The sequence below is a fragment of the Pseudomonas sp. LBUM1647 genome, assembly GCF_059716175.1.
Map to the genome: position 1 here is coordinate 226,833 of NZ_CP166809.1, position 112,645 is coordinate 339,477.

The window sequence follows — 112,645 nt, forward strand, 5'->3', positions numbered from 1 at the left end:
CGATCAGGCCGAAGTGGTGGAAAAAGCCGTCGGTGGCTTTACCAGCGCACTGTTCGAAGCGGTGGTGATCGTGCTGATCGTCAGCTTCATCAGCCTCGGCGTGCGCGCCGGGCTGGTGGTGGCGTGCTCGATTCCGCTGGTGCTGGCGATGGTCTTCGTCTTCATGGAGTACAGCGGCATCACCATGCAGCGGATTTCCCTCGGCGCGCTGATCATTGCGCTCGGGCTGCTGGTGGATGACGCGATGATCACCGTCGAGATGATGGTCACGCGCCTGGAAATGGGCGAGACCAAGGAGCAAGCGGCCACGTTTGCTTACACCTCGACCGCGTTCCCGATGCTCACCGGTACGTTGGTGACGGTGGCCGGTTTCGTGCCCATCGGCCTCAATGCCAGCTCGGCCGGCGAGTACACCTTCACGCTGTTCGCGGTGATCGCGGTGGCCATGATCGTGTCGTGGATAGTCGCGGTTCTGTTCGCCCCGGTGATCGGCGTGCACATCCTCAGCACCAACGTGAAACCTCACGCCGCAGAACCGGGGCGCATCGGTCGGGCGTTCAATTACGGCATGCTTTGGGCCATGCGCAATCGCTGGTGGGCGATCGGCATCACCCTCTTGCTGTTCGTGGCGTCGGTGTTTTCCATGCAGTTCGTGCAGAACCAGTTCTTCCCGTCCTCGGACCGCCCGGAAATCCTCGTCGACCTGAACCTGCCGCAAAACGCCTCGATTGCCGAAACCCGCAAGGCGGTGGACAAGCTCGAGGCGACGCTCAAGGACGACCCGGACATCGTGCGCTGGAGCACCTACATTGGCGAAGGTGCGATCCGTTTCTACCTGCCGCTCGACCAGCAATTGCAGAACCCGTACTACGCGCAATTGGTCATCGTCAGCAAAGGGTTGGAATCGCGTAACGCGCTTAGCCAGCGCTTGCGCGAGCGGCTGCGCAAAGACTTCGTCGGTATTGGCAGCTACGTCCAGGCGCTGGAAATGGGCCCGCCGGTAGGGCGGCCGATTCAGTACCGGGTCAGCGGCAAGGACATCGATCAGGTGCGCAAGCACGCCATCGCCCTGGCCACCGAGCTGGATAAAAATTCGCACATTGGCGAGATCATTTATGACTGGAACGAACCGGGCAAAGTCCTGCGCATCGACATCGCGCAGGATAAGGCACGGCAATTGGGGCTGTCGTCGGAAGACGTGGCCAACCTGATGAACAGCATCGTGGTCGGTGCGCCGGTGACTCAGGTCGATGACGATATCTACCTGATCAACGTGGTGGGTCGCGCGGAAGACGCCGAACGCGGCACCCCGGAAACCCTGCAGAATTTGCAGATCGTCACGCCGGGCGGCACGTCGATTCCGCTGCTGGCGTTCGCCACCGTGCGCTATGAACTTGAGCAACCGCTGGTCTGGCGCCGCGACCGCAAACCGACCATCACCATCAAGGCGGCGGTGCGCGACGAAATTCAGCCGACCGATCTGGTGAAACAACTCCAACCCGACATCGACAAATTCGCCGCCAGTTTGCCGGTGGGTTACAAGGTCGCCACCGGCGGCACCGTCGAGGAAAGCGGCAAGGCCCAGGGGCCGATTGCCAAGGTCGTGCCGTTGATGCTGTTTTTGATGGCGACCTTCCTGATGATCCAGTTGCACAGCGTGCAGAAGCTGTTCCTGGTGGCCAGCGTCGCGCCGCTCGGGCTGATCGGCGTGGTGCTGGCGCTGATCCCGACAGGCACGCCGATGGGCTTCGTTGCGATCCTGGGGATTCTTGCGCTGATCGGCATCATCATCCGCAACTCGGTGATTCTGGTGACGCAGATCGACGCCCTGGAGAAGGACGGTCATGCACCGTGGGATGCGGTGGTGCAAGCCACGGAGCATCGTCGCCGACCGATTCTGTTAACGGCAGCGGCGGCGAGCCTGGGGATGATCCCGATCGCCCGGGAAGTGTTCTGGGGGCCCATGGCCTACGCGATGATTGGCGGGATAATTATTGCGACGTTGCTGACGCTGCTGTTTTTGCCGGCGCTGTACGTGGCCTGGTACAAGATTCGCGAGCCGAAGAAAGAGTCTGCGTGATCAAAGGCAAAAGATCGCAGCCTGCGGCAGCTCCTACAGGGTGTACGTCATCCCAATGTAGGAGCTGCCGCAGGCTGCGATCTTTTGATCTTCACCTTAGTCGGCGCGCCGCCAAACACTCGCCAACCAAGGCTGCTGCTCCCGCGGCAGCCCCGCTGGCCGGTAGTAATGCTCCAACTCCACAAACCCCGCCACCGTCAGCAATTGCTGCCACGTCTCAAGATCGTGATACGCCCCATAACGCGGCCCATTCCACCCCTCCTGATTCTCGCCACGCGGATTGGAACTGAACAACACCCCGCCCGGCTTCAAAGCCCCGCGCAATTCCTTCAATACCCGAGGCAATTCCTGACGCGGAATATGAAACAGAACTGCATTGGCGAAGATCCCGTCAAAGCGCTCGGCCGGCAAATCCAGCTTCAGAAAATCTTGCTGCCAGACCTCACAACCACTGTCTTCCCGCGCCATTTGCGCAAACTTCTCCGAGCCATCAAGCCCGACAGCGGTATGGCCCATGCGCGTGAAGGTTTGCAAATCACGACCTGGCCCACAGCCAAAATCCAGGATGTCGAACGGCGCCTCATCCTGAATATGTCGCAGCAGCGCAGCAATGTTCTGGCTGACATCGTGATCGCGAGTCCCTTCGCGAAAACTTTCAGCCACCGAGTTGTAATGACCCAGGGTGGTGGAGGTGATCTGCTCGAGGTCGGTGGGGGTCTGTTTCATGGTGGGCTGCGCAGGCAATTGGGATTTGCCGAATATACGCCATGAGGCAGAAGGCTGCTGCGCAGCCATCGCGAGCAAGCTCGCTCCCACACTGGACCGGCAGTGAACAAAAGATTTGTGTACAACGCGATCTTTGTGGGAGCGAGCCGGCTCCGGGCGGCGTTCCGACGAAAGCGGTATCACTGACAACCAATAACTTCAGCCAGGCTCAACGCTTATTGAGACCCCGAGCCAACCGATCCCCGCCCAATTGAATCGCCGCCACCAACACCACCAGCAACACAATCACCGTCAACATGATCTGGCTATCAAACCGCTGATACCCGTACCGATAAGCGATGTCGCCCAACCCGCCGGCACCAATCGCCCCCGCCATGGCCGATGAGTTGATCATGGTCACCAGGGTGATGGTAAAACCGCCGACAATCCCCGGCAGCGCCTCGGGCAACAACACATGCCAGACGATATGCCAGCGCCGGCAACCCATCGCCTGCGCCGCTTCGATCAACCCGTGATCAACCTCACGCAAACTGACTTCGGCAATGCGCGCAAAGAACGGTGTAGCGGCGATGGTCAGCGGCACCACGGCCGCCCAAACGCCGTACGTGGTGCCGACGATCAGCCGGGTGAACGGAATCAGCGCCACCATCAAAATCAGAAACGGAATCGAGCGGAACAGGTTCACGAACGCGCCCAACGCACGGTTCAGCGCCGGCGCTTCATAGATCCCGCCCTTGGAACTGGTGACCAGGATCACCGCCAGCGGAATGCCCGCCAGCAGCGCGATCAATGACGACACGCCGACCATCAGGAAGGTGTCGATGAAGCCTTGCAGCAAGCGATCAAACCACATAACCCAGCACCTCCACCTGTTGCGCCCAGTTGCCGGCGCGTTGACGCAATTCCTCTGCTCCGAGGGACGAACCGGTCACCGCCAACAGCAATTGCCCGAGGGCATGGCCCTGAATCCGTTCCACGCCACCTTGCAGCAAGCGCACGCGACCGCCGAGGGCGGCGAACAGTGCGGCCAGATCCGGTTCATCACTCGCGCTGCCGGTGAACTGCAAACGCAGCACAACAGCGGCGTCCGAGGACTGTGGGTGTGCCTGCAAGCGGCTTTGCAATTCTTCCGGCAAACCGTGTTGCAACGGCGCCAGCAAGGTTTTGCTGACCTCGTGCTGGGGGTTGCCAAAGACTTCCCAGACCGGCCCTTGTTCGACGATTCGCCCGTGTTCCAGTACGACGACCCGATCACAGATATCGCGGATCACCGCCATCTCGTGGGTGATCAGCACGATGGTCAGGCCCAGGCGCTGATTGATCTCGCGCAGCAGGCCGAGGATTGATTGCGTGGTTTCCGGGTCCAGTGCCGAAGTGGCTTCGTCGCACAGCAGTATCGCCGGGTCATGCACCAAGGCGCGGGCGATGCCGACGCGCTGTTTCTGCCCGCCGGAAAGTTGCGCCGGGTAGGCCTTGTGTTTCTCTTGCAGGCCCACCAGTTCCAGCAATTCCCGGACTTTCTGCTCGCGTTTTTCCTTCGGCACACCGGCGACTTTCAGCGGCAACTCGACGTTCTGCCAAACCGTCTTGGCCGACATCAGGTTGAAGTGCTGGAAGATCATGCCGATGCGCCGACGCAGCGCCACCAGGCGGTCTTCATCGAACTCGCCGATGTCGACCTGATCGATCAGCACGCGCCCCGTGCTCGGTTGTTCCAAGCGGTTGATCGTGCGGATCAACGACGATTTGCCGGCGCCGCTGCGACCGATGATGCCGAACACCTCGCCGCGCTGGATCGCCAGGTCGATGCCGTACAGAGCGGCGACCGGACCTTGCTGGCCGTTGTAGGTTTTGCCCAGACCGATGAAGCGCACGTGAGCACGGTTGAGCGCTGGATGCAGTTCGGTCTGTTCGATTTTGTGGGGCTCTGGAATTTCCAGTCGCAGTTGAGTGGCTGCCGTCATACTCAGCTTTCCCAGCCAGCTTGGTAGAGCTTGCCATGGGCCTTATCCAGCGCTGCACGAACGGCCGGCGAATGCTGGTAGATGTCGACGAATTTGATCAGGCGCGGGTCGGTTTTGCTTTTCGGCTGGATCACGAACTGGATCACGTATTCCTTGTGATCGAGGCCGTCGAACAGCAGGGCGGAGCCGGCATCGAAGGTCTTCGACAAGCGAATGTAGGCTGGGTAACCCTGGACCAGATCGGCGTCGTCATAGGCGCGTACCAGTTGCACGGCTTCGACCTGAAGGATTTTGATTTTCTTCGGGTTGGCGATGATGTCTTCTTCGGTGGCTTTGTAGCCAACACCCGGTTTGAGCGTGATCAGCCCGGCCTTGGCCAACAGTTGCAGACCTCGACCGCTGTTGATCGGGTCGTTGGCGATCGCCACGCTGGCGCCTTCCGGCAGCTCGTCGAAGCTTTTGTATTTCTTCGAGTAGAGGCCGACGTTGTTGATGATCCCCGGTGCGAACGGCACCAGGTCAAAACCGGCGGCGGCCTTGGCGTTTTCCAGGAACGGGACGTGCTGGAAGTAGTTCACATCGATGTCGCCGGCAGCGAGGCTGACGTTGGGGGCGATCCAGTCGCTGAACTCCACCAGGTCGACTTGCAGGCCTTGTTTCTTGGCTTCTTCGACGGCGGCTTCCAGGGGAATGGCGAAGGCTGCAGTGGTGCCGACCTTCAGCGGCGCGTCGGCGGCAAAGGTGACGGAGCTGAAAAGGCCGAGGGCCAGGGCCAGTGCTTTGACTGGGTGAGAGAGAAGTTTCTTGGTCATGGTGGTTATTCCAGTCAGTGCATAGTTGTGTGGTGTTTGGTCGGGCCTCATCGCGAGCAAGCTCGCTCCCACATTGGATCTCGGGTGTTCACACAATCCCTGTGGGAGCGAGCCTGCTCGCGAAGCTTTTAGCGTCGGTAGGCCGAGCCGGTGTGTTGCTCAGGCAAATGCGCTTCGCCGTGAAACAGTTTTTCTCGCAGGCTGCCGCTGTCGTAAGCGGTCTTGTACGACCCTCGGCGTTGCAACTCCGGAATCACCCAATCGATGAAATCCACATAGCTCTCTGGCGTGACTATTCGCGTCAGGTTGAAGCCATCCAGCCCGGTTTCCGTGATCCACGATTCCAGCTCATCGGCGACTTGCTCAGGCGAACCCACCACGGTGATGTAGCGACCACCGAGGGCGTGCTGCTCCAGCAATTTGCGTCGGGTCCAGTCGTTGTTTTGCAGATTTTTGGTGGCGGACTGGATCGCGTTGCTCTTCACGTACTGGATCGGTTCGTCGATTTCGTACTCGGAAAAATCGATCCCGGTGGAGGCCGAGAAATGCGCCACGCCGGCCTCCGCGCTGGCGTAGCTCAAGTACTCGGCGTGCTTGGCCCAGGCTGCCTCTTCGGTTTCGCCGACAATCACGTTCAGCCCCATGAACACCTTGATGTCCTCAGGATTGCGCCCGGCCTCGACGGCACTGGCGCGCACCTTGTCCACTTGAATTTTGGTCGACGGTTTGTTCTGGCCGCTGATGAACACGCACTCGGCATGTCGCCCGGCGAACAGCAAACCGCGATCCGAACTGCCGGCCTGGAACAGCACCGGTGTGCGCTGCGGCGAGGGTTCACAGAGGTGATAACCTTCGACCTGATAGAACTCGCCCTTGTGCTCGACCTTGTGCACTTTCTCGGGCTGCGCGTAGATCCGCTGCTGCGGATCGTTAAGCACCGCGCCGTTTTCCCAACTGCCTTCCCAGAGTTTGTAGAGCACTTGCAGGTATTCATCGGCCTGGTCGTAACGACGGTCGTGTTCGACCTGTTCGCGCAAACCCATGGCCTTGGCGGCGCTGTCGAGGTAGCCGGTGACGATGTTCCAGCCGACCCGGCCACGGCTCAGGTGATCGAGCGTGGACATGCGTCGGGCGAACAGATATGGCGGTTCGTACGTCAGGTTGGCGGTGAGGCCGAAGCCAAGGTTTTTGGTGACCGCGGCCATGGCCGAAACCAGCAGCAGCGGGTCATTGACCGGAAGTTGGATCGACTCTTTGAGCGGTACGTCTACCGAGTTTTGATAGACGTCGTACACGCCGACGATGTCAGCGATGAACAGGCCGTCGAACAGTCCTCGCTCCAGTAACTGGGCTAGCTCGGTCCAGTATTCAATCGTCTTGTACTGAGTGGAGTTGTCCCGTGGATGCGTCCACAGACCATGGTTGATGTGCCCGATGCAGTTCATGTTGAACGCGTTGAGCAAAATCTTTTTCTTTGCCATCAGATGGTCCCCCGCAGTGGCGGGTTTTCATCGTTGAGGTAGTAATTGCCGACCGCGTGATACTTCCAGCGCACCGGGTCGTGCAGCGTGTGCACCCGAGCGTTGCGCCAGTGGCGATCCAGACCATGTTCGATCAGGGTTGCCTGGCTGCCGGCCAGTTCAAACAGCGTGCTGCCAGCGGCGAGGGAAATCTCGGTGCTGATGGCGCGAGCTTCGGCGACGGCAATCGACGCGGCGGCGACGGTCTCGGCGTTGGTGTCGGCCTGAGCCTTGTCGAGGAATTCGCCAGAGCGTTCCAGCAAGGCTTCGGCGGCGTGCAAACGAATGCTCAAGTGGCCGAAGCTCTTGATGGTCAGCGGGTCTTCGGTGGCTTTGTCGTTGCCGGAATCGATCCACGGCCGGGTCTTGGTGCGCACGAAATGCAGCGCATCTTCATAGGCGGCGCGGGCGATACCGGTGTCGATAGCGGCATGAAGAATCTGCGCCAGCGGGCCGACGGTGGTCGGGCGCTCGAACGCGCTCTGAAACGGGATCACGTCTTCGGCGGCGACGTAGACATCTTCAAACACCACCGAACCGCTGCCGGTGGTGCGCTGGCCGAAACCGCTCCAGTCGTCAATTACCGTTAGACCCTTGGCATTTCGAGGGACGAAAGCGAGTTGCTGAACGCCGTGTTCATCCACGACCGACGTCGGAATGCGCTGGGCATAAATAGCGCCCGTGGCGTAGAACTTGCGGCCGTTGATGCGATAACCGTCACCTTCGCGGGTCAGGCTGGTGACCCGGTCATGGGCGGTTTTGGTGCCCAGTTCCGCGAGGGCATTGCCGAATCGTTGGCCGGCCAGCACTTCTGCGTACAGGCGTTTTTTCTGCTCTTCGCTGCCGTTCACATGCAGTACTTCAAGGGCGTAAAAATGGTTCTGGGGAATTTGCCCGAGCGAGCCGTCAGCCTGGGCGATCAGCGCGATCACCTTGGCCAGGGTGACGTTGGAAACCCCGGCGCCGCCGTATTCTTTTGGCACGCTGATGCCCCAAAGACCCGAGCGGGAAAACACTTCCAGTTCCGGGTGTGGCAAACGGCGTTCGCGATCGCGCAGGGCGCTGTCGCGTTTGAAATCTTCGGCCAGGTCACTGGCGACGATCAGGGCTTGCTCATCGCTGGTTATGACCGCGACGTGGTGAGAAAGAGTCATGTGTTTCTCCAGAGATCTGGTCAAAGTGTTCTGGTCGTTAGATCCAGGAGTGCCGTGCGGGCAGCGTGCCGTTCAGGTGATAGGTGCCAACGGCGTGATATTTCCAGCGCACAGGGTCGTGCAGCGTGTGCACGCGGGCGTTGCGCCAATGGCGGTCGAGGTTGAATTCGGCGAGGGTGGCGCGGCTGCCGGCCAGTTCGAAAAGCTTTTCGCTGGCCAGCAGCGAGATCTCGGTGGTCAGCACTTTGGCTTCGGCCACGGCAATCGAAGCGCGGGCGGCGGACTCGGCGGTGAGCGGCGCGGCGTTGACCTGATCGAGCACTTGTCCGGCCTTGCGCAGCAGCGCTTCGGCGGCGTGCAGTTCGATTTTCAGTTTGCCGATGTCGGCGATCACATAGAGATCGTCGCTGGCCCGTTCGACCTTGGCGTCGATCCACGGCCGTGCACGGGTTTTCACGAATTCGATGGCGTCGTCGATGGCGCCCCGGGCGATGCCGGCGTCAATGGCCGCTTGAATCAGCTGCGAGACGGCACCCTGAATGTTCGGGCTGTCATTGATCTTCCAGTTATCCACCACCAGCTCGGCGTCGACCTGCACGTTGTTGAGCAAAATGGTGCCGCTGGCGGTGGTGCGTTGGCCGAAGCCCGACCAGTCATCCACGATGCGCAGGCCCGGTGTACCGCGGCGGACGAAGGCCAGAACCTGCTTGCCATCGTCGTTCAGCGCCTTGACGGCGACCCAGTGGGCGAACAGGGCGCCGGTGGAATAGAACTTCTGCCCGTTGAGGACGAAGCCGTCGCCGCTGGCGGTGATTCGCGCCTTGAGTTCAAGGGTGTTTTTGGTGCCGCGCTCAGGTCCCGCGTTACCGATCCGCCAGCCGTCGAGCACGCTTTTGAACAGCTGCTTTTTTTGCGATTCAGTGGCGCTGCCGAGCACCAGGTTGAGAATGCCGAACTGGTTCTGCGGGATCTGTCCCAGTGCCGGGTCGGCCGCGGATATGATCGCGAAGACTTCGGCCAAAGTGACGAACGAAACCTGCGGGCCGCCGTACTCACGCGGGATAGAAATGCTGCCCAGGCCGCTGCGGGTGAACTGTTCGATTTCCGACCACGGCAGCTTGCGCTGCTGGTCGCGTTTGGCTGCTTGCAAACGGGCGACTTGCGCCAGCTCATGGGCGGCCTTGATGGCTTGTGCGTCGTTACGCAAGACCTGCGCGGGCAACAACAACGGGGCGATGTCCAGATCACTCTGGACGATTGCATCTGCCAGACTGGACATCAGTGCCGCTCCTTGGCTGCACGCAATGCCCTGGCGATCTGCACTGGGGTGATTGTGTTCCGGACCATACCTACCTCACATCTCATGGAAACGTCGCGAGGGTTGCGACGAACGAAAACAAGAATGTCCGGTGGTCCGGTGCATATACCCTAAGCGTGTATAAAAAATTAATAAACTAACTTTTAGGAATATGCATAGAAGGTCGTGGCGTGAGAGCCGCTTTCACCACAAAACCGTCAAGATCGCAGCCTTCGGCAGCTCCTACAGGGAAACGCGGTGAGTGTAGGAGCTGCCGCAGGCTGCGATCTTTTCGGCGTCAGTCGAATTTTCGTCGGTTACACACTGGTTCAGCAGCCATGAGCATTTCCTTCCGCGGGACTTTCAAATACGGATTGGCGCAACCGATCTTCAGCCTGCGCGGTGGTGCCCAGCGGGAGTTGTTACCCACCCGGTCGAGGATGCAGTAAGTCACTTCCAGCCGCAGGTCTTCGCCGGCTTCGAGAATGATCGCCGGCGGCACCCAGACCTGGATCGGCTGGCCGACATCGCCGGCCTTGAGACGTGGCAGATCCATGCGCACATCGCCCCAGCGCAGGGTGATTTCGTCGTCGGCGGCCATGTTCAGGTAAGGCTCGATGGTCAACGGAACGCCGCGCTTGATCTGGTTCGGATTGACTCCCTGACGGCGAATGGTCTCGGGGATGTTCACGGGCTCCAGACTCTGGTTTTCATCGCCGCACAGCGCAGACGGTTGCCCGCCGGGGCAGTCGAGTTTAATTTGCACCCGTCTGATGGCTGAAAGGGTGGGTCCTTGCCCGATCTGCATGATCCGGTAGTGAACGCGCGAGTTGCCATTGGCGATGAAGCTCTCGGGCACACGCAGTTGGACCGGTTGGCCGACATCGTCGGCCGTCAGCACTCTGGAGGCCACGTAGCAGTTATCCCAGAACAGTTCGATCAGGTCGCCTTCGTCCATGCCGGAGTAGGGCGCCACATCGATCAGCAGGCGCGCCGCCGAGGTGATGTTGATGCAGGTCTTGTGAGATTGCGCCAGGGTCGGGGCCGCAAGTTCGGGTTTGTTCAAAGTGCTTGTCATGGGGTTTCTCCTTGAAGCCTTGCAGCGAAAGTCCGTTTCTGAAAGTTCGAAAGACGTGAATTACCGAGCAACAAAGTTATTCACTATTTGTGAGGTTAAATAATGAATGAGTGTGAGGTTCAACGCCTGCTGGAGACTAGATAAGAGTGCGCTTGAATAGGTGTCAATAGAGTTGGCTAGTTAAGTATGGAATCTAGTGTTATTCAGAAAAATCCTACGCGTTGAAGTTAATAAGCTGCACTGCTCTGTCGAAATTGACGTCGTTTTACGGGCTTTTAGTGCGTTCCTGACGGCGAAGACCGGTTCGGTGAGAGCGCTGGGTTTGGCGGATTTTAGGCGAGGTTATTCTGTTGCAGGACATATATATGTACCGCACGCAGCTATAAAAAATTATCTATTGTTCAGATGGGTGAATAAGCGAAGAGAACGTAGCGAGGGATTTTCTTAGTAGGGGGGGTTGTCACTTCCATCCGTGGAAGTTAACAAGTAGTGATGCGATGTTTCAGTGGTGAGCGTTATTCAGGAACTTGCTGAGAAACTGCTTCGTCCGCTCTTCTTTCGGATTGGCAAACAGCGCCTTGGCTTCGCCTTGTTCGACGATCACACCTTTGTCGAAAAACACCACGCGGTTCGCCACGTCCCGGGCAAAGCCCATTTCGTGGGTCACGATGACCATGGTACGTCGCTCTTCGGCGAGGCTGCGAATGGTCGCCAGCACTTCACCCACCAGCTCCGGGTCGAGGGCTGAGGTGGGTTCGTCGAACAGAATCACTTCCGGCTCCATCGCCAGCGCGCGGGCAATCGCCACACGCTGTTGCTGACCACCGGAAAGGCGACGCGGGTACGCGTCTTCCTTGCCCGCCAGGCCAACCCGGGCCAACAGCTTTTTGCCCAAGGCAACGGCTTCGGCGTGCGGGATCTTCTTTACGATGATCGGGCCTTCGATAACGTTTTCCAGGGCGGTGCGATGAGGAAACAGATTGAAGCTCTGGAACACGAAACCCACGTGCTGGCGCAAACGTCGCACCAGGCCTTGCTGCTGGTTCAGCGGACGGCTGCCATCGATCTCGATGTCACCGACCTTGATCCGGCCGCTGGTGGGTTCTTCCAGAAAATTCAGGCAACGCAGGAACGTGGTTTTACCCGAGCCGCTAGGCCCGATGATCGCCACCACCTCGCCTTCCTTCACTTCCAGATCAATGCCGTTGAGCACCACTTGACCCTTGAACTGCTTTGTCAGTTTTTCTACGACAATCATTGGGTCAAGACTCCTGGTCGTGCCGATTGACCCGCTCTTCCAACTTGTTCTGCAGGTGCGACAGCACCGTGGCCAGAATCCAGTAGATCAGTGCGGCGGCAAGGTACATGGTGAACACTTCGAAGGTGCGCGCGGTAATCAGCTGCGCCTGGCGGAACAGCTCCGGCACCTGGATGGTGGCGGCCAGCGCGGTGTCCTTGACCAGCGAAATGAAGCTGTTGCCCAGCGGCGGTAATGCGGTGCGCATCGCTTGCGGGATGATGGCCCGGCGCAGGGTCTGCGCACGGGTCATGCCGATGCTGGCTGCAGCTTCCCACTGACCGCGCTCGATGGAGCTGATCGCGGAACGCAGGATTTCACAGGCGTAAGCGGCCATGTTCAGCGAGAAGCCGATCAGGGCAGCCGGCAGCGGATCGAGTTCCATGCCCAATTGCGGCAAGCCGTAGTAGATCACGAACAGTTGCACCAGCAACGGCGTGCCGCGAAAGAACGACACGTAGATGCGGGCGATCCAGCTCACCAGCTTGAAGCGCGACAGGCGCATCAATGCCAGGCCGAAGCCCAGCATGAGGCCGAAGAACATCCCGCCCAGGCTCAAGATGACCGTGTAGTAGGCCCCCTTGAGCAGGAAGGGCAGGGAGTCCAGCGCGAGTTGGAAAGCTTCTTCCATTATTTAGTGACGTCAGCGCTGAAGTATTTTTCCGAAAGCTTTTTCAGCGTACCGTCGGCACGCAGCTTGTCGATAGCCTTGTTCACTGCTGCCAGCAACTCAGGCTCGCCTTTGCGCAGGGCGATACCGGCTTCCTGGCGGGAGAACGCTTCGCCGGCGGCGGTGGTGTCCTTGGCTTTCTTGGCGTATTCCAGCGCGGCGAGGCGGTCGATCAGAATGGCGTCGATGCGGCCGACGCGCAGGTCCTGGAACTTGGTCGGATCATCGTCATAGGTCTTGATGATGGCTTTTGGCTGATTGTCCTTGAGCCACTGCTCGTAGTTGGTGCCCAGGCCTACACCGACTTTTTTGCCGGCCAGGTCGGCGGCAGACTTGATGTTCAGCTCCGCAGCCTTCTTGGTCAGCACCAGCGCCTGAATCCCGGAAACGGTGTACGGCTCGGAGAAGTCATACTTCTTCTTGCGCTCTTCGGAAATCGTTACCTGGTTGATCACCGCGTCCAGACGTTTGGATTCCAGCGCCGCGAGGATGCCGTCCCATTTGGTCGGTTGCAGTTTGACCTTCACGCCCAGTTCTTTGGCCAGGGCTTCGGAGAACTCGACTTCGAAGCCGGCCAGCTTGCCGTCGGCGTCGACGAAACTGAACGGTGGGTAAGTGCCTTCCAGACCAACGTTGATCACGCCAGCGTCTTTGATTTTTTGCAGCTGCTCACCGGCAACCGCTTGCCCCAGCAGACCGGCGCTCAGCGCCAGGCCCAGCGAACCTACCAGCAGATTTCGTCGTAGTGCGGAAAAATTCATGACAAGCCCCTGTGTTTTCTTATGAAGACGCTTTTAGGAATGTTGGCAAATTCGGGATTTGAACGACTGCAATATCCTGCCCTAAAGCATCGTATGCGTCTCGCTGCAAATTCGCCTGCGGCGTGACTATATGATGGCGCTTTTAGATAGGAAAATAATAAATATAAACTTTCTTATTCCTTTTTGAGATATCAGGCGTCTTTGAAAAGATCGCAGCCTTCGGCAGCTCCTACATAGATCGGTGTACTCCCTGTAGGAGCTGCCGAAGGCTGCGATCTTTTGATCTTCGATTCTTACAAAAAGCTGGTATAGGCAAACAACGCCGGCGCCCCGCCTGTGTGCAGGAACATGATCGGGCCGTCATTGAAGCGCTGGCGGCCGATGCCATCGAGCAAGCCCGCCATGGCCTTGCCGGTGTAAACCGGGTCCAGCAGTAAACCTTCCTGACTCGCCACCAGCTTCACGGCGGCCAACGTCCCGGCATTCGGCTCGCCGTAACGCGGGCCGAAATATTCGTCCCATAACTCGACCTTGAAACTCGCTGGCAGGCTCACGCCCAGCAGCTCTGCCGTGCGTTCGGCGAGGCCCTGGACTTTCGGGCGCTGGTCTTCGTCGCTGCGAGAAACCGTGACACCAATCACTGGCAAATCCGGCAGTGCTTCACTCAACGCCAACGCCAGACCGCTATGGGTCCCGGCGCTGCCCGAAGCCAGAACCACGGCCGCGAATGTCAGCCCGGTGTCCTTGATCTGTTCGGCCAATTCCAGTCCGGCACGCACATAACCCAAAGCGCCCAATGCGTTGGAGCCACCAATCGGCACCACATACGGCTTCTTGCCGTTGTTGCGTAGGCGATCGGACAAGGCTTGCAGTTGTTCGTCGGCGTTGTCGAGGTTTTCCACCAGCTCGACCTTGGCATCGAACAGGTCCAGCAACAGTCGATTGCCGTTGCCGACATAGTTAGCGTCGTCGGTGCCGAGAGGGTTTTCCAGCAACGCAACGCAGCCCAAGCCAAGCTTGGCCGCAATGGCGGCAGTCTGGCGCACGTGGTTGGACTGAAGCGCGCCAGCGGTGATCAAGGTGTCGGCGCCTTGTGCCAGTGCATCGGCGGCCAGGTATTCGAGCTTGCGCAGCTTGTTGCCGCCCATGGCCAGCGGCGTCAGGTCATCACGCTTGACGTACACATCACGGCCCAGCCAGGTCGACAGACGTTCGAGTTTTTCCAGGGCGGTAGGATGACCGAGCAGGTCGAGGCGATTAAAGCGGGCAAGCTGTTGTTTGATCATGGGGTCCGTACTGGCGGAGGGAGATGACAGGACTATAGGCACGCCTATTTAGCGGGGCAACTGCCAATCGCCTTATGCCAAAAAGTGCTGAGCACAGCACAATCGGTTCTTAATTCGGCTTCCAGGCCATGCCGTAAAGTGATCGCGGTTAACGCGGCCAGACAGTCCGGCCGCCCGTGAGGAGTTTTTACCGTGAGCGAGCGTTCCAGTCATTGGCAACTGCAGACCATCGTCAGCCAACTGCGCACGGCGCGTGACCAGTGGCGCGTACAAAATGGCCGCGCCAGCACCGAACAGGGCGGTCGCGAGTTGCCTTCCCGAGCGGCCATGGCAGAGATTCTCGAAGCCCTCTGCGGCGCGTTGTTCCCGATGCGCCTGGGACCGGTGGATTTGCGCGAGGAGAGTGAAGACTTCTACGTCGGCCACACGCTGGACGTTGCGTTGAATGCGTTACTGGCTCAGGCGCGACTCGAATTGCGCTACGCCGCTCGCCACAGTGCCCAGGCCGACACTGAAGTCGAGGCCAAGACCATTCAGATCATTCAGGACTTCGCCCTCGCATTGCCGGGGCTGCGCAGTCTGCTCGACACCGACGTGCTGGCGGCCTATCACGGCGATCCGGCGGCTCGCAGTGTCGATGAAGTGTTGTTGTGCTATCCGGGGATTCTGGCGGTGATTCACCATCGCCTGGCCCATCATTTGTACCGCGCCGGATTGCCGCTGCTGGCACGGATCAGCGCGGAAATCGCACACTCGGCGACCGGTATCGACATTCACCCTGGCGCGCAGATTGGTCGCAGCTTCTTCATCGATCACGGGACGGGTGTGGTGATCGGCGAGACCGCCATCATCGGCGAGCGTGTGCGGATTTATCAAGCCGTGACGTTGGGCGCCAAGCGCTTCCCGGCGGATGAAGACGGTCAGTTGCAGAAGGGGCAACCGCGACATCCGATTGTCGAGGATGACGTGGTGATCTATGCCGGTGCGACGATTCTGGGGCGGATCACCATCGGCAAGGGCTCGACCATTGGCGGCAATGTCTGGCTGACCCGCAGCGTGCCGGCGGGGAGCAACCTGACTCAGGCGAATCTGCAGCATGATGACGGGACGCAGAAGTAAGCCGCCGGCTTTTTGGTGACAGATAAACTGACTTCGCAGGCTGTAGGAACTGTGTAGGAGCTGTCGAGTGAAACGAGGCTGCGATCTTTTGACTTTGCATTTAAAAAACAAAATCAAAAGATCGCAGCCTCGTTTCACTCGACAGCTCCTACAAAATCCCCCAAACCCCACGTCATACCCTTCCTTGAGCTAGCGTAAGGCAAGGACCTCCGAGCCTTGCGATTAGTCCTAAGCACCCTATTCATGTTTAACTTGAACGCTCATTCAAGTTAAACCGCCGGTTTGCTGCCCGCTCACAACAGGAGGCTTGCCTTTGCCGAGTCCGTTATTGATTGCCCTGTTTCACCCCCTCGAGGTGCACCTTTCATGAGTGCATCGCCCACCCCCGCCAGCGGTCAGGTCCGCATGAATCCGCCGGTGTTTTACTTCTCGGCGACGTTCATTTTGCTGTTCGGCATCATCGTCATCGCCATGCCTGAACAGGCCGGCGCCTGGCTTCTGGAAGCGCAAAACTGGGCGGCCAACACGGTCGGCTGGTACTACATGCTCGCGATGACGCTGTATCTGGTCTTCGTGGTGGTCACCGCCTTGTCAGGCTACGGCAAGATCAAGCTCGGTGCCGACCACGACGAACCCGAATTCAGCTATCTGTCCTGGGCCGGCATGCTGTTCGCCGCCGGGATCAGCATCACGCTGTTCTTCTTTTGCGTGTCCGAACCTCTGACCCATTTGGCACAACCGCCGCAAGGCGAGGCCGGCACGGCGGATGCAGCGCGGCAGGCGATGCAGATTCTGTTTCTGCACTGGGGCCTGCACGGCTGGGGCGTGTTCGCCTTTGTCGGCATGGCGCTGGCCTACTTCGCTTATCGCCATAACCTGCCGCTGGCCCTGCGTTCGGCGCTCTATCCGCTGATCGGCAAGCGCATCAACGGCCCGATCGGTTACGCGGTGGACGGCTTCGGCATCATCGCCACGGTGTTCGGTCTCGGTGCCGACATGGGCTTTGGCGTGTTGCACCTCAACTCGGGTCTGGACTATCTGTTCGGCATCGCTCACACCCAGTGGATTCAGGTCGGCTTGATCACGCTGATGATGGGCGCGGCGATCATCGTCGCGGTGTCCGGCGTCGATAAAGGCGTGCGCGTGATGTCCGACATCAACATGCTGCTGGCCTGCGCGCTGCTGCTGTTTGTGTTGTTCGCCGGCCCGACTCAGCATTTGCTCAACACCTTGATCCAGAACATCGGCGACTACCTCGGCGCGTTGCCGATGAAGAGTTTCGACCTGTACGCCTACGACAAACCCAGCGATTGGCTGGGCGGTTGGACGGTGTTCTATTGGGCCTGGTGGATTGCATGGTCGCCGTTTGTGGGCCTGTTCATCGCACGGATTTCCCGTGGCCGGACCATCCGCGAATTCGTTTTCGGCGTGCTGTTGATTCCACTCGGCTTCACCCTGGCGTGGATGTCGATCTTTGGCAACAGCGCCATCGATCAAGTCCTCAATCACGGCATGAGCGCCCTCGGCATGTCGGCCATCGATAACCCGTCGATGACCCTTTACCTGCTGCTGGAAACCTATCCGTGGAGCAAAACCGTCATCGCGGTCACGGTGTTCATCAGCTTCGTGTTCTTCGTGACGTCTGCCGATTCCGGCACCGTGGTGCTGTCGACACTGTCCGCCAAGGGCGGCAATCCCGACGAGGACGGGCCGAAATGGCTGCGGGTGTTCTGGGGCGCAATGACGGCGCTGGTGACCAGTGCGCTGCTGTTCTCCGGCAGTATCGATGCGCTGAAGTCAGCGGTGGTGCTGACCTCGTTGCCGTTCTCGATGATCTTGCTGTTGATGATGTGGGGGCTGCACAAGGCGTTCTACCTGGAGTCGCAGAAGCAGATCGCGCAACTGCATTCGCTGGCACCGGTCTCCGGTTCACGCCGTGGTGGCTGGCGTCAGCGCTTGAGTCAGGCGGTGCATTTCCCGTCGCGGGATGAGGTCTATCGCTTCCTCGATACGACGGTACGCCCGGCGATTGAAGAAGTCTCGGCGGTGTTCGTCGAGAAGGGCTTGAACGTGGTCACTCAGCCGGACCCGGCCAACGACAACGTCAGCCTGGAAATCGGTCATGGCGAGGAGCATCCGTTTATCTATCAAGCGCAGATGCGTGGCTATTTCACGCCGTCGTTTGCCCGTGGCGGCATGGGTTCCAAGGAACTCAACAACCGTCGTTATTACCGGGCTGAAGTGCATCTTGCAGAGGGCAGTCAGGACTACGATCTGGTGGGTTACACCAAGGAGCAGATCATCAACGACATCCTCGATCAGTACGAACGGCACATGCAGTTTTTGCATTTGGTGCGTTGATCGAACACTCACGTCTCGGTGGTCAACACCATGAACAACACCAGCGCCGCCACCGGTACACCGAACACGGCGCTGCCGACCACCAGTTCCGTGCTGAACGGCTGGCCGGCATTGACCATGCCGACCGCGCCGTTGATCAACGTCAGCGCCAGCCACAGCACGACAAAGCTGAAGGCCAGGATCTGACGACTGAAGCCGATTTTCTCGCCGATGAACAGCATCAGCGCCAGGAGGATCAGGCCGAAGGTGATGATGATGGTGGTGTGCATAAAGTTTGCTCCTGATCTGAAATATCCGGCGACTGTCAGGCTGCTTTCGCGAGCAAGCCCGCTCCCACATTAGTGCTCTGTCGTACACAAATTTTGTGTTCAATCGAGATCGAATGTGGGAGCGGGCTTGCTCGCGAAGGGGTCGCCTCGGTGTCCCTGCTTGCTATTGAGCATAGGCGTCGGTGCGCGCCCTGTGCTTAAACCAGCCCGCCGTTGACCCGCAGGATTTGCCCGTTGACCCAGGCCGAATCCGGGCCAACCAGAAAGGACACGACGCGGGAGATGTTTTCTGGCTGAGCCAACCGCTCCAGCGGAGGCATCTTGGCGAAGGCCTGGATCTGCTCTTCACTCTTACCGTGCAGGAACAGGTCGGTGGCAACCGGACCCGGCTCGACGGCATTGACGGTGATGTTCGCGGAGGCTCGGTAGCCGCTGGTCCACGGGCAAGTTGGATCTTCTCACCTTCGGCTAATATTTATCATAGTGTGTATGGTGTGTATTAAAAGCTTGTTCGTCGCGTAATGTGCCCAGCAGATGCTGCCCACAAGGACGAAGGTGAAGCGAAGTCGGGAAATGATCAGGATGATCGAGGAGGATGGTTGGTATCTGATGGCCGTGAAAGGCAGCCATCATCAGTACAAGCATCCGAGCAAGCCAGGGAGGGTGACGATAAAGCACCCGGATTCAGATCTTCCAAAAGGAACGATCAACAGCATATTGAAACAGGCGGGTCTGAAATGAGGCCCGACACCGGATATGAAAGCCCCGAGGGGGCCACATCACAGGAAGGACTCACTGAAATGAAATTCCCGGTCGTTCTGCACAAGGATGCCGACTCAGAATACGGAGTAATTATCCCGGACGTGCCGGGTTGCTTCTCCGCAGGCGGTACTGTGGCGCAGGCATTTGAAAACGTGAAAGAAGCGTTGTCGTTGCACTATGAAGGCTTGGTGGCAGATGGCGATCCACTGCCGCAGGTGCGTGAGATTGACGCTCATCTTGATAACCCTGATTACGCAGGCGGCGTGTGGGGTGTGGTCGAATTCGATATCACGCCTTACTTCGGCAAGTCGGTGCGCTTCAATGCCACGCTGCCTGAGCAGTTGCTTGAGCGTATCGATCAAACAGTCAGGCGGGATCAGCGGTACAGCTCAAGGTCTGGCTTTTTGGCTGCCGCTGCCCTGCGTGAATTGTCGGCGTAAATGTTGATCGTTCCCACGAGTGGGAACGATCAACTGGCGGCAAAGATGAAATTTGTGAAACGTTTCAGCATTTTCTCGAGTCCGAGGTTTATCGGCGTTTGTCTGGGCGTATGCTGGGCAACTTGCGAAGCAGTCGATACCAACTTCAAGACAGACAAGAGAGGATTCGATGACCTACACCGCTGCCGAAAACCGCTACGACTCCATCCCTTACCGCCGCGTGGGCCGCAGCGGGTTGGTGCTGCCGGCACTGTCTCTGGGCCTGTGGCACAACTTCGGCGACAGCACGCCGATCGACACTCAACGTTCGTTGCTGCGTACTGCGTTTGATCTTGGCATCAACCATTTCGACCTGGCCAACAACTACGGCCCGCCGTATGGCAGCGCCGAGATCAATTTCGGTCGTTTGCTGCGTGAAGACTTCAAGCAGTATCGCGACGAGCTGATTATCTCCAGCAAGGCCGGTTGGGACATGTGGGCCGGCCCTTATGGTCAGGGCGGCGGTTCGCGCAAATACGTGCTGGCCAGCCTCGATCAGAGCCTGCAGCGCCTGGGCCTGGACTACGTGGACATCTTCTATTCCCACCGCTTCGACCCGGACACGCCGCTGGAAGAAACCGCCAGCGCACTGGCCACCGCGGTACAACAGGGCAAGGCGTTGTACATCGGTATCTCCTCGTACTCGGGCGTTAAAACCCGTGAAATGGCCGCGCTGCTGAAAGAGTGGAAAGTCCCGTTGCTGATTCATCAGCCGGCTTACAACCTGCTCAATCGTTGGGTAGAAAAAGACCTGCTGGATGTCACCGACGAACTCGGCACCGGCGTGATTGCTTTCACGCCGCTGGCGCAGGGTTTGTTGACCGACAAATACCTCAATGGCATTCCGAAGGATGCGCGGGTCAATCGCCCTGGCGGTGGCTCTTTGCAGGAATCTCATCTGTCCGAAGCCAACATCGCCCACGTGCGTGGGCTCAACGAAATCGCCAAGCGTCGTGGTCAGAGCCTCGCGCAACTGGCGTTGGCGTGGACGTTGCGCGATCCGCGCGTGACCTCGGCATTGATCGGTGCGAGCCGGCCGGAGCAGATTATCGAGAACGTCGGGGCGTTGAAGAATTTGAGCTTTAGTGCCGAAGAGCTGGCGGAGATTGATCGGTTTGCCCAGGAGGGCGGGGTCAATCTTTGGGAGAAGCCTTCGACGGCGGAGTGATTTGAAGTGGGGTGGGTCAGTTAGATCCACCCCTCACCCCAGCCCTCTCCCCACGGGGGAGAGGGGGGAAGGGAGCAGATCTTTAGTGGTTTCAAGGCCTGAGTTCGACTCGATCATTCAGGTCGATGTAGCTCGAAAGAACACCTCGGTCAGTCCCCTCTACCCCTTGGGGAGAGGGTTAGGGTGAGGGGTGGTTCAGGGTCTTATCGGAAAAACGGTACATCCCCCAACACCGTCGCCCGCTGCATCACCCGCCGAGCCGGCCGGTAATCATCCACGGCGTAATGCTGTGTCACGCGGTTATCCCAAAACGCCACGTCGTCCTTCTGCCAGCGCCAACGAATCGTAAATTCCGGCCGTGTCGCGTGGGCAAACAGAAACTTCAGAATCACCTCGCTTTCGGTCTCCGACAGCTCATTGATCTTCGACGTGAAGCCTTCATTGACGAACAACGACCGGCGTCCGCTCACCGGGTGTGTGCGGATCACCGGGTGCGACAGCGGTGGATTCTTCCGGCGCGCTTCTTCCCACTGGGCCAACGCTTCAGGCGTGTTGCCATAACGCTCAAGCGGAAACGAACGGGTGAAATCGTGAGTCGCCGTCAGCCCTTCGAGCAAGCCTTTCATCGGCGCCGAAAGCGCTTCATACGCCGCAATACCGCTGGCCCATAGTGTGTCGCCACCAAACTCCGGCAACAACTTGGCGCTGAGCACCGCGCCCAGGGCCGGGGTCGGCAGGAAGGTCACGTCGGTGTGCCAAATCGCGTTGTCGCGCACGTCGGTGACGGCTGTATCGAGGATCAGCACTTCCGGCTGTTCCGGCACATTGGGGTAAATCGGGTGAATGTGCAGGTCGCCGAAATTGGCGGCGAAACGTGCCTGCTGCTGGGGTGTGATCGGCTGATCGCGGAAGAACAACACTTGATGTTTGAGCAACGCCTGCTCGATGGCGTTGCGCTGTTCCAGATTCAGCGGTTGGCTGATGTCGACGCCGCTGATATGTGCGCCGAGGGCGTAGCTTAAGGGAACGATGGTCAGGTTGCTCATGGTGTTCTCTTCAATTCTGGGGGCCGTACATGAATTTTGTGAACGACACCGCACCCGTAGGAGCTGCCGAAGGCTGCGATCTTTTGATGTTGTTTTTAGAGAGCAAGATCAAAAGATCGCAGCCTCGTTTCACTCGACAGCTCCTACAGGGTTGATCCAAAAAAAGGGGGGTATCAAGGCAGTTGCTCCCACATTCAAATGCTTCAGTGAGCCTGGCCATGCCACGGCACCAGTTTGCGTTGCAGGGCGCGCAAGCCCATTTCCATGGCAAAGGCGATCAGAGCGATCACCAGAATCCCCAGCACCACCACATCGGTGACCAGGAACTGCGCGGCCGACTGCACCATGAAGCCCAAACCACTGGTGGCGGCGATCAATTCGGCGGCAACCAGCGTCGACCAACCCACACCCAGGCCAATGCGCACACCGGTCAAAATGTCCGGCAACGCGCTCGGCAGAATCACATGGCGAATCAACTGCGCCCGGGTCGCGCCCAACGACTGCGCCGCGCGCAATTTGGCCGGGTCGACGGTACGCACGCCGGTCGCGGTAGCAATGGCGATCGGGGCGAAGATCGCCAGGTAGATCAGCAAGACTTTCGACAGCTCACCGATGCCGCACCAGATCACGATCAGCGGCAGATAAGCCAACGGTGGAATAGGGCGGTAGAACTCGATCAGCGGATCGAGAATGCCGCGGGCAATGCGGTTGTGGCCGATGGCAATGCCGACAGGCACGGCGGTCAGCACCGCGAAGCCCAGGCCCAGACCGATTCGGCTGAGGCTCGCGCCAAGGTGCTGCCACAACGTTGAATCCATGTAGCCGGTGGTCACCAGCAGCCAGCCTTTTTGCAGTACGGCGGAGGGTGGCGGCAGGAACAGCGGTTCGATCATTGCAGTGGCGGTGACAGCCCACCAGATAACCACGAGTGCGACGAGCGTCAGCAGACTGATCCAGCGAGTGTTAAGGCTGCGACGAACAGGAATCACCGTCGAGTGCGGTTTGACCGTGACGGCCGGAATCTCATAGCTGCTCATACGGTCTCCTGCCGCTGGGCGGCGCTGCGTTGGGAGAACACTTTGGCGAGCACGTGTTCGCGGGTTTCGATAAAGCGTGGGTCAGATTTGATTGATCGAGCGGACTCACCGGCGGCGTAACGCTGACCGAAATCCAGGCTCAGGCGTTCGACGATTTGCCCAGGATTCGGCGCCAGCAGAATCAGATCCGTGGCGAGAAACACCGCTTCTTCGATGTCGTGAGTAATCAGAAAGACCGGTTTTGCGGTGCGCTGCCAGACTTGCAGCAGCAACTCCTGCATCTGTTCGCGGGTGAAGGCATCGAGGGCGCCGAAGGGTTCGTCCATCAGCAATACGCGAGGGTCGGCAGCCAAGGCGCGGGCCAGGCCGACACGCTGTTTCTGGCCGCCCGAAAGTTGCCAGATCCGACGGTTTTCGAAGCCGGAAAGATCCACCAAAGCGAGCATTTCCCGAGCGCGGATTTCACGCTTGTCTCGGGAAACGCCGGCCAGTTCCAGACCGAAACCGACGTTGGCCAGTACGTCCTGCCAGGGAAGCAGGGCATCGTCCTGGAACACTACGCCGCGTTCGGCGCTCGGGCCTTTGACCGGCACGCCATCGAGGGTGATGCGCCCGGCGCTGGGCTCGACGAAACCGGCAATCAGGTTCAACAGCGAGGTCTTGCCACTGCCGGACGGGCCGAGGGCGACCAGCAATTGCTGGGGCCCAAGGCTCAGGGAAATATCCGCCAGTACCGGTTCGGCGGCGCCGGGGTACTGTGCGCTGATGCGCTCCAGCTGAAGCAAAGCCATCGCGGTTAACTCCGATCAGTTGGTGATGTATTTGGCGCTGACGTAGGGGGCGTAGTCCGGCAGCACGGCTTCAACCTTGCCTTGTTCTTTCAGGAACGCGGCGGTGTCGGTGATGGCCTTGGTGGTCGGCGCGCCGAGGGTGATCACCTGATCAGCCGCCAGCGGGAAGACGTTGCCTTGCAGCAGCAATGGAATGTCGCTGGCCTTGGCGCCGGAGAGTTTCACCAGTTTGTCGACGTTGCTTTGGTTGGCGAGCCAGGCTTTCGGGTCTTTGCGGTAGTCGGCGTAGGCATCGAGGGTCACTTTGGCGAACGCGGTGACGATTTCCGGATGCTTCTCGGCGAAGTCTTTACGCACGATCCACGCATCGAAGGTCGGCGCACCGAACTTGGCCAGTTCGCCGGAGGTGATCAGTACTTTGCCGTTTTCCTTGGCGACACCGAGGGCTGGGTCCCACACGTAAGTGGCGTCGATGTCACCGCGTTTCCACGCAGCAATGATGGCTGGCGGGGCAAGGTTGAGGACGGTGACTTTCGATGGATCGATGTTCCAGTGCTTCAGCGCGGCCAACAGGCTGTAGTGACCGGTGGACACGAACGGCACGGCGATTTTCTTGCCGATCAGGTCCTGCGGGGTTTTGATCCCAGAACCGTCGCGAGCGACCAGGGCTTCAGCGGCGCCGATCTGCGTGGCGATGAGGAACGTTTCTACCGGGACTTTGCGGGTGATTGCCGCCGTCAGGGGGCTGGAACCGAGGTAACCGATCTGCACGTCGCCGGAAGCGATGGCGGCAATGATATCTGCGCCGTTGTCGAATTTGCGCCAGTCGATCTTGGCGTTGGTGGCTTTTTCGTACGCGCCGTCGGCCTGGGCGACTTTCGCCGGGTCTACGGTGGTCTGGTAGGCGACGGTGACGTCAGCCGCCTGGGCAAAGAAACTCACCGCAGCCAGAGACGCGGCCGCCAGCAGGCGAAGGGGGAAAGTCAGTTTCATTGAGAAGCTCCTTGTCAGGCGACCGAGAGTCGGCGTGAAAAGGAGACTAAATGATCTAAGAATCCGAAAATAAATAACTTTTTCGAATGAGCTTATGAGCGGAAAATTCTAAAGGATCAAAAGATCGCAGCCTTCGGCAGCTCCTACAAAGGTAGCCTGTGGATCCGAAATTGCGTGGTGCGGGCAAAAAAAATCGCAGCCTGCGACACCATCCCTGTAGGAGCTGCCGAAGGCTGCGATCTTTTGACAAGCGCCGCTTAGTTGCTGATTGCCAAAATACTCGCCTGATACGACCCGACAAACACATCGAAATCGCCGACTTCGTTATGCTCCAGCTCAATCTGCTCGGCCAGCGAGGTGCGCGCCCGCTCTTCAAATTTCGCCTGGTCTTCGCTGGAAAGCGGTTCGCTACGGAAAAACTCCGCATGTGCCTGGCTCTGACGCAGGGAGAACTGAGCAAAGCTCTCCTTGTGCTCAGCCATTGCCGCCAACACCTGGGCCGATGGTGTCAGGGAAGGATCCTTGACCTTGGCCAGCTGCGCATCCAGAGCCTTGCTATGCGCATCGCCGCCATGACTCTGATCCAGCATCGCCGCCAGTGGTGCAATCTTCTCCAGCAACTCGCTGGCCCACTCTTTCAGGTCCACCGGATGTGCGTCGCGTTGCAGTTGCAGGCCCGGACGGCGACCTTCCTTGACCACGCTGAGGAAGTTCGAGGTCGCGTTGCCGCACGAGGTATTGGTCAGCAGCGGGCTGTCGTTCAGCGCGCAGTACAACAGGAATGCGTCGAGGAACCGCGACTCCGGCAGGTCGATGCCCATTGGCAGGAACGGATTGATGTCCAGGCAACGCACTTCAACGTACTGAATGCCACGGGCCACCAGCGCCTGAATCGGCCGTTCACCGGTGTAGGTCACGCGTTTCGGGCGGATGTTGGAGTAGTACTCGTTTTCGATCTGCAGGATGTTGGTGTTGAGCTGAACCCACTCACCGTCCTGATGCGTACCGATTTCGACGTACGGCGCATACGGTGTGGCGACCGCTTTGCGCAGGCTATCGGTATAACTCGCCAAGTCGTTGTAGCACGGCGTCAGACCGGCCTGGGCGTTGCTCTGGTAACCCAGATCGCTCATGCGCAGGCTGGTGGCGTACGGCAGGTACAAGGTGTCCGGGTCCAGTTGTTCCAACTGATGCGAGCGGCCACGCAGGAAACCGGCGTCCAGCGCAGGCGAAGCACCGAACAGGTACATCAGCAGCCAGCTGTAGCGACGGAAGTTACGAATCAGGGCGATGTAGGCCGACGACTGGTAGTCGCGGTCGGTGCCGACAAAACCTTCAGCCTCCTTAAGCAGCGGCCAGAGCTTTTCCGGCAGGGAAAAGTTGTAGTGAATCCCGGCGATGCACTGCATGGTCTTGCCGTAGCGCAGGGCCAGGCCCTTGCGGTAGACGTACTTGAGCTGACCGATGTTGGAGGTGCCGTAATAGGCAATCGGGATATCTTCCTCGGCCGGCAACGGGCACGGCATCGATGGACTCCACAGGTACTCGTTGCCGAGCTTGCTGTAGGCAAAACGGTGAATCTTGTCCAGGCTCGCCAGCGTATCCGCCGGGTCGGGCAGGGCGGGCGTGATGAACTCCAACAGCGACTCGGAATAGTCGGTGGTGATTTGTTCGTTGGTCAGCGCGGAACCCAATTCTTCCGGGTGCGGCGTTTGCGCCAGGCGACCTTCGCCGGTCACGCGCAGGCATTCACGTTCGATGCCGTGAAGGCACTGTTCGAGCAGAGAGAGGTTAGCGCGCTCGCCGAGCAGAGCCAGGCGGCGGTTGAGAAGTTCGCTCAAGTTGGATTCCTTCACGCGTCAGTCGCCCCAATATGGGGGTGGGCAAGACGGTCTACAAGGGTGAAGTTGAAACTGGCGTTTTCGCCTGGTTTTGGATCGCCACAATCCCTGTGTGAGCGGGCCTGTGGCGAGGGGGCTTGCCCCCGTTGGGCTGCGAAGAAGCCCCAAAATCTCTGATGTTCACAAGATCATGTGAGTGCTACGCACTCAAACGGGGGCAAGCCCCCTCGCCACAGGCGCTCCCACAGGAAACTCCGACGCTGCGGTCACAGCGCCGAAATTAACTCAAATGGGTGACCTCTAGCTACAGGACAGCGAACGTGCCTTGTGCTTTTGCGACCAGTTTGTCGCCCTGCATCACGTCAGCCTCGACCACCAACGTGCGGCGGCCCGGGTGAATCACCCGCGCCGTGCACATCACTTCACCGTCTGCGACGGCGCGAATGTAATTGATCTTGCATTCGATGGTCGCGCTCTGCTGGTCAAAGCCGTGGGTGCTGGAACAGGCCAGCCCCATGGCAATGTCCACCAGACTGAACAAGGCCCCGCCGTGCAGCTTGCCGCCGCGATTGCGCAGCTCTGGTGCAAGTCCGAGGGCGACTTGCGCCACCCCGGCCTCCAGACTGTGCAAGCGACACCCCAGCAACTTGAAAAAAGCGCTTTCGGTCAGCCCGGCCGGGATGTCCATCAGCGTTTCTTCAACTGCTTGGCGTTGGCGAACAGCGAAGCCATGGCGTTGTTGGCCGGGGCCGCCGCCGTGGTTTCTTTACGCGGCGCGGTGTTCTGGGACTGGCGTGGCGCCGAACCCGGACGTGCACCACGGGCACCGTCGATTTTCTCGCCTGGGGTGTCGCTCATACGCATCGACAGACCGACGCGTTTGCGCGGGATGTCGACTTCCATGACCTTCACTTTCACCACATCACCGGCCTTCACCGCTTCACGCGGATCCTTGATGAACTTCTCCGAAAGCGCAGAGATATGCACCAAACCGTCCTGATGCACGCCGATGTCGACGAAAGCACCGAAGTTGGTCACGTTGGTCACCACGCCTTCGAGGATCATCCCCAGCTGCAGGTCCTTGAGGTCTTCGACGCCTTCCTGGAACTCGGCGGTCTTGAACTCGGGGCGCGGATCGCGGCCAGGTTTTTCCAGCTCTTGCAGAATGTCGGTGACCGTTGGCAGACCGAAGGTTTCGTCGGTGTACTTTTTCGGATCAAGACGCTTGAGGAAGCTGGCGTCGCCGATCAGCGAGCGGATGTCACGGTCGGTTTCAGCGGCGATGCGTTGTACCAGCGGATAGGCTTCCGGGTGAACCGCAGACGAGTCCAGCGGGTTGTCGCCGTTCATGACGCGCAGGAAGCCAGCGGCCTGTTCGAAGGTTTTCTCGCCCAGACGAGCGACTTTCTTCAACGCCGCACGGGTTTTGAACGCGCCGTGCTCGTCGCGGTGGCTGACGATGTTTTGCGCCAGGGTCGCGTTGAGGCCGGAGATGCGGGCCAACAGCGCCACGGAGGCGGTGTTCACGTCGACGCCCACAGCGTTCACGCAGTCTTCGACCACGGCGTCCAGGCCACGCGCCAGTTTCAGCTGCGACACGTCGTGCTGGTACTGGCCGACGCCGATGGATTTCGGATCGATCTTCACCAGCTCAGCCAGTGGATCCTGCAGGCGACGGGCAATCGACACCGCGCCACGGATCGACACGTCGAGGTCCGGGAATTCCTTCGAAGCCAGTTCCGACGCCGAGTAAACCGATGCGCCGGCCTCGGAGACCATGACCTTGGTCATCTTCATGGCTGGGTATTTTTTGATCAGCTCAGCGGCCAGCTTGTCGGTTTCACGGCTGGCGGTGCCGTTGCCGATGGCGATCAGGTCCACTGCATGCTTGGCGCACAGGGCGGCGAGGATCGCGATGGTCTGGTCCCACTTGTTGTGCGGCACGTGCGGGTAAACCGTGGCGTGATCCAGCAGCTTGCCCGTGGAATCGACCACGGCGACTTTGCAACCGGTGCGCAGACCCGGGTCGAGACCCAGTGTGGCACGCGGGCCAGCCGGCGCCGACAGCAGCAAGTCGTGCAGGTTATGAGCGAACACGTTGATCGCTTCGGTTTCTGCGCCGTCGCGCAGTTCGCCCAGCAGGTCGGTTTCGAGGTGGGTGTAGAGCTTGACCTTCCAGGTCCAGCGCACTACTTCACCCAGCCATTTATCGGCGGCGCGGTTCTGGTTCTGGATGCCGAATTGCTGGCCGATCATGCCTTCGCACGGGTGCATGGTGCCCGGCAGTTCATCGCCGACTTTCAGCGCCGAACTCAGAATGCCTTCGTTGCGGCCACGGAAAATCGCCAGCGCGCGGTGCGACGGCATGCTTTTCAGCGGTTCGTCGTGTTCGAAGTAGTCGCGGAACTTGGCGCCTTCCTCTTCTTTGCCGGCGATGACGCGGGCGCTGAGAGTGGCTTCCTGCTTGAGGTAGCTGCGCAATTTATCCAGCAGGCCGGCGTCTTCGGCGAAGCGTTCCATCAGGATGTACTTGGCGCCTTCGAGGGCCGCCTTCACATCGGCGACGCCTTTTTCGGCATCGACGAAGCGCGCGGCTTCAGCGTCTGGCGTCAGGGTCGGGTCGTTGAACAGGCCGTCGGCCAGCTCGCCGAGGCCGGCTTCCAGGGCGATCTGGCCCTTGGTGCGGCGCTTCTGCTTGTACGGCAGGTACAAGTCTTCGAGGCGGGTTTTGGTGTCGGCGAGTTTAATGTCGCGTTCAAGTTGCGGGGTCAGCTTGCCTTGTTCCTGGATGCTGGCAAGGATGCTGATACGCCGTTCGTCGAGTTCTCGCAGGTAGCGCAGACGCTCTTCCAGATGACGCAGCTGGATGTCATCGAGGCTGCCGGTCACTTCTTTCCGGTAGCGGGCGATGAAGGGCACCGTGGAGCCTTCATCGAGTAGCGCGACGGCCGCTTCGACCTGTTGTGGGCGTACGCCGAGTTCCTCGGCGATGCGGCTGTTGATGCTGTCCATAAAACCACCTGACAAATTGTGAAAGCAGGCTCGCAGGCGCAGAGATAAGGGCTCGGCGAGTCTGGTTGAGCGGCCTGGCCTGCGCCGCTACCTGGATCAACAGGCTTCCCGTTGACCCGTGAAATCGAACAATTACTGCCGGCGCCATGAAAATAAAAAACGGCCACCTACAGTAATGATCAGACGTTGCCTGACACAAAAGGCCGCGCATTATAACCAGCGTTCTGTCATTCGGGGGCATCGCAGGCTGTAGGCATAAAGGCCGGATTTGTGGCGATCAAGGAAAAATCTGCTAACAATGCACACGGTGCGTATAACGGCAGCTACGCCATAATGCGCGCCGAGATCAAAGGAGCATCTAATGAGCAGCACTGCAAACATTGCTGAAGGCGAAAAAATTCTTATTGTTGACGACGATCCAGGGCTGAGCAGCCTGCTGGAACGTTTTTTCGTCAGCAAGGGCTACCGCGCCCGCGCCGTACCGAACACTGAACAAATGGATCGCCTGCTGGCGCGTGAAGTGTTCAACCTGGTCGTCCTCGACCTGATGCTGCCCGGCGAAGACGGCTTGACCGCTTGCCGCCGCCTGCGCACCGCGAACAATCAGATCCCGATCATCATGCTGACCGCCAAGGGCGATGAGCTGAGCCGCATCAAGGGCCTGGAGCTGGGCGCCGACGATTACCTGGCCAAGCCGTTCAACCCGGACGAGCTGATGGCTCGCGTCAAAGCGGTCCTGCGCCGTCAGTCGACGCCTGTGCCGGGCGCCCCGGGCAGCGAAGACGAAAGCGTGACCTTCGGTGACTACGAGCTGTCCCTGGCGACCCGCGAGCTCAAACGCGGTGACGAAGTGCACATGCTGACCACCGGTGAATTCGCGGTGCTCAAGGCCTTGGTCATGAACGCCCGTCAGCCACTGACTCGCGACAAGCTGATGAACCTGGCTCGCGGCCGCGAGTGGGATGCCCTGGAGCGTTCCATCGATGTGCAGATTTCCCGTCTGCGCCGGATGATCGAGCCCGACCCGTCCAAACCGCGTTACATCCAGACAGTCTGGGGCGTGGGTTACGTGTTCGTTCCGGATGGCGCCGCCACCAAGTGATCGGTGATTTGTAGGAGCGGGTCTTGCGGGCAACGGGTCAGTTGACCTTGCTCGCAGACTCGCGATCCGCAATATGCGAGCATCGCTCGCTCCTGCAAGTGTGTAGCGGTTATCCATGAAAACCCCCGTTTGGTTCCCCCAGAGTTTCTTCTCCCGCACCCTTTGGCTGGTGCTGATCGTCGTCCTGTTCTCCAAGGCGCTGACCCTGGTTTATCTGTTGATGAACGAAGACGTGCTGGTGGACCGCCAATACAGCCACGGCGTCGCCCTGACGCTACGCGCTTATTGGGCGGCCGATGAAGAAAACCGCACAAAGATTGCCGATGCCGCGACCCTGATCCGGGTAGTGGGTGCTGGCGTGCCGGAAGGTGAGCAGCACTGGCCTTACAGCGAGATTTATCAGCGGCAGATGCGTGACGAGTTGGGCGCCGACACCGAAGTCCGATTGCGAATGCATTCGCCACCAGCCCTGTGGGTTCGGGCGCCAAGCCTGGGTGACGGCTGGCTGAAAGTACCGCTTTACCCGCATCCGTTGCGGGGCCAGAAAATCTGGAACGTGCTCGGCTGGTTCCTCGCTATCGGTCTGCTGTCCACCGCCTCGGCGTGGATCTTCGTCAGCCAGCTCAATCAACCATTGAAACGTTTGGTCTATGCCGCGAGGCAGCTCGGCCAGGGTCGCAGTGTGCGGCTGCCGATCAGCGACACGCCGAGTGAAATGACCGAGGTCTATCGCGCCTTCAACCAGATGGCCGAGGACGTCGAACAGGCGGGGCGTGAGCGCGAGTTGATGCTGGCCGGGGTGTCTCACGACTTGCGCACACCGCTGACCCGTTTGCGGTTGTCTCTGGAGCTGATGGGCGACCACAGCGACCTGACGGACGACATGATCCGCGACATCGAAGACATGGACGCGATTCTCGACCAATTCCTGGCGTTCATTCGCGATGGTCGTGACGAGTCGGTGGAAGAGGTGGACTTGAGCGATCTGGTGCGCGAAGTCGCGGCGCCGTACAACCAGAACGAAGAGAAAGTGCGCCTGCGCCTGGAGCCGATTCAGCCGTTTCCATTGCGTCGGGTGTCGATGAAGCGGCTGCTGAACAACCTGATTGGCAACGCCTTGCATCACGCGGGCAGCGGGGTTGAGGTGGCGGCCTATGTCTCCGGGGATACCAGCGCGCCGTATGTGGTGCTGAGTGTCATGGATCGTGGGGCGGGGATTGATCCGTCCGAGCTGGAAGCGATCTTCAATCCGTTTACTCGGGGTGACCGTGCCCGGGGTGGCAAGGGGACCGGGTTGGGCTTGGCGATTGTGAAGCGGATTGCTTCGATGCATGGCGGGAATGTTGAACTGCGTAACCGTTCTGGTGGCGGGCTGGAAGCGCGGGTGCGGTTGCCGCTTGGATTGATGCTGCCTAGGGATGCTGTTTAGAGGCTGGTTTTTTCAGTTGAGCTGATGGCCTCTTCGCGGGCAAGCCCGCTCCCTCAGTGGTTATGTGTTGACCAGACTTTTGCGGCCAACCAATAACCCTGTGGGAGCGGGCTTGCCCGCGAAGGCGGCCTTCCAGCCGCCATAATTATCAGGGTTAACCTTTTCCCTTGGTCCGAGTCATATTCGGCCCACCATTTTTCTCCAGATGCTCAATGATGATCCCCGCCACGTTCTTGCTGGTGGTGGTTTCAATCCCTTCCAACCCCGGCGACGAATTCACTTCCATCACCAGCGGCCCGTGATTGGAGCGCAGGATATCCACACCCGCCACCGCCAACCCCATGACCTTCGCCGCGCGCAACGCCGTCATGCGTTCTTCCGGTGTAATCTTGATCAGGCTGGCGCTGCCGCCGCGATGCAGGTTGGAGCGAAACTCCCCAGGCTTCGCCTGGCGTTTCATCGCCGCGATCACCTTGTCGCCCACCACGAAGCAGCGAATGTCCGCCCCGCCGGCCTCCTTGATGTATTCCTGAACCATGATGTTCTGCTTCAGGCCCATGAACGCCTCGATCACCGACTCCGCCGCCGTCGCCGTTTCACACAGCACGACGCCGATGCCCTGAGTGCCTTCCAGCACCTTGATCACCAGCGGCGCACCGTTGACCATCTCGATCAAGTCGGGAATGTCATCCGGGGAGTGCGCAAAACCGGTGACTGGCAAACCGATTCCACGGCGTGACAGCAATTGCAGGGATCGCAGTTTGTCCCGCGAGCGTGCGATGGCCACCGATTCATTGAGTGGAAAAACGCCCATCATTTCGAACTGACGCAACACCGCGCAGCCATAAAACGTCACCGACGCGCCAATCCGCGGGATCACCGCATCGAAACCCTCCAGCGGCTTGCCGCGGTAGTGGATCTGCGGCTTGTGGCTGGCGATGTTCATGTAGGCGCGCAGGGTGTCGATCACCACCATTTCATGGCCACGCTCGGTACCGGCTTCGACCAGACGACGAGTGGAATACAGACGCGGGTTCCGCGACAGCACAGCGATCTTCATGCAACACCTGTGGAGGAGGTAGATACCGGGAACACCGGCTTGTCTTGTACGTACTTAATGCCCGGATTGACCACCAACTGGCCGTCAATCAAGGCTTTGGAACCGAGTAACAGGCGATAACGCATGGACTTGCGGCAGGCGAGAGTGAATTCGACCCGCCAGACCCGATCACCGAGGGCCAGGGTGGTGCTGACCACGTAACGCTTCTGCGCGTGGCCGTTGGAGCTTTTAATGGTTTTCATCGTCACCAGCGGTGCTTCGCAGCGCCGGTGACGCAGTTGCACCACCGTGCCCAAGTGAGCAGTAAAGCGCACCCACTGCTCCCCGTCGCGCTCGAACGGCTCGATATCGGTGGCATGCAGGCTGGAGGTGCTGGCGCCGGTGTCGATTTTTGCGCGCAGGCCCGCGACTCCCAAATCCGGGAGCGCCACCCACTCGCGCAGACCGACAACGGTCAAATGGTCAAATGTCTTCAATAGGAATAAACCAGCGATTAACGCGTCCAGGCCTCAGGCGTTACCTGAGCCAACGCTTTGAATGCAGGTTTGGCGAACCAGTAACCTTGCATCAGAAAAATTCCACAGTCCGCCAGGAAGTCCCGTTCTCCGGCGCTTTCGATCCCTTCGGCAATGACTGTAACGTTCAGCTCCGCACAGATTGTGACAATCCCTCGAACGATAGCCTGACGAACACGATCACGGTCGACATCGCGGATCAGTGCCATGTCGAGTTTGATCAGGTCCGGTTGGAAATCAGCGAGCAGATTGAGCCCCGAGTAGCCCGCGCCGAAATCGTCGATGGCGGTCTTGAAGCCGAATTCGCGGTATTCACGCAGAATATTGGTCAAATGGCGATAGTTATCTACGTGCTGGCTTTCCAGGGTTTCGAAAATCAACCGGTCGATGGGGAAGTTGTGTTTTTTCGCGGCTTCCAGCGTGCTGCGAATACACAGTTCCGGGCGGTACACGGCGTTGGGCATGAAGTTGATCGACAGGAATGTCTGCATCCCTAGATTCGCCGCCCCTTCAATGGCTCGCATCCGGCAGAGCTGGTCGAAACGGTAGCGGTTGTCCTCGGTGATCTGATTGAGCACCGACAGCGCACCTTCACCGGCCAGGCCGCGAACCAACGCTTCGTGGGCGAAAATCGACTGGTCTCGCAAATCGACGATCGGTTGGTAGGCGAAGGCAAAATCGAAGCCCAGTGGCTCGCTTTGCTGACAACCCTGGCACCCGCCCTGAGGCGAGGTCAATGAAGACGGAAATGTAGTCACTCGATCACTCCATGCCGGTGATCCGGCCAAGATCGCATTCTAGCTGGAGGGTCGAGTTATTGCGCCCGACAGAAACGGTAGTACAGTTCCGACTTGGCTGAAAGAGGAATTCAAGTGGCACAAAAACAGGAAGAGGACGACAAGGTCCGTCTCGATAAGTGGTTGTGGGCCGCGCGTTTTTATAAAACACGCGCCTTGGCCAAGGCGGCGATTGAAAGCGGCAAGGTGCATTGCCGGGGCGAGCGCTGCAAACCGGGCAAGGAACCGAGGATCGGCGACGAGTTTCAGATTCGCGCAGGGTTCGAGGAGCGCACGGTGGTGGTTCAGGCGCTGTCGATCGTACGCCGTGGTGCGCCAGAGGCTCAGGCGCTCTATGCCGAAACTGACGCCAGCATCGCCAAGCGCGAGGCGGCTGCGGCCATGCGTAAGGCCGGTTCGCTGGGCGTGAGCACCGATGGCAAGCCGAGCAAGAAGCAGCGACGGGATTTGTTCAAGTTTCGTGGAAGCAGTAACGACGAGTAGTCAGTTGCTTCTGTGTTGCCTGTGAAGCAGCCTTCGTCGGATCGCCGCCCGGAACAAGCTCGCTCCCACAGGTATTGCACAGTCCTTATGGGATCGAGCTTGCAATTGCCCAAACGTGTAGCCATATCGGGTTAATCGCCAGCAGCGCGTTGGATGGGTGAAGGCGCCACTCGTCGAAAACCACGCGCAACCTCTGACCCGTAGGCCATAACCAGAAGGCCAGCAGCGCCAGAGGCAAGAAATTGCATAAAGCCAACCGGCGGAAATTCCACCTTGCTTGGAACAAACCCGGATTGTTCATAAAATGCCCCTCACGGCTGAACATCGCGCACCCAAATGGTGCCGCAGAGGCGCAATTTCTCGCTGTTTGAACTCATTTTGTCATTACTTCAGATACCCAGACCTATGACCGATTTACCGGATACCGACTACACCCAACGCTTCATCTTCGATGACAGCGACACCCGCGGCGAGCTGGTTGCGTTGGAGCGTAGCTACGCCGAAGTCCTCGCTAAACACCCGTACCCGGAGCCGGTTGCACAACTGCTCGGCGAGCTGATGGCGGCGGCGTCGTTGTTGGTCGGCACCTTGAAGTTCGATGGCTTGCTGATTCTCCAGGCTCGTTCCGAAGGTCCGATCCCGCTGCTGATGATCGAGTGCTCCAGCGAGCGCGAAATCCGTGGTCTGGCCCGATATGAAGCCGAGCAGATCGCGCCGGATGCGACCCTCGCCGACCTGATGCCCAACGGCGTATTGGCGCTGACCGTCGACCCGACTCAGGGCCAGCGTTACCAGGGCATCGTCGACCTCGATGGCGAAACCCTGTCGGAGTGCTTCACTAATTACTTCGTGATGTCCCAACAAGTCGGTACGCGTTTCTGGTTGTACGCCGATGGTCGTCGCGCCCGTGGCCTGTTGTTGCAACAACTGCCTGCTGATCGTTTGAAAGACGAAGAAGAACGCGCCGCCAGCTGGCAGCACATCACCGCGCTGGGCAGCACCCTGACCGCCGATGAATTGCTGAGCCTGGAAAACGAAACCATTCTCCATCGCCTCTACCACGAAGAGCAGGTTCGTCTGTTCGATGTGCAGAAACTGCGCTTCCGTTGCAGCTGCTCGCGCGAACGTTCTGCCAATGCGCTGGTCAGTTTGGGTCTGGAAGATGCCCAGTCGCTCGTGATCGAACATGGCGGCAACATTGAGATTGATTGCCAGTTTTGCAACGAGCGCTACCTGTTCGACGCCGCCGATATCGCTCAATTGTTCGCCGGCGCGGGTGTTGATACGCCGTCAGATACCCGTCACTAAAACGGTTCAGCGCAGGTAAATTCACTGGTTAGTGCCGGATTAACGCCGTTCTGACGGGAGGGCCCTACTATTTTTGGGCTTTTCTGGCATAATCCGGCCCACTTTTTGTCGCGGTAGTAGTGCACGACTTTCTACTACAAAACGTTTGGAGCACACTCGGCCACTGGCCGACGGGGAATCTCATGACGCAAGCCAATAACGCCGTGTACACCGATCTGAGTGTTGATGATCTGGTAAAAGAAGCTCTGAGTCGCGGTGAGGGCGAGCTTGCCGATACCGGCGCGCTGACTGTTCGCACCGGTCACCGTACCGGCCGCTCGCCAGTCGATCGTTTCATCGTTGACGAGCCGTCCACTTCGGCTTCCATCGCCTGGGGCCCGATCAACCGCAAGTTCCCGGCCGACAAGTTCGATGCCCTGTGGGACCGCGTTGAAGCGTTCAACAATGCGCAAGAGCATTTCGTTTCCCACGTTCATGTAGGTGCTTCCGAAGACCACTACCTGGCCGTGAAGATGACCACCCAGACTGCCTGGCAGAACCTGTTTGGCCGTTGCCTGTTCATCAACCCGGAAAAGTACAACCCGGCTGGCCGTGATGAGTGGCAAGTGCTCAACGTTGCCAACTTCGAATGCGTGCCAGAGCGTGACGGCACCAACTCCGACGGTTGCGTGATCCTCAACTTCGCTCAGAAGAAAGTGCTGATCGCAGGCATGCGTTACGCCGGTGAAATGAAGAAAGCCATGTTCTCGGTGCAGAACTTCTTGCTGCCGGCTGCCGACGTGCTGCCAATGCACTGCGCCGCCAACATCGGCGAAGCGGGCGACGTGACCCTGTTCTTCGGTCTGTCCGGCACCGGCAAAACCACCCTGTCCGCCGATGAAAGCCGTTACCTGATCGGTGACGACGAGCACGGCTGGGGTGAAGGCGTTGTCTTCAACATCGAAGGTGGCTGCTACGCCAAGTGCATCGACCTGTCCGAGAAGAACGAGCCGGTCATCTGGAAAGCCATCAAGCACGGCGCAGTCCTGGAAAACGTCGTTATCGATGACGCCAAGCACGCCGATTACGCTGATGTCAGCCTGACCCAGAACAGCCGCGCCGCCTACCCGCTGGAGCATGTTGCCAAGCGTTCCGAGAAAAACCTCGGTGGCGAGCCAAACGCTGTGATCTTCCTGACCTGCGACCTGACCGGCGTACTGCCGCCAGTGTCGATCCTCAGCGAAGAACAAGCGGCCTACCACTTCCTGTCCGGCTACACCGCACTGGTGGGCTCGACCGAAATGGGTTCCGGCAGCGGCATCAAGTCGACCTTCTCCACCTGCTTCGGCGCACCGTTCTTCCCGCGTCCGGCTGGCGAATACGCAGAGCTGCTGATCAAGCGCATCCGCGGCTTCGGCTCCAAGGTCTACCTGGTCAACACCGGCTGGACCGGCGGCGGCTACGGCGTCGGCAAACGCTTCAACATCCCGACCACTCGCGGCGTGATCGCAGCGATCCAGAGCGGCGCGTTGATCGGTGCTGAAACCGAACACCTCGACACCATCAACCTCGACGTGCCTCTGGCCGTACCGGGCGTTGAAACTGGCCTGTTGAACCCACGTAACACCTGGGCCGACAAGGCTGCTTACGATGAAGCGGCTAAAGCACTGGCTGGGTTGTTTGTTGAAAACTTCAAGAAGTTTGAAGTGAGCGACGCGATCAAGGCTGCTGGGCCGAAGTTGTAAGGCTTGGATTTAGCAAATGAAAAAGCCGCCCTTCGGGGCGGCTTTTTTGTGGGCAAAAGACGAGCAGTACGGGGTCACTTGGCAGACAGGCGAAACGCGGGAGCCATATTGTCTTGTTCTCGCTTCGACAGTCCCGCTGCGCTGGCCACTTTTGCCCACTGACTCACGACCTCTTGGAAGCTCTCAATAATCTCTTCCACATCTACACGGCTGATCCGAAAGTACTCGGCCACTTCGCGAGCGAGTTCGAGATCCAGCGCGTTGTCGGCATCTGTAATGTTGAGCTTCAACCCATCGGCATGTGCTACCGGGTTCATGTCGTAGGCGTCAGACAGGCGCCACCCCCGACCGGGGTCAAGGAGAAAACCATGGTTGCGCAGGTGGTCGTCGGTATTGGAGACCAGGATGTTGAACACGATGCGCGACCACAACTCGCGGAGATCTTTGTCGGGTTCTGAGCCATGCTCCATGAGTACTTCTGCCAGCTCTAGATAGCTGGCGCCCACCGATGCATCGTCACCGTCCACGCGATCAGTCATGGTCATGGCTGAGGCGAAATGTAGTCGCCCACCCGTCTCGGTACGGTCGAAGCGTTTGACCATGAAGCAGTGATGGTCGCTCGCATAGCGTTGCGCAATACCCTTCGCCACCCGCAGGCCGCATTGATTCGCCAGAACACTCACCACGAATTCCCATCCGCCGACGTCATAGTCGTCCCGAGTGCTCGGGAACTTGGCGATCCACAGATGACCATTTTTGTCAGCAACACTGGCCTTGGGCCTGGCACCGCCCAATGAACCACCGGGTGCGATCAACATTCTCAGCCACTCGCGCCCATCGAGTGACGTGTTGTCTGGATCGTTTTCCAGCGCTCGACTTGCCTGCTCCAGCGCACGTAACTCGACAAAGGGAGGCGCCGCCAATCCATCTCGATCATCCAGAAAATTGCCTTCGTCATTGAGCTTGTAGCGAATAGCACCGACTCGATAGAGGTCATGAACGCCTAACAGGAAATCCGAGTCATAGAGCTTGGTACCCTTCGGGGCCAAGCCGTCGCGGATGTCCCGTTCAAGTCGGCGTTTCATCAGCAATTGACCCCAGCGATCCGGGCTTGAGTCGGCAAAAACGCCGAAGCGGTTCTGGTGCTGTCCTGGGAACTGTCTCCCTTCGAAGAGCTTGATGCGGGGATCCAGCGTCGTGAAATTCAACTCGGGATCGGCCAAGGCAGCAGTGTCGTACTCAAACTCGAACACATTAGTGGAGCGAGCCTTTCCGGCATGAAGAAACCCAAGACGCCTTGGTCTTTGCAGGGTTTCCCAATCGGCATACACCGCGATCAGTGTCATCTTTAATCCGTCTCAGGTTTGGATTTTTTCTTGGTAAACAAATTGGAAAAAGAGTGGGTGTTCAATGGGAAATCAACCTCAAGATCCGAATCGGAGATGGGGCTTTCCGGTGCTTGCGTCGTCCGGTCTTGAACGGGTGACGATGCTTTCGTTGAAGCCACGTTGCGCACTCGTTGGCGTTTACTGGCTGCGGAGTTCGCTCGTGGGGTTAATTGCGCGTCTTGCAGTTGGCGTCCCAACTCATCCGTTGCTGCGAGCTTGCTCAAGTCTTTCTCCAGGCCCAGAACCTGCATCACGGACATATAAGCACCGATCGTCACGCCTGAGCCGCCGGACTCCAATGAGCGCAGCGTTGTCAGCGACATGCCTGCTCTCTCAGCCACTTGTTTGGCTGTCAGCTTGCGACGTAGCCGAGCGAGTTTGAGTCGTTCGCCAAACTCGGCGAGCAACCTGGATGCAGCCGGCAGCAGGGGGGCTGTTTTTTTAGCCATGTGCCATTATTCCTTCGTTTTTAAGCTTTAACTGCCAGAATAATAGCACTTATGTGGTAATTAGCTGGACTGCTCCCAACGTGTAGCAAGACTCTCTTTGTCAGTACGGCCGCTCCAGATATACGTGGGAGGCGGATTATTGAAACTGCCAATATTCCAACTTAAATACCTAAAAACAGCCAGAATATTGCCACTTAAGTGTTGGGCGAGATCTCTTCCAGAACTTTTGTATCCCACCGTTGCACCTTGACCGCTTGATAAAGCATGCCGATGGTCAACGGGATTTTGTCGCCGCGACCTTTGGCTCGGCGTTTGAGGAACACATCAAACCCTTCCGGCTGAAAGTAGCGATAGGCGTCGTAGTCGATGAAGTCGATGGCGAACTGTTCTTCCAGCGCTTCCATCAAATGCCGCGCATCTGCGCCGTCGCAGCCCAGGTCGCAATTTATCGAGGTGATGAGGCTGATGGTTTTGCGTTCGGGCAGGCCGAGCTCTTCGTGCAGCAGCTGCATGAGCAGGTGCATGGCGTGGTCGTCGGGGAAGTTGGGGGCGAGGTTCATTGCGAGGGTGTCCGGTTGGGCTTGGGTGGAGCTTATTGATCGTCGGGCTCTGGGGGAAGGACCGACTAACTTGATCGTTCCCACGCAGAGTGGAGTGAGGGAACGCTCTTCGCTCGGTGTCAGGTTGGTGCTTTCCAGCCCATCATGCGTTGTTGGGCGACTTTCAGTAGGTCGCAGCCGTCCTGAGTCAACAGGTAGAGGGCGTGGGTGATATGCGGGATGTCTTCCACGTCACCGTTTTTGAAGCATTGGCAATGTAGGGTTTTGAGTAGGTCGCCGGAGGCTCGGATGCGCTGGAGGGCGGCTTCGAGAATGTCCTGGGGGTTGGCCTCTGTGTCGATGACCAGGGGTGGAGAATCGGTGAGGTTTGTTTGGAGGGGACGGTAGCGATCGGGGAACGGGTTCAATTTATTCATAGTGAGAATTCTCAAGTGCATCAGGAGAAACCACCACCATCGTGACCAAGCGATGGGAGGCGGACTGTGTTCGGGTTGGTCAAACCGGTGAGAACTCACTTTGCCGGTACGCCCGAAGGCGTCCCGAACACAGCCACCATATAGCGTGCAGGCACTTGAAGTGCCGCAGCATACAACGGAAGCGGAATGAGTTCTCTATTCAGGTGACCAAGCCCGAGTCGCTGAATTGGCAGCGACAGTCCGACTATAGGTGCGAGTCGCCGGGTGGCGATAGGCGACAAGGTGTCTGTGGTTGTAGGACCGGGATGAAGCTTTGATAGGGCTTTGCCTACGGACTTATCCCTAACCGCAAATTCTCTCGTTTGATTGTTATCAGGTGCACCGCGTTATCGTTCATCGCTGGCAAGCCCGGCTCCCACAGGGATTTTTGTCCGGGCATTAACCAACTGTGGTTTTCGGGAGGCGTTGCCGGGCGATGTCGAGCAGTTCATTACCATCCTGAGTCAGCAGATACAGCGCATTGACGATGTTGGGAATATCACTCGCATCCGCCTGTTTGAAGCACAGGCAATAAAGCGTTTCGAGCAATTCGCTGGCGGCGCGGATGCGTTGGCGGGCGGCGTCGAGGATTTCGTGAGGGTCGGCTTCTGTATCGATGACCAGCACGGGGGTGTCGCTGTAGCGGGATTTGAGCGGGCGATAGCGTTCTGTAAACATCGAGGTTCGTCCTGTGCGAAATCGGGAGGTGGCTCCCGGCAGGCCGAGACACTGTTTTCAGCCGCGCCGCAGACTATAGAAGGGCACGATGTCGTCCGGCAATACGGCTCCAATGGACAGGGTTTGTAGGGGTTTTACCTGCCTTTTCGGACCGAACCTACGCGTTTCCCGAGGTTTTTTACGCCTAAACCCTTAGACGGCAAATTTCCTACGGGTTTGTCAGGCGTAACGCATCAAACCTCTGTATGGTGCGCGCCAGAATCAGTAGGACGTTTCGAAACGTCCGTCCAACGCTTAAAGGGAATTAAGTATGCAATGGCTACGTATGGCCTCGATTTTGTTGCTGTGGGCCGGGGTTTGTCGCGCGGCGGGTGCTGCTGACGCCGGTAACTCGATGGTCCTGGCCAATATGGATCGCACCGGTTGGCCGGATGCGCTGACCAGTCAGGCGAGCATGGACACCGCTTTCCGTGCTGAAGTGCTGATGTTCGGCAAGGCATTGCTGGCCAGCGAAGCGCTGGACGAACAGAGCCTGAAACAACGACTGGGCGTGCAGGATGTGAAGCTCAAGTCGGTCAGGCAGGTGCGTGACGGGCTGTGGGACCGGCTGCTGACCACCTATCGCAGCGCGAGTCAGAACTGCGACGGCGAACCCTTCTGCCCCCGCGTGCGAAGCGTCGCTGATTTGCGTCAGCTGGCGGCGGCGTTCACCGGCGAAATCAGCCCGGCCCATGCCATTTGGGCGAGCAAGAGCCAGGTGTTTCACGAGCAGGCGCTTAATGAGCAGCTGCGAGTGGCGGTGTTGGTGCCGTAGCCTCATCGTCTGCTGACGATCGTTCGAAGCTGTATCATCCCGTATCGTTTTGGTCCCCGACCTTTTCTCGACTCGCTGCGTTTGCCAGCTAGGCTTTGGGCTTCGCAGCGGTCAACGGAGTGACAGCTTATGCACAACACCCTGGAACAGGTTTTCGGTTTTCCACAGTTTCGGCCCGGCCAGGAGGCGACGGTCAGCGCGGTGTTGGCCGGGCGTTCGGCGGCGGCGATTTTCCCCACCGGCTCGGGCAAGTCCCTTTGTTATCAATTGCCAGCCTTGCTGCTGCCGCACCTGACATTGGTGGTCTCGCCGCTGCTGGCTTTGATGCAGGATCAACTGGCGTTCCTGCAGCGCCACGGCATTGCGGCGGGCAGTATCGATTCAGCCCAGAGCCGCGATGACGCCAGCGACGTGATGGCTCGGGCCAAGTCCGGCGAGCTGAAGATTTTGATGATCTCCGTGGAGCGCCTGAAGAACGAGCGTTTCCGCAATTTCTTGCAGCAAGTGCCGATCTCGTTGCTGGTGGTGGACGAGGCGCACTGCATCTCGGAGTGGGGCCACAACTTCCGTCCCGACTACCTCAAACTCCCCGACTATCAGCGCCAGTTCAACATCCCACAGGCGCTGCTGCTGACCGCCACAGCGACACCCAAAGTGATCGCCGACATGGAGGCCAAGTTCGCCATTGCTCCCGACGATGTGGTGACCACCGGTTTCTATCGGCCGAACCTCAACTTGCTGGTCGAGCCGGTGCGCGGTCAGGACAAGCGCCGACGCCTTGTCGAATGGATGAGTCAGCGTCCCGACCAACCGAGCATCGTCTACGTCACCCTGCAGAAAACCGCCGAGCACATTGCCGAACATCTGGTCCGCAACGGCATTCAGGCCGAGGCCTATCACGCCGGTCTGCCCCACGAACAACGCGAAGCCATCCAGCGCCGGTTCATGGGCGGGCAGTCCAATTGCATCGTTGCCACCATCGCCTTCGGCATGGGCATCGACAAAAGCGACATCCGCAACGTGGTGCATTTTGACCTGCCCAAATCCATCGAAAACTACAGCCAGGAAATCGGCCGCGCCGGGCGTGACGGGCAGCCGTCCGACTGCCTGGTATTGGCCAACCGCGACAGTCTCAACGTGCTGGAAAACTTCGTCTACGGCGATACGCCTGAGCTGGATGGCATCCGCTACGTGCTCGACGAGTTGCAAGCCGCCGCGCCGGAGGGGCAGTGGGAGTTTCTGTTGGGGCCGTTGGCGGACCAAAGCAACATCCGCCAATTGCCGCTCAAGACCTTGCTGGTGCAGTTGGAGCTGCGCGGAATCATTGCGCCGCGTTACGCCTATTACGCCGAATACCGCTTCAAATACTTGCAGGAACCCGAGGCTTTGCTGGCCCGCTTCGAGGGTGAGCGCAAGGACTTCGTCGCGGCGATCATCCAGACCTCGAACCGCGCACGGACCTGGGCCACGGTGAATTTCGATGCGCTGTATGAGCAGCATCAGGCCGAGCGTAATCGCGTGGTGAAGGCGCTGGATTATTTCCAGGAAAAGGGCTGGGTCGAGCTCGAAAGCAAGCAGATGACCGAGGTCTACAGCCTGCTGCAAACGGACTTCAACAGCCAGGCCCTGAGCGCTGAGTTACACGCCTACTTCACCCGGCATGAGCGCACCGAGATCGCGCGGATTCACGCCATGCTGGATCTGTTCGCCACGGACCATTGCCTGGGTTATCGCCTGGCCGAGTACTTCGGCGATGAAAATGCGCCGCAGCAGTGCGGGCATTGTTCGGTGTGTCACGGGGATGTGGCGCGGTTGCCGACGCCACCGGAATTACCGGCGCTTGTGGATAAAAACTTCGAGGCGTCGTGCGGTGATTTTATCCACAGGCATGAGCAGTACACCGGCAACACTCCGTCGGCGGAACGCGTTACGCGGTTTTTATGCGGCATTGGCGTGCCGCTGTTCACCAAGCTCAAGGCACGGTCGATTCCCGGGTTTGCGGCGCTGGAGGATTATCCGTATGCCGAAGTCCGCGACTGGTCCCAGTCGCACCTCTAACTGTAGGAGCTGCCGAAGGCTGCGATCTTTTGATCTTTGGCGGTGCTGAAATTGCCGAAGTTCAAGATCAAAGGATCGCAGCCTTCGGCAGCTCCTACAGGGGGGAGTCGGTGTTTTCGAAGTACATCCATCCGCTGAATGTTGCTCATCACAGGAATAAATTTCAAAAACTCGCGATGGCTGACTATGGTGAGGGCTGTCTTTGGATCGCCAACAAGAGAACAAGTATGAGCCAGACAACGTTCACTATTCAGCGCGCCGCCGTCATTGGCGCAGGCACCATGGGCCGTGGCATTGTCATGTGTCTGGCTAACGCCGGCGTCCCGGTGCAGTGGGTCGATAACAATCCACAGATGCTTGAACAGGCGCTGGCTACCGTGGCGGACACCTACGCCCACAACGTGCGTCAGGGACGGATCGATCAGGCCGAAGCGGACGCTCGCATAGCACGGGTAACGGCGGCTGCTGACTACGCGGCGATCTGCGATGTCGATCTGGTCATCGAAGCGGTGTACGAAAACCTCGAACTCAAGCAGAAAATCTTCCGTGAACTGGACGGTCTGCTCAAACCCGAAGCCATTCTGGCCAGCAATACCTCGGCGCTGGATATTGATGCCATCGCCGCGGTCACTCGCCGTCCGCAACAGGTATTGGGCCTGCACTTCTTCAGCCCGGCGCACATCATGAAACTGCTGGAAATCGTTCGCGGTGCCCAGACTTTGCCGGTGGTGCTTGAGGCTGCCCTGGCACTGGGCAAGCGAATGGGCAAGGTCAGCGTGGTGTCGGGCAACTGCCATGGTTTCATCGGCAACCGCATGCTGCATCCGTATGTGCTCGAAGCGCGCAAGATGTTGCTCGAAGGCGCTTATCCCTATCAGGTCGATGCGGCACTGCAAGGTTTTGGCTTCGCCATGGGGCCGTTCCGCATGTACGACGTGGTCGGTATCGATCTGGAGTGGCGCGCTCGGCAGTTGGCCGGCATAGGGCAAGATGCGCCTGAGGTTCAGGTGGACAATCGTCTGTGCGAATTGGGTCGTTTTGGTCAAAAGAGTGGCAATGGGTATTACCACTATGAGCCGGGCAGTCGCCAGGCTGAGCACGATGTTGAAGTCGATGCGCTGGTGTTGAAGGTCAGCGAAGGGTTGGGCTTCCAGCGTCGCGAGATCGGGCCTGAGGAGATTCTTGAGCGCTGCTTGCTGGCACTGGTCAATGAAGGGGCGAAGATCCTCCAGGAAGGGATTGCCGAATCGGCGCACGACATCGATCTGGTGTACCTCAATGGTTATGGCTTCCCTGCGGACAAGGGTGGGCCGATGGCCTGGGCGGACCAGCAAGGGCTGGCGGATATTCACCAGCGGTTGCTGGCGCTTGAGACGAAGCAGGGTGATCAGTGGAAGCCTGCGCGGTTAATTGGAGAGTTGGCGGCGGTGGGTAAAGGGTTTGCGGATCGGTAGACTTCACCGACTCGATCGTTCCCGCGCGCCGCGTGGGAACACCTCACCAAGACGAGAGCCGCCCATGACTCAACGCACCGACTACCCCCACTTCCAACCCATCACCACCCGCTGGCATGACAACGACGCCTATGGTCACGTCAACAACGTCACCTACTACAGCTTCTTCGACACGGCAGTGAACACCTACCTGATCGAAGTCGGCGATCTGGATATCCATGATGGCGAAGTAGTTGGCTTTGTGGTGAGTTCGGCCTGCGATTACTTCGCTTCCATTGCCTTCCCTGACCGGATAGAAATCGGTTTGCGGGTGGGCAAGTTGGGCAACAGTTCGGTGCAATACGAGCTGGCAGTGTTCAAGGCCGGGGAAGACGAAGCCTGCGCAGCGGGGCGGTTCGTGCATGTGTTTGTAGACCGGGCGTCGAATCAGCCGGTGGCGATTCCTGCCGGGTTGCGCGGGGCGCTGGAGCGGTTGGTGGTTTGACGGGCAAAAAAAATCGCAGCCCTTGGGCTGCGATTTTTTTGATCTACCGGTAAACGAGGTGATTCAACCTCAGTCGCGATAGCGATGTTTGTGCTTGCGATGCCCGTAATGGTGGCCGCGATCATGGCGGCCTCCACGGTAGTTGCGACGATCATCATGGCCACCACGATAGGAACGACGATCATCATCGTCATCGCTCTTGTTGCCCATGTAGTTACCCAGCGCGCCACCGGCACCGCCGCCTGCTGCGGAGCCGATCAGGCTGCCGGTGGTGCCGCCCATGCTGCGACCGACCACGTTACCGCCTGCTGCGCCCAACGCACCGCCAATGGCTGCTTCGCCACGGCTGCGTTTGTCTGCGCCAACAGCACTACCACCCGCGCCGCCCAGGGCCGCGCCAATGGTGGAACCTGTACTGCCGCCTAGTGACTGACCGACGACCGAGCCCAGAACCCCGCCCAATGCGCCGCCCACACCAGCTTCGGTGGTGCCGCCGGCAGAAGCGAAGCCACTGACCAGGCCAAGGGACAACAAGAGAATCGAGGAGAACTTCATAGAGGAACCTCAAGGGGATGACGGCGCGATCCTGAGGCTGTGTCTTGGTCGTGACAATCGAAATCCGACGAGTAACACGACTTGAGCACATTTCTATAAGTTGCTGTTTTTTAGGCGGAACTTAAGTGTTTTTCGCCGGTCTTTAGCTACTTCGGACAGGCCGTTTTTATACAAAAACGGCCTTTTTTGTGGGCGTTTGGAAAGTATTGATCCGGAAGATTCGTTGAATGATCCACCGCTTTCGCGAGCAGGCTCGCTCCCACAGTGGATTTGTGTTCAGCGCAGATCAAATGTGGGAGCGAGCCTGCTCGCGAAGAGGCCAGACCTGCTACCGCGTCAGGCCGACTTGGCCATGATGAGTCCAGTCTCACTCGCCGTTTCCAACCGGATCGCCACAAACTTCGACGTCGGCGTATGGCTGCCATCCCCGATGCTTTCCAGCGGCACCAGCGGATTCACTTCCGGGTAGTAAGCCGCCGCTTGCCCGGCAGGGATATCAAACGCCAGCAGCGTGAAGCCCTTCACCCGACGCTCACGTCCATCATCCCAGATCGAAACGATGTCAGCCTTCTGCCCCGGCTTGAACCCCAGGCGAATGATGTCGGCTTCGTTGACGAACAACACATCACGCTGACCTTTCACGCCGCGATAGCGGTCATCAAGCCCATAAATCGTGGTGTTGTACTGATCGTGAGAGCGCATCGACTGCATGATCAGGTCCGGCAATACGCCGGTGGCGCGAGTGCGTTCGTGCACCAGATCTCTAGGCAGGACGTTCGGACGGAAATTGGCGCGCCCTGACGCGGTATTCCAGCGGCGAGCACCGGCGCTGTTGCCGAGGTAGAACCCGCCCGGGTTCTGGATCTTCTCGTTGAAGTCCTTGAAACCCGCAATGGTGTCGGCGATCAAGTCGCGGATGCGCCGGTAATCGGCCACCAGCCAGTTCCAGTCCACCGGTTTGCTGCCCAGGGTCGCGGCGGCGATGCCGGCAATGATCGATGGCTCGGAGCGCATCTGGTTCGACAGCGGCTGCAACTGGCCGTTGGAGGCGTGAACCATGCTGAACGAGTCTTCGACGGTGACCGCTTGCGGGCCTTCGGTCTGGATATCGATGTCGGTGCGGCCCAGGCACGGCAGGATCAGCGCCTCTTTACCGTGGGCCAAGTGGCTGCGATTGAGCTTGGTACTGATTTGTACGGTCAGGTCGCAGTTGCTCAGGGCCTGGAAGGTCCGTGAGCTGTCCGGGGTGGCTTGGGCGAAGTTGCCGCCCAGACCGATAAAGACTTTCGCGCGGCCGTCGGCCATGGCATGGATCGCTTCGACCACGTTGTGACCGTTTTCACGCGGCACCTTGAACTTGAAGCGACGCTCCAGGGAATCGAGGAACGCCACCGGCGGACGCTCGTTGATGCCCATGGTCCGGTCGCCCTGCACGTTACTGTGGCCGCGCACCGGGCACAGACCGGCGCCGGGCCGGCCGATGTTGCCGCGCAACAACATCAGGTTGGCGATTTCCTGGATGGTCGCCACCGAATGGCGATGCTGTGTGATGCCCATCGCCCAGCACATGATCACGTTCTTGCCTTTGGCGTACATCCGCGCCGCTTGCTCGATTTCAACCAGCGTCAGTCCGGATTGTTCGACGATCTGCTCCCACGAGGTGTCGTCGACGATGCCCAGGTATTCCAGCACGTTGACACTGTGTTCATTGAGGAAGTCGTGGTCGAATACGGCAGGCTCCCCCGCCTTCTGTGCGTCACGCTCCCACTGCAGCAGGAACTTGGCCATGCCGCGCATGATTGCCATGTCGCCGCCCAATGCCGGACGGAAGTACGCGGTGTTGGTCGGCTTGTCGCCGTTGGTGAGCATTTCGATCGGGTGTTGCGGGTGCTGGAAGCGTTCCAGGCCGCGCTCCTTCAAAGGGTTGATGCATACCACCTGAGCGCCGCGTTTCACCGCTTCGCGCAGCGGTTCGAGCATCCGTGGGTGGTTGGTGCCAGGGTTCTGACCCCAGACAAAGATCGCGTCGGCGTGTTCGAAGTCGTCGAAGGTGACGGTGCCTTTGCCGACGCCGACACTTTGCGCCATGGCCACACCGCTGGCCTCGTGGCACATGTTCGAGCAATCGGGGAAGTTATTGGTGCCGTAGGCACGCACGAACAATTGATACAGGTACGCCGCTTCGTTGCTGGCGCGGCCCGAGGTGTAGAACTCGGCCTGATCCGGGCTCGACAGGCCCTGCAAATGTTTGGCGATCAAGGCGAACGCAGCTTCCCAGCTGATCGGTTTGTAGCGATCGGTTTCGGCGTCGTAGCTGAGTGGCTCGGTCAGACGACCCTGGTATTCCAGCCAATAGTCACTTTGTTCCAGCAACGAACTGACGCTGTGTCTGGCAAAGAACGCACCGTCTACACGGCGTTTGGTCGCTTCCCAGTTCACTGCTTTGGCGCCGTTCTCGCAGAACGCCACCATGCCGGCTTCCTTGGAATCGCCCCAGGCGCAACCGGGGCAGTCGAACCCGCCGTTTTTGTTGGTTTTAAGCATCATGCGCAGGTTTTTCAGCGCGTTGTCGCTGGTCAACCAGGCCCGGGCAACGCTGGCCAGCGCGCCCCAGCCACCGGCTGGGCCTTTGTAGGGCTTGTAGCGGGGGACGGGTTTCTGGTCGGCTTGTTGATGTTGACTCACGCTTGGTTCTCCGTCGCAGGGCTGTAGACCCGCGGCGCATTTTTCTGCGGCAGGTGGATGAGATTGAGGTTGTGGCGTCGGGCCCATTGCACGGCAAGGCCCGTGGGCGACGACAGGCTGACCAAGGTCTGGATACCTGCGCGCAACACTTTCTGAATCAATTCGAGACTGCAACGGCTGGTGACAATCGCCAGCCCGCCGGTGGTCGGGATTTTCTGACGGATCAGTCCGCCAATCAGCTTATCGAGGGCGTTGTGTCGGCCGATGTCTTCGCGGCCCAGCAGCAATTGACCCTGACTGTTCATAAACACGGCGGCGTGCACCGCGCCGGAGTACTGGCCAAGAGGCTGAAACGCCCCGATGCGCTGACGCAAGCCATCAAGCCATTCGGCGGGCGGCAAGGGTGCGCCGGGCAACACCTTGAGATCTGGCAATGCCTGTTCCACGGCTTCCACGCCGCAAAGCCCGCAGCCGCTGGTGCCAGCCATTTGCCGGCGTTGTTGCTTGAGATTCCAGAAGGCGCGGTTGGCGATGGTCACTTGCGCGTATTGCGCTGATCCCGAGCCGCTGAGTTGCAGGTCATAAATGTCGGAAGCGTCTTCGATGATGCCGCTGCCGAGGCTGAAGCCGACGATGAAGTCTTCAAGGTCCGTCGGCGTCACCAACATGACCGCCTGACTGATGCCGTTATAAGCGATCGCCAACGCGACTTCTTCGGCCAGCGCGGTGCTGGCTGATTCGGTGTCTTGAAGGTCGCAGTAACTGTACGTCTGGCTTGCGGCGGGCGCTGGCGTTTCGAGGGCTGGCGCCGCGCAGACAGGGTGCTTGGCGTTCATGAGGCATCACCGACGGTTTAGGCTGCTTTAAGCCTAGGCGCGTCAACTTGTCGCGTCTAATCGCTATTACTGATCTACCGATAGATGGCGTCGATCAAGAACTCGGCAGCGATTGCTGAAGAATCGCGAAGCAGGCTTCCGCGAGCGCCGAACGCGGGGCGCTGCGACGCATGATCAGCCCCAGTCGGGCGAGGGTTTGAGCCTTTTCGATGGGTTGCAGGCGCAAATGATCGGTGAGTTTTTCCAGGCCTCCATCCAGCGGCATCACGGCGCAGCAGAATCCACCGTGCACCGCTTGTAACAATTGGTGGACGGCATCGGTTTGCAGTAACGGCTGCGGGGTGAGGCCGCGACTGTGGAAGTTGTGGTCGATGGACTGCCGAAAATGCATGCCGCTGGTGAGCATGCCCAGCGGGAGTTCGATCAGGGACTCCCAACTCAGCGGCGCCTCGCCGAAACTGAAGAAGCGCTGATCGTAGAGCAGGCCCATGCGGGTTTCGCTGAACGCCAGGGAATCGAAGCGTTCGCCGTCCAGTCGCTCCAGATACGACACGCCCAGATCCAGGCGATTGTTCGCCAGTTGCTCGAGGATCTGCTCGGAACTCAGGGCCGAGAGTTCGAAGCGCAGGTTCGGGTGCTCTGCGTGCAAACGTTGCATCAGCGGCAACGGGTCGAAGCTCGACAGCGGCACCACGCCCAGACGCAACGTACCGACCAGATTGCCACGACAGGCAGCCGCCTCGGCCTGCAAGCCGTCGTAGGCCGCCAGCACGGTGCGCGCCCACGCCAGCACCCGTTCACCCGGTGCGGTGAATCCTTCGAAGCGCTGCCCGCGATTGACCAGCGGCAACTCGAGTTCTTCTTCGAGGCTGCGCAGGCGCATGGACAGGGTCGGCTGGGTGATGTGACAACGCGCAGCGGCCTGGCCGAAATGCCGCGTTTCGTCGAGGGCGATGAGGAATTTCAGTTGCTTGATGTCCATCTTCGCTCCAGGGCGCGGGAAGGTTCGGATTCTAGCGCTTGGGGGGAAGCGGCGTCATTGGTCGGGTTGGAACCGCAAGTAACAGCCTTGGTCTAGGCTTTTACGTCTGGAACCCAAAACCCAAGGAGAGCGCACCATGAGTATTTTTAGCTTTGTGAAAGAAGCAGGCGAAAAACTTATCGATCTGCTGACGCCAGGCAACGCCAATGCCAGTGAGCAGTTGAAGGAACATATCAGCAAGGTCGGCCTGGGTAACCCGAATGTGCAGGCGACGGTGGATGGCGACAAGGTCACCGTGACCGGCGAAGTCGGCAGTCAGGAAGAGAAGGAAAAAATCCTGCTGGCGGTGGGCAATATTGCCGGTGTTGGTAGTGTGGATGACCAGATCACCGTGACCGGGCCGGTGGCTGTGGCTGCGAAGTTTGTAACGGTTGTGAAAGGCGACACCCTCAGCGCGATTTCCTTGCGCGTGTATGGCGATGCCAACAAATATCAAAAAATCTTCGATGCCAACAAACCGATGCTCAAGGACGTGAACAAGATCTATCCGGGGCAGTCGTTGCGGATTCCTGAGTAACCAAGACCTGTGGCGAGGGGGCTTGCCCCCGTTGGGTCGCGAAGCGGCCCCAAAATCTTTACGACTGCTTCGCAGCCGAACGGGGGCAAGCCCCCTCGCCACAATGACCGCCTCAGGCTCTAGAGCCCTTCGATCAGTTCTCGATAATCCCCCACCGCCGCAAACTCGGCCGTGTCCTTCGGCCCTTTACGGCTGTCTGGCTCACGCACGGCCAGCAAGTGCGCCACCCCAAAATTCCGCGCGCTACGCAGGATCGGCAACGTATCGTCGATAAACAGACTGCGCGCCGGGTCGAAACCGATGTCCGCCTGCAACGCCTCCCAGAACTGCGGATTCTCCTTGGGGAAACCGTAATCATGTGAGCTGATCAACCGCTCGAAGTACGGCGCCAGTTCGATTCTTTCCAGTTTTAATGACAGCGAATCGCGGTGTGCATTGGTGATCAGAACCACGCGCTTGCCAGCCTGTTTGATGGCGGCCAGAAAGGTGTCCGCATCCGGTCGCAAGGCGATCAGGTGCGCAGTTTCCAGTTTCAGTTCGCGCACCGGCAGTTTGAGCTCGGTGCTCCAGAAATCCAGGCAATACCACTGCAACTGGCCGGCGTTGCGCTCGAACAACGGTTGCAATTCCATCTCGGCCATCGCTCGACTCACCCCGTGCAACTCGGCGTAACGCTGGGGCAGGTGTTCCATCCAGAAATGGTTGTCGTAATGCAGGTCCAGCAGCGTGCCGTCCATATCCAGCAGAACGGTGTCGATGTCGCGCCAGGGCAGCAGGGACATAAAAAACTTCTCCAGCGGTAAAAAAGATATCCGGGGTAAACAATCAGGATAGGCCGGGTATAGTAACGCGTTCACGCCAAGGAGCTTTTCATGCGCCAGAAACCCACCATCCTCGCCCGCGAGATCGTCGCCACCAGCCGTTTGTTCTGCGTCGAAGAGCTGAAGTTGCGCTTTTCCAATGGCGTGGAGCGCACGTATGAGCGACTGGTGGGCAAGGGCGCCGGTTATGGCGCAGTGATGATCGTGGCGATGCTGGATGCGGACCACGCAGTGCTGGTCGAAGAGTATTGCGGTGGCACCGATGAATACGAGCTGTCCTTGCCTAAAGGCTTGATCGAGCCGGGCGAGGACGTGCTCGCGGCGGCCGAGCGGGAGCTCAAGGAAGAGGCCGGGTATGGCGCGCGGCAACTGGAGCATCTGACTGAGTTGTCGTTGTCGCCCGGTTACATGAGCCAGAAGATCCAGGTGGTGTTGGCCACTGATCTGTACGAAGAAAGCCTTGAAGGTGATGAGCCCGAGCCGATGGGCGTGGACAAAATCAATCTACGTGAGTTGTCGGCCCTGGCCCAGAACCCGCGATTCACTGAGGGCCGTGCATTGGCAGCACTGTATCTGGCCCGTGATCTGCTGACTCAGCGTGGAGTGTTCCAGCCATGATTTTCCCCCATCCGTTGATGGCGCCTGTTGTTGAACTGGCGCTGAAAGCCGGTGAAGCGATTCTGCCGTTTTGGCGTGCCAACGTCGCCGTGACTGCAAAATCCGATGATTCCCCGGTGACGGCCGCCGACATGGCCGCTCACCATGTGATCCTGGCCGGGCTGACGGCGCTGGATCTGAGCATCCCGGTGCTGTCCGAAGAAGACGCCAACATTCCCCTGAGCGTGCGCGCCGGGTGGCAGCGTTGGTGGCTGGTGGACCCACTGGACGGAACCAAGGAATTCATTTCCGGTAGCGAAGAATTTACCGTCAACATTGCGCTGATCGAGCAGGGGCGTGTGGTGTTTGGCGTGGTGTCGATGCCGACCAACGGGCGCTTCTACGTCGGTGGTGCGGGTCTGGGCGCGTGGCGTGGCGATAAAGACGCGGAGCCTTTGCCGATTCAGGTTCGCGAGGTTCCTGCTGAGGGTGAAGCGTTTACCGTGGTTGCCAGTCGTCGGCATTCAAGTCCTGAGCAGGAGCGCCTGCTGGCCGGGTTGAGTGACAGTCTGGGTGAACTGCAATTGGCCAATATCGGCAGTTCGCTGAAGTTCTGTTTGTTGGCGGAGGGGGCGGCGGATTGTTATCCGCGGTTGGCGCCGACTTCGCAGTGGGACACGGCGGCGGCGCAAGGCGTGCTGGAAGGGGCGGGCGGTGAGGTGCTGGATTTGAGCGGTGCGCCGTTTTGTTATCCGGCGCGGGAATCGTTGTTGAATGCATTTTTCCTGGCGCTGCCGGCGAAGGCTGCGTGGCGCGAAAAACTGTTGGCGTTGGCGCGGGCGTAAAGATCAAAAGATCGCAGCCTCGTTTCACTCGACAGCTCCTACAGAGAAACGCGTCCCCCCTGTAGGAGCTGTCGAGTGAAACGAGGCTGCGATCTTTTGCTTTAGCGGTGGAGTACGTACTGCCCGGCAAACCTCACCGCATCGTCATCACTGTCGGCATTGACGATCCGCGAATGCAACGTCAACCGCGCCCGTCCATACCGCTTATACATCGCCAAAAACTTCTTCCACATCGCCGCACTCGGCGCCTGGCAAATCGCTGTCGCGTCCATGGTCACCGGCAGCGGATAGCTGATCTGCCCTTCCTGAATCACGATGTGCCCGCCTTCAACCCCTTCTTCACGCAAACGCAAATGCAGCCAACCCCAACCGGCCAGCACGGCGCCGCAATACAGGCTGCCGCCGAACATGGTGCTTTTATGATTGACGTTGGCCTCCAGCGGCAAGTGCAGGCGCAGTTGCTGGTCGTGCCAATCGAGCACTTTGAGGCCCATGTCCCGGGTAAGGGGAATATCGCGATGGAGGACTGATTCCAGATGACGGCTGTCGCGGCTCATGCACGGATCTCTTGTTTGAAGATGATGAATTGACGGTAGCTCAATCGAGTTCGTCGGTGTGGCTGCTGCCACCGTCGGCGAAGTTCAGCCCGTGCTTGCGCAGTTTGTCGTGCAAGGTCTTGCGTGGGATGCCAAGGGCTTCGGCGAGGCTGCGCACCGAGCTGTGAGAACGCGCCAGTTCGGCGGCGATCAAGCTCTTCTCGAAGTTTTCCACTTGTTCGCTGAGACCGCCGCTGACCACGTCGACCGTCATGCCGACAGCGCCATCCGCTGCGTTATTGTCCAGGGCCAGTTCCAGGCCCAGGGCAAAGCGTTCGGCAGCGTTCTGCAATTCCCGCACGTTGCCCGGCCAGGTGTGGCGCAGCAGCAGCGCGCGTTGTCCCGGTTGCAACTCGTGGGGTGGCAGACCGTGACGAGCGCTGGCTTCGTCGGCGAAATGCTGGAACAGCATCAGCGCATCTTCGCCGCGCTCGCGCAGCGGTGGAATACGCAGCGGTGCGACGTTCAGGCGGTAATACAAGTCGGCACGGAAGCGGCCCTGATCGGCGGATTGACGCAGGTCTTCCTTGGTCGCAGCGATGATGCGGATGTCCAACGGGATCAGCTGATTGCCGCCCAAGCGCTCGACGACCCGCTCTTGCAGCAAACGCAGCAATTTCACCTGCACATCCAGGCTCATGCTTTCGATTTCATCAAGAAATAACGTGCCGCCATTGGCGAATTCGAACTTGCCGATGCGACGCTTTTGCGCGCCGGTAAAGGCGCCGGGCTCGTGACCGAACAGCTCGCTTTCGACTACCGACTCGGCCAGGGCGCCGGCATTGATCGCCACGAACGGACCGTTACGACGGCTCGACAGATCGTGCAATGCACGTGCGACAACTTCTTTACCGGCGCCGGTTTCGCCAAGGATCAGCACATCGGCCTTGGTCGCCGCCAATGCACCGATCTGCTCGCGCAGGCGCAGCATCGGCGCCGATTGCCCGACCAGGCGGGTGCTCAGCTCATTGCGATCGCTCAGGGCCAGACGCAGGCTGCGGTTGTCCAGCACCAGCCGGCGCAGGGCCAGGGCGCGGCGCACGCTGTCGAGCAAGGCGTCGCTGGCAAAGGGTTTTTCCAGAAAGTCATAAGCCCCGGCGCGCATGGCCTGCACCGCCAGCGGCACATCGCCGTGACCGGTAATCAGCAGCACCGGAAGCTCCGGGTCCTGGGCATGCAGTTCAGTCAGCAATTCGAGACCGTCCATGCCCGGCATGCGGATGTCACTGACCACCACGCCTGGCCAGTCACGCTCCAGTTGCCCGGCCAGGCCCTTGGCTTCAGCGAGCGGCAGGATTTTCAGGCCGGCGAGGTCCAGAGTCTGGCTCAGGGCTTGTCGCAGGTGCGGATCGTCGTCGATCAGCACGACCTGGATGCGGTTGTCGATGGTCATGCACTTCGGTCCTCGGACGGTTGCAGGCTCACACCCGGTGCGCCTGCACGCAACTTCAGGGTAATCAGGGCGCCACCTTCCTTGTGGTTGGAGAACGACAGTTCACCACCGAAGGCGCGCATCAGGGTTTCGCAAATCGCCAGCCCTAACCCAAGCCCCTGAGTGCGGGTCTTGGTGGTGTAGAAGGGCTCGCTGGCGCGGCCAAGTGCCTCCAGGCAGAACCCGGGGCCATTGTCGCGAATGTACAGATTGACGCCGTCGGCAGTGGATTGGGCACTCAACCAGAGCTTACGTGGCGGGCCTTTTTCCGTCAGGGCGTCCAAGGCGTTGGCCAGCAGATTGCCGAGCACCTGACGCAGACGGGTTTCCCCGGCCTCGACCCACAGGGTGGCGGCCGGCAAGTCGCGGATCAGCTCGACTTCCATGCCGCGTCGACGCTTGGCCAGCAGCGCCAGCGCATCGTCCAGCGCCGGTTGGAGGGCGACGCTTTCCGGGGCGTGGCGATCGCGCCGAGCGAAGGCGCGCAGGTGGGCGATGATCGACGCCATGCGCCCGGTCAGTTCGCTGATCAGCTTGAGGTTGCCGCGCGCATCGTCGGTGCGCTGATGATCGAGCAGCACTTCGGCGTTTTCTGCGTAGCTGCGGATCGCTGCCAGCGGTTGATTCAATTCGTGGCTGATGCTCGCCGACATGGTGCCAAGGGCCGACAGTTTGCCGGCCTGCACCAGATCATCCTGAGCGCGAACCAGTTCTTGCTGGGCCTGTTCGCGTTCCAGCACTTCCTGTTTCAACCGACGGTTGAGGCCTTCGAGGTCGCTGGTCCGCTCGGCTACCCGGCCTTCCAGCTCGCGACGGGCCTTGGCTTCGAAGGCGATTCGATCAAGGTAATGGCGGCGGCGCTGCATCATCAGACCCAGCAGCAACATCAACACCAACAACGTCGCGCCGCCGATGGCGACGACCGTGCGTACCGGGCGATCGATCAGGGTGCGTGGGGCGAGGATGCTGACGTTCCAACCGGTTTCTGCGATGGGCTGGGTTTGTGTCAGCCAGGCGTTGGGGTTGAGCCGCAATGGTTTGGGATCGCGGGTCGGATAGGGTTGAATCGCAGTAATAGCCTTGCGTTCTTCTTCGCCCAAGGGGCGGGTCGAGCGGAATCGCCACTCGGGCCGCGACGTGAGAATGACCACGCCGTTATGGTCGGTCAGCAGCAGTTGTTCCGGGGTTTTGCCCCAGAGGCTTTCGGTGTGGTCCAGGTCGACCTTGACCACCAGCACGCCGATGATCTTTTCGCCGTTACGCACGGCGGCGGCGAAGAAATAGCCGCGCTTGGCCGATGTCGTGCCCAAACCGAAAAAACGCCCAAGCCGCCCGGCCATGGCTTCGCTGAAGTACGGCCGGAAGGAAAAATTACGCCCGACGAAACTGTCGTGTTTGTCCCAATTGGACGCGGCCAGGGTCTTGCCCGTGGTGTCCATCAGGTACATGACTTCGGCGCCGGTCTGGGCGCTGATGTTTTTCAACAAGCGATTGGCGTTGCCTTGGGTGACGCCATCGTCGGGCGCGCCGAGGACGGCTCGCAGGGCCGGCAGATCGCCGAGGATCTGCGGCAACACTTCATAACGGTGCAGGGTACCCAGCAGGTTGGCGACGTAAAGGTCGAGCGTCTGACGGTTCTGACCGGCCAGTTCACTGCGGTAGTAACGCTCGGCCAGATGCTCCAGCGGCCACAGCAACGGCGCCAGGCACAGCGCGAGCAGGGCCAGGCTGCGCCAGCGGGGTCTGCGGGGGAGGGTCGGAGTCATGAGCATCGAGCGCCTGTGGGTACAGGCGCATTATGCCTAGGCTTGCGGGCGCAGTCTGCGCGCCGTGGGTCAGGCACGCTTGCTCGGTGAAGATTCAGACGGTGTTTCAGGAAAAGACGTCAGCGTCCTTGAAGAGCACGGCGGCCTGATCTTTGCCGGACAGTTGTGGTGCTTCATCCAGTTGCCAATCAATGGCCAGCTCCGGATCGTCCCAGCGAATGCTGCGCTCGGCGGACGGTGTGTAGTAGTCGGTGGTTTTGTAGAGGAATTCGGCGAACTCGCTCAGCACCACGAAACCGTGGGCGAAACCCTCCGGGACCCACATTTGACGATGGTTCTCGGCGGACAGACGCACAGCCACCCATTTGCCGAAATGTGGCGAGCTGCGGCGAATGTCCACCGCCACGTCGAGTACTTCACCGGCTGTGACGCGAACCAGTTTGCCCTGAGTGTTTTCCAATTGGTAATGCAGGCCGCGCAATACGCCTTTTTGCGAGCGGGAATGGTTGTCTTGAACGAAATTCGTTTCCAGGCCAGTCACTTCTTTGAAAACCTTGGCATTGAAGCTTTCATAGAAGAAACCGCGCTCGTCACCAAATACCTTGGGTTCGATGATCAGAACACCGGGAAGGTCGGTGGTGACTACTTTCATGGTCTTTCTCCAGCAATAGGCGTTGATGGGCGTCATTCTTGCGCAAAGTGGTGGCAGGCGCGAGTCGACCGTGGTTCACGGCAATCAAATTCTGGAAGTGCAGGCCTGAAATTTTGAGGTTTTCAACGCGCAAGGCGCTGAAGGTTTTGTATCTCTGATGGTCTTAATCCGGGCCATCGTTCGCTACATTCACCTCACCGAAGTACCAGTGCTTGGACTATAGGCACTGTCCCTCTTCATTGACGTGAACAAAATTTCATCATCCACGATGAAAAAAGGACTTGTCAGGAGGGCTACGTTGATCATCTGCTGGGCGCACTCTTTGCGTATAGCACCGTAGCTTGTTTCCCCCCAGCGGAAGGCAATCCGGGATGGGCGTAGGAAAGTTCAATAGAGAGGTCGCTGGCTTGAAGGGGGGTTGCGTATCGCTCAAAGCAGTGGCGATATAAGCGCCTAATAAAATTTCAGGGGTCGTTGTATGCCACTCGCCACGTTGATTCATCGCGCCAGTTTGCCCAGCCCGCAAGTGTCTGCGGAGCAAGCGCTTGAGCTGTTGAAGGGACATTACGGGCTGAGTGGAAGGTTGCAGGCCCTCGGCAGCCAGCAGGATCTTAACTATCGGGTCGACAGCGACCAAGGGCGTTTTGTCCTGAAAATCTGCCGTGGCGATTACTCGGCGCAGGAGCTGCACGCCCAGCACGCCGGGCTTAGGCATTTGGGTGAACACGCTGATGTGCATGTGCCACGAGTGATTCCCGCCAAAAACGGTGCAGACCTTCTCTCCCTGGAAGTCGGCGGCCAACCGGTGCATGTGCGCCTGCTCGATTACATCGAAGGCCAGTCGCTCACACACCTGGATCATCTGCCCGGTTCAGTGGTGGCCGGTTTTGGTCGACTCTGCGGTGAAATGGACCTGGCGCTGGCCGGTTTCGACCATCCGGGCCTTGAGCGCACCCTTCAATGGGACGCCCGTCACGCCAACGCGTTGATCGCGCATTTGCTGCCGGTCATCAACGACGACCCGCAACGCCGGCTGATCGCCGATGCGGCTGAACAGGCCGAGCGTCATTTGCAGCCGCTTGTGGATAAGCTGCCGCTGCAAGCCATTCACATGGATATCACCGACGACAACGTGGTGTGGCAGCGAGATTCGCAACGCCAGTGGCAATTGCAGGGCGTGATCGATTTCGGCGACCTGGTTCGTACCTGGCGCATTACTGATCTGTCGGTGACCTGCGCGGCGCTGCTGCACCACGCTGATGGCGATCCGTTCTACATCTTGCCGGCGGTTCAGGCCTATCACGCTGTCAATCCGCTCACGCATGAAGAGCTCCTGGCGCTCTGGCCACTGATCGTCGCCCGTGCGGCGGTGTTGGTGCTCAGCGGCGAACAGCAGGTCAATATTGATCCGGGCAACGAATACAGCCGCGACAACCTCACCCACGAGTGGGAGATTTTCCGCGTCGCCACATCGGTGCCGTTGGCGTTGATGGAAGCGGCGATCCTGACTTCGGTCGGTCAGAACCTACCGAGCATCGGCAGTGAAGGCTTCGCGCCGCTACTGCCGAGCTTGGTGGGGCGTGAATTTGCGTTGATCGATTTGGGCGTGCTCAGTCCGCATTTTGAGGCCGGCAACTGGGAGCAGGAGGGGATCGATCAGCGTCTGCTGACTGAAGCTGCCGCGGCTCACGGTCTGGCGGCCAGTCGTTATGGGCAATATCGCTTGTCCCGCACCCGCCCGGACAGCGCCACTGAGCCGGACACGTATCCATTGCACGTCGAATTGCGCGTGCCCCACGGCACGGCGGTCGAATCACCGTTTGCCGGGGTGGTGCATCAGCCAGCGGCGGGTGTGCTGCAACTGGACGGTCCGCAACTGAGCGTGCGGTTGTGGGGCGTGACACCCTCGCTGCATACCGGTGCGGCGCTGGTCAAAGGCCAGGTGCTGGGTTCCGTCAGCGGACCGTTGATCGTGCAGTTGTGCCGGGGCGCTTCGTTCACGGCGCCGTTGTTTTGCACGCCGTCTCGCGCCGCAGCCTGGCAAGCGTTGTGCCCGTCACCGGCGGTGCTGCTGGGACTGGCCTGTGACGCCGAAGAAGAACTCGATTCGCAGACGTTGCTGGCGCGCCGTGACGCCAGTTTCGCTCGTACCCAGAAGCATTATTACGTCGATCCACCGCGCATCGAACGCGGCTGGCGCAATCACTTGATCGACATGCAGGGCCGTTCCTACCTCGACATGCTCAACAACGTTGCGGTGCTTGGCCACGGTCATCCGCACATGGCCGCTGTCGCCAGCCGTCAGTGGTCACTGCTCAATACCAACTCGCGTTTTAACTACGCGGCGATTGCCGAGTTCTCCGAACGTTTGCTGAAACTGGCGCCGGACTCCATGGACCGGGTGTTTCTGGTCAACAGTGGCAGCGAGGCCAATGACCTGGCAATCCGCCTGGCATGGGCCTACAGCGGCGGCCGCGACATGCTCAGCGTGCTGGAGGCCTATCACGGTTGGACAGTGGGAGCGGACGCGGTCTCGACCTCGATTGCCGATAACCCGAAGGCCTTGAGCAGCCGCCCGGACTGGGTGCATCCGGTCACCGCGCCGAACACCTATCGCGGCGAATTCCGTGGACCGGGCAGCGCGCCGGACTACGTGCGCAGCGTCGAACACAACCTGGCGAAAATTGCCGAACAGAAACGTCAACTGGCCGGTTTCATCTGCGAGCCGGTGTACGGCAATGCCGGCGGTATCTCGCTGCCGGCGGGTTATTTGAAGCAGGTTTATGCGCTGGTTCGTGCTCAGGGTGGTGTCTGCATCGCCGACGAAGTGCAGGTCGGTTACGGCCGCATGGGCAACTTTTTCTGGGGTTTCGAAGAGCAGGGCGTGGTGCCGGACATCATCACCATGGCCAAAGGCATGGGCAACGGCCAGCCGCTCGGTGCGGTGATCACCCGTCGGGAAATCGCCGAAGCGCTGGAAGCCGAGGGTTACTTCTTCTCGTCGGCCGGCGGCAGCCCGGTCAGTTGCCAGATCGGCATGGCAGTGCTGGATGTGATGGAAGAAGAAAAGCTCTGGGAAAATGCTCAGGTCGTGGGCGGGTATTTCAAGGAACGGCTTGAAGCACTGATCGATATTCATCCGTTGGTGGGCGCGGTGCATGGTTCCGGCTTCTATCTAGGCGTCGAGTTGATCCGCAATCGCGAAACCCTGGAACCGGCGACCGAAGAAACCACGGCCCTGTGTGATCGATTGCGCGAGCTGGGGATCTTCATGCAGCCGACCGGCGATTACCTGAACGTCCTCAAGATCAAACCGCCGATGGTGACCTCGCGTCAGAGTGTGGATTTCTTCGTGGACATGCTGTCGAAGGTGCTCGCCGAGGGTCTGTAAACACCCATCCCCTGTGGGAGCGAGCTTGCTCGCGATGAGGCCTTTTCAGTCAACATCAATGTTGAATGTTAGTCCGCTATCGCGAGCAAGCTCGCTCCCACAGGGATAGCGTAAAGTTCGATTATTATCTGGATTTATTGAATTAATTTAGACTGGTGGGTGGTTTTTAGCTTTAAAAGCCGATTTTTATCGGTTATAAAGTCGCCACTGCCCCGGTGTGGCCTCACCACGCCCGGTGCTTCCCATTTCTGTCATTGGTCGATGCCACACTCGACCCTCAAGCAATTGCCCCGGAGATGATTCATGAGCCGTATCGTTACCGTCGCCGCCACCCAGATGGCCTGTTCCTGGGACCTTGAAGCCAACATCGAGACCGCTGAGCGGCTGGTCCGTGAGGCCGCGGCGCAAGGCGCGCAGATCATCTTGATCCAGGAACTGTTCGAGGCTCCGTACTTTTGTCAGAAGCCGAACCCGGATTACCTGCAGCTGGCCACGACCGTTGAAGACAACGTCGCCATCAAGCACTTCCAGAAAGTCGCCAAAGAACTGCAAGTCGTTTTGCCGATCAGCTTCTACGAACTGGCGGGCCGCGCGCGTTTCAACAGCATCGCGATTATCGATGCCGACGGCAGCAACCTCGGGATTTATCGTAAAAGCCATATCCCGGACGGCCCTGGCTACCACGAAAAGTACTACTTCAATCCGGGCGATACCGGCTTCAAAGTCTGGAACACCCGTTACGCGAAAATCGGCGTGGGTATCTGCTGGGACCAGTGGTTCCCGGAATGCGCCCGCAGCATGGCGTTGCTGGGCGCGGAAATTCTGTTCTACCCGACCGCGATCGGCAGCGAGCCACACGACAAGACCATTTCGTCCCGTGATCACTGGCAGCGCGTGCAACAAGGCCATGCCGGCGCCAACCTGATGCCGCTGATCGCCAGCAACCGCATCGGCAACGAAGAGCAGGACGGCTACGACATTACGTTCTACGGCTCGTCGTTCATCGCCAACCAGTTCGGCGAGAAGGTTCAAGAACTCAACGAAACCGAAGAAGGTGTACTGGTTCAGAGCTTCGACCTGGACGAACTGGAACACATCCGCAGCGCCTGGGGCTCGTTCCGTGATCGTCGCCCGAACCTGTATGGCACACTGAAAACCCTCGACGGTTCCCTGGAGTCCTGATCGTTATGACCACTTTGCACAGCACGCCTCGCGCCGACGGCTTTTACATGCCCGCCGAATGGGCGCCGCAAACCCAGACCTGGATGATCTGGCCCGAGCGCCCGGACAACTGGCGCCTGGGTGGCAAACCGGCGCAAGCCGCGCACGTCGCGGTAGCCAAAGCCATTGCGCGTTTCGAACCGGTGACCGTGGCGGTTTCCGCCGGCCAATACGAAAACGCCCGTGCCCGTCTGGACGTGCCGAATATTCGTGTGGTGGAAATGTCCAGCGACGACGCCTGGGTTCGCGATACCGGCCCGACGTTTGTCATCAATACCAGTGGCGAAGTCCGTGGTGTGAACTGGGACTTCAACTCGTGGGGCGGTTTCGACGGGGGGCTGTACTCGCCGTGGAATCGCGATTCCCAGGTGGGCGGCAAGATCCTCGAGATCGAGCGCAGTCAGGGCTACCGCACCGAGGGCTTTGTGCTTGAAGGCGGTTCGATCCACGTTGATGGCGAAGGCACGCTGATCACCACCGAAGAGTGCCTGCTTAACCGCAATCGCAATCCGCACATGAACCGCGCAGAGATCGAAGCGGTGCTCAGCGCCAATCTGGCTGTGGATAAGATCATCTGGCTGCCGGACGGTTTGTTCAACGACGAAACCGACGGCCATGTGGATAACTTCTGCTGCTACGTACGTCCGGGCGAAGTGTTGCTGGCCTGGACCGATGACCCGCAGGACCCGAACTACCCGCGCTGCCAGGCGGCAATGAACGTGCTGGAAAGCAGCACCGACGCCAAGGGTCGCCCATTCACGGTGCACAAGATGCCGATTCCGGGGCCGCTGTATGCGACCGAAGAAGAGTGCGCTGGTGTTGATCCGGTGGACGGGACTCAGGAACGTAATCCGACCGTGCGTCTGGCCGGTTCCTACGTGAACTTTCTGATCGTTAACGGCGGCATCATCGCGCCGAGCTTTGACGACCCGCTGGATGGCCCGGCAAAAGAGATTTTGCAGGCACTGTTCCCGCAACACGAAGTGGTGATGGTGCCCGGCCGCGAACTGTTACTGGGAGGCGGTAACATCCACTGCCTTACCCAACAACAGCCAGCACCGCACAAGGAGTGAGTGAGGTTGTAACAGCTTGAGTTGATTGCAGAATCGGTTCGGCAAACGTTTTGTCTTCCCTCCTTGTAGAGAGCCCGCAGTCCTTCAGGACTGCGGGCTTTTTTGTATCCGCTTGTCGACAGGTTGGAAATCTTGGCACAGCTCTTGTATCGCTCATGGTGCAAAACAGGGAGGGGGAGAACTGCGATGTTCTGTCATAAACCTTGGATAAGTTAGCCGCTCACAAACCAGGAGAGAGCGCGGAAATGAACGCCGAAATGAATGTGGTGAGCGAGCGGGCGTTGCATCCCCTGGCAGTAAACAGCGAATCGCTCCAGGTCCTGGCGCACTGGTTGAAATCCAATGGAACGCGTCAGATCAGAGAACCTGATCCGCGCCGGATGATGATCGAACGCTACCCCGCTGGTTTATTCAGCGAAGCGGAGCTGGAAGCGTTGTGGGATGTGATGGAAGGATAAGAAGAAAAAACAACGGATTGATAAAAGCGCTGCCGGGATGGCGGCGCTTTTTTATGGGCGAAGGTTTTTTGTGATCACTGCAGACCCAATGTGGGAGCGAGCTTGCTCGCGATGGTGGCCGGACAGTCAACATTGATGTCGACTGATCCACCGCCATCGCGAGCAAGCTCGCTCCCACAGGTTTTGGCGGTGTTTAGAAACTGTAGGTCCCGGTCACGACCAGGCTGCGCGGTTCACCCGGTTGAATCTGCGCCGCACTGGTGGCCGACGAGTAATAGGTCTTGTCGCTGATGTTGTTCAGCGCCGCGCGCAAATCCCAATCCTTCTGCCGGAACCCGGCCAATGCATCCCAACGGCCATAACCCGGCAGGACGGTGGTGTTGAGGTTGTCGGCATAACGCTGGCCCACCAGGGTCAGACCGGTTTCGGCGTACCAGCCCATTTCCGGTTTCCAGGTCAGGAACAGGCTGCCGTTATGCTTGGCCACGTTGCTGATGCGTTTGCCTTCAAAGCCGTTGTTGTCCTTCTCGACCGTCGCGTCCTGCACACCTACGCCACCGCGCACGTACCAGTTGCCAGCGATCTTGCCGGTCCCGGTCAGCTCGATCCCGCGGGAACGTTGCAGGCCGGTGAGCAAAGTCACGCTCGGATCATTCGGATCGCTGGTGCGGCGGTTGTAGAGCTCCAGTTCGTAGATCGCCAATGTGGTACTCAGGCGATCGTCGAGCCAGTCGCTTTTCACGCCGATCTCCTTTTGCTTGGTCAGTTCGGGACTCAGGTCGTTGCTGTTGCCGGCGGCGCCTGGGGTGATACCGATCAAACCACCGCCGACCGGGGAAAAAGTCTTGGTCCAGGAGGCGTAGAAGGAATGATTCTGCAGCGGCGTCCACACCAGTCCTACACGCGGGCTGGTGCTATGGCTGTCGCGATCTTCGGAAATGTCCCGCAGCTTGTTGGTCGACTCGATTCCGAAGGTGTCGTAACGCAAACCTGCCAGCAGTTGCCATTGATCGTTCAGGCGCAGTTGATCCTGCACGTACACCGCACGGCTTTCGACTTCGGTGTGAGTGCTGCTGGACACTTGCATCCGCCCGGTATGGCGCAGATTGCGGTCGGGGTTGTACAGGTCCAGTGCCGGTACAGGCTGAGTCCCGCGTCCGGTGGCCGCGTTGTACAACGTCGGATCGCGCCGCTGGCTGCCGATTTCGATGCCGGTCAGCAAGCGATGCTCAAGGCCGAACGTGTCAAAACCGCCTTCCAGCTCGACGTTGTTGTAGACGTTGCGTGTGGTCAGGTCCTGTTGCCAGTGCTGGCGCGTGACCTTGTTGGTCGCCGGGGTGTAACCGGTCAGGTAGGTGTTGTCGAAATCGCTGTTGAGCTTGAACACGCCCAGGGTGTGGCGCAGCTGCCAGTTGTCGCTGAGCTCATAACTGAGTTTCGAGCGAAGGGATTGCGACTTGTCGTCGATGAAATCGTGCTCGCTGCCGTAGGTCGTATCCCGTCCTACGTCCGCCGGGCGCCCGTTTACACCGGGGATACCGCGATCCGGCGTACGGTTGTAGCGGCTGTATTCGTACTGCACCAGCCAGTTCAGGTCCGGCGTCAGTTGCCAGCTCATCGACGGAGCGAACAGTTGGCGATTGCCGCTGACGCCATCGCGGAAGCTGTTTTGATCCATGTTGCCCATGTTCAGGCGCAGGCTGATGTTCTCGCTCGGGTCGGTGCTGAGGTCGGCGTAGAGACTGCGCAAATCATCGCTGCCGCCCTGGGCCTCGAGGGTCGAGCGGCGACCGAATTCGGGCAGTTTGCTGACCCGATTGACGATCCCGCCCTGACTGCCACGGCCATACAAAACAGCGGCCGGGCCTTTGAGGACTTCGATGCGTTCGATGTTGTGCAAATCGCGCACGTATTGGCTGTCGTCGCGGATGCCGTCGAGGTAGAAGTCGTTGCTGGCGTCGAAACCGCGGATGCGCAGGCTGTCGAAGCGAGTGTCGGCGCCGCTGCTGACGTTGGGGATGCCGCTCAGCGCGGTGCCCAGATCGTTGGTGCCGTAATCCACGACGTTCGCGGTTTTAATCGAGTCGATGGCTTGTGGAACGTAGCGCACCGGCGTGGCGGTGCGGGTCGCGGTGCTGGTTTCTTTCACACGCGGGTCATCGGCTTCAGCTTCGGCGCTGATCGACGTCTCGGGTAAAACGGTGGCGGCGGCGCAGGCAAAACCGGCAGAGAGAAATGCAGAAAGCCCAAGGGTGACGGGCGTGAGGCGAAAGGGGGCAGGCATCTGAAGCGCATCCGAAAAGGGTGGAGAAATTCGAGGGCGCGAATGGTAATGCTTGCTATTTACTTCCGTTAATTATTCTTGAAAGGTTTTGCTGTTTGATTATTTCGAATTGTGTCGAGATGGCTACAGTGGGGCGGTGAGGTCATTTGACCGATTTATGAAACAGACTGAAAGCCATTGCAGCGTTTTTCAGAAACAGGCGGAGGACTAATCTGCCGGCATCTCGTTTTCCTACGCTTTTGCCGGAGTCTTCCCATGATCCTTCACTACATTTACGACCCGTTATGCGGGTGGTGCTATGGCGCAAAACCGCTGGTGCAAGCCGCTCAGGCTGTGTTGCCAGTGATCGCCCACGGCGGCGGCATGATGACCGGCGCCAACCGCCAGACCGTCTCGCCACAACTGCGCAACTACGTGATGCCCCATGACCGGCGCATTGCCGAGTACACCGGCCAGCCGTTCGGCGAGGCGTATTTCGAAGGATTGCTGCGCGATGAGACAGCGGTGTTCGATTCCGCACCGCCGATTGCCGCGGTCCTGGCAGCCGAGCAGATCGCCGGCCGAGGACTGGAGTTGCTGGGGCGTTTGCAGAGTGCTCACTACGAGGAAGGTCGACGCATTGCCGATGAAGCTGTGTTGTTAGAACTCGCGAAAGACATCGGTCTGGAACCTCGAGCGTTCCAGGCTGCTTTCAAAGAAGCTGAAACCGATCGCCACATCAAGGACAGTCGAGCATTCTTGGCCGAAGTCGGCGGCCAGGGTTTCCCGACCTTCGCCCTGGAACACAACGGCCAATTCACCCTGATCGATATCGGCCCGTGGCTCGGCAAGCCGCAAGCCTTTGCGGCATGGCTGAGTCAGTCGCTTCCTGCACAAGCGTCGCCATCGGAGCTTCAAGCCTGTGGCCTGAACGGCTGCGCCGATTGACGTCGACAAGTGATTTCTTAGACGTTTTTCGCCTATTCACAGACGATTCATGAAATTGACACATGGTTAAGGGCGCGGCTAGGATTCGCCCCACGCCTGTGGCTAACCGCCATGACTCATAAAATAACAAAAAGGCCCGCCACGATTTCTTCGTGCGCGGGCCTTTTTGTTTGGGGTGAAAAAAGAGTGCGATAGCGCCGTTTCAGCCGTTCGACACAGCGCGTATCAACCGATCATAAGGAAAAGAACAAAATGTTGAACAAGCGAATCAGCCTGATCGCTCTGGGGATGTTGAGTGCTACACAGGTCATGGCTAACGACCAGGCCGAATCCAAGGGTTTTATTGAAGACAGCAGCCTCAAAGTGCTGCTGCGCAATGCCTACATCAATCGCGACAAAAAAGACGGCAACGACGACCAGCGTGAATGGGGTCAGGCTGCCATCGGCACCTACACCTCGGGCTTCACCCAAGGTACCGTCGGCGTGGGCGTTGATGCCTTCGGTCTGTACGGCTTGCGTCTGGACCGTGGTAGCCACAGCGGCGGCCAAGGCATCGACTTCTTTAAGGAAGGCGACAGCGGTAACCCGGCCGGCGACCTGGCCAAAGCCGGTGGCGCGGTAAAATTCCGCGTATCCAGCACCGTTCTGACTTACGGCGACCAGATGCCGGTCCTGCCGGTGTTGAGCTACGACAACGGGCGTCTGCTGCCGGAAAGCTACACCGGCACGCTGATCACCTCCAAGGAGATCAAAGGCCTGGAGCTGAACGCCGGTCGCTTCACCGCCGAATCGCGCAAAAGTGCTGAAGGCCGTGACAGCGGTGGCCTGAAGTCGATCAACGTGTTGGGCGGTAGTTACCAGTTCACCGAACAGTTCAAGGCTGCGCTGTACGCCTCCGACGTCGAAGACGTGTTGAAGAAGCAATACGTGAACGCCAACTACGTGTTCCCGATCGACAAGGATCAGTCCCTGACCCTGGACTTCAACGGCTACCGGACCAAGCTGGACGATTCCTACGTTCGCGAAAGCGGTGCGACCGGCGACGACAACAAGATCTGGAGCCTGGCCGCCACATTCGCCACCGGCGCGCACTCGTTCACGCTCGCCCACCAGCGCAGCACCGGCGACAGCAACCTGGGCTACCCCTACGGCGGCTACCAGAAAGATCAAGGTCGCGTCGGCGACGGCGGCAACACCATCTACTTGGCGAACTCCTACTGGTCCGACTTCAACGCCGAAGACGAACGCAGCTGGCAGCTGGGCTACGGCCTCGACTTCAGCACCTTCGGTATTCCAGGCCTGAGCTACAACTTCGCCTACGTGCGCGGCGACAACATCACCACCTCCACCAGCGAAGGCGGCACCGAGCGCGAAATCTTCAACCAGTTCAAGTACGTGGTGCAAAGCGGCCCGGCCAAAGACCTGAGCGTGAAACTGCGCAGCTCGATCCTGCGTGTCTCGCAGAAATCGAGCGAGTACAACTCCAGCGGTAACGAAGTGCGTGTGTTCGTGGATTACCCGATCAACATTTTCTGATGATCGGTTGCGCTATCGAGGCCTGATGCAAGGCTGAGAAAGGAAAAGCCCCGACTGGTTCGGGGCTTTTTTGTGGGCGCGATTTAGAGCTCAACGCTCTCAGCTATTTCCTGCGTTAAACCGGGACGGTTCTCGAGTAGGAAAGGGATCAGGCTGATATTCATCGCGAACTCAAACGGTTGAAATACTGAGCGAGGAATCCAGCTGATGATCACGCTTCCTATGCTTTGGAGCCGTCCATCAAACTGAAGTTGACCGAAAAGAACCCGCTCAACCACAATGCTCGAGGTAGCGCCAATGTAGCTACAAAATAACGAAGAGGTTTTTACCATGGGTGCATTACTGAAAACCACAGACGTGCGTTGCCGAATTGATGAGGATTTGAAGGCACGGGCTACTGAAGTCTTGAACGCTTGCGGCCTGAGCATCAGTGATGCCATGCGTCTTTTTCTTCGTCAGGTTGTAGCAACTCAGGGCCTCCCGTTTGAGGTACGCGTCCCCTCGGAGAAAACGGCCCGCGCCATGATGGAAGCACGAGACATTCGCCAGCGGTTCGACTCGATAGACGACATGCTGAGGGACGCTGATGGCGAAACCGGAGAAAAAGCAAAAGCGCGCTGAGCTGCCCAAACAGTGCGCACAAACATCGGAATTCAAGAAGTCGTGGGAACGTTACAAGCGGGCCGGACGCCGTGACATGAATGAAGTCCGTCAGGTGATGGTCACGCTATTTCTGGGAGAGCCATTGCCAGCCGAGTATCTGGATCATGCGCTGACGGGGGATTGGGCTGGTTTTCGAGAGTGCCATATAGGCGGTGATTTCTTGATGATTTATGAGCACACGCGCTCCGATCTGATCACATTTGTTGATCTCGGAAGTCATTCCGAGCTGTTCAAGTAGCGCTTCTCAACACAAGCCCCGACCGGTTCGGGGCTTTTTTGTGGGCGCAGCAGGGCTCTGGCTTGCGCCACCGGGCGATTCGAGCTGCCCGTCACAGCCTGGATTTTCCATCGCGAATGATCGAAACGATCATTCGAATGATTGATTTGCGCAAATTAAACCGAGGGCCTAAGATAAATTTGACTGAAATAATCATTCAAATGATCGGTTCAGTCAGTTTCGAGGTGATGCACGTCTTACCCAACAATTATAAAAGGAGACCCTCGTGGCCCAATTTCCTATCAAACGCACCATCGAGCGCATTCCGGGCGGCATGATGATCGTGCCCCTGCTGATTGGCTCGCTGGTGGCAACCTTCCTGCCCGACACGCCCAAGTTTTTCGGCTCATTCACCAATGCACTGTTCACCGGGGCGTTACCGATCCTCGCGGTTTTTTACGTCTGCATGGGCGCGAGCATCAATATCAAAGCCACGCCTTACCTGCTCAAGAAGGGCGGCACGTTGCTCGCGACCAAAGTCGGCATCGCCGTCCTCATTGGTATTGTGCTTGGGCACTTCCTGGGCGAGCAGCCGGTTTCCTCGGGGCTTTTCGCCGGCATTTCAACGCTGGCGGTGGTCGCTGCGATGAACGACACCAACGGCGGCTTGTACATGGCGCTGATGGGGCAATACGGTCGCTCCGAAGACGTCGGCGCCTACTCGGTCATGTCGCTGGAGTCCGGTCCTTTTCTGACGATGGTCACCTTGGGTATCGCTGGGCTGTCGGCATTTCCCTGGCCGACACTGGTGGGCAGCATTCTGCCACTGGCGCTCGGCATGCTGTTGGGCAATCTCGACCGTGACATGCGCGATTTTCTGGCCAAGGCTGTCCCGGTGATGATCCCGTTCTTCGCCCTGGCCCTCGGCGCGAGCCTGGACTTGCATAACGTCTGGCAAGCCGGTTTGTTGGGGCTCGGCATGGGTGTTGCGGTCGTCGTGCTGACCGGCATCCCGCTGTTCTTCGCTGACCGTTTGACCGGTGGCACTGGCGTCGCTGGCGTCGCAGCGGCCACTACCGCCGGGAATGCCGCCGCCGTCCCTGCGTTAATCGCGGCGGCCAATCCGGTGTACGCGGAAGCGGCCAAGAGCGCGACCATTCTGGTGGCAGCCTGCGTCGTAGTGACCGCCATTCTTGCGCCGCTGCTCACCGCCGCCGTCGCCAAGCGTGTGCAGCAGCGCAACCCCGTCGTCATACAGGAACCGGAGCTCGAACCTCAAAAGCAGGAGGCCTTGCGATGAGGATTCTGATCATCGCAGACGATCTGTCGGGTGCGGCAGATTGCGCCATCGGCTTTGCCAGCGCGGGAATGCAAACGGTCGTCACGCTCGACCCTTTGAATGACAAGGCGGACGCTCAGGTGATTGCCGCCGATACGGACACTCGGCGCCTCTCACCGTCGCAGGCCGCCGAGCGCACCGTCGCCGCGTTCAAGGCACTGCATCAGCCCGGGCAGCGTCTGTACAAGAAAATCGATTCGACCTTGCGCGGCAACTGGGCGGCTGAAGTCGCCGCTCTGCAGCCGTTGGCGGGTCTGGCCATTGTGGCCCCGGCGTTTCCTGCTACAGGCCGTACGTTGCGCGGCGGCCGGGTGTTTGTGAACGGCCAGCCGCTGGAGACCACCGATACCTGGAAACTGGAAAACGCCGACCGCCCGGCCGATGTCGAGGCAATGCTTGTCACCGCAGGCCTGACCACTGCGAAGCTGGATCTTGAAACCTTGCGCGGCAACGAAGATGCGCTCGCGCAGCACATTGCCGAGGTCGCCCGCAGTGGCACGCAGGCGTTGATCGTCGATGCGCAAACGGAAGACGACCTGCTGACTCTCGCTCGCCTGACCGCGTCGATGGACCAGCCGCTGTTCTGGATCGGTTCGGGTGGCCTTGCTCGGGAAATAGCCACTCTTCCTGATTTCTCCGAAGTACGCTACGCAGCCATCGAACCTGCTGCCCTGGAAAAAAGTCAGGCGCCGATTCTGATCCTCGTCGGCAGCCTCTCCGGCGTCTGCGAGCGGCAATGCGCACTGCTCAAGGAGCGTGGCGGGGTCAGCGAACTGGTCGTCCCGCCTGAAGTCCTCCGTCAGGGCACAACACATGGCGATTGGGCGATTTGGCAGGCGCGCATCGGCGAGCAGCTGGACGGCTGGAGTGACCTGCTGCTGCGCATCGGTCGCGATGAGGCGTTCGATCCCCAGGAGGGCGCGCAACTCTCGACCATGTTGGCCGTGTTGGTAGAACCGCATTTCTCCAAGGTCGGCGGCCTGATCGCCACGGGCGGCGAAACGGCGCGGGCCATATTGACCACCGTCGGGATCGACAGCCTACAACTGCTGACGGAAATCGAAGCCGGCGTCGCCTTCGCGCGACCGACCGTTTCCCGGCAGGGCCATCGTCCCGGAATTGTTACCAAGGCGGGCGCGTTCGGCAGCGATCACGCGTTGTATGCGGCATGGCAACACCTGAGCGACAGCGCCGATCGCTCCCCGCCCAAACGCACACGAATCCAAGGACTCGAATGAACACTATGAGCAACTACCTCCCCATCATCGGCATCACCATGGGCGACGCCACGGGCGTCGGTCCGGAAATCATCGTCAAGAGCCTGACTCACGACGTCGTCTACCAACAGTGCCGGCCGCTGGTGATCGGCGATGCCCGTCGTCTTGAGCAGGCCAATGTCATCGTCGGCGGCAGCGCCAAAGTGCGCCGCATCGAGGACGCCTCCCAGGCGTTGTACGAGGCCGGCACCATTGACTGCATCGACCTCGACCTGATTCCCGACGACCTGCCGTTCGGCGAGCTGTCGCCCATCGCCGGTGACGCTGCTTATCAATACATCGCCCGTGCCGTCGAGCTGGCGCAGGCCAAACAGATCGATGCGATTTGCACCGCGCCGTTGAACAAGGAAGCGCTGCACGCCGGCGGCCACAAGTACCCCGGCCATACCGAAATGCTCGCGCACCTGACCAACGTCGACGAAGTGTCCATGATGCTGGTGGCGCCGCAACTGCGGGTGATTCACGTCACGACCCACATCGGCATCATCGACGCGATCCGCAAGATTGAACCGGGCCTGGTCCAGCGCACGATCGAACGCGGCAACGCGACGCTGATCAAGGCGGGCATCGCCAAGCCGCGTATCGGCGTGTGCGGAATCAATCCCCATGCCGGCGAAAACGGTTTGTTCGGCTATGGCGAAGAGGAAGAAAAAATCATTCCTGCGGTGAAGCTGTTGCAAGAACGCGGCCTCGACGTGACGGGCCCACTGCCCGCCGACACGCTGTTCTTCCGTGCCGGACGCGGCGACTTCGACCTGGTGGTGGCGATGTATCACGACCAAGGTCACGGCCCGGTCAAAGTGCTGGGACTTGAAGCGGGCGTGAACGTGACCGTCGGCCTGGACGTGATCCGCACCTCGGTCGACCACGGCACTGCCTTCGATATCGCGGGCAAGGGCATCGCCGATGAACGCAGCCTGCTCGAAGCGCTGCGCCAGGGTGCGGAGCTTGCCACGCGACGGGGATGAGCTGCACGGGCGCGGTCGTGTAAGATCGACCACCGTCCACCGTGCGAGACCCGCCATGAAAGCATCCGAACGCCACCGCGCCATCCTCGATCTCGTACGCATTGGCGATGCCAACGTCGAGCAATTGAGCGCGGCGCTCGGGGTCTCGGAGGCGACGGTGCGGCGCGACCTGACCATGCTCGCCAAACAGCGGCACCTGGTCCGCACCTATGGCGGCGCGACGGCGGTGGTGGGCGTTCATGAGCCGGAAGCTTCGCTGGAAGAACGCAAGACCAGCCAGTGGGAGCAGAAGGACGCCATCGCGCAGGCGGCCGCGGCTCACGTCCAGGACGGCGATACTGTCTTGCTTGACGGCGGCACCACCTGCGCCGCGCTGGCCCATCATCTATGTTCGCGACAAGACGTGCATGTGGTCACCAATAACCTGCTGGCAGTGATGACCCTGGCCAATGCGCCGGGGATTCGTCTGACCTTGATTGGCGGCGACTTGCGCGGTTCGAGCATGAGCACGTTGGGACCGTTGGCGGAGTTGACGTTGAGCCGGTTGAGTGTCGACAAAGCCTTCCTTGGTGCTGACGGCGTGGTTGCCGAGTTTGGCTTGTGTGAAGCGAGCGCGCAGCAGGCGTATCTCAAGGAATGCATCATCAAACGGGCGGCGCAAATTGTGGTGCTGGCAGATACCGATAAGTTGGGTCGCGCGCGGCAGCAGCATTGGACGCCGATTGAGCGGGAATGGCGGTTGATTACCGGCGCTACGGCCGATGAAGCGGCACTGGCGCCGTTTCATGCGATCAGCCAAATCACCGTGGAAACCGTGATCGTCGAAAAGCCTTAGAAAATCCGCAAACGAACAAAAGTTAAAAACATGTTCGGATCTGTACTACTCTGAAGGCACAACCCTTTGCCCGAAGGAGTCCTTCCAATGGCCACTTCATCTCCTGTCCGCGCCGCTCCCCAAGAGCTAGACACCCCGGAAGCAGGCCGTGTGGCGCTCAAGTTCTTCTTCAACCTGATGGAGCGTTGGGGCTGCACCGCCGAAGAACAGCGCACGCTGCTGGGCAAGGTCGGCAACACCACCTTCTATAAATACAAACACCTGCCGCCCAATGTGCGTCTCCCTCATGACACCCTGGAGCGCATCTCCTACCTGATGGGCATCCACAAAGCCCTGAGCATCATCTTCAGCAACAACCGCGACCGCGCCTACAAATGGGTCAGCAGTCCGAACACCGCCGCCCCGTTCAATGGTCAATCCGCGTTGAGCTATATGCTGGCCGGCCGGGTGGTGGACATCGCTGACGTGCGTCGCTACCTCGATGGCGTCCGCGGCTGATGGCCCCGGAAGTAGCGCTCCCCGAGTGGAACCGTGCTTACCGGATGATCAACAGCGCGTTCCCCCCGATCACCCTGTTTGAAGACGTGCTCGACCCCGAAGACCTGCAAACCGCCTACGCCCTGGAAGCCCTGACCAACGACCGGTTAGTGCAAGAAGCCGGCGTCCTCTCCCGCGTGCTGCCCGAAGACCGAATCTCCGGCCCCGGCTCATCACCGGTCATGGCCGCGTTCACCCACATCGGCAAAACCAGCCGCTTCACCGACGGCACCTACGGCGTCTACTACGCCGCCAGCAGCCAGGCCGCCGCTATCGCCGAAACGAGCTATCACCAGGAACGCTTCCTCGCCGCAACCAACGAGCCCGACATCGAGTTGACCCTGCGCACCTACGTCAACAAAGTCGTTAAACCGATGCACGACGTTCGTCAAAACTACCCCGAGCTGCACAACCCGGACCCTGACGCTTACGGGCCGTCACAAGCCTTTGCCCGGCAACTGCGTGAAACCTTGTCGTGGGGGCTGCTTTACAACAGTGTTCGGTTATCCGGCCATGAATGTGTCGCTGCTTTTCGGCCGCCTGCCGTTTCGATTCCGAAGCAAGGCAAGCACATTCGATATGTGTGGAGTGCGAGCAGTCGGAAGATTTCGTTTGTGTTTGAGGTCAGCGAAGTGTGAGCCGGAATGCAAAAAGCCCCGATTGATTCGCAATGCTGTTCACTTAAGCGCGGGCCCCCACATTTGTGGCGAGGGGATTTATCCCCGTTGGGCTGCGAAGCGGCCCCCGGCGTCCGTTCAGACAGACCGAGTTGTCCGGATTTACGTCTGCTTCGCAGCCGAACGGGGATAAATCCCCTCGCCACAGGTGCTTGCTCGACTGAAGATTGTCTTAAGTGAACAGCATTACGATTGATTCGGGGCTTTTTTACGCGTGCGGCTTGAGTCTACGTGACGACGTCACTGGTTACGATTGTTACCCGGTGCATCGAGCACCTTCGCTACGTCATCGATGATCGCCTTACTCATATCCTGCAAAAAATGCGACGCCCAGGCATGTCGGTCGGTATCACGAACCATGGCGGCGTCTGATGCGAGAAGTTTGGCGATGTGGAGCAGATCGGAAGCGTGGGAGAGGGCCTGGATGACCGGGACGCCGGCGTTGATGCGGAACAGTGGTTGGTTGGCGTGGTAGGAGAAAGGGGTGAGGCCGATGGTTTTCAGGTCTTGAGGGTTGGTCATTGGGCACCTCCGGTTTTTGGGCGGTGGTGGGCGTGACCCGATGTAGCAGTAGCGAAAATTTTGAATAGATTACGGGCATGCATAAGGAGAACTCCGGTTGGTTTCTGCATCGAATTCGAGTTCTCAGGCCCGGTCGCTGAATTGGCAGCTACGGGTAGAAGGTAGCTGGAGGGGGGAGGATGCGCAATCGTGGCTAGGTGGTGGCGGGGGATTGCGGTTTCAGTGATTTTTAGGGCTGGGCAATAATTATGACCAGCCGTAATTTTCATCATTTGGACAACGCCTGCTGATACCTTTGTTGCTCGACAAAGGAGAGATCAGGAATGGATGATGAACTGAGCCAGTTTCAGAAGGATTTACTAGAGTCTGTACGCGAAATGAATGAGAGCCGCGCGGTTCGAGTGTCCGAGACCAGGCCGCTGCGAATACAGGATTGCATCGACACTTACGTGTCGTCTTCAGCGACACATTACAAGAACGTGTCGCTGAAACCGGAAAATAGCGACACGTAAAAAAGTGGCCTACGACAGAAGTGGCTGAGTCCTACAGATTATTCATCGCCCGAGAGAGGCCATCAGGGCTATAACTCCGTCCGTGCTCATTACACCACGTAACTAATGATGTTCCCGCCCCCACCTTTATCCCCTCCAGCTAACTCCATACATTGAACTCCAACGCCTAACCCATTCATTCCGAAGGGAAGGTCACTGGAGATTCCTCATGCCTTTCGTAAGCGTACGCATCACCCGCGATGGCGTTACCTCTGAGCAGAAAGCTCAGGTGATCGCCGAAATCACTGAAACCCTGGAACGCGTTCTCCACAAGGATCCGCACCTGACCCACATCGTGATCGAAGAAGTCGACACCGATAACTGGGGCTACGCCGGCATCACCACCACCCAGTACCGCAAGCAGCTGGCTGAGGCGGAGGGGCAGTCATGACCGCTTCCGTCTCCATCGATTTCATCTCCGACGTGGTGTGCCCGTGGTGCGCGTTGGGTGCGACGGCGCTGGAGCAGGCGATCGAGAACGTGTCGGGTGAAGTCTCGGTGGAGCTGACCTACAAGCCCTTCGAGTTGAACCCGGACATGCCGGCGGTCGGCGAGAAAGCAGTCGAGCATTTGATGCGCAAATATGGACGAACCGCCGAAGACGTCGCCGCCGGCAAAGCGATGCAGATCGCTCGCGGTGAGGCCATTGGCTTCAAGTTCGATCTGGAGAAGCGCAGCCACTTCTACAACACGTTTGATGCTCACCGGTTGTTGATGTGGGCGTTGCAGGAAGGGCGGCAGGTCGCACTGAAGAAAATCCTGCTGCGCGCTTACTTCACCGACGGCCGCAACCCGAGCGATCGCGAGACGCTGGTGGGTCTGGCTGCTGAAGCGGGACTGGATGCGGCGGCTGCTCAAGAGGTGTTGGCGTCCGGAGCGTTCGCCAAAGAAGTGCGTGAGCTTGAAGCGTTTTACCGCCAGCGCGGCGTCAATTCGGTTCCGGCCATGGTGCTGAACGGTCGTCACCTGGTGTCCGGTTCGCAGTCGGTCGAGTACTACGAACAGATGTTGAGACAAATGGCGAAGGCCCCCGCCGAAGCCTGATTACTTACTTTTTCAAACCATCATTTATTAGTTGAGGTTCATCATGAGCAATTCGAAGAAAGTCATCGTTATTACTGGCGCCTCCCAAGGTCTCGGCGCAGGCATGGTCAAGGCGTTCCGTGATCTGGATTACAAGGTTGTCGCTACTTCGCGTTCGATCAAACCGTCCACCGACCCGGACATCCTCACCGTGGCGGGCGACATCGGCAACCCGGAAGTCGCCCAGCAAGTCATCCGTGAAGCCATCGCACGTTTTGGCCGCATCGACACCCTGGTCAACAACGCCGGGATCTTCGTTGCCAAGCCGTTCACCGCGTATACCGCTGAAGACTACGCCAATGTGCTGTCGGTCAACCTGAACGGCTTCTTCTACATCACCCAACTCGCGATCACAGAGATGGAAAAACAAGGCAGCGGCCACGTCGTCAATATCACCACCAGCCTGGTGGACCACGCCATCGACGGCGTGCCGTCGGTACTGGCTTCGTTGACTAAAGGTGGCTTGAACTCGGCGACCAAATCCTTGGCCATTGAATACGCCAAGCGCGGTATTCGTGTGAACGCGGTCAGCCCCGGCATCATCAAGACGCCAATGCACGGCGAAGAAACCCATGAAGCGCTGGGCAATCTGCACCCGGTTGGGCGTATGGGCGAGATCAGCGACATTGCGCAGGCTGTTGTTTATCTGGACAGTGCCAACTTTGTCACTGGCGAGATCCTGCACGTTGATGGTGGGCAGAGCGCCGGTCACTAAGACCTGACTTGTCCGTAGCGCCGTCGACCAATGTCGACGGCGTTTTCATTGGAGAGCGCACGATGACCATCCATGTTCACAAGGTTTTCCTGATCACCGGGGTCAGTTCAGGCTTCGGCCTGGCTTTTTCGCAAGCAGCGCTGGCGGCGGGGCACACGGTGGTGGGCACGGTGCGGCGCGAATCCGAGCGTGCTGCGTTCGAAGCGCTGGACGCCCATCGCGCCAAAGCGTTCGTGCTCGATGTCACCGATTTTCCGGCGATTGAGCCGCTGGTGGCCGATATTCTGCGCGAGGTGGACCGGATCGATGTGTTGGTGAACAACGCCGGTTATGGTCATGAGGGCATCCTCGAAGAGTCACCTCTGATGGAGATGCAGCGCCAGTTTGACGTTAATGTGTTTGGCGCGGTGGCAATGATCAAGGCGGTTCTGCCCGGTATGCGTGAGCGGCGCAGCGGGCATATCGTCAACATCACCTCCATGGCCGGCTTCATCACGTTGCCGGGCATCGCCTACTACAGCGGCAGCAAATTCGCCCTCGAAGGCGTCAGTGAAGCGCTGGCCAAAGAAGTGGAAAGTCTGGGCATCCACGTGACCGCCATGGCGCCGGGCTCGTTTCGTACCGAATGGGCAGGCCGCTCGATGATCCGTTCGGGTCGCACATTGGGTGAGTACGACGCGGTGTTCGATCCGGTCCGCAAGGCGCGTGAAGAAAAAAGTGGCAAGCAGGCCGGCGATCCGCACAAAGCGGCGCAGGCATTGTTGACCCTGGTGGCTGCGCAAAAGCCGCCGGTTCATCTGTTACTGGGTAAGGATGCTGTGAGGCTGGTGCGCGAAAAGATTGCGCACCTTCAGGCGGAAATCGACGCTTGGGAGCACCTTTCGGAGTCGACGGAGTTCGACTGATCGAAACCCTCGGGGCATAGAAACTCAAACCCCGGAAACAACAAAGCCCTCGTATTTCTACGAGGGCTTTGTTTTGTATGGTGCCGGCACCAGGAGTCGAACCCGGGACCTACTGATTACAAGTCAGTTGCTCTACCAACTGAGCTATACCGGCGTGTTAGGGCGACGATTATAGCGATTGGGTTGGTTCTGTAAACCCCTGAATTCAGACTATTTTTGCACAGGCGTCAGGCCGGCCCCGCGGACGCTTCTGCGAGGCAGGCCTGTGAAGCATTACACGCCGTTTTTAACCGCTTGAATCAAGTCCTGACTCAGCACCTGCGCGGGCGCTACTTGCACGCTTTGGGTGTAGAACGGCGGCAGGTTCTGGGCCAGTGTCGACAACGCTTGGGCGGTGGTGTTGCCCGGCAGCAGCACGTATTGCAGGTTGGACGGATAGCTTTGCGGCACGGGGCCTTCCATGGTCGAACCGTATGCGCCGAAGGTCATCACGGCCTGCGGGGTGGTGGGGTCGGGGGCGTAGAGGAAGACGAAGGTGCCGTACTTCGGATGCGTCAGGTATTGCTCGGCCTGGGCGCGAACCGCCGGGTCGGGGTCGTTCATCAGGGTCCAGCGCATGACCGCGTAGTTGCGGGTGGCTTCCATGAACGCTGTACGAATCGGCGACTGGTTCTCGACACCTCCCAGACACACCAGCAGGTTGCCGAATGGATCGATGAGGGCTACCGAGTTGAACACCGTGCTTTGCTGCGCGGTTTGTAACAGTGGTGGAGCGAGTTCTGCGCCGGGGTCGCGCGGGTTCGCCGATTGCACGGTCAGCGCAAACGGGCTGAGCGCAGTCAGTGCCTGGCGCACTTTGCTGTTGGCCGGAAGGTTTGCCGGGTTTTGCAGTTGATCCGGTGGCAGACCGCTGTTGTTGCTGGCCTCGCGTACGGTGTTGACGCTGGCGGAAAAGATCGAGCTGGTGAGGAAGTAAGCCGCCGAGTCGATGGTCTGGCCGCCGAATACCGGGCTGGTCGAACCTTGATAAGCGCGGCTGACAGGCGCCGCAATCGCGTAATAACCCCAGGTGTCCTGCGCCTGTTGGCGGATCTGCGGTGGCAGCGACGGAAAGGTGAACTGGCTGTTGTAGTTGATGCCTGCGTAGTCATCGATCGCACTGACGGCGACGTTAAATCCTGCAGTCAGCAGCGAACCGGCACACATGGCGCATGGGTCCAGCGTGGTGACGACGGTCAACTGATTGGGCGGTGGCAGGTTCAATGGCGCGACGTTTTCGTAGTACCAGTCCACCAATTGCCGCTCGCCGTGGGCGGTCGGGTCATGAGGTAGAAAGTACGTGGTGCCGCTGCCGGGGAAAGGCATTAGCACGTTGTTGTGCAGCGCGGCGATGACCTCGCCCGTTGCGTTGTTGATGATAGCGCCACCCACCGCGAAAGTTTGCTGCAGCGCAGCATCAATGGCTTGGTTGGCGACGGTATCTACGGCTTCCTGCGCACTGTTCAATGTGCTCATGTTTTTCCCAGCTCCTTGCTGTTTGAACGCCAGGCAATTCTGGCGTTTGGCAAAGATAGTTGAGGTTTCGCAGGTCGTTTATGTTGTTTTGGCTGAATGCTTATGCACAACGGGATCTGTACCGCACCTGCTTAGAGGCAAATTTGCGGAGCCGTTCGCATTTGATCGCAAATGCCTGTTTTTCCAATTTTTTTACAGGTGTACGAAAATTGAACAGTTGTGTTTCAGCCCCGAAACAGCCGCATATATTGGATCCACGATAATTTCATCAACAGAGTTATCCACAGGCTGAGGTGCTTTAAGGGCGCTCAGCGAGGATCAGGAAATTACGCGGTGTAAGCGGCGTTTCGCAGAAGGTTCCGAGGCGAACCGCAAACCCTTGCTCGGAGAGGAAAAGTGCCCGATCGAGTACCAGCCACAGCTCCAATGGGCGTCGGAAAAGTCCGCGCAGTAGCTCCAGATTGCGAACTTCGGCCAGTCGCTGCCAACCGGCGGCTTCAAGTGCTGACCAATCCTGCGGGCCGATTGTGGATAACTCCTTTAGCGAGGCCAAATGATGGCAGTAATCGGCGAAGGATTTATCCAGCCAGGCACTGGGGAGGGAAGGGGTGGGCAGGTATTCGTCAATGCCGCGCAGTTGCCGCTGCAGCAGGTCGAAGGCCAGGCGTCGGGCCATGGAGGTGTCACGCTGACGTCGGACGCGAGCGCCAGCGGTGACGGTTTCGCTCATCGGTAGCGAAAGTTCATCGAGGGACAGCTGTAGGTCGGAGTGCTTGGCCGACGAGGAAAGCGGCTGATACTCGCTCAGACTGATCCGGTTATAGCAGCAAGGCGCGATGGCCAGTTGTTTGCAGCCAGCGGCACTGGCGATCTGGATCAGCCGCACATGCAGATCACCGCAGGCGTGCAGCGCTACCGGCGTCTGGTCAGCATTCAGGAAAGAGGCGGTATCCGCAGCGAGTACATCTTGCTCGACATGCAGCGCGTGCAATTGATGACGCTGGCTGAGTGCCTGACCGCTGGCGACCAGCGCCGGGTCGTATTCCAGGCAGGTCAGCTGTTGCCCGGCTGTCAGCAACCGTCGTCCCAAGTGGCCTTTGCCCGAGCACCAGTCCAGCCAATGGTTCGGCGCGTCAGCAAACTGCAAGCGACTGGCGAAGGCTTCGATCTGCTGCCACTTGCGCCCCGGCACATCGACATTCAGTCGATGACCCGCCGTTTCAAGCGTATGCGCTGGCAACTCATCCACCGCGCTCAATTCAAGGGACAGCGCCGCCAACGAGGCAAAAGGCTCCGGCGCATCCAACAAGCAAGGTTGGTTGTGGCTATCTTCCGCCTCTTCCAGCGACCGCCCACGTAGCCATTCGGCCAGCTCCGGGTAGGACGCTTCCCAGGGAAGCTGCAAATGAGTAAACGGCCGAGGCTTCCACAGCGCCTGATGCTCAATCAAAAAAGCATTCAGCGCTGTGAAACGGGCGAGTAAGGCCTCACCCGTCAGCACGCAGCAATCAACGCCCCTGGCAGGCATCGACGCGCAGCCAGCGCTCCAGCAGCTTGAAGCCGCGTACCAGCACGTAAGCCATCAGCAGATAGAACATGCCCGCCGCGAAGAAGATCTCCACCGGCAGGTAGGTCCGGGCAATGATGGTGCGGGCCATGCCGGTCAGTTCCAGCAGGGTCACGGTGCTGGCCAGGGCGCTGGCCTTGAGCATCAGAATGACTTCGTTGCTGTAGGCCGGCAGACCGATGCGGGCTGCGCGGGGCAGGATAATGTAGAACATCGCTTTGGCTCGGGACATGCCCAGCGCCCGGGCAGCTTCAATCTCGCCCTTTGGAATCGCCTGGATCGCGCCGCGCAGGATCTCGGCGATGTAGGCCGCGGTGTGCAACGTCATGGTCGCCGTGGCGCACCAGAACGGATCGCGCAGGTACGGCCACATCGAGCTGTTACGGATCGCATCGAACTGCGCCAGACCGTAGTAGACCAGGAACAGCTGAACCAGCAACGGCGTACCACGGAAAAAGAAGATGTAGCCGTAGGGGAATGCCCGCACGTACCAGAGTCGTGACGAGCGCGCGATGCCCAGTGGAATTGCCAGCAGCAAACCGGCGATCACGGCAATGGCCACCAGTTCCAGGGTCAGCGTCGCGCCCTGGGCCAGTTTCGGCAGCCACTTGATGATGACTTCCCAGTTCATTGGGTGCTCCTCGCGAAGCCGCGAGCGGCGCGTTTTTCCATGAAGTACATGCCGGTCATGGCGAGAACCGTCAGGCCCAGGTACATGAACGCGGCCACCATATAAAAGGTGAACGGCTGCTTGGACACGGTCACGCCGATTTGCGCGTGACGCATGATTTCTTCCAGGCCGATGACCGATACCAGCGCGGTGTCTTTCATCAGGATCATGAACAGGTTACCCAGCCCGGGCAGGGCGATGCGCCACATCTGCGGCATGATCAGTTTGGTGAAAATACGAAATTTCGACAGACCCAATGCCACGCCGGCTTCACGGTGACCTTTGGGGATAGCCAAAATTGCACCACGAAACACTTCCGTGGCGTAGGCGCCGAAGCACAGCCCCAGCGCAATCACACCGGCGGCGAAAGCATTGAGTTCGAGGTCGGGGTTGCCGAAGAACTCGCCCAAGGCACGCATCAAGTTGACCGTGCCGAAGTAGATCAACAGCACCCAGAGTAATTCCGGGATGCCGCGCACCAGGGTCGAATAAGTGCCGCCAAGCCATTGCAACGGCTTGTATGGGGAGGTCTTGGCCAAGGCGCCGAGTAGACCGAGCACCAGCCCCAAGCACAAGGCCGAGAGTGCCAGTTTCACAGTCATCAGCGCGCCAGCGGCGAGCGCCGGGCCGAATCCGTAGAGATCGATAGTCATGGATTTCTTTTCAAATCGCGCAGGCAATACCAGGGACTGGCGCCGTCAAATAACGGCGCCGGCCCGGCAGGTCAGAATCAATAGATGCTGAACGGGAAGTACTTGTCGTTGATCTTCTTGTAAGTGCCGTCTTCGACGATTTCTTTCAGGGCAAGGTTCAGCTTCGCGCGCAGGGTGTCGCCTTGACGCACGGCGATACCGATCTTGTCGCTTTCTTCCACCGGGTCGCCCTTGAATTCGTAGGACCGGCCGGCGTCGCTTTTCAGCCACTCGTAGTTGACGTACTTGTCCGCGAGGATGCCGTCCAGACGACCGGAAGTCAGGTCCAGATAAGCGTTTTCCTGGGTGTCATAGAGTTTGACTTCAACGTCGGGCATGTTGTCTTCCATCCAGGTGCCGGCGAGGGTCGCACGTTGTGCGCCGATCACTTTGCCCTGCAGGGAGGCCTTGTCGGTTTTGAACTCTTTGTCTTTCGGCGCGATGAATTGCAGCTTGTTGGAGTAGTACGGGTCGGTGAAGTCCACCGCTTGCTTGCGCTCATCGGTGATCGACATCGAGGAGATCAGGAAGTCGAACTTCTTGGCGTTCAGGGCCGGGATGATGCCGTCCCAGTCGGACGTGACCACGGTGCAGTCGACTTTCATCTTGGCGCACAGGGCGTCACCGATTTCTTTGTCGAAGCCGACGACATTGCCACTGGCATCTTTGTTGTTGAATGGCGGGTAGGCCGCTTCGATGCCCATCTTCAAGGTCTCGGCGGCAGCACCGGCGCTGAAGGCCAGGGTGACGGCAGCAGCCAGGAAGATTTTTTTGTAGTTCTGCATGCGGGTAGCTCCGTTAGCGGTTGCTGGACATGAATTGTTTGCAGCGCGCCGAAAGCGGGTTTTCGAACACCTGCTGTGGCGATCCTTGCTCTTCTACCAGGCCCTGGTGGAGGAACACCACCTCGCTGGAAACCTGACGGGCGAAGCCCATTTCATGGGTGACCAGCAGCATGGTGCGGCCTTCTTCGGCCAATGCGCGGATGACATTAAGTACTTCCTGGACCATTTCCGGGTCAAGGGCGGAGGTGGGCTCGTCGAACAGGATCACCTTGGGTTGCATCGCCAACGTGCGGGCAATGGCCGCGCGTTGTTGCTGACCGCCGGAGAGTTGCGCCGGGTAGGCGTGGCGCTTGTCAGCAATGCCGACCTTGGCCAGCAAGGCTTCGGCGACTTCGATGGCCTCGGCCTTGCTCTGGCCGAGTACGCGGCGGGGCGCTTCGATGATGTTGTCGAGCACGCTCATGTGCGGCCAGAGATTAAAGTTTTGAAACACAAAACCGATCTCGCTGCGCAGGCGATTGATCTGCTTGCCGTCGGCAGCAACCAGTTCGCCGTTCTTGGCGGCTTTGAGTTTGAGTTCTTCGCCGGCCACCAGGATCTGGCCCTGATGCGGGTTTTCCAACAGGTTGATGCAACGAAGGAAGGTGGACTTGCCGGAACCGGAAGAACCCAGGATCGAGATCACGTCGCCGTCGCGGGCGGTCAGCGAGATGCCTTTGAGCACCTCAAGCTGTCCGTAGCGTTTGTGCAAGTTGCGGATTTCAAGCGCGGGCGTGGCCTCAGCCATGTGCGTTCCTCATAGTGTTTCGCTCCTGCTGTTGGTTGGCCTTCCTGGCGAGGCGGCCAAGCTAGCATAGCGTCTGAATGGCAGCCAACAGCGCTACGGGCGGTAAACGGGTGGCCTGTGGCAGGTTGTCGCATCGGTACAGCAGACTGTCGCGCTGCTATCAACCGAACAGCCGTTTGAACCTGCTTTTAAATACAAAGCAGCCGCGGCCGTCCCGTAAAAAAGGGCGCGATGTTGCCAGCTTTGGCGGGGGGTTGGAAGCGCTAACCGGCCAAACGTTCCTGATCTGCACTTTTATTGTGCGTCTAGCATTTTCCGTGTGTGTTTCCAGTGCGCGAATTCGTTCTCAAAGTGAGTCGCAGGGTAACGTTCTGGCAAAGTGCCATTAATTTCAATGGGTTGCGATGACTGTCCGGTCTGGATGAGATCGCCGTAGTAGACGGCTTTGAAACATTTTGGCGCAATTATTGCGTACAGAATCCAGAACGCCCCGTTGGTTTCTTTTTACGAGAAAGAATTCCAGGCGGGATGCACGCATTCGCTTTTCCTTACAAAGGTAGTTTCAATGAGCAGTACCCCAAGCTCCAATGGCCTCGAACAGGGGCTCAAACCGCGTCATGTGACCATGCTGTCGATCGCCGGGGTTATCGGCGCCGGCCTGTTCGTCGGCTCCGGCCACGCCATCGCCGCCGCAGGCCCAGCCGTGCTGTTGGCCTACGCTGCCGCCGGTATGCTGGTGGTGCTGGTAATGCGCATGCTCGGCGAAATGGCCGTGGCTTCGCCGGACACCGGCTCCTTCTCGACGTATGCCGATCGCGCGATCGGTCACTGGGCCGGTTTCACCATCGGCTGGCTCTACTGGTGGTTCTGGGTGTTGGTGATTCCGCTGGAAGCCAACGCCGCCGCGACCATCCTGCATGCCTGGTTCCCGAATGTGGCGATCTGGGCCTTCACCCTGGTCATCACCTTGCTGCTGACGGTGACGAACCTGTTCAGCGTGAAGAACTACGGTGAGTTCGAATTCTGGTTCGCCCTGGTCAAAGTCATCGCAATCATCGGTTTCATCGCTCTTGGCATCATGGCGATCTTCGGCTTCCTGCCGACCAGCCAGGTCAGTGGCGTTTCGCACCTGTTCGACACCCAGGGCTTCCTGCCAAACGGCATGGGCGCAGTGCTTGGGGCCATTCTGACCACCATGTTTTCCTTCATGGGCACCGAGATCGTGACCATCGCGGCCGCGGAATCGAAGAACCCTGGCCAGCAAATCTCCAAGGCCACCAACTCGGTAATCTGGCGGATTGGCTTGTTCTACCTCGTGTCGATCTTCATTGTTGTGGCCCTGGTGCCATGGAACGACCCGGTACTGGCAGCCGTCGGCTCCTACCAGACCGTGCTTGAACGCATGGGCATCCCGAATGCCAAACTGATCGTCGACATCGTGGTGCTGGTTGCTGTGACCAGCTGCCTGAACTCGGCGCTCTACACCGCCTCACGCATGATGTTCTCCCTGGGCAAACGCGGTGATGCTCCGGCCGTTTCCCAGCGCACCAACAAGAGCGGCACGCCGTACTGGGCTGTCATGTTGTCCACCGGTGCTGCATTTATCGCGGTTTTCGCCAACTACGTGGCCCCGGCCGCCGTGTTCGAATTCCTGCTGGCAAGCTCCGGCGCTATCGCGCTGCTGGTGTACCTGGTGATCGCGATTTCGCAACTGCGTATGCGCAAGCAGCGCATGGCACGCGGTGAAAAAATCGCCTTCAGCATGTGGCTGTTCCCGGCCCTGACCTACGCGGTGATCATCTTCATCGTTGCGGCCCTGACCATCATGCTGTTCCAGGAAGCGCATCGTGTGGAAATCCTCGCCACTGGTTTGCTGAGCCTGTTGGTGGTGGCTGCCGGTTTGTTTGTGGCTCGCCGTCGCAAGCTGCAGAAGATGGGTGCGGTGGTGCTGAGCTGATTCGCACCGCATAACGCAAAACGGCCGCTGTCAGTGATGACAAGCGGCCGTTTTTGTTTCTGAAGCGAGTGTTTACTCAGCCTTTTCTTCCTGAGCATCCAGCGACTCGCGATAGCTGTCGAGCGCCGTGCCAAAGTCAGTGATGAACTGCGGATCTGTCAGCCAGGCCTGGGCGGTGTCGCGGTCCATGCCGTCGGCCCACATGCGGTAATCGATCAGCATGTCGGCGGCCAGGTGAGTGGCGGCCATGGCTTCGTTGTCGGCGTTTTCCATGTCCAGCAGTTCTGGATGGTCGCTGATGATGCCGGCGAGGTTCGACAGCAAGGTCAGCAGCATGTCGTTGCGGCTGGTGGCTTCTGCGTCGCGCATTTTGCTGAACATCGCCAGGGTGTATTCCGGGATCGGCTCGCCGATTTCGCCCAGGTCATCGTCCAGTGCGGCGGGTTTTCTGCCGTGGATGTTGATTTGTTTGGCTTTGATTTTGGCGCGTTTGGCGCGTTTCTGTTGCTTGTTCAGGGATGCCATTAAATTCAGTTCGCTTTCGGTTGTGTTTGAGCCGCGATGGCGTCGGACGCCGCCACATAGTCGGCCTGGAAGGCCGGTGATTCGATCCACGCCAATGCGCCGGCTTCGTCGACTTCGGTGGACCATTGGCGATATTCGATCAGCGCGGCGACGATAAAGTCTGTCGCTGTTTCTTCGCCTTCCTGCTCCAGCACCAACGCAAGCAGCGGGTGTTCAAGGAAGGCCCTGCACATGGCTTGTTGGCTGATCTTTTGCGCGTCGATCATTTCTTTGAACAGGTCGGTCAGGTCCACCGATTCGAAGTCGATGCGATCGTCGTTCGGATCCAGCTCGACCGGTGCTGCGGCCCGTTGGGTGCGGTTCTGCTTGGCCTTGGCTTTGGCGCGTGTGGCGCGTTTGTTCTGCTTGTTGGCGGATGCCATGGACGTCGTTCCGTATTCCGTTGAGTGGGCGCATCAGTCAGTTGCGTGGCACTAGCCGCCCAGGTGTGTTGGGGGCCAGTTTGCCGGTCTGCAACCAGGACAATGCAATGGGCCATAGTGTGGCTTGGTATGGGCTACGAAAAAAGGCGAAATGTCCGACTTCTTGTTCGCCGATGTCTTCGGGGGCGATTCGCAGGTGGCTGTTCGTGCTGTTGGTGAAGTAACCCAGCAGCCGTTCGATGGCTGGAATCGTGCCGTAAGGATCGTCGCTGATGCTGATGGCCAGGTTTTGTGCGGTGACGGATGAGAAGGGCAGTCGCCCGGTTTTTGCGTGAAGGACGCGTCCGCTGGGGCGTTTCTCGTAGTGCGCGGTGGGCATGCTCCAGTCGCGAACCACGCCGGCGGGGGTGTCCTCTAGCCAGCCGAGACGTTTGCCGGGGAAGTAGCCGCAAAGCAATGTCATCAATGGCATCACCAAATGCCACTTGCCGAACATCCGCCAGCGATGGGCGGGCGCGTAATCGCGCCAGTAAGCGAATTGCGCACCGACGGTCACCAGACGTCGAATCATATGCCCGGAAGCTCCCAGGCCCGCTGCACAGCCTCCAAAGCTGTGGCCTACAACATCGATGGGTTGCCCGGGAAATTCACGCTGAGCGCGCTTGAGCATCGCCTCAAAGTCCAGAGCGCCCCAATCTGACCATGAAGCCCGAAGCCCTTTCAACGACGCGGGTCGCGATTCACCGATGCCACGGTAGTCGTAAGTGATCACGTCGAAGCCGTTGGCATACAGGTAATCGGCGAAGCGTGAGTAGTGGCGACAGCGGACTGAGGTGGCGGCGTTGATGATGACGACCGGGCGGGTAGCGTCCTGACGGGGGTGCCTCCAGGTAAAGCCGCCAAGGATGCAGCCGTCTGCGGCGGGCTCCTTGAACGGCTCGCCCGCCGTAGATATTCGCGATGGCAGCTCGGTTTGAGTGGGTGCCAGTGAGGGCATGTCCTGCAAATTCATCGGCGTCGGACCTTTGCGGGTAGCTGCCAACGATAGTCTTCGCGCAGCGTATGAACAATCCACCCGTGCTTATCGGGGCCTGTGCTTGAGTAATCGCTCCTCAAGCACCGCCCATTCCCGATCCAGTTCTGTGCGAAGTTCCTCCTCGCTCGGCAGTACCAGTCTGTAGGTACTGGCGAACAGTTGTTCGTTGCCTTGCAGCACTGAATAGCGCACCACCGATTCATCTTTTTGCGCGCTGGAGTTGATTGATCAAGGCTTGTTCAAGTTCGCTTTCCTGGATCAAGCCCGCATTGGGCAGGCCGAGAAACTCCAGTAGCACTGGGTCCCGGATGAAATCCCGAGGGCTGGCGTTCATTTGCTGGATATTGGTGGCGGCTTCCTGTTTGACGGCGGCCCGGTCGCGGCTCGCCAGCAAGCGTTCGTAATAGAGGGTATTGATCTGGCGCTCGAGGGCGCGACTTGACCAGTTCTGCAGAGCTGATTCGTTCATGTACCAATGGCGAGCATTGTCATTGTCGACTCGTAGCAATCTGCGGTAGTGGGTCCAGCTCAATTCGGAACGCACTGCGTTCCAAATTGGAAAGGTCTGATAAAAGTCCCGCATGTATCGCAGGTTGCGTTCGTCAAAACCTTTCCCGAACTCCGACGTCAGTACTTTCGCCAGCGTCGACAGTAGCTGCTTTCCATAGCCCGCCCTCCGGGCCCCCTCCTGCTCGAACTCCACAATATGTCGTCCGATCTGCCAGCAGGTTTGCACTTGGACGGTATCGACCGCACGTAGCACCTTCTGCCGCGCCTGACGGATCAATTCGCCAAGATTGCCAACCAATGAGGTGAGTTGCGGGTCTCGGGTGCTATCGGGTTTTAGTGCGCTCATGAGGTCTTCCGGGGCTGGATGAACAGGCAGAAGAGGATTGCAGGGGCGGGTTGGTCAGCGCTGCCGGGCGCTGCTGACAAATCGGAAGGAAAGTCCGACTGGTTTTGCGGGATCACGCCGACGGCAATCCGCGCTTGAGGAATACAACGTGTAGTCCGATTCGCAGTGAACCCAAGTACTAATCAATCTAAAACTTGGCCAATCAGCAGGAAATCTAACAGGCGTAACGATTGGGTTCTGCGGAGCCCGGGAGTCGCCACTATGAAGTACGTCCATTCACTCCTGTTGCTCATCGCCGCTGTTGGCGTGTTGATGTTTCCCGTCATGTTGAGCGCTGCCAGCCTTGAGCCCGTCGACAGCTCGGGCGTGCAAGTCCAGCCGCAACAGCAAGGTGGGATCACTTACCTGTCCGGGGGGATTGGCGAGGATGAGTCGAAGGCCATCCAGCAAGCTGCCGGCTACAACCTGCACATGACATTCTCTATCGGTGCGGAGAACAAATACGTTCCCGATGTGGATGTGGTCATTCAGAAAGAACCAGGGCAGACGGTACTGACGCTGAGTCAGGCTGGCCCGCTGGTGTACGTTCAGCTACCTCCCGGCAAGTACACCGTGGTGGCGACCCGCAATGGTGAGGCGCGACATGACACAACGGATGTCGGAAGCGGCACCGCTCGCAATCTGGTTTTCCACTGGAATGGTGATGAATAGCTACCCAAGCGTCGTGTCGGTTAATTTTTGATCGTTAAAAATAATGCGCAGGGCCGGTCGGCGGCTTATCGAACTGCGATGGCGATTGAAGGCAGGAAGCGCTGGTCAGCGCCGACCGGTAATCATAACGAAGCCAATGAGTTGATGACCGCAACGCGCAAAGGATTGGTTTCTACGCTCAGCAGCTTGATGGCTAAGGCGCAGCAGACCACGATCAACATGGGTTTAATCAATCGTGGACCGACCCGAACGGCGGCTCGTGCACCCAATTGAGCACCGATGAAGGCAGCTAAAGCCATGGCTATGGCAATCGGCCAGATAATCACACCTTTGGTAATGAAGACCGAGAGAGAGCCCAGGTTGCATGAGGCGTTGGCAAGTTTGGTAAAACTCATGGCCCGCATCATGCCCAAGCCACAGAGAAGTACAAACCCGACAATAAAAAAAGAGCCCACACCGGGGCCAAATATACCGTCGTAAAAGCCCAGGATCGGCGCCACGGTAAATGAAAAAAGCAGAATGCCGATTCTCTTGCGTCGATCTTCATTGGCCAGCTTTGGAGAGAACGCAAAATAGATGGCTACCAGAATCAGCATGATAGGCACGCAAATTTCCAGATAGCGCTTATCAATAGAGCTGACCAGCAAGGCACCACTGGCACCGCCAATAAATCCGCAGATAACCAGGAAACGGCCTTCGCGCCACTCGATCATTCCTTTGCGAGCAAAGGTTACAGTTGCCGAAATAGTTGCCGACGCGGCCTGGAACTTGTTCGTTGCAATTGCACTGATCGGATCTACGCCCGCCAGAAACAAGGCAGGCAAGGTGATCAAGCCGCCACCACCGGCAATCGCATCAAAAAAACCGGCGCAAAAAGCGACGAGCGCCAACATGCCGATGACATCCAAAGACATTACATTTCCTCTTTATCGTTATTGGCCAGTCATCAAATGACGGGGCGTTCAACGGCCTGAATACTTGAAAAATCAGCCCTGCAGCAGTAACGGGTCCTCAGAAATAACGAGAGGGGAAGAAAATTTTGAAAGTCCGAAAATGCGAACAAGGACTCGTCTGTTGTCTTTGATGACATCGCGACAGTGCAAGGCCCGGATGTTATTGATGGCCATGGCCGACTCCTGGGTCAGCGTGTATTCAACCGGGGTTGCCTCGCCCACACCCCGGCAAAGGGCGGTGTAAGCGGTTTTGACAAAGGTCGAGACGTTGTCATTGACCGAAAAGCGATACGAGTTAAAGCGGGCTGCGAACCCGACCTTGTCGTCGAACTCCAGAATCGAAACGTTGCGGCCATCTTCCCCTTTGCCACTGACAAAGGAGTCACTACGAGTGAACTGGAAGTTATCCGTGGTCAGTGCGAGGCAGTGGGTGACGCCGATTTTTTCGAGTATGGGTGGGAGTGGAATGACCCGTGTAGGTTCCAGGCTCGGGTTCCACAAGGCGGAAAGTATGAGCGACGACGGAGAGGGCGAGTGCCCGTCTTTCGCGTTCACGGCGCACCAGTAAGGCGCCTCGGTATGCGGGCCGAGCGCTAGCCCGGAATGGGAACTCAGTTCGTTGATTTCCGGCTCGGCATTGATTTTGATGAGTCCGCCGCCCTTGAAATTGGCCACCAATCGAACCAGTTGTCCTTCGTTGTCCATGTCATAGGCAAAGGCATTGTTATCTACCAGTTTCAACAAGATCTGATTACGGGCGGCCAGGCAAAGGACGTCGTATCGATTTTCCAGGGATGTCAGGTCTGGCAGTTCATTTGGAGGGCTGACATCGGTGATTTTTTGCAGGCCTTCAAAGATCAACACGGAAACAAGGCCATCGGAGTAGGCACCCAGCAGTTCGCATTGGTCTTTCGAAAACGAGCACTTTAATTTGGTGGCTGCCAGAGAGGCTTTGGACTTGGCTCCTGATGCCTGTGGCCCGCCAATGGCGGCCAGTTCTTCGGCGAACTGGTGAAGCAATGTTGACTGCCGAATATCAAAGCTGAAAGTGCTGATTTCTTGTTCAGTAAACTCAACGGTTTCGACGTCCGGTTTAATAGCGTCAGTCATTGTCTACATCCCTGTTGTGTCTCTGCTCCCGGTAATGCGGCAGCTCCTGTTCCGATTCTGCCCAATCCGATAATCAGCGTATGTCATCCATTTCCGTTAAAGCATACGGAGCGTTCCGACAGGTCCGAGGGACTGTCAGGAAGGGCTGATCAGCAATGCCTGGCGCTTGCAGGCGTGGCGATAGGAGACGGGGAATTGATGCTTCGTCCGGCGCTTCGATAGTGGCTGGAACAGTGCCTCATCAAATCCCAGGCATAAAAAAACCCTGAATCTTGCGATTCAGGGTTTTCGGTATTTGGTGCCCAGAGACGGAATCGAACCGCCGACACGGGGATTTTCAATCCCCTGCTCTACCGACTGAGCTATCTGGGCAACGGGGCGCATTAAACTGGTTTTTCAGGGGGTCGTCAAGAAAGTTTTCAAAAAAATTTTAATTATTACCGTCGCTTACGTTCCGACCCTCGAAAAAGCGGGATTATTCAGCCGGCGGAACGTAGCCGTCAGCCTTGGCGTATTCCTCGCCGGAAAAGAACTTGTCCATCTCGCCCTGAAGATATTTGCGGTCTTCGGCGTTCATCATGTTCAGGCGTTTTTCGTTGATCAGCAGAGTCTGGTGCTTTTGCCAGTCTGCCCAGGCTTTGGCCGAGACGTGGTCAAAAATGTCCTGACCTTTTGCGCCTGGAAATGGAGCGCGCTCCAGGGCGGGCAATTCTTCTTTGTACTTGCGGCACATGATGGTGCGGGTCATGACGACTCTCCTGCGTTCAATACGGCGGCCGCGCGTTCGAGCAAGGTTTTGACCGGGGCGGCAAGGCCCAGGCGCGGCGGGGTGGCGAGGTTATACCAGAGCCAGTCGGCCTCGGCCACGTGATGGCCGGCCTCCTGGACCTGAACCAGCCAGGGTTCGATGGACAACTGAAAATGACTGAAGGTGTGCACCAGGCTCGGCAGCGCCTGTTGGCTGCCAAGCTCCAGTGAGTGCTGCGAAGCCAGATGTTGCAGGTCGTCGAGGTCGTCGAGTTCCGGCAGGCTCCATAGACCGCCCCACAAGCCCGTGGAAGGGCGACGGTAAAGCAGAATCGCGCCTTCGCCGTTGGCGAGCATCGGCATCAGCGTGCGCTTCTGTGGCACGGCTTTGCGCGGTTTGGGGATCGGGTAGCGCGTCTCCAGGCCAAGCATGTGCGCTTCGCAGCCTTTTTCCAGCGGGCAGAGCAGGCAGCTCGGCTTGCTGCGGGTGCACAGTGTGGCACCCAGATCCATCATCGCCTGGGTATAGGCGTTGACTCGATCATGCGGCGTAAAGCGCTCAGCGTTGGCCCACAGCTGTTTGGCGACCTTTGGCTCGCCGGGATAGCCCTCTTGCGCAGTAAAGCGCGCCAGCACCCGTTTGACGTTGCCGTCGAGGATCGGCGCCCGCAGGCCCATGCTCAGGCTGGCGATGGCGCCGGCCGTGGACAGGCCGATACCCGGCAGATCAACCAGCTTTTCCACATCGCGGGGAAACTCGCCGCCGTATTCGGCGACAACGATCTTCGCGGTCTTCTGCAAATTACGTGCGCGGGTGTAGTAACCGAGGCCGGTCCACAGGTGCAGGACTTCGTCTTCCGGCGCAGCGGCCAGGGCTTCGACCGTCGGCAACGAGGCCATGAAACGGTCGAAGTAGTTCAGCACGGTGCTGACCTGGGTCTGCTGCAACATGATTTCCGAGACCCACACCCGATACGGGGTGATGCCTTGTTGCCAGGGCAAATCGTGACGGCCGTGGCGGTCGTACCAGTCCAGCACCGCCGATGAAAACTGCTCGGCTCTCATCGCTTGAACAGCCCCTTCAAAGCGTTTTTCAGTTCCGGGCTGACTTTGTCGCCAAGCTTCTCGTCGATTTTTTCGCTGATCCGTTCGCCGGCCAGTTTGCTCGCGACCTGACCCATGCGTTCGTTATCGAGGCGGCAAGCCTTGGCGCCCAGTTCCAGCGGGCCACGGCAGCGCAGCGGCCACTCGATGCCGACGAACTTCTCGCCGACCTGGCAGGCCGGGTCCGGCATGTCGCTCTTGTCACCTTCGACGATAACGCCCACGCGGTAATCCATGCCCAGCACCCGCAGATCGACATCGCCGTCGCCGTTGACGGTCATGCCCGGGATGCGCACTTTCAGGTCCGGGTTGCTGGCCACGCCGTTGCGGAAGGTCAGGTTGCCCTTGAGCTCCTGGAACGGTGTGTCCTTGCCCCGTGGCTCGCCGCTGAGGGATTTACGGTTCAGGGTGGCGATGCCTTTGCACAGCTGTTGTTCGAGGTTGGCATTGAGCAGCACGCCGTTGTTGATGACGAAACTGGCGTTGCCGTTGAGGCTTTCGATCAGCGCTTTCTGGCTGTTGCCGCTGCCGGTCAGGTTGCTGTTGACCGTCACCAGGCCTTTGACCGGCGGATTTTTACCCTGGCTTTCAAGGATTTTTTCCACCGGTACCTTGCTGATGCTCGTCTGCATGTTCAGCGCTGGCACCTGTTGGCGCACGTCGAGCGTACCTTTGGCGTCGAAGTTGCCGTCGTAAAGGTCGCCGCGAAGACTTTCCAGGGTCAGCAGACCGCCCTGGCCTGTGGCCTTGAGCGCAGCGTTCTGGATCGGCAATTTATCGAGCGTCAACTGACCGAAGGTGAGGTCAGCGTCTACGTCGAGTTTGCTCAGGCGTTCCACCGGCAGCAGGCGCTCGTTGCTCCACGCGTCTTTGGTCGGTGCTTGCGGCAGCGGTGTGCTGCCGGCACCAGCCATGGCATCGGCCTCGGTGCTGGCCACTTCGGCCTGACGCACCTGCGTCGCGCTACTGGCTTCGGCGGATTTTGGCGGCAGATAACGGTCGACGTTGAAGGTGTCGGCCTTGAGGGTCGCCCGCAGTGATTGCTTGGCAAAGTCCTCGACGGCGATGCGGCCGCTGAAGGTGCTGTCGTCGACTTTGAGGTTGATGTTGTCGAGCACCACGCTGGTCGGCGTGCCAGCAAGGCGGCTGACCAGTTCGACTTTGCTCAGGCTGCCTTCAGCCATCGCCGGAAGCTTCTGGCCGATGCTGTCGACGAATTTCGCCAGATCGAACTGGGCGATCGACAGACCGCCGCTGATTTGCGGGGTTTTGTCGAGGTCGTTGACCTTCAGTTCACCCAATGCACGCAGTTGGTTGGCAGAGATCTTGATGCCGGTCCATTCGGCGACGTTCGCCGCTTTATCCAGCAACAACTGGCCCTGGGCGGCGAAGGTCATGGTTTTGCCTTGCAGCGGATCGCCAGCCACTTCGCCAGAGAGTTTCATGTCTTCGAGTTTGTAGCGCTGCAGTGCGCGCTCGAAACGCAGCTCGCCGTTGAGCTCGGTACGGACACGCAAGACCGGCTGGTTGGTGCCCAGGAACGCGGTGAGTTTGACCGGGATGTTCGTGGAGTCATGCACCGGGCCGGTACTCAGCTGGATGCTTTCGGCGCTGAATTGCTTGCCGGTTTTTTCGTCGCTGTATTCAACGCGGGCGTTGTTGACGGTCAGGCTGTCGATGTCCAGGCGAATCGGCTGGGCCGGTTTTTCCGCTTGGGCGGTGGTCTCGGTCGCTGGTTCGCCAGGGGTCGCGGGCGGGGTGGCCGGCGCCGGTGCCTTGCCGATGTCTTGCCAGTTGCCGTGACCGTCTTTGTCGCGGGTCAGGCGCAGGTTCAGGCCTTCGACGCGTACATCGCTCATCTGCACTTCACGGCGCAGCAGCGGCAGCACACGGACCGACAGGCCAAGCATCTGCAAGTCAGCGAATGGTTCGGTGGGCTTGGCCAGGGTCGCGACGCTGGCTTCGTGCAATTCCAGGCCCAGCCACGGGAACAGGCTCCAACCGATATCGCCATTGAGCGTCAGCTCGATGTGGGCCTTGTCGCGGGCTATCTGGCGAATCTCGTCTTTATAGTCGTTGGGATCAAAGAGGTGGGTCAGGGCAAAGCCCAGCGCCACAATGATCAGCAACAGCCCGAGAAGTACCAGACCCAGGATTTTGCCGAACGCTTTCATGGGCGAGTCCTTGTAGTTAGTCGAATTCGAAATTTAGCCGGGGAGTATAGCGCTCCGCAGCGGACGACCGGTCAGCGATCATGTCGGCAACACATCCAGCGGTATTTTCAGTTTGGCCGCCAGCGCTTGTGCCTCCAGATGCCCGGCAGGCGCCAACAGACGCAATGTCGTACCCGCTTGCGACGCCATTTTCTGCGCTTCGTTCACCAGGCGCTCGGCCACGCCACGACGACGGGTAATTTTTCGTACGCATAGTTGGGACAGGTGCCAGACATCCTGGTGCCGTTGCAGGCGTGCCGCGCCTAACAGTCGATCATTGAAGCGGCCAGCGATCAGCGAGCCGTCCAGCAGGCAGCCTTCGATCAGCTGAGCCTCCCCGGTAAACGGGGCAAACAGCCAGTCCGGCGCATCGCGGTAGATTTTCTGCAGATCTTGCTGATCCTGATAAGTGGCTTCGTTTAGCGGCTCGACAATGATCGGCATGAGGGCTCCTTCAGTGGTACGAGAACTGATGACATACAAAAGGTGATATCACTTTGATTTTTCTGTCACGTACAGATGGTAACCTCTGCCGGTTCGTCCGTCCTTCTGCGACGTGATGTCGCACCAAAATGGAGCTTCACCTCAAAAACAGTCATGCGTGCGCATAAAGGCTGGGGGTGAGGAGCGCTGACGAACCATTCTAATAATTGGGGGATACACCATGACCACGAGCATCACGGCGGACGGCCTCAAAGCCGACCAGCCCGCGTTCCTGTCCAAAGAGCGCATCATCGCCAAGCCCGGTTTCAACCGTTGGCTGGTACCACCGGCCGCCCTGGCCATCCACCTGTGCATCGGCATGGCCTACGGCTTTTCGGTGTTCTGGTTGCCACTGTCCAAAGCCCTGGGCGTGACCAAGGCAGTGGCCTGCGCGCCGGACATGAGCTTCATCTCGCAAGTCTTCTCGTCGCAATGCGACTGGCCGATCTCGATGCTCGGCTGGATCTACACCCTGTTCTTCATCTTTCTCGGTTGCTCGGCCGCCATCTGGGGTGGCTGGCTGGAACACGCCGGGCCACGCAAGGCTGGCGTTGTATCGGCACTGTGCTGGTGTGGCGGTCTGCTGATTTCAGCGCTGGGGGTCTATACCCACCAGATATGGCTGATGTGGATCGGCTCCGGGGTCATTGGCGGTATCGGCCTGGGCCTGGGTTACATCTCGCCGGTCTCGACCCTGATCAAGTGGTTCCCGGACAAGCGCGGCATGGCGACCGGCATGGCTATCATGGGTTTTGGCGGTGGCGCGATGGTTGGTGCTCCGCTGGCCGCAGCCCTGATGGGCCACTTCGCTTCGCCAACCAGCGTCGGCGTATGGCAGAGCTTTCTGGTGATGGCCGCGATCTACTTCGTGTTCATGATCGGTGGCGCACTGTCCTACCGCGTGCCGCCAACCGGCTGGAAGCCTGAAGGCTGGACCGCTCCGGCGAAGAAAGCTTCCAACGCGATGATCACCCACCGTCACGTCCACGTGAACGTGGCGTGGAAAACCCCGCAATTCCGTCTGGTGTGGCTGGTGTTGTGCCTGAACGTTTCGGCGGGTATCGGCATCCTCGGCATGGCTTCGCCGCTGTTGCAGGAAGTGTTCGGAGGTAAATTGATCGGTGTTGACCTTCCGTTCGGTCAACTGGATGCCGGGCAACTGGCCTCGATCGCTGCGATCGCTGCCGGTTTCACCGGTTTGCTTAGCCTGTTCAACATCGGTGGCCGGTTCTTCTGGGCCTCGTTCTCGGATTACCTGGGCCGCAAAAACACCTATTTCGTGTTCTTCGCCCTGGGTTTTGCCCTGTACGCGCTGATCCCGAACCTCGGTCACCTGGGCAACGTTGCGCTATTCGTGGCGGCCTTCTGCATCATCCTGTCGATGTACGGCGGTGGTTTTGCGACTGTCCCTGCGTATCTCGCGGATCTGTTCGGTACGCAAATGGTCGGCGCGATCCACGGTCGTCTGCTGACGGCCTGGGCGGCGGCGGGCGTGTTGGGTCCGGTGTTGGTGAACTACCTGCGTGAGTATCAGCTGAGCATCGGCGTTGAACGCGCCGCGGCTTACGACATCACCCTGTACATCCTTGCGGGCCTGCTGGTGCTGGGTTTCATCTGCAACCTGCTGGTGCGTCCGGTGGCTGACAAGTACTTCATGACCGACGCTGAACTGGCTGCCGAACAGGCGCTGGGCCACGACAAAGGTGCTGATGCCAGCACTTCGCTGGAGTGGAAAGCGGCACCTGGCACACGTCCGCTGGCAATTGCTGCGTGGCTGGTGGTGGGGATTCCGTTGGCATGGGGTGTTTGGGTAACCCTGCAGAAAACTGCAGTACTGTTCCACTAAGTTAAGTAAACGCATCACCCCTGTGGGAGCGAGCTTGCTCGCGATGGCGGTCTGACAGTCGACAGAGATGTTGAATGTGAGAGCCTCATCGCGAGCAAGCTCGCTCCCACATTTGATTGTGTCGTCATCAAAACCGCTTGTATGGACATGTCTATCCCCGACAACACCGGGTTCTGTCCGTCAGTGATATCACCTCCCGTGTTTCTGTTTCCGGCCTGCGCCCCTATAATGGTTGCCTTTTTCGCCCAATGATTTTGCGGAGCTGGTGATGGCCGAACGTAAGGCGTCAGTCGAGCGCGACACTCTGGAAACCCAGATCAAAGCCTCGATCAACCTGGATGGCACCGGAAAGGCCCGATTTGATATCGGTGTTCCTTTTCTTGAGCACATGCTGGACCAGATCGCCCGTCACGGGCTGATCGACCTGGATATTGTCAGCAAGGGCGACCTGCATATCGACGACCACCACACGGTGGAAGACGTCGGTATCACCCTGGGTCAGGCCTTCGCCAAAGCCATCGGTGACAAGAAAGGCATCCGTCGCTACGGCCATGCCTACGTGCCGCTCGATGAAGCGCTGTCGCGCGTGGTGATCGACTTCTCCGGCCGTCCTGGCCTGCAGATGCATGTTCCCTATACCCGCGCCACCGTCGGCGGCTTCGACGTTGACCTGTTCCAGGAATTCTTCCAGGGCTTCGTCAACCACGCCCTCGTCAGCCTGCACATCGACAACCTGCGTGGCACCAACACCCACCACCAGATCGAGACCGTGTTCAAGGCTTTCGGCCGCGCATTGCGCATGGCCGTAGAGCTGGATGACCGCATGGCCGGTCAGATGCCGTCGACCAAAGGCGTTCTGTAATGCAGACGGTCGCGGTTATCGATTACGGCATGGGCAACCTGCACTCGGTGGCCAAGGCCCTCGAGCACGTCGGTGCCGGCAAGGTCCTGATCACCAGCGATGCCGACGTGATTCGCGAAGCCGACCGGGTGGTATTCCCCGGCGTCGGCGCGATTCGCGATTGCATGGCGGAGATCCGTCGCCTGGGCTTCGACTCGCTGGTGCGTGAAGTCAGCCAGGACCGTCCGTTCCTCGGCATCTGCGTCGGCATGCAAGCCTTGCTCGACAGCAGTGAAGAGAACGACGGCGTCGACTGCATCGGCCTGTTTCCGGGCGCGGTGAAGTTCTTCGGCAAAGACCTGCACGAAGATGGCGAACACCTGAAAGTCCCGCACATGGGCTGGAACGAAGTGAAGCAGACGGTCACACATCCGCTGTGGCACAACATTCCGGACCTGGCGCGTTTCTACTTCGTGCACAGCTACTACATCGCTGCCGGCAACCCGCGGCAAGTGGTGGGTGGCGGTCACTACGGTGTCGATTTCGCCGCCGCGCTGGCCGACGGCTCGCGTTTCGCCGTGCAGTTCCACCCGGAGAAGAGCCATACCCATGGCCTGCAATTGCTGCAGAACTTCGCCGCGTGGGATGGTCGCTGGTAAATGGCAGTCAAGAAATCCAAGCCGCCGATCCTGACCCTCACTCCCGAACAGGAGAACGAGGCCAATCACAAGATCAAACGCTTTATGGAAGATCGCTTCGAACTGGACCTGGGTTCGTTCGAAGCGGCTGAAATCCTTGAGCTGTTTACCCGTGAAATTGCGCCGCACTATTACAACAGGGCGATTTTCGATGTGCAGACGCACCTCAAAGAGAGGTTCGAAAGCATCGAAAGCGACTTGTGGGCGCTCGAGAAAAACTGATTTCCGAGCGAAGCTGAACACTCGAATTTGAAGGTTTGCCAGATGCTGATTATTCCCGCTATCGATCTTAAAGACGGTGCCTGTGTTCGTCTGCGCCAGGGCCGCATGGAAGATTCCACGGTGTTCTCCGATGACCCGGTGAGCATGGCTGCCAAGTGGGTGGAAGGCGGTTGCCGCCGTCTGCATCTGGTCGACCTGAACGGCGCCTTCGAAGGCCAGCCGGTCAACGGCGAAGTGGTCACCGCCATCGCCAAGCGCTACCCGAACCTGCCGATTCAGATCGGCGGCGGTATCCGTTCCCTGGAAACCATCGAACACTACGTGAAAGCGGGCGTGAGCTACGTGATCATCGGCACCAAAGCCGTGAAAGATCCGGCTTTCGTTGCTGAAGCCTGTCGCGCGTTCCCAGGTAAAGTGATTGTCGGTCTGGATGCGAAAGACGGTTTTGTCGCCACTGACGGCTGGGCTGAAATAAGCACCATTCAGGTGATCGACCTGGCCAAGCAATTCGAAGCTGATGGCGTGTCCGCGATCGTTTATACCGACATCGCCAAAGACGGCATGATGCAGGGCTGCAACGTTTCGTACACTGCGGCCCTGGCCGCAGCGACGAAGATTCCGGTGATCGCCTCCGGTGGCATCCACAACCTCGGTGACATCAAGTCGCTGCTCGACGCCAAGGCGCCAGGCATCATCGGCGCCATCACTGGCCGGGCGATCTACGAAGGCACTCTCGATGTCGCTGAAGCGCAAGCTTTCTGCGATTCGTACAAAGGCTGAGGACTGACCATGGCGCTGGCAAAACGCATCATCCCTTGCCTGGACGTGGATAACGGCCGGGTGGTCAAGGGCGTCAAGTTCGAGAACATCCGTGATGCCGGCGACCCGGTGGAAATCGCCCGTCGCTATGACGAGCAGGGTGCCGACGAGATTACCTTTCTCGACATCACCGCCAGCGTCGACGGTCGCGACACCACGCTGCATACCGTTGAGCGCATGGCCAGCCAGGTGTTCATTCCGCTGACCGTGGGCGGCGGTGTGCGTACCGTGCAGGACATTCGCAATCTGCTGAATGCTGGCGCGGACAAGGTTTCGATCAACACCGCCGCGGTATTCAACCCGGAATTCGTCGGCGAAGCGGCCCAGCATTTCGGCTCGCAATGCATCGTCGTCGCCATCGACGCTAAAAAGGTTTCACTTCCGGGCGAAACCCCGCGCTGGGAAATCTTCACTCACGGTGGCCGCAAACCGACCGGGCTCGACGCCGTTGAATGGGCGAAGAAGATGGAAGGCCTGGGCGCCGGTGAAATCCTGCTGACCAGCATGGACCAGGACGGCATGAAAAACGGCTTCGATCTGGGCGTTACCCGCGCGATCAGCGATGCATTGGGTATTCCGGTGATTGCTTCGGGCGGCGTCGGCAACCTGCAGCACTTGGCTGACGGCATTCTAGAAGGCCACGCCAGCGCGGTGCTGGCGGCGAGTATTTTCCACTTCGGCGAATACACCGTGCAGGAAGCCAAGGCCTACATGGCTCATCGCGGCATCGTGATGCGCTAAACAAACCGATACAGGCCAGTGGACATCATGGCGGGCTCAGGGCACTCTTGGGTACGCCATGGATCTCGGTAGCCAGACATGCTTAGACGCCTTCTTCTTGCCCTCGCCAGCGCTTCTCTATTGCTCGTCAATGGAGCGCATGCCGCAGAAAATCCCGACACCGACCTGGTGTTGCTGACAGAAAACTTCCCGCCCTACAACATGGCCAAGAACGGCAAGAATTTCGCTCAGGATGAGAACATCAATGGCATCGCCGTTGACATCGTCCGGGAGATGTTCAAACGCGCAGAAATCACCTACAGCCTGACACTGCGTTTCCCCTGGGAGCGAATCTACAAGATCGCCCTGGAGAAACCCGGTTACGGCGTGTTTGTGATGGCGCGGCTGCCGGACCGCGAGAAGCTCTTCAAGTGGGTCGGCCCGATTGGCCCGGACGACTGGATCATGCTGGCCAAGGCTGACAGCAAGATCAGCCTTGAGTCGCTGGAGCAGGCGCGCAAGTACAAGATTGGTGCCTACAAGGGCGATGCGATTGCCGAGACGTTGGCCAAGCAAGGGCTGAAGCCGATTGTGGTGCTGCGGGATCAGGACAATGCGAAGAAACTGGTTAATGGCCAGATTGATCTATGGGCCACCGGCGATCCGGCCGGGCGTTACCTGGCGCGTCAGGACGGGGTGACAGGGCTCAAGACTGTGCTGCGCTTCAACAGCGCCGAGTTGTATCTGGCGCTGAACAAGGACGTGCCGGACGAAACTGTCGCCAAGCTGCAAGCCGCGCTGGATCAGCTGCGCAAGGAAGGCGTGGTGGACGACATCATGGCGAAGTATCTGTAACCATCACTTCGATACAACCTGAGACGGAGCCGGCGTCGCGCTCAAGTACACGGCACTTGTAAACACGTTATTCAACATTGCTCTTGTCAGCTGCAGTTCCCCTGAGGCGACGCCGATAATGCACAGTGCATGTGCGCCGCTTTGTGGCCCGATTTCAGTATTGATGTAAGCATCTTCAGCGCTGATGGCGGCGCTGTAATTGTCGGAAGCTTTGCAGTCCCTGGCGTTATGGACCGTTTTGTAGCGATAGAAGGGCGCCTCGAGGGAGAACCTGAAGTCCCACGTAGGCAATACGACCTGCTCATCCGCGTTTTGCGTTCTATGAACGTATGACTTGAGCTTCCAGGGCTCCGTGACAGTCAGCTCGACCGGCTCCAACGAACAGTTCGCCCCATCACTGGTGAAGACACCGTCAATAAAGCAGTTGTGTAGAAAGTTGGCAGAGTAGCTGTAGTTGAAACGGGCGGCCTTGCAAGACGTCGAGTGCTCACAATCGGGCGGCGCTGGGGTATTGCGCGAGATCACGACTTTACTGACGATGCCAGTGATTTCATTGGTGCGGCGGTTCAGCATCGGGCTACCGGAGCTGCCACCGTGAAGGTCGCAGCTGTTTTTCATGGCCAAAGGGAATACCCCGGGGTGATCGATGAACGTTCCGGCGGTTTGTTCAGCGCAGGCGCTCAGTCGAAGCCCCTGTTCGGTAAAGCCGCTCGGCGCGCCAATGTTAAGCGCATCATGGCTTTCGTTGGTTTGATGGGACGCCAGCTTGAGCGGGTTGACCCCGGCCTGTATCAGCGACGCCAATGTTGCGTCGACCTCCAGTACTGCAAGATCGGTCCCGACCAGACTGCTCCATCGGGCAGTCCGGATGGCGTATTGGCGCTTACGCTGTGGCATGTCATGAAAGTAGTGGAAGGTGACGCTGGCTTTAAAAGGCAGATTGGTCCGCGCCGAACCGTACTGAAACAACACGCAATGACCGCTGGTGAGCAGGTAAGCAGAGCCGGTGGCTCGGCCTTGCCTGTTTCGCGTATCCAGTAGAACGGCGCTGCAGGTCAAGCCCGATGGGAGATTCAGTCGTCCCACGCCGCTCCAGAGTTCATAAAAATGTTCGCTGTTTTGCAGTGCCCTTGACGGTGAGTCGTTGACGGCGCCTTCGCCCAGATCGCGGGCCTGCACTGCGGAAATAGCCAGCAGGCCAATCAGGCCTGCGAAGCAAAAGAAGCTAAGGTATTTCATGTCCATTCCTTGGTGATGAAATTCAGGGTGAGCGCTATCGTGGCACGCGGCGGTGTACCGGCAGGTATAAATAGTTATCGCGAAATGGAGTGGGATGCGAGGAGTTATCGGGCGGTCGGGAGGCGGTACTGGCCATCCTTGCCGTGCGCTGCCGTTGCACGATTGCCGCGCACGCTGATCATCTGTTTGATGTCGATCCAGTCAATGCCCTGAGCCTTGAGCTTGGGTAATTCACGTTCAAGTACCGCTAATGTCTGCGGATACGGATGCCCGATCATCACCGCAGAACCCTGTTTGCGCGCCAGGCTGATAGCCGTCTGTAGTTGAGTAAAAATCGCGGCTTCAGTGGGCTCGTCATCCAGGAATACATCCCGCGAAACGCTCGCCAGACCAATCTTCTGCGCCTCGGCGGCCGCCACGGTTTGCGCGCTGGTACGGCTGTCGACGAAGAATTTGTGCCGGCGCTGCAATTCGGCCATCAGCCAGGCCATGGCGGCTGGCTGAGAGGTCATGCGACTGCCCATGTGATTGTTGATGCCAGCGGTATAGGGCACGACCTTGAGCGCCGCGTTCAGGCGTTTCTCGAGTTCGTCGATGGGCAAGTCGGGATGCCAGGCGAACGGGCCGGTGGCCGGGTCCATGGGCATGTGCAGGATGACGATCTTGCCGGCGCGATGGGCTTCGCGGGCGAATTCGGTGGCGTGGGGTGTGTCAGGCATGATCGCCGTGGTCACCGGACCGGGCAGGGCGAGCACGCGGCGATCCCGGGGCAGGTTCTGCCCCAGGTCATCGATGATCAGAGTGATGTAGGCCTTTTGAGGGGCGGGCGCCGCGTGAGCGACACCCACCAGACAGCACAGCAGGCCGAGGAGCAACCGCAGGCGCATCTCAGCGGCCGGAGGTGATGCTCAACCCTTTGAGCAGGCTCAGGGCCTGGGCCAACTGGTAATCATCATCCTGCGGCATCGCCTTGGCTTTGCCACTGGAGCTGGTCGGTTTGTCGGCGCCGCCGTTGCCATTGCCCAGGTGACCTTGCAGGTCGGCTTCCTTGAAGTACTCGCCGTCCTGCTCGTTGGTGATCTTGGCCTTGCGCACTTCGATGTCCGGGACGATGCCCTGAGCCTGGATCGAGCGGCCGTTCGGCGTGTAATACAGCGCCGTGGTGATCTTCAGTGCGCGTTCGTTGTTCAGCGGCAACACGGTTTGTACCGAGCCTTTGCCGAAACTAGTGGTGCCCATGACCACCGCGCGTTTCTGATCCTGCAAGGCACCGGCGACAATTTCCGACGCCGAGGCGCTGCCGCCGTTGATCAGTGCGACCATTGGCACGGCTTCGCTTTCGTCCTTGCCGGTGGCGGAGAAGCGCAGTTCGGAGTTGGCAATTCGGCCCTTGGTGTAAACGATCAGGCCCTTGGTGATGAAGTGGTCGACCACCTCCACCGCCGCTTGCAGCACGCCGCCCGGGTTGTTACGCAGGTCGAGGACGATGCCTTTGAGCTTCTTGCCGTTGTCTTTGCGCAGCTTGGCCAGGGCTTTAGAGACTTCTTCGCCGGTCTTGACCTGGAACTGGGTGATGCGGATGTAGCCGTAGCCGGATTCCAGCAGCTGGCTCTTCACGCTCTTCACTTGAATGATGGCGCGGGCCAGGGTCACGTCGAACGGCGTACCGCCGTCGCGCACCAGGGTCAGGGTGATTTTCTGGCCGATCTTGCCGCGCATCTTGTCCACGGCTTCGGTCATGCTCTGGCCGCGGGTCGGTTGGCCGTTGATCTTGACGATGAAGTCGCCGGCCTGAATGCCAGCCTTGGAGGCCGGAGTGTCATCGATCGGTGAAACGACCTTGATGAAACCGTCTTCGGCGCCAACTTCGATGCCCAGGCCGCCGAACTCACCGCTGGTGCTTTCCTGCAATTCAGCGAAGTCTTCCGGGCCCAGGTAGGCGGAGTGCGGGTCGAGGTTGCTGAGCATGCCTTTGATGGCGTTTTCCAGCAGGGTTTTGTCGTCCACCGGCTCGACATAGGCGGCCTTGATCCGATCCATGACCTCGGCAAAGGTGCGCAACTCTTCCAGAGGCAACGGCGCCTTGGTGGTCGCAGCAGTGCCCGCAGGCGCGACCGCCGGGGCCGGTTGAGCGGCGAACGCCAGAGGCGCGCCGATCACCAGGGCGATCGTCAGGGCCAGCGAGGTAAGGCGGGACAAATGCAGCATGTCGAACGAACTCCTGAATTAGGTCGCGTGCTTATCCTTGCGCGCGACACCATTGCGCTGGATCACTCGGGTGACCCTGCTGACGAATAGCGAAATACAGCGCTGGTGTGTCCTGCCCGCCACTGCTACCCACAGTAGAGATGGACTCACCGGCTTTTACCACGTCACCCGCAGACTTGAGCAGCGTCTGGTTGTGACCATAAAGACTCAAAAAACCGTTGCCGTGGTCGAGAATCACCAGCAGCCCGGCGCCTCGCAACCAGTCGGCAAACACCACGCGACCGCCATGCACGGCGTGCACCTGGCTGCCGGCGGAGGCGCTGATCATCACGCCGTCCCACTTGGTGCGGGCATCGTCGCCACGTGATTCGCCAAAGCGTGCAAGCAGTCGACCATCAACTGGCCAGGGAAGTTTTCCCCGGCTTGAAGCAAAGGGGCCGCCAAAGGTCTCGCCTGAACTTGATACCAGGACGCCGGGTGTCGATTTAACGGGTTTGCGTGGGGCATCAGTAGCGTCTGCGTCTGCTGCAGCCTGAGCCTCACGTAAACGCTTTTTTTCGGCTTCCTGCTGGGCGATCAGCGCTTTTTGCCGCGCTTCTTCTGCCTCTCGGGCCTGACGGGCCAGGGTTTCTTCAATGGTTTTAAGGACTTTAGACAGGTCTGCCTGATCCTGCTCGCGGGCTGCCAGCTTCTGATCGCGGGCCTTCACGTCGTCGCTGAGCTTGGCCAGAACTTGCTGACGCTCCTTGCGGACTTTGTCGAGTTCATCACGCTGGCTATCGAGGCTGCTTTTCTGCACCAGCAATTGCGCCTGTTGCATGGCGATGTCTTTTTCGACATTGGCCAGTTGGCGCAGGGTTTCGTTGAAATTCTTCAGCTGCTCCAGGCGGGCCTGGCTCAGGTAGTCGTAATAGGTGAGGGTACGGGCGAATTTTTCCGGGTTCTGCTGGTTGAGCAGCAGCTTCAAGTACTCCTGACGGCCGTTCTGATAGGCCGCGCGGGCCTGAATGGCGATCAGTCGTTGCTGTTCAATGCGCGCGCTCTGGAGTTTTTTTTTCTCGGCATCGAGTCGCTGCAGCTCGGCTTCGCTTTTCTTCAGCTCTTTTTGCAGGGCTTCGACCTGCTTCTCGAGCTTGCCCATCTCGGTCTCGGTGCCTTTGAGGTCTTTCTGCACACCGGTTTTTTCTTCCTGGAGCTTGCCCAGCAGTTTTTTCAGCTCGGTAATGTCCTGACGCGTGGCGTCCAACTGTTGTTGGGTTTGCGCGCGCTCGTCAGCAAAGGCCGGTTGGAGCAGGCAAGTCAGAGCAAGGGCTATCAGGACGCGAAGCATAGAGGCGGGCGACACCAGGGAAAGGGACGGCCTAGTATGCCCGCCAAGCGCTGCAAAAAAAACGCCCAATTGGGGCTGTGTGATAACCGGGCTGAAAAACACTGAAAACCAATGTGGGAGCGGCGGTGCGACGATTCGACTTGCTCGCGAATGCGGGCTGTCAGGCAATGTTGATGTCGACTGATACACAGCATTCGCGAGCAAGCCCGCTCCCACAGGGTTTTGGTGGTGTTTGAAGGGTCGGGTTACACCAGAATCGATGTCCCGGTCATTTCGGCTGGTTTCTCAAGATCCATCAACATCAGCATCGTCGGCGCCACATCTGCCAACACTCCGCCATCACGAACCTTCAGATCCCGCTTGCCAACATAGATGAACGGCACCGGCTCGGTGGTGTGGGCGGTGTGGGCCTGGCCGGTGGATTCATCGGCCATTTGCTCGACGTTACCGTGGTCAGCAGTGATCAACGCTTCGCCGCCGACTTTTTCCAGCGCCTCGACGATGCGACCAACGCACAGGTCCAGACATTCAACGGCTTTTACCGCTGCGTCGAACACGCCGCTGTGGCCGACCATGTCGCCGTTGGCGTAGTTGACCACGATCACGTCGTAACGCTGGTTTTCGATGGCATCGACGATGCGGTCGGTGACTTCCGGGGCGCTCATCTCGGGCTGCAAGTCATAGGTGGCGACTTTTGGCGACGGGATCAGGATGCGTTCTTCGCCCGGGAACGGTTCTTCACGGCCGCCGGAGAAGAAGAAGGTCACGTGGGCGTATTTCTCGGTTTCAGCGATGCGCAGTTGGGTCTTGCCGTTTTTCGCCAGGTAGTCGCCCAGCACGTTGTCCAGGCTGCCTGCGGCGAAGGCCGATGGCGCAGGAATGCTGGCGGCGTATTGGGTCAGCATGACGAAGCCGGCCAGTTTCGGCTGGCGGGCACGTTCGAATTCCTTGAAATCGTCTTCGACGAATACGCGGGTCAGTTCACGGGCGCGGTCGGCACGGAAGTTCATGAAGACCACGGCGTCGCCGTCTTCGACTTTCACCGGCTCGCCGATGGAAGTGGCTTTGACGAATTCGTCGCTCTCGCCACGTTCGTACGCGGCTTGTAGACCTTCTTGTGCGGTGGCGGCGTTGAATTCGCCGTTGCCATCGACAATCAGGTTGTAAGCCTGGGACACGCGGTCCCAACGGTTGTCGCGGTCCATGGCGAAGTAACGGCCGACAATGCTGGCGATCCGGCCTTTGCCGAGGGCCTGGAAGGCCGCATCCAGCAGTTCGATGGACGACTGAGCGCTTTTTGGCGGCGTGTCGCGACCATCAAGGAAGGCGTGCAGATATATTTTTTCGGCGCCGCGCTTGAAAGCCAGTTCAGCCATGGCCACCAGGTGATCCTGATGGCTGTGAACGCCGCCATCGGACAGCAGGCCCATGAAGTGCACGGCTTTGCCGGCAGCAACGGCTTTATCGACGGCAGCGCAGATGGTCGGGTTCTCGAAAAACTCGTCGTCGCGGATCGATTTGGTCACGCGCGTGAAGTCTTGATACACCACGCGACCAGCGCCAAGGTTCATGTGGCCGACTTCGGAGTTGCCCATCTGGCCATCCGGCAGGCCGACATCCATGCCGCTGCCCGAGATCAGGCCGTTCGGCACGGTGGCCCACAGACGGTCCAGTACGGGCTTCTTCGCCGCAAAGATGGCGTTGGATTCAGGGCTCTCACTGTGACCGAAGCCGTCGAGAATAATCAGGACCAAAGGTTTAGGCGTGGTAGTCATGGATTCCACTCGTGGCTGAGTTAAAAGAGGGCGATGGAAAAGGGAGTGGCAGTTTAAAGCTAAGTTCCGACCGCGTCACCGCCGGACGGGGTTTGGCCCACCATAGTGGCTGTGTATACTGGCCGACATTTTAACGCCCTGGAACCTCCTTCGATGGTTGCTCACCTGATTGAATTTGCCACTAACCACTATCTGCTCGTCGGTATCTTCGTCGTACTGCTGGCGTTGCTGATCGCTTATCAGATGCAAGGCGGCGGCCGCAGCCTGAGCACCGGTGAACTGACCGGGCTGGTCAACAAGGACGCGGGCGTTGTGATCGACATTCGTTCGAACAAGGACTTCGCCGCCGGTCACATTGTTGGCGCAGTGAACATTCCTCACGACAAACTGACCGCTCGCGTCGGCGAACTGGAAAAGCACAAGGCCAAGACCATCATCCTGGTCGACGCCATGGGCCAGACTGCTGGCACTCATGCCCGCGAACTGATGAAGTCCGGCTTCACCGCCGCCAAGCTCTCCGGCGGTATTTCCAGCTGGAAAGGCGACAACCTGCCGCTGGTGAAGTGATATGAGCAACGTCGTCGTCTATTCCAGCGATTACTGCCCTTACTGTTCGCGAGCCAAGTACCTGCTCGAGAACAAAGGCGTGGCCTTCGAAGAGATCAAGGTCGATGGCAAGCCGCAGGTGCGTGCCGCCATGGCTCAGAAGGCCGGACGTACGTCCGTGCCGCAGATCTGGATCGGCAGCACCCACGTGGGTGGTTGTGATGATTTGTTTGCCCTTGAGCGCGCCGGCAAGCTCGACGCCATGCTCAAGGCCTGAATGCCTTCCCTATAAGACCCCAAGATCAGAAAGGATCTGAGATGACTGACCAACAGAACACTGCAGCTAGCGAAGAAGAAACCGCACCGCAATTCTCCTTGCAGCGCATCTACGTACGTGACTTGTCCTTCGAAGCCCCGAAAAGCCCGGCAATCTTCCGCCAGCAGTGGGAACCGAGCGTCGGTCTGGATCTGAACACCCGTCAAAAGGCCCTGGAAGGCGACTTCCACGAAGTCGTACTGACCCTGTCCGTCACCGTGAAGAACGGCGACGAAGTGGCGTTCATTGCTGAAGTGCAACAGGCCGGGATCTTCCTGATCAAGAACCTCGACGACGCTTCGATGAGCCACACCCTCGGCGCGTTCTGCCCGAACATCCTGTTCCCGTACGCTCGCGAAACCCTGGACAGCCTGGTCACCCGCGGTTCGTTCCCGGCCCTGATGCTGGCCCCGGTGAACTTCGACGCGCTGTACGCACAAGAACTGCAACGCATGCAGGCTGCGGGCGAAACCCCGACCGTTCAATAAAAGCTTCGTTTGCTCCATGAAAAAAGCGCCTCTGAAGGCGCTTTTTTCATGGAGCAAACGAAACCTTCGAGTAGGAGCTGCCGAAGGCTGCGATCTTTTGATCTTGATTTTGAAGATCAAAAGATCGCAGCCTTCGGCAGCTCCTACGCTGGTTCGCGGGATTACTTGAACCCGAGCTGGCGCCAGCCTTCGTAGACGGCGACCGCCACGGTGTTCGACAGGTTCAGGCTGCGGCAGCCTTCACGCATCGGCAGGCGCAGGCGCTGTTCGCCGGGCAGGGCATCGAGTACTTCCGCCGGCAAACCACGGCTTTCCGGGCCGAACAGGAACGCATCGCCCTCGGCGAAGCTGGCATCGTGGAACGGCCGCGAGCCCTTGGTGGTGAAGGCGAACAGCCGAGGATGACCGAGGCTCTCCAGGCAGCTGGCGAGGTCTGCGTGGCGTTGCAGGGTGGCATACTCGTGGTAATCGAGGCCGGCCCGGCGCAGGCGCTTGTCGTCCATCTCGAAGCCCAGCGGTTCGATCAAATGCAGGTGGCAGCCACTGTTGGCGCACAGCCTGATAACGTTGCCGGTATTCGGCGGAATTTCTGGTTGGAAAAGGATGACGTGAAACATGCACGGCTCCGAAGGTAAAGATGAGCGGCATTCTACGCCTGAAGCTGACCCGCGTTCGAAGCTATTCCCGCGAGTGATGGCTTCGCTGGCGATTGTCGGGGTGATGGTGGGGCTGATGATCGGTCGCCTGACCACCCCCGACCCCAGCGAATTGCAGCAGGTCGAGGTGACGAACGACGGGTTGGTGG

The 112,645-nt window shown here is 59.1% G+C and carries 110 protein-coding genes, 2 tRNA genes and 3 pseudogenes (2 of these 115 only partly in view); 50 read left to right on the plus strand and 65 right to left on the minus strand.

Annotation, left to right across the window (positions count from 1 at the left end; translation table 11 throughout):
* Nucleotides 1-2,080: the 3' portion of an efflux RND transporter permease subunit gene (locus ACA059_RS01000; RefSeq protein ID WP_497632363.1), read on the plus strand. The gene continues 974 nt to the left of window position 1, outside the view; 2,080 of the gene's 3,054 nt are visible here — the last part of the coding sequence; its start codon lies beyond the left edge, outside the window; it ends in the stop codon at nt 2,078-2,080.
* Between the two features lie 96 nt (nt 2,081-2,176).
* Here ACA059_RS01000 and ACA059_RS01005 read toward each other — a convergent pair whose 3' ends face one another.
* From ACA059_RS01005 to ACA059_RS01060, 12 genes are all read right to left on the minus strand, one after another.
* The gene (locus ACA059_RS01005) at nt 2,177-2,806 is read right to left on the minus strand and encodes a class I SAM-dependent methyltransferase (protein ID WP_497632364.1); all 630 of its coding nucleotides are present in this window, start codon (nt 2,804-2,806) and stop codon (nt 2,177-2,179) included.
* A gap of 208 nt (nt 2,807-3,014) precedes the next feature.
* Nucleotides 3,015-3,659, minus strand: coding sequence for a methionine ABC transporter permease (locus tag ACA059_RS01010; RefSeq protein WP_033058513.1), 645 nt, complete (start codon nt 3,657-3,659; stop codon nt 3,015-3,017).
* Entirely contained in the window at nt 3,649-4,770 is a 1,122-nt protein-coding gene (locus ACA059_RS01015; protein ID WP_497632365.1) for a methionine ABC transporter ATP-binding protein, read from the minus strand. Before ACA059_RS01015 ends, ACA059_RS01010 begins: the two co-directional genes overlap by 11 nt.
* A gap of 2 nt (nt 4,771-4,772) precedes the next feature.
* Nucleotides 4,773-5,582 carry a MetQ/NlpA family ABC transporter substrate-binding protein gene (locus ACA059_RS01020; RefSeq protein ID WP_497632366.1) on the minus strand — a complete coding sequence of 270 codons (810 nt, stop codon included), beginning with the start codon at nt 5,580-5,582 and terminating at the stop codon, nt 4,773-4,775.
* A gap of 128 nt (nt 5,583-5,710) precedes the next feature.
* The gene (locus ACA059_RS01025) at nt 5,711-7,063 is read right to left on the minus strand and encodes an LLM class flavin-dependent oxidoreductase (protein WP_497632367.1); all 1,353 of its coding nucleotides are present in this window, start codon (nt 7,061-7,063) and stop codon (nt 5,711-5,713) included.
* On the minus strand, nt 7,063-8,256 hold the full coding sequence (locus ACA059_RS01030) for an SfnB family sulfur acquisition oxidoreductase (RefSeq protein ID WP_497632368.1): 1,194 nt from the start codon (nt 8,254-8,256) through the stop codon (nt 7,063-7,065). Before ACA059_RS01030 ends, ACA059_RS01025 begins: the two co-directional genes overlap by 1 nt.
* Before the next feature lie 37 nt (nt 8,257-8,293).
* Entirely contained in the window at nt 8,294-9,535 is a 1,242-nt protein-coding gene (locus tag ACA059_RS01035) for an SfnB family sulfur acquisition oxidoreductase (RefSeq protein ID WP_497632369.1), read from the minus strand.
* A 316-nt stretch (nt 9,536-9,851) separates the two neighbouring features.
* Nucleotides 9,852-10,631 (minus strand): hypothetical protein, encoded by a 780-nt coding sequence (locus tag ACA059_RS01040; protein ID WP_497632370.1) that lies wholly within the window; start codon nt 10,629-10,631, stop codon nt 9,852-9,854.
* A 502-nt stretch (nt 10,632-11,133) separates the two neighbouring features.
* On the minus strand, nt 11,134-11,889 hold the full coding sequence (gene tcyN, locus ACA059_RS01045; RefSeq protein WP_497632371.1) for an L-cystine ABC transporter ATP-binding protein TcyN: 756 nt from the start codon (nt 11,887-11,889) through the stop codon (nt 11,134-11,136).
* A gap of 4 nt (nt 11,890-11,893) precedes the next feature.
* Nucleotides 11,894-12,559 (minus strand): cystine ABC transporter permease, encoded by a 666-nt coding sequence (gene tcyL, locus ACA059_RS01050; RefSeq protein ID WP_010464804.1) that lies wholly within the window; start codon nt 12,557-12,559, stop codon nt 11,894-11,896.
* A complete protein-coding gene (gene tcyJ, locus ACA059_RS01055) occupies nt 12,559-13,359 on the minus strand; it encodes a cystine ABC transporter substrate-binding protein (protein WP_129439443.1) in 801 nt (266 codons plus the stop codon). Before tcyJ ends, tcyL begins: the two co-directional genes overlap by 1 nt.
* A gap of 293 nt (nt 13,360-13,652) precedes the next feature.
* Nucleotides 13,653-14,645 carry a D-cysteine desulfhydrase gene (locus tag ACA059_RS01060; RefSeq protein WP_497632372.1) on the minus strand — a complete coding sequence of 331 codons (993 nt, stop codon included), beginning with the start codon at nt 14,643-14,645 and terminating at the stop codon, nt 13,653-13,655.
* 192 nt (nt 14,646-14,837) lie between these two features.
* On the opposite strand from ACA059_RS01060, the gene epsC reads away from it, so the two are divergent.
* Nucleotides 14,838-15,764, plus strand: a complete 927-nt coding sequence (gene epsC / locus ACA059_RS01065) for a serine O-acetyltransferase EpsC (RefSeq protein WP_046045486.1) — start codon at nt 14,838-14,840, stop codon at nt 15,762-15,764.
* A gap of 405 nt (nt 15,765-16,169) precedes the next feature.
* A complete protein-coding gene (betT, locus tag ACA059_RS01070) occupies nt 16,170-18,125 on the plus strand; it encodes a choline transporter BetT (RefSeq protein WP_497634614.1) in 1,956 nt (651 codons plus the stop codon).
* An 8-nt stretch (nt 18,126-18,133) separates the two neighbouring features.
* Here the strand turns inward: betT and ACA059_RS01075 are convergent, their stop codons facing one another.
* Together ACA059_RS01075 and ACA059_RS01080 are read right to left on the minus strand one after the other, a co-directional pair.
* Nucleotides 18,134-18,394 carry a hypothetical protein gene (locus ACA059_RS01075; protein ID WP_497632374.1) on the minus strand — a complete coding sequence of 87 codons (261 nt, stop codon included), beginning with the start codon at nt 18,392-18,394 and terminating at the stop codon, nt 18,134-18,136.
* Between the two features lie 197 nt (nt 18,395-18,591).
* Nucleotides 18,592-18,807: pseudogene (locus tag ACA059_RS01080) on the minus strand (SDR family oxidoreductase); the annotation flags it as partial.
* A gap of 160 nt (nt 18,808-18,967) precedes the next feature.
* On the opposite strand from ACA059_RS01080, the gene ACA059_RS01085 reads away from it, so the two are divergent.
* The 3 genes from ACA059_RS01085 (at nt 18,968) to mgrA (ending at nt 20,803) form a co-directional block, all read left to right on the plus strand.
* A complete protein-coding gene (locus tag ACA059_RS01085; protein ID WP_497632375.1) occupies nt 18,968-19,135 on the plus strand; it encodes a type II toxin-antitoxin system HicA family toxin in 168 nt (55 codons plus the stop codon).
* On the plus strand, nt 19,132-19,596 hold the full coding sequence (locus tag ACA059_RS01090) for a type II toxin-antitoxin system HicB family antitoxin (protein WP_497632376.1): 465 nt from the start codon (nt 19,132-19,134) through the stop codon (nt 19,594-19,596). Before ACA059_RS01085 ends, ACA059_RS01090 begins: the two co-directional genes overlap by 4 nt.
* 169 nt (nt 19,597-19,765) lie before the next feature.
* A complete protein-coding gene (gene mgrA / locus ACA059_RS01095) occupies nt 19,766-20,803 on the plus strand; it encodes an L-glyceraldehyde 3-phosphate reductase (protein ID WP_497632377.1) in 1,038 nt (345 codons plus the stop codon).
* 203 nt (nt 20,804-21,006) lie between these two features.
* On the opposite strand, the gene tauD is transcribed toward mgrA, so the two are convergent.
* The 7 genes from tauD to ACA059_RS01130 all read right to left on the minus strand — a co-directional run bounded on the left by tauD (nt 21,007) and on the right by ACA059_RS01130 (nt 29,523).
* Entirely contained in the window at nt 21,007-21,849 is an 843-nt protein-coding gene (tauD, locus tag ACA059_RS01100; RefSeq protein WP_497632379.1) for a taurine dioxygenase, read from the minus strand.
* A gap of 203 nt (nt 21,850-22,052) precedes the next feature.
* Entirely contained in the window at nt 22,053-22,886 is an 834-nt protein-coding gene (gene tauC / locus ACA059_RS01105; protein ID WP_497632380.1) for a taurine ABC transporter permease TauC, read from the minus strand.
* Nucleotides 22,883-23,677, minus strand: coding sequence for a taurine ABC transporter ATP-binding subunit (tauB, locus tag ACA059_RS01110; RefSeq protein ID WP_497632381.1), 795 nt, complete (start codon nt 23,675-23,677; stop codon nt 22,883-22,885). Before tauB ends, tauC begins: the two co-directional genes overlap by 4 nt.
* A gap of 15 nt (nt 23,678-23,692) precedes the next feature.
* On the minus strand, nt 23,693-24,670 hold the full coding sequence (gene tauA / locus ACA059_RS01115) for a taurine ABC transporter substrate-binding protein (RefSeq protein WP_008149275.1): 978 nt from the start codon (nt 24,668-24,670) through the stop codon (nt 23,693-23,695).
* A gap of 257 nt (nt 24,671-24,927) precedes the next feature.
* Nucleotides 24,928-26,511 carry a glutamate--cysteine ligase gene (gshA, locus tag ACA059_RS01120; RefSeq protein WP_497632382.1) on the minus strand — a complete coding sequence of 528 codons (1,584 nt, stop codon included), beginning with the start codon at nt 26,509-26,511 and terminating at the stop codon, nt 24,928-24,930.
* 304 nt (nt 26,512-26,815) lie between these two features.
* On the minus strand, nt 26,816-27,199 hold the full coding sequence (locus ACA059_RS01125) for a PaaI family thioesterase (protein ID WP_050482828.1): 384 nt from the start codon (nt 27,197-27,199) through the stop codon (nt 26,816-26,818).
* Entirely contained in the window at nt 27,199-29,523 is a 2,325-nt protein-coding gene (locus ACA059_RS01130) for a Tex family protein (RefSeq protein WP_429533433.1), read from the minus strand. Before ACA059_RS01130 ends, ACA059_RS01125 begins: the two co-directional genes overlap by 1 nt.
* 361 nt (nt 29,524-29,884) lie before the next feature.
* On the opposite strand from ACA059_RS01130, the gene ompR reads away from it, so the two are divergent.
* Entirely contained in the window at nt 29,885-30,625 is a 741-nt protein-coding gene (gene ompR / locus ACA059_RS01135; RefSeq protein WP_027922237.1) for an osmolarity response regulator transcription factor OmpR, read from the plus strand.
* Between the two features lie 115 nt (nt 30,626-30,740).
* Nucleotides 30,741-32,054 (plus strand): ATP-binding protein, encoded by a 1,314-nt coding sequence (locus ACA059_RS01140; protein ID WP_497632384.1) that lies wholly within the window; start codon nt 30,741-30,743, stop codon nt 32,052-32,054.
* 154 nt (nt 32,055-32,208) lie between these two features.
* Here the strand turns inward: ACA059_RS01140 and rimK are convergent, their stop codons facing one another.
* The 3 genes from rimK to rimA are packed head-to-tail and all read right to left on the minus strand — an operon-like array spanning nt 32,209 to nt 34,387.
* The gene (rimK, locus tag ACA059_RS01145; protein WP_008149287.1) at nt 32,209-33,114 is read right to left on the minus strand and encodes a 30S ribosomal protein S6--L-glutamate ligase; all 906 of its coding nucleotides are present in this window, start codon (nt 33,112-33,114) and stop codon (nt 32,209-32,211) included.
* Nucleotides 33,111-33,590, minus strand: coding sequence for a retropepsin-like aspartic endopeptidase RimB (gene rimB / locus ACA059_RS01150; protein WP_462039761.1), 480 nt, complete (start codon nt 33,588-33,590; stop codon nt 33,111-33,113). The genes rimK and rimB overlap by 4 nt, the downstream gene beginning before the upstream one ends.
* Nucleotides 33,591-33,607: 17 nt before the next feature.
* On the minus strand, nt 33,608-34,387 hold the full coding sequence (gene rimA, locus ACA059_RS01155; protein ID WP_497632385.1) for a S6 modification regulatory phosphodiesterase RimA: 780 nt from the start codon (nt 34,385-34,387) through the stop codon (nt 33,608-33,610).
* Between the two features lie 114 nt (nt 34,388-34,501).
* On the opposite strand from rimA, the gene ACA059_RS01160 reads away from it, so the two are divergent.
* On the plus strand, nt 34,502-34,909 hold the full coding sequence (locus ACA059_RS01160) for an RNA-binding S4 domain-containing protein (protein WP_129439414.1): 408 nt from the start codon (nt 34,502-34,504) through the stop codon (nt 34,907-34,909).
* An 88-nt stretch (nt 34,910-34,997) separates the two neighbouring features.
* Here ACA059_RS01160 and ACA059_RS01165 read toward each other — a convergent pair.
* A pseudogene (locus ACA059_RS01165) lies at nt 34,998-35,210 on the minus strand (phosphatase PAP2 family protein); the annotation flags it as partial.
* A gap of 104 nt (nt 35,211-35,314) precedes the next feature.
* Between ACA059_RS01165 and hslO the strand changes: the two are divergent.
* Together hslO and ACA059_RS01175 are read left to right on the plus strand one after the other, a co-directional pair.
* On the plus strand, nt 35,315-36,217 hold the full coding sequence (hslO, locus tag ACA059_RS01170; protein WP_497632387.1) for an Hsp33 family molecular chaperone HslO: 903 nt from the start codon (nt 35,315-35,317) through the stop codon (nt 36,215-36,217).
* 182 nt (nt 36,218-36,399) lie between these two features.
* Nucleotides 36,400-37,941: a phosphoenolpyruvate carboxykinase gene (locus ACA059_RS01175; protein WP_140680458.1), complete on the plus strand. Its 1,542-nt coding sequence runs from the start codon at nt 36,400-36,402 to the stop codon at nt 37,939-37,941.
* A 74-nt stretch (nt 37,942-38,015) separates the two neighbouring features.
* Here the strand turns inward: ACA059_RS01175 and ACA059_RS01180 are convergent, their stop codons facing one another.
* From ACA059_RS01180 to ACA059_RS01200, 5 genes are all read right to left on the minus strand, one after another.
* Complete coding sequence (locus ACA059_RS01180; RefSeq protein ID WP_497632388.1) at nt 38,016-39,287, minus strand: type II toxin-antitoxin system HipA family toxin; 1,272 nt, start codon at nt 39,285-39,287, stop codon at nt 38,016-38,018.
* A gap of 2 nt (nt 39,288-39,289) precedes the next feature.
* Entirely contained in the window at nt 39,290-39,778 is a 489-nt protein-coding gene (locus tag ACA059_RS01185; RefSeq protein ID WP_497632389.1) for a helix-turn-helix domain-containing protein, read from the minus strand.
* A 194-nt stretch (nt 39,779-39,972) separates the two neighbouring features.
* Nucleotides 39,973-40,338, minus strand: a complete 366-nt coding sequence (locus ACA059_RS01190; protein WP_497632390.1) for a DUF1493 family protein — start codon at nt 40,336-40,338, stop codon at nt 39,973-39,975.
* Nucleotides 40,339-40,457: 119 nt separating this feature from the next.
* Nucleotides 40,458-40,754, minus strand: a complete 297-nt coding sequence (locus ACA059_RS01195; protein WP_497632391.1) for a hypothetical protein — start codon at nt 40,752-40,754, stop codon at nt 40,458-40,460.
* 438 nt (nt 40,755-41,192) lie between these two features.
* On the minus strand, nt 41,193-41,471 hold the full coding sequence (locus tag ACA059_RS01200; RefSeq protein WP_497632392.1) for a hypothetical protein: 279 nt from the start codon (nt 41,469-41,471) through the stop codon (nt 41,193-41,195).
* Between the two features lie 310 nt (nt 41,472-41,781).
* Here ACA059_RS01200 and ACA059_RS01205 point away from each other — a divergent pair, with 310 nt between their 5' ends.
* From ACA059_RS01205 to ACA059_RS01220, 4 genes are all read left to right on the plus strand, one after another.
* A complete protein-coding gene (locus ACA059_RS01205) occupies nt 41,782-42,285 on the plus strand; it encodes a polysaccharide deacetylase (protein ID WP_497632393.1) in 504 nt (167 codons plus the stop codon).
* A gap of 129 nt (nt 42,286-42,414) precedes the next feature.
* Nucleotides 42,415-44,343, plus strand: a complete 1,929-nt coding sequence (locus tag ACA059_RS01210; protein WP_497632395.1) for a RecQ family ATP-dependent DNA helicase — start codon at nt 42,415-42,417, stop codon at nt 44,341-44,343.
* A 227-nt stretch (nt 44,344-44,570) separates the two neighbouring features.
* A complete protein-coding gene (locus ACA059_RS01215; RefSeq protein WP_497632397.1) occupies nt 44,571-45,797 on the plus strand; it encodes a 3-hydroxyacyl-CoA dehydrogenase in 1,227 nt (408 codons plus the stop codon).
* Between the two features lie 64 nt (nt 45,798-45,861).
* Nucleotides 45,862-46,281, plus strand: a complete 420-nt coding sequence (locus ACA059_RS01220; RefSeq protein ID WP_497632398.1) for an acyl-CoA thioesterase — start codon at nt 45,862-45,864, stop codon at nt 46,279-46,281.
* A gap of 69 nt (nt 46,282-46,350) precedes the next feature.
* On the opposite strand, the gene ACA059_RS01225 is transcribed toward ACA059_RS01220, so the two are convergent.
* The 4 genes from ACA059_RS01225 to ACA059_RS01240 form a co-directional block, all read right to left on the minus strand.
* Nucleotides 46,351-46,836 carry a glycine zipper domain-containing protein gene (locus ACA059_RS01225; RefSeq protein WP_497632399.1) on the minus strand — a complete coding sequence of 162 codons (486 nt, stop codon included), beginning with the start codon at nt 46,834-46,836 and terminating at the stop codon, nt 46,351-46,353.
* Between the two features lie 336 nt (nt 46,837-47,172).
* Nucleotides 47,173-49,521: an FdhF/YdeP family oxidoreductase gene (locus ACA059_RS01230; protein WP_497632400.1), complete on the minus strand. Its 2,349-nt coding sequence runs from the start codon at nt 49,519-49,521 to the stop codon at nt 47,173-47,175.
* Nucleotides 49,518-50,357 carry a formate dehydrogenase accessory sulfurtransferase FdhD gene (fdhD, locus tag ACA059_RS01235; protein ID WP_497632401.1) on the minus strand — a complete coding sequence of 280 codons (840 nt, stop codon included), beginning with the start codon at nt 50,355-50,357 and terminating at the stop codon, nt 49,518-49,520. Before fdhD ends, ACA059_RS01230 begins: the two co-directional genes overlap by 4 nt.
* Before the next feature lie 94 nt (nt 50,358-50,451).
* Nucleotides 50,452-51,339 (minus strand): LysR family transcriptional regulator, encoded by an 888-nt coding sequence (locus ACA059_RS01240; RefSeq protein WP_150656814.1) that lies wholly within the window; start codon nt 51,337-51,339, stop codon nt 50,452-50,454.
* A 136-nt stretch (nt 51,340-51,475) separates the two neighbouring features.
* Here ACA059_RS01240 and lysM point away from each other — a divergent pair, with 136 nt between their 5' ends.
* Nucleotides 51,476-51,916: a peptidoglycan-binding protein LysM gene (gene lysM / locus ACA059_RS01245; RefSeq protein WP_134419546.1), complete on the plus strand. Its 441-nt coding sequence runs from the start codon at nt 51,476-51,478 to the stop codon at nt 51,914-51,916.
* A gap of 119 nt (nt 51,917-52,035) precedes the next feature.
* Here lysM and yrfG read toward each other — a convergent pair whose 3' ends face one another.
* Nucleotides 52,036-52,698 carry a GMP/IMP nucleotidase gene (yrfG, locus tag ACA059_RS01250; RefSeq protein WP_497632403.1) on the minus strand — a complete coding sequence of 221 codons (663 nt, stop codon included), beginning with the start codon at nt 52,696-52,698 and terminating at the stop codon, nt 52,036-52,038.
* Between the two features lie 90 nt (nt 52,699-52,788).
* Between yrfG and nudE the strand changes: the two genes are divergently transcribed.
* Nucleotides 52,789-53,355 (plus strand): ADP compounds hydrolase NudE, encoded by a 567-nt coding sequence (gene nudE / locus ACA059_RS01255; RefSeq protein ID WP_033058385.1) that lies wholly within the window; start codon nt 52,789-52,791, stop codon nt 53,353-53,355.
* A complete protein-coding gene (cysQ, locus tag ACA059_RS01260) occupies nt 53,352-54,179 on the plus strand; it encodes a 3'(2'),5'-bisphosphate nucleotidase CysQ (RefSeq protein ID WP_497632405.1) in 828 nt (275 codons plus the stop codon). The genes nudE and cysQ overlap by 4 nt, the downstream gene beginning before the upstream one ends.
* Nucleotides 54,180-54,280: 101 nt before the next feature.
* Here the strand turns inward: cysQ and ACA059_RS01265 are convergent, their stop codons facing one another.
* From ACA059_RS01265 to rfbC, 4 genes are all read right to left on the minus strand, one after another.
* The gene (locus ACA059_RS01265) at nt 54,281-54,736 is read right to left on the minus strand and encodes a YiiD C-terminal domain-containing protein (RefSeq protein ID WP_497632406.1); all 456 of its coding nucleotides are present in this window, start codon (nt 54,734-54,736) and stop codon (nt 54,281-54,283) included.
* A gap of 40 nt (nt 54,737-54,776) precedes the next feature.
* Nucleotides 54,777-56,168 carry a sigma-54-dependent transcriptional regulator gene (locus ACA059_RS01270; protein ID WP_497632407.1) on the minus strand — a complete coding sequence of 464 codons (1,392 nt, stop codon included), beginning with the start codon at nt 56,166-56,168 and terminating at the stop codon, nt 54,777-54,779.
* Nucleotides 56,165-57,973, minus strand: coding sequence for a sensor histidine kinase (locus ACA059_RS01275; RefSeq protein ID WP_497632408.1), 1,809 nt, complete (start codon nt 57,971-57,973; stop codon nt 56,165-56,167). The genes ACA059_RS01270 and ACA059_RS01275 overlap by 4 nt, the downstream gene beginning before the upstream one ends.
* Nucleotides 57,974-58,079: 106 nt before the next feature.
* Nucleotides 58,080-58,625: a dTDP-4-dehydrorhamnose 3,5-epimerase gene (rfbC, locus tag ACA059_RS01280; protein WP_497632409.1), complete on the minus strand. Its 546-nt coding sequence runs from the start codon at nt 58,623-58,625 to the stop codon at nt 58,080-58,082.
* A 478-nt stretch (nt 58,626-59,103) separates the two neighbouring features.
* Between rfbC and ACA059_RS01285 the strand changes: the two genes are divergently transcribed.
* From ACA059_RS01285 to ACA059_RS01300, 4 genes are all read left to right on the plus strand, one after another.
* Nucleotides 59,104-62,016 (plus strand): aminotransferase, encoded by a 2,913-nt coding sequence (locus ACA059_RS01285; protein ID WP_497632410.1) that lies wholly within the window; start codon nt 59,104-59,106, stop codon nt 62,014-62,016.
* Between the two features lie 303 nt (nt 62,017-62,319).
* Nucleotides 62,320-63,198 carry an N-carbamoylputrescine amidase gene (gene aguB, locus ACA059_RS01290; protein ID WP_008149347.1) on the plus strand — a complete coding sequence of 293 codons (879 nt, stop codon included), beginning with the start codon at nt 62,320-62,322 and terminating at the stop codon, nt 63,196-63,198.
* Nucleotides 63,199-63,203: 5 nt separating this feature from the next.
* Nucleotides 63,204-64,310, plus strand: a complete 1,107-nt coding sequence (gene aguA, locus ACA059_RS01295) for an agmatine deiminase (protein WP_497632411.1) — start codon at nt 63,204-63,206, stop codon at nt 64,308-64,310.
* Nucleotides 64,311-64,555: 245 nt separating this feature from the next.
* Nucleotides 64,556-64,768 carry a hypothetical protein gene (locus ACA059_RS01300; RefSeq protein WP_046045525.1) on the plus strand — a complete coding sequence of 71 codons (213 nt, stop codon included), beginning with the start codon at nt 64,556-64,558 and terminating at the stop codon, nt 64,766-64,768.
* Nucleotides 64,769-64,961: 193 nt separating this feature from the next.
* Here the strand turns inward: ACA059_RS01300 and ACA059_RS01305 are convergent, their stop codons facing one another.
* Nucleotides 64,962-67,052 (minus strand): TonB-dependent receptor, encoded by a 2,091-nt coding sequence (locus tag ACA059_RS01305; RefSeq protein ID WP_497632412.1) that lies wholly within the window; start codon nt 67,050-67,052, stop codon nt 64,962-64,964.
* A gap of 255 nt (nt 67,053-67,307) precedes the next feature.
* On the opposite strand from ACA059_RS01305, the gene ACA059_RS01310 reads away from it, so the two are divergent.
* The 10 genes from ACA059_RS01310 to ACA059_RS01355 all read left to right on the plus strand — a co-directional run bounded on the left by ACA059_RS01310 (nt 67,308) and on the right by ACA059_RS01355 (nt 75,989).
* Nucleotides 67,308-67,979: a DsbA family protein gene (locus ACA059_RS01310; RefSeq protein WP_497632413.1), complete on the plus strand. Its 672-nt coding sequence runs from the start codon at nt 67,308-67,310 to the stop codon at nt 67,977-67,979.
* 252 nt (nt 67,980-68,231) lie between these two features.
* Nucleotides 68,232-69,515 carry an OprD family porin gene (locus tag ACA059_RS01315; RefSeq protein WP_497632414.1) on the plus strand — a complete coding sequence of 428 codons (1,284 nt, stop codon included), beginning with the start codon at nt 68,232-68,234 and terminating at the stop codon, nt 69,513-69,515.
* Nucleotides 69,516-69,845: 330 nt separating this feature from the next.
* The gene (locus ACA059_RS01320) at nt 69,846-70,136 is read left to right on the plus strand and encodes a type II toxin-antitoxin system RelB/DinJ family antitoxin (protein WP_497632415.1); all 291 of its coding nucleotides are present in this window, start codon (nt 69,846-69,848) and stop codon (nt 70,134-70,136) included.
* Nucleotides 70,102-70,416, plus strand: a complete 315-nt coding sequence (locus ACA059_RS01325; RefSeq protein ID WP_436274990.1) for a type II toxin-antitoxin system YafQ family toxin — start codon at nt 70,102-70,104, stop codon at nt 70,414-70,416. The genes ACA059_RS01320 and ACA059_RS01325 overlap by 35 nt, the downstream gene beginning before the upstream one ends.
* 265 nt (nt 70,417-70,681) lie before the next feature.
* Nucleotides 70,682-71,695, plus strand: a complete 1,014-nt coding sequence (locus ACA059_RS01330; RefSeq protein ID WP_497632416.1) for a 2-keto-3-deoxygluconate permease — start codon at nt 70,682-70,684, stop codon at nt 71,693-71,695.
* Nucleotides 71,692-72,972: a four-carbon acid sugar kinase family protein gene (locus ACA059_RS01335; protein ID WP_497632417.1), complete on the plus strand. Its 1,281-nt coding sequence runs from the start codon at nt 71,692-71,694 to the stop codon at nt 72,970-72,972. The genes ACA059_RS01330 and ACA059_RS01335 overlap by 4 nt, the downstream gene beginning before the upstream one ends.
* A gap of 5 nt (nt 72,973-72,977) precedes the next feature.
* Nucleotides 72,978-73,979: a 4-hydroxythreonine-4-phosphate dehydrogenase PdxA gene (pdxA, locus tag ACA059_RS01340; protein WP_056745537.1), complete on the plus strand. Its 1,002-nt coding sequence runs from the start codon at nt 72,978-72,980 to the stop codon at nt 73,977-73,979.
* 55 nt (nt 73,980-74,034) lie between these two features.
* Entirely contained in the window at nt 74,035-74,814 is a 780-nt protein-coding gene (locus tag ACA059_RS01345; RefSeq protein WP_497632418.1) for a DeoR/GlpR family DNA-binding transcription regulator, read from the plus strand.
* A gap of 87 nt (nt 74,815-74,901) precedes the next feature.
* Complete coding sequence (locus tag ACA059_RS01350; protein ID WP_497632419.1) at nt 74,902-75,312, plus strand: MbcA/ParS/Xre antitoxin family protein; 411 nt, start codon at nt 74,902-74,904, stop codon at nt 75,310-75,312.
* Complete coding sequence (locus ACA059_RS01355) at nt 75,312-75,989, plus strand: RES family NAD+ phosphorylase (RefSeq protein ID WP_497632420.1); 678 nt, start codon at nt 75,312-75,314, stop codon at nt 75,987-75,989. The genes ACA059_RS01350 and ACA059_RS01355 overlap by 1 nt, the downstream gene beginning before the upstream one ends.
* A 279-nt stretch (nt 75,990-76,268) precedes the next feature.
* Here the strand turns inward: ACA059_RS01355 and ACA059_RS01360 are convergent, their stop codons facing one another.
* Nucleotides 76,269-76,550: a DUF3077 domain-containing protein gene (locus ACA059_RS01360; RefSeq protein ID WP_056745530.1), complete on the minus strand. Its 282-nt coding sequence runs from the start codon at nt 76,548-76,550 to the stop codon at nt 76,269-76,271.
* A gap of 323 nt (nt 76,551-76,873) precedes the next feature.
* Between ACA059_RS01360 and ACA059_RS01365 the strand changes: the two genes are divergently transcribed.
* The 5 genes from ACA059_RS01365 (at nt 76,874) to ACA059_RS01385 (ending at nt 79,804) form a co-directional block, all read left to right on the plus strand.
* Nucleotides 76,874-77,062: a hypothetical protein gene (locus tag ACA059_RS01365; RefSeq protein ID WP_497632421.1), complete on the plus strand. Its 189-nt coding sequence runs from the start codon at nt 76,874-76,876 to the stop codon at nt 77,060-77,062.
* A 208-nt stretch (nt 77,063-77,270) separates the two neighbouring features.
* Entirely contained in the window at nt 77,271-77,492 is a 222-nt protein-coding gene (locus tag ACA059_RS01370) for a tautomerase family protein (protein WP_497632422.1), read from the plus strand.
* Nucleotides 77,489-78,145, plus strand: coding sequence for a DsbA family oxidoreductase (locus tag ACA059_RS01375; protein WP_497632423.1), 657 nt, complete (start codon nt 77,489-77,491; stop codon nt 78,143-78,145). The genes ACA059_RS01370 and ACA059_RS01375 overlap by 4 nt, the downstream gene beginning before the upstream one ends.
* A gap of 43 nt (nt 78,146-78,188) precedes the next feature.
* Complete coding sequence (locus tag ACA059_RS01380) at nt 78,189-78,899, plus strand: SDR family NAD(P)-dependent oxidoreductase (protein ID WP_497632424.1); 711 nt, start codon at nt 78,189-78,191, stop codon at nt 78,897-78,899.
* Between the two features lie 62 nt (nt 78,900-78,961).
* The gene (locus tag ACA059_RS01385) at nt 78,962-79,804 is read left to right on the plus strand and encodes an oxidoreductase (protein ID WP_497632425.1); all 843 of its coding nucleotides are present in this window, start codon (nt 78,962-78,964) and stop codon (nt 79,802-79,804) included.
* Nucleotides 79,805-79,882: 78 nt separating this feature from the next.
* On the opposite strand, the gene ACA059_RS01390 is transcribed toward ACA059_RS01385, so the two are convergent.
* The 7 genes from ACA059_RS01390 to ACA059_RS01420 form a co-directional block, all read right to left on the minus strand.
* Nucleotides 79,883-79,958, minus strand: a tRNA-Thr gene (locus ACA059_RS01390).
* Nucleotides 79,959-80,077: 119 nt separating this feature from the next.
* A complete protein-coding gene (locus ACA059_RS01395) occupies nt 80,078-81,319 on the minus strand; it encodes a nucleoside deaminase (protein WP_497632426.1) in 1,242 nt (413 codons plus the stop codon).
* 298 nt (nt 81,320-81,617) lie between these two features.
* Entirely contained in the window at nt 81,618-82,847 is a 1,230-nt protein-coding gene (locus ACA059_RS01400; protein ID WP_497632428.1) for a methyltransferase, read from the minus strand.
* Nucleotides 82,828-83,517, minus strand: a complete 690-nt coding sequence (locus ACA059_RS01405) for an ABC transporter permease (RefSeq protein WP_497632429.1) — start codon at nt 83,515-83,517, stop codon at nt 82,828-82,830. The genes ACA059_RS01400 and ACA059_RS01405 overlap by 20 nt, the downstream gene beginning before the upstream one ends.
* The gene (locus tag ACA059_RS01410; protein WP_149416717.1) at nt 83,514-84,209 is read right to left on the minus strand and encodes an ABC transporter permease; all 696 of its coding nucleotides are present in this window, start codon (nt 84,207-84,209) and stop codon (nt 83,514-83,516) included. The genes ACA059_RS01405 and ACA059_RS01410 overlap by 4 nt, the downstream gene beginning before the upstream one ends.
* A gap of 77 nt (nt 84,210-84,286) precedes the next feature.
* Nucleotides 84,287-85,033: an ABC transporter substrate-binding protein gene (locus tag ACA059_RS01415; protein WP_497632431.1), complete on the minus strand. Its 747-nt coding sequence runs from the start codon at nt 85,031-85,033 to the stop codon at nt 84,287-84,289.
* A 13-nt stretch (nt 85,034-85,046) separates the two neighbouring features.
* A complete protein-coding gene (locus ACA059_RS01420) occupies nt 85,047-85,820 on the minus strand; it encodes an ABC transporter ATP-binding protein (protein WP_007897462.1) in 774 nt (257 codons plus the stop codon).
* A 565-nt stretch (nt 85,821-86,385) separates the two neighbouring features.
* Between ACA059_RS01420 and gabP the strand changes: the two genes are divergently transcribed.
* Nucleotides 86,386-87,777, plus strand: coding sequence for a GABA permease (gene gabP / locus ACA059_RS01425; protein ID WP_497632432.1), 1,392 nt, complete (start codon nt 86,386-86,388; stop codon nt 87,775-87,777).
* Between the two features lie 72 nt (nt 87,778-87,849).
* Here the strand turns inward: gabP and ACA059_RS01430 are convergent, their stop codons facing one another.
* The 4 genes and pseudogenes from ACA059_RS01430 to ACA059_RS01445 form a co-directional block, all read right to left on the minus strand.
* The gene (locus ACA059_RS01430; RefSeq protein WP_046045548.1) at nt 87,850-88,302 is read right to left on the minus strand and encodes a hypothetical protein; all 453 of its coding nucleotides are present in this window, start codon (nt 88,300-88,302) and stop codon (nt 87,850-87,852) included.
* A gap of 5 nt (nt 88,303-88,307) precedes the next feature.
* The gene (locus ACA059_RS01435; RefSeq protein WP_497632433.1) at nt 88,308-88,724 is read right to left on the minus strand and encodes a hypothetical protein; all 417 of its coding nucleotides are present in this window, start codon (nt 88,722-88,724) and stop codon (nt 88,308-88,310) included.
* Nucleotides 88,725-88,761: 37 nt separating this feature from the next.
* Entirely contained in the window at nt 88,762-89,736 is a 975-nt protein-coding gene (locus ACA059_RS01440) for an alpha/beta hydrolase family protein (RefSeq protein WP_497632434.1), read from the minus strand.
* A gap of 69 nt (nt 89,737-89,805) precedes the next feature.
* Nucleotides 89,806-90,616 (minus strand): annotated as a pseudogene (locus ACA059_RS01445) (DUF1016 N-terminal domain-containing protein).
* A 261-nt stretch (nt 90,617-90,877) separates the two neighbouring features.
* On the opposite strand from ACA059_RS01445, the gene ACA059_RS01450 reads away from it, so the two are divergent.
* Nucleotides 90,878-91,327, plus strand: a complete 450-nt coding sequence (locus ACA059_RS01450; protein WP_497632435.1) for a carboxypeptidase regulatory-like domain-containing protein — start codon at nt 90,878-90,880, stop codon at nt 91,325-91,327.
* Nucleotides 91,328-91,449: 122 nt separating this feature from the next.
* On the opposite strand, the gene ACA059_RS01455 is transcribed toward ACA059_RS01450, so the two are convergent.
* From ACA059_RS01455 to ACA059_RS01485, 7 genes are all read right to left on the minus strand, one after another.
* Entirely contained in the window at nt 91,450-92,241 is a 792-nt protein-coding gene (locus tag ACA059_RS01455; RefSeq protein ID WP_497632436.1) for a TSUP family transporter, read from the minus strand.
* A 72-nt stretch (nt 92,242-92,313) separates the two neighbouring features.
* On the minus strand, nt 92,314-93,390 hold the full coding sequence (locus tag ACA059_RS01460) for a hypothetical protein (RefSeq protein ID WP_497632437.1): 1,077 nt from the start codon (nt 93,388-93,390) through the stop codon (nt 92,314-92,316).
* A 296-nt stretch (nt 93,391-93,686) separates the two neighbouring features.
* A tRNA-Phe gene (locus ACA059_RS01465) sits at nt 93,687-93,762 on the minus strand.
* 103 nt (nt 93,763-93,865) lie between these two features.
* Nucleotides 93,866-94,138 carry an oxidative damage protection protein gene (locus tag ACA059_RS01470; protein ID WP_008149405.1) on the minus strand — a complete coding sequence of 91 codons (273 nt, stop codon included), beginning with the start codon at nt 94,136-94,138 and terminating at the stop codon, nt 93,866-93,868.
* The gene (gene mutY, locus ACA059_RS01475; protein WP_347802147.1) at nt 94,135-95,202 is read right to left on the minus strand and encodes an A/G-specific adenine glycosylase; all 1,068 of its coding nucleotides are present in this window, start codon (nt 95,200-95,202) and stop codon (nt 94,135-94,137) included. The genes ACA059_RS01470 and mutY overlap by 4 nt, the downstream gene beginning before the upstream one ends.
* Nucleotides 95,199-97,415: an AsmA family protein gene (locus tag ACA059_RS01480; protein ID WP_497632438.1), complete on the minus strand. Its 2,217-nt coding sequence runs from the start codon at nt 97,413-97,415 to the stop codon at nt 95,199-95,201. Before ACA059_RS01480 ends, mutY begins: the two co-directional genes overlap by 4 nt.
* 78 nt (nt 97,416-97,493) lie before the next feature.
* Nucleotides 97,494-97,898: an acetyl-CoA sensor PanZ family protein gene (locus ACA059_RS01485; protein WP_497632439.1), complete on the minus strand. Its 405-nt coding sequence runs from the start codon at nt 97,896-97,898 to the stop codon at nt 97,494-97,496.
* A gap of 220 nt (nt 97,899-98,118) precedes the next feature.
* On the opposite strand from ACA059_RS01485, the gene ACA059_RS01490 reads away from it, so the two are divergent.
* The 7 genes from ACA059_RS01490 to ACA059_RS01520 all read left to right on the plus strand — a co-directional run bounded on the left by ACA059_RS01490 (nt 98,119) and on the right by ACA059_RS01520 (nt 103,938).
* Nucleotides 98,119-99,783, plus strand: a complete 1,665-nt coding sequence (locus ACA059_RS01490; RefSeq protein WP_497632440.1) for an OFA family MFS transporter — start codon at nt 98,119-98,121, stop codon at nt 99,781-99,783.
* A gap of 268 nt (nt 99,784-100,051) precedes the next feature.
* Nucleotides 100,052-100,645 carry an imidazoleglycerol-phosphate dehydratase HisB gene (gene hisB / locus ACA059_RS01495; protein ID WP_003218037.1) on the plus strand — a complete coding sequence of 198 codons (594 nt, stop codon included), beginning with the start codon at nt 100,052-100,054 and terminating at the stop codon, nt 100,643-100,645.
* A complete protein-coding gene (hisH, locus tag ACA059_RS01500; protein ID WP_076028989.1) occupies nt 100,645-101,283 on the plus strand; it encodes an imidazole glycerol phosphate synthase subunit HisH in 639 nt (212 codons plus the stop codon). Before hisB ends, hisH begins: the two co-directional genes overlap by 1 nt.
* Nucleotides 101,284-101,544 carry a DUF2164 domain-containing protein gene (locus ACA059_RS01505; protein ID WP_054616495.1) on the plus strand — a complete coding sequence of 87 codons (261 nt, stop codon included), beginning with the start codon at nt 101,284-101,286 and terminating at the stop codon, nt 101,542-101,544.
* 42 nt (nt 101,545-101,586) lie between these two features.
* Nucleotides 101,587-102,324, plus strand: coding sequence for a 1-(5-phosphoribosyl)-5-[(5-phosphoribosylamino)methylideneamino]imidazole-4-carboxamide isomerase (hisA, locus tag ACA059_RS01510; protein WP_007897434.1), 738 nt, complete (start codon nt 101,587-101,589; stop codon nt 102,322-102,324).
* A 9-nt stretch (nt 102,325-102,333) separates the two neighbouring features.
* Complete coding sequence (hisF, locus tag ACA059_RS01515) at nt 102,334-103,104, plus strand: imidazole glycerol phosphate synthase subunit HisF (protein WP_007949037.1); 771 nt, start codon at nt 102,334-102,336, stop codon at nt 103,102-103,104.
* A gap of 78 nt (nt 103,105-103,182) precedes the next feature.
* The gene (locus ACA059_RS01520) at nt 103,183-103,938 is read left to right on the plus strand and encodes a substrate-binding periplasmic protein (RefSeq protein WP_497632442.1); all 756 of its coding nucleotides are present in this window, start codon (nt 103,183-103,185) and stop codon (nt 103,936-103,938) included.
* 3 nt (nt 103,939-103,941) lie between these two features.
* Here ACA059_RS01520 and ACA059_RS01525 read toward each other — a convergent pair whose 3' ends face one another.
* The 5 genes from ACA059_RS01525 to gpmI all read right to left on the minus strand — a co-directional run bounded on the left by ACA059_RS01525 (nt 103,942) and on the right by gpmI (nt 110,490).
* Nucleotides 103,942-105,177, minus strand: a complete 1,236-nt coding sequence (locus ACA059_RS01525) for a trypsin-like serine peptidase (protein ID WP_497632443.1) — start codon at nt 105,175-105,177, stop codon at nt 103,942-103,944.
* Between the two features lie 104 nt (nt 105,178-105,281).
* Nucleotides 105,282-106,064 (minus strand): divergent polysaccharide deacetylase family protein, encoded by a 783-nt coding sequence (locus ACA059_RS01530; RefSeq protein ID WP_497632444.1) that lies wholly within the window; start codon nt 106,062-106,064, stop codon nt 105,282-105,284.
* Nucleotide 106,065: 1 nt separating this feature from the next.
* Nucleotides 106,066-107,385: a S41 family peptidase gene (locus tag ACA059_RS01535; RefSeq protein WP_497632445.1), complete on the minus strand. Its 1,320-nt coding sequence runs from the start codon at nt 107,383-107,385 to the stop codon at nt 106,066-106,068.
* A 31-nt stretch (nt 107,386-107,416) separates the two neighbouring features.
* On the minus strand, nt 107,417-108,715 hold the full coding sequence (locus ACA059_RS01540; protein WP_497632446.1) for a murein hydrolase activator EnvC family protein: 1,299 nt from the start codon (nt 108,713-108,715) through the stop codon (nt 107,417-107,419).
* 245 nt (nt 108,716-108,960) lie between these two features.
* On the minus strand, nt 108,961-110,490 hold the full coding sequence (gene gpmI, locus ACA059_RS01545) for a 2,3-bisphosphoglycerate-independent phosphoglycerate mutase (protein ID WP_497632447.1): 1,530 nt from the start codon (nt 110,488-110,490) through the stop codon (nt 108,961-108,963).
* Nucleotides 110,491-110,643: 153 nt separating this feature from the next.
* Here gpmI and ACA059_RS01550 point away from each other — a divergent pair, with 153 nt between their 5' ends.
* The 3 genes from ACA059_RS01550 to secB are packed head-to-tail and all read left to right on the plus strand — an operon-like array spanning nt 110,644 to nt 111,840.
* Nucleotides 110,644-111,057: a rhodanese-like domain-containing protein gene (locus tag ACA059_RS01550; RefSeq protein ID WP_347802156.1), complete on the plus strand. Its 414-nt coding sequence runs from the start codon at nt 110,644-110,646 to the stop codon at nt 111,055-111,057.
* Nucleotide 111,058: 1 nt separating this feature from the next.
* Nucleotides 111,059-111,313: a glutaredoxin 3 gene (gene grxC / locus ACA059_RS01555; RefSeq protein WP_008149430.1), complete on the plus strand. Its 255-nt coding sequence runs from the start codon at nt 111,059-111,061 to the stop codon at nt 111,311-111,313.
* Between the two features lie 41 nt (nt 111,314-111,354).
* Entirely contained in the window at nt 111,355-111,840 is a 486-nt protein-coding gene (secB, locus tag ACA059_RS01560; protein WP_007949026.1) for a protein-export chaperone SecB, read from the plus strand.
* A 161-nt stretch (nt 111,841-112,001) separates the two neighbouring features.
* Here secB and ACA059_RS01565 read toward each other — a convergent pair whose 3' ends face one another.
* On the minus strand, nt 112,002-112,457 hold the full coding sequence (locus ACA059_RS01565) for a tRNA (cytidine(34)-2'-O)-methyltransferase (protein ID WP_007949025.1): 456 nt from the start codon (nt 112,455-112,457) through the stop codon (nt 112,002-112,004).
* Between ACA059_RS01565 and ACA059_RS01570 the strand changes: the two genes are divergently transcribed.
* A protein-coding gene (locus ACA059_RS01570) for a hypothetical protein (RefSeq protein WP_046052179.1) crosses the window boundary here: on the plus strand, nt 112,456-112,645 show its beginning. Its footprint extends 251 nt past the window's final position; 190 of the gene's 441 nt are visible here — the first part of the coding sequence; it begins with the start codon at nt 112,456-112,458; its stop codon lies beyond the right edge, outside the window. The two genes, ACA059_RS01565 and ACA059_RS01570, sit on opposite strands and share 2 nt — an antisense overlap.

Coding starts and splice junctions, on each gene's coding strand:
- ACA059_RS01005 (WP_497632364.1), bottom strand. CDS start 2,806: ATGAAACAGACCCCCACCGACCTCGAGCAGATCACCTCCACCACCCTG.
- ACA059_RS01010 (WP_033058513.1), bottom strand. CDS start 3,659: ATGTGGTTTGATCGCTTGCTGCAAGGCTTCATCGACACCTTCCTGATG.
- ACA059_RS01015 (WP_497632365.1), bottom strand. CDS start 4,770: ATGACGGCAGCCACTCAACTGCGACTGGAAATTCCAGAGCCCCACAAA.
- ACA059_RS01020 (WP_497632366.1), bottom strand. CDS start 5,582: ATGACCAAGAAACTTCTCTCTCACCCAGTCAAAGCACTGGCCCTGGCC.
- ACA059_RS01025 (WP_497632367.1), bottom strand. CDS start 7,063: ATGGCAAAGAAAAAGATTTTGCTCAACGCGTTCAACATGAACTGCATC.
- ACA059_RS01030 (WP_497632368.1), bottom strand. CDS start 8,256: ATGACTCTTTCTCACCACGTCGCGGTCATAACCAGCGATGAGCAAGCC.
- ACA059_RS01035 (WP_497632369.1), bottom strand. CDS start 9,535: ATGTCCAGTCTGGCAGATGCAATCGTCCAGAGTGATCTGGACATCGCC.
- ACA059_RS01040 (WP_497632370.1), bottom strand. CDS start 10,631: ATGACAAGCACTTTGAACAAACCCGAACTTGCGGCCCCGACCCTGGCG.
- tcyN (WP_497632371.1), bottom strand. CDS start 11,889: ATGATTGTCGTAGAAAAACTGACAAAGCAGTTCAAGGGTCAAGTGGTG.
- tcyL (WP_010464804.1), bottom strand. CDS start 12,559: ATGGAAGAAGCTTTCCAACTCGCGCTGGACTCCCTGCCCTTCCTGCTC.
- tcyJ (WP_129439443.1), bottom strand. CDS start 13,359: ATGAATTTTTCCGCACTACGACGAAATCTGCTGGTAGGTTCGCTGGGC.
- ACA059_RS01060 (WP_497632372.1), bottom strand. CDS start 14,645: ATGATCAAACAACAGCTTGCCCGCTTTAATCGCCTCGACCTGCTCGGT.
- betT (WP_497634614.1), top strand. CDS start 16,170: ATGAATCCGCCGGTGTTTTACTTCTCGGCGACGTTCATTTTGCTGTTC.
- ACA059_RS01075 (WP_497632374.1), bottom strand. CDS start 18,394: ATGCACACCACCATCATCATCACCTTCGGCCTGATCCTCCTGGCGCTG.
- ACA059_RS01085 (WP_497632375.1), top strand. CDS start 18,968: ATGATCAGGATGATCGAGGAGGATGGTTGGTATCTGATGGCCGTGAAA.
- ACA059_RS01090 (WP_497632376.1), top strand. CDS start 19,132: ATGAGGCCCGACACCGGATATGAAAGCCCCGAGGGGGCCACATCACAG.
- mgrA (WP_497632377.1), top strand. CDS start 19,766: ATGACCTACACCGCTGCCGAAAACCGCTACGACTCCATCCCTTACCGC.
- tauD (WP_497632379.1), bottom strand. CDS start 21,849: ATGAGCAACCTGACCATCGTTCCCTTAAGCTACGCCCTCGGCGCACAT.
- tauC (WP_497632380.1), bottom strand. CDS start 22,886: ATGAGCAGCTATGAGATTCCGGCCGTCACGGTCAAACCGCACTCGACG.
- tauB (WP_497632381.1), bottom strand. CDS start 23,677: ATGGCTTTGCTTCAGCTGGAGCGCATCAGCGCACAGTACCCCGGCGCC.
- tauA (WP_008149275.1), bottom strand. CDS start 24,670: ATGAAACTGACTTTCCCCCTTCGCCTGCTGGCGGCCGCGTCTCTGGCT.
- ACA059_RS01125 (WP_050482828.1), bottom strand. CDS start 27,199: ATGGACATCCCGGCCGGGCTGACCGAAAGCGCTTTTTTCAAGTTGCTG.
- ACA059_RS01130 (WP_429533433.1), bottom strand. CDS start 29,523: ATGGACAGCATCAACAGCCGCATCGCCGAGGAACTCGGCGTACGCCCA.
- ompR (WP_027922237.1), top strand. CDS start 29,885: ATGAGCAGCACTGCAAACATTGCTGAAGGCGAAAAAATTCTTATTGTT.
- ACA059_RS01140 (WP_497632384.1), top strand. CDS start 30,741: ATGAAAACCCCCGTTTGGTTCCCCCAGAGTTTCTTCTCCCGCACCCTT.
- rimK (WP_008149287.1), bottom strand. CDS start 33,114: ATGAAGATCGCTGTGCTGTCGCGGAACCCGCGTCTGTATTCCACTCGT.
- hslO (WP_497632387.1), top strand. CDS start 35,315: ATGACCGATTTACCGGATACCGACTACACCCAACGCTTCATCTTCGAT.
- ACA059_RS01175 (WP_140680458.1), top strand. CDS start 36,400: ATGACGCAAGCCAATAACGCCGTGTACACCGATCTGAGTGTTGATGAT.
- ACA059_RS01180 (WP_497632388.1), bottom strand. CDS start 39,287: ATGACACTGATCGCGGTGTATGCCGATTGGGAAACCCTGCAAAGACCA.
- ACA059_RS01185 (WP_497632389.1), bottom strand. CDS start 39,778: ATGGCTAAAAAAACAGCCCCCCTGCTGCCGGCTGCATCCAGGTTGCTC.
- ACA059_RS01190 (WP_497632390.1), bottom strand. CDS start 40,338: ATGAACCTCGCCCCCAACTTCCCCGACGACCACGCCATGCACCTGCTC.
- ACA059_RS01195 (WP_497632391.1), bottom strand. CDS start 40,754: ATGAATAAATTGAACCCGTTCCCCGATCGCTACCGTCCCCTCCAAACA.
- ACA059_RS01200 (WP_497632392.1), bottom strand. CDS start 41,471: ATGTTTACAGAACGCTATCGCCCGCTCAAATCCCGCTACAGCGACACC.
- ACA059_RS01205 (WP_497632393.1), top strand. CDS start 41,782: ATGCAATGGCTACGTATGGCCTCGATTTTGTTGCTGTGGGCCGGGGTT.
- ACA059_RS01210 (WP_497632395.1), top strand. CDS start 42,415: ATGCACAACACCCTGGAACAGGTTTTCGGTTTTCCACAGTTTCGGCCC.
- ACA059_RS01215 (WP_497632397.1), top strand. CDS start 44,571: ATGAGCCAGACAACGTTCACTATTCAGCGCGCCGCCGTCATTGGCGCA.
- ACA059_RS01220 (WP_497632398.1), top strand. CDS start 45,862: ATGACTCAACGCACCGACTACCCCCACTTCCAACCCATCACCACCCGC.
- ACA059_RS01225 (WP_497632399.1), bottom strand. CDS start 46,836: ATGAAGTTCTCCTCGATTCTCTTGTTGTCCCTTGGCCTGGTCAGTGGC.
- fdhD (WP_497632401.1), bottom strand. CDS start 50,357: ATGAACGCCAAGCACCCTGTCTGCGCGGCGCCAGCCCTCGAAACGCCA.
- ACA059_RS01240 (WP_150656814.1), bottom strand. CDS start 51,339: ATGGACATCAAGCAACTGAAATTCCTCATCGCCCTCGACGAAACGCGG.
- lysM (WP_134419546.1), top strand. CDS start 51,476: ATGAGTATTTTTAGCTTTGTGAAAGAAGCAGGCGAAAAACTTATCGAT.
- yrfG (WP_497632403.1), bottom strand. CDS start 52,698: ATGTCCCTGCTGCCCTGGCGCGACATCGACACCGTTCTGCTGGATATG.
- nudE (WP_033058385.1), top strand. CDS start 52,789: ATGCGCCAGAAACCCACCATCCTCGCCCGCGAGATCGTCGCCACCAGC.
- cysQ (WP_497632405.1), top strand. CDS start 53,352: ATGATTTTCCCCCATCCGTTGATGGCGCCTGTTGTTGAACTGGCGCTG.
- ACA059_RS01265 (WP_497632406.1), bottom strand. CDS start 54,736: ATGAGCCGCGACAGCCGTCATCTGGAATCAGTCCTCCATCGCGATATT.
- ACA059_RS01270 (WP_497632407.1), bottom strand. CDS start 56,168: ATGACCATCGACAACCGCATCCAGGTCGTGCTGATCGACGACGATCCG.
- ACA059_RS01275 (WP_497632408.1), bottom strand. CDS start 57,973: ATGACTCCGACCCTCCCCCGCAGACCCCGCTGGCGCAGCCTGGCCCTG.
- rfbC (WP_497632409.1), bottom strand. CDS start 58,625: ATGAAAGTAGTCACCACCGACCTTCCCGGTGTTCTGATCATCGAACCC.
- ACA059_RS01285 (WP_497632410.1), top strand. CDS start 59,104: ATGCCACTCGCCACGTTGATTCATCGCGCCAGTTTGCCCAGCCCGCAA.
- aguB (WP_008149347.1), top strand. CDS start 62,320: ATGAGCCGTATCGTTACCGTCGCCGCCACCCAGATGGCCTGTTCCTGG.
- aguA (WP_497632411.1), top strand. CDS start 63,204: ATGACCACTTTGCACAGCACGCCTCGCGCCGACGGCTTTTACATGCCC.
- ACA059_RS01300 (WP_046045525.1), top strand. CDS start 64,556: ATGAACGCCGAAATGAATGTGGTGAGCGAGCGGGCGTTGCATCCCCTG.
- ACA059_RS01305 (WP_497632412.1), bottom strand. CDS start 67,052: ATGCCTGCCCCCTTTCGCCTCACGCCCGTCACCCTTGGGCTTTCTGCA.
- ACA059_RS01310 (WP_497632413.1), top strand. CDS start 67,308: ATGATCCTTCACTACATTTACGACCCGTTATGCGGGTGGTGCTATGGC.
- ACA059_RS01315 (WP_497632414.1), top strand. CDS start 68,232: ATGTTGAACAAGCGAATCAGCCTGATCGCTCTGGGGATGTTGAGTGCT.
- ACA059_RS01320 (WP_497632415.1), top strand. CDS start 69,846: ATGGGTGCATTACTGAAAACCACAGACGTGCGTTGCCGAATTGATGAG.
- ACA059_RS01325 (WP_436274990.1), top strand. CDS start 70,102: ATGGCGAAACCGGAGAAAAAGCAAAAGCGCGCTGAGCTGCCCAAACAG.
- ACA059_RS01335 (WP_497632417.1), top strand. CDS start 71,692: ATGAGGATTCTGATCATCGCAGACGATCTGTCGGGTGCGGCAGATTGC.
- pdxA (WP_056745537.1), top strand. CDS start 72,978: ATGAGCAACTACCTCCCCATCATCGGCATCACCATGGGCGACGCCACG.
- ACA059_RS01345 (WP_497632418.1), top strand. CDS start 74,035: ATGAAAGCATCCGAACGCCACCGCGCCATCCTCGATCTCGTACGCATT.
- ACA059_RS01350 (WP_497632419.1), top strand. CDS start 74,902: ATGGCCACTTCATCTCCTGTCCGCGCCGCTCCCCAAGAGCTAGACACC.
- ACA059_RS01355 (WP_497632420.1), top strand. CDS start 75,312: ATGGCCCCGGAAGTAGCGCTCCCCGAGTGGAACCGTGCTTACCGGATG.
- ACA059_RS01360 (WP_056745530.1), bottom strand. CDS start 76,550: ATGACCAACCCTCAAGACCTGAAAACCATCGGCCTCACCCCTTTCTCC.
- ACA059_RS01365 (WP_497632421.1), top strand. CDS start 76,874: ATGGATGATGAACTGAGCCAGTTTCAGAAGGATTTACTAGAGTCTGTA.
- ACA059_RS01370 (WP_497632422.1), top strand. CDS start 77,271: ATGCCTTTCGTAAGCGTACGCATCACCCGCGATGGCGTTACCTCTGAG.
- ACA059_RS01375 (WP_497632423.1), top strand. CDS start 77,489: ATGACCGCTTCCGTCTCCATCGATTTCATCTCCGACGTGGTGTGCCCG.
- ACA059_RS01380 (WP_497632424.1), top strand. CDS start 78,189: ATGAGCAATTCGAAGAAAGTCATCGTTATTACTGGCGCCTCCCAAGGT.
- ACA059_RS01385 (WP_497632425.1), top strand. CDS start 78,962: ATGACCATCCATGTTCACAAGGTTTTCCTGATCACCGGGGTCAGTTCA.
- ACA059_RS01395 (WP_497632426.1), bottom strand. CDS start 81,319: ATGAGCACATTGAACAGTGCGCAGGAAGCCGTAGATACCGTCGCCAAC.
- ACA059_RS01400 (WP_497632428.1), bottom strand. CDS start 82,847: ATGCCTGCCAGGGGCGTTGATTGCTGCGTGCTGACGGGTGAGGCCTTA.
- ACA059_RS01405 (WP_497632429.1), bottom strand. CDS start 83,517: ATGAACTGGGAAGTCATCATCAAGTGGCTGCCGAAACTGGCCCAGGGC.
- ACA059_RS01410 (WP_149416717.1), bottom strand. CDS start 84,209: ATGACTATCGATCTCTACGGATTCGGCCCGGCGCTCGCCGCTGGCGCG.
- ACA059_RS01415 (WP_497632431.1), bottom strand. CDS start 85,033: ATGCAGAACTACAAAAAAATCTTCCTGGCTGCTGCCGTCACCCTGGCC.
- ACA059_RS01420 (WP_007897462.1), bottom strand. CDS start 85,820: ATGGCTGAGGCCACGCCCGCGCTTGAAATCCGCAACTTGCACAAACGC.
- gabP (WP_497632432.1), top strand. CDS start 86,386: ATGAGCAGTACCCCAAGCTCCAATGGCCTCGAACAGGGGCTCAAACCG.
- ACA059_RS01430 (WP_046045548.1), bottom strand. CDS start 88,302: ATGGCATCCCTGAACAAGCAACAGAAACGCGCCAAACGCGCCAAAATC.
- ACA059_RS01435 (WP_497632433.1), bottom strand. CDS start 88,724: ATGGCATCCGCCAACAAGCAGAACAAACGCGCCACACGCGCCAAAGCC.
- ACA059_RS01440 (WP_497632434.1), bottom strand. CDS start 89,736: ATGAATTTGCAGGACATGCCCTCACTGGCACCCACTCAAACCGAGCTG.
- ACA059_RS01450 (WP_497632435.1), top strand. CDS start 90,878: ATGAAGTACGTCCATTCACTCCTGTTGCTCATCGCCGCTGTTGGCGTG.
- ACA059_RS01455 (WP_497632436.1), bottom strand. CDS start 92,241: ATGTCTTTGGATGTCATCGGCATGTTGGCGCTCGTCGCTTTTTGCGCC.
- ACA059_RS01460 (WP_497632437.1), bottom strand. CDS start 93,390: ATGACTGACGCTATTAAACCGGACGTCGAAACCGTTGAGTTTACTGAA.
- ACA059_RS01470 (WP_008149405.1), bottom strand. CDS start 94,138: ATGACCCGCACCATCATGTGCCGCAAGTACAAAGAAGAATTGCCCGCC.
- mutY (WP_347802147.1), bottom strand. CDS start 95,202: ATGAGAGCCGAGCAGTTTTCATCGGCGGTGCTGGACTGGTACGACCGC.
- ACA059_RS01480 (WP_497632438.1), bottom strand. CDS start 97,415: ATGAAAGCGTTCGGCAAAATCCTGGGTCTGGTACTTCTCGGGCTGTTG.
- ACA059_RS01485 (WP_497632439.1), bottom strand. CDS start 97,898: ATGCCGATCATTGTCGAGCCGCTAAACGAAGCCACTTATCAGGATCAG.
- ACA059_RS01490 (WP_497632440.1), top strand. CDS start 98,119: ATGACCACGAGCATCACGGCGGACGGCCTCAAAGCCGACCAGCCCGCG.
- hisB (WP_003218037.1), top strand. CDS start 100,052: ATGGCCGAACGTAAGGCGTCAGTCGAGCGCGACACTCTGGAAACCCAG.
- hisH (WP_076028989.1), top strand. CDS start 100,645: ATGCAGACGGTCGCGGTTATCGATTACGGCATGGGCAACCTGCACTCG.
- ACA059_RS01505 (WP_054616495.1), top strand. CDS start 101,284: ATGGCAGTCAAGAAATCCAAGCCGCCGATCCTGACCCTCACTCCCGAA.
- hisA (WP_007897434.1), top strand. CDS start 101,587: ATGCTGATTATTCCCGCTATCGATCTTAAAGACGGTGCCTGTGTTCGT.
- hisF (WP_007949037.1), top strand. CDS start 102,334: ATGGCGCTGGCAAAACGCATCATCCCTTGCCTGGACGTGGATAACGGC.
- ACA059_RS01520 (WP_497632442.1), top strand. CDS start 103,183: ATGCTTAGACGCCTTCTTCTTGCCCTCGCCAGCGCTTCTCTATTGCTC.
- ACA059_RS01525 (WP_497632443.1), bottom strand. CDS start 105,177: ATGAAATACCTTAGCTTCTTTTGCTTCGCAGGCCTGATTGGCCTGCTG.
- ACA059_RS01530 (WP_497632444.1), bottom strand. CDS start 106,064: ATGCGCCTGCGGTTGCTCCTCGGCCTGCTGTGCTGTCTGGTGGGTGTC.
- ACA059_RS01535 (WP_497632445.1), bottom strand. CDS start 107,385: ATGCTGCATTTGTCCCGCCTTACCTCGCTGGCCCTGACGATCGCCCTG.
- ACA059_RS01540 (WP_497632446.1), bottom strand. CDS start 108,715: ATGCTTCGCGTCCTGATAGCCCTTGCTCTGACTTGCCTGCTCCAACCG.
- gpmI (WP_497632447.1), bottom strand. CDS start 110,490: ATGACTACCACGCCTAAACCTTTGGTCCTGATTATTCTCGACGGCTTC.
- ACA059_RS01550 (WP_347802156.1), top strand. CDS start 110,644: ATGGTTGCTCACCTGATTGAATTTGCCACTAACCACTATCTGCTCGTC.
- grxC (WP_008149430.1), top strand. CDS start 111,059: ATGAGCAACGTCGTCGTCTATTCCAGCGATTACTGCCCTTACTGTTCG.
- secB (WP_007949026.1), top strand. CDS start 111,355: ATGACTGACCAACAGAACACTGCAGCTAGCGAAGAAGAAACCGCACCG.
- ACA059_RS01565 (WP_007949025.1), bottom strand. CDS start 112,457: ATGTTTCACGTCATCCTTTTCCAACCAGAAATTCCGCCGAATACCGGC.